Consider the following 115343-nt stretch of genomic DNA (forward strand, 5'->3'; position numbering starts at 1 on the left):
GCCCAGGGTATCGAACTGCACCAGTACCTGCTGGCCGCCCGCGATGGCGGCGCGGATCGCCCTGGCGTCGATGCGTTCGGGATTTTGGATGCGTAGCGGCTGTGTTGCTTGCGTCATGGTCATAGTCCTATCGGGTAGTCCACTTTCCTGGGAGGAGGGCAGCCTTCCGGCCCCGGAAACGTTTGCTTGCCCGTGTCGTCGTAGCGCTTGCCGCACTCCACGAGCACGCGCTTGCGGAAGGTGTAGATGCTGGCCACCTTGCCATTCGGGTGGTAGCAGATATTGTCGCCGTCGCGGTCGGACGAAGCATAGCTGATCATGGTCTCGCCGTTGACCGTGCGCGTGCTGTGGCCGCTGCGCGGCTCCGTGCATTTGAGCTGGCCGCTTTCGTAATAGACGTTCAAGACCGAGGTGTCGGCGGCGCGGTCGACCAGCAGTTCATCCTTGCGCTTGCCGTTCGGGTAGTTCGAATAGCCTTCCTGGCGCTGGCCGTACTGGAAGGCGTAGTAATACTGCGGCTTGCCGTCCGGGTAGTACATATGGTGGTACTCGCACACGTCGTCGCGCGTGCTGCCGTATTCCTTGAAGGTGCAGCGGTGGATGTCGTTGAGCAGCTGGCCGTCTTCATAGTATTCGCGCAGGTGCGTGAGCAGGCGGCCCTGGTCGATGACGGCCAGGCGCTCCGGCTTGCCGTTCGGGTAGTAGCGCGCGTCCAGGCCCTGCTTCTTGCCCATCTCCCACAAGGTATCGAGGCGCAGGATCTTGCCGCTGTCGTCGAATGCCTGTTCACGCCCATCGAGCTGGCCGTTGCGGTAGGTGGCCGTGTAGACCATGTATTCCTTGCCGGCCGGGCCCAGATAGCGCGTGTGGCTGCCTTCGAGCACGCCGGCCTGGTAATGGTCGCGCAGGCGCAGCGCGCCTTGGGCATCCGTGTCGATCGCTTCGCCCTGTTTTTTGCCTTGCACGAAAGTGACGCTTTGCGTGGCCTTGTCCTTGAGCTTGAGTTTCCACGGACCGTCGCGCAAGTCTTCGATGAAGCTGCCGTCGCCGTCTTCCGTGATCCATGCGCCATGGCGCGAGCCGTTCACGTAGTTGCCGCGCGTTTGCAGCTTGCCGCCCATGCTGCGTTCGTGCGGGCCGTTCAGCTGGCCGCCCGCGTAGGTGTCGAAGCCCGTCACTTCCTCCGCATCGGCATAGTTGACGACCGTCCAGCGGCCTTCGCGCTTGCCGGCCCGGTACATGCCGCTCTCGCTCTGTTTTGGGTAATTGAAGTACCACATGCCTTCCTGCAGGCCATCGACGAAATGGCCTTTTTCGCTGCCTTCATGCATGCCTTCGCGCACCCACAGGCCCTGGCGCTTGCCTTTCGCGTACTGGCCCCGCTCGACCACCGAGCCGTCGTCCCAGGCCAGGCTGTAGATGACGGAAGGGCCTTCCTGGCTGCCCGTGAACTGCTTCGGCGCCGTTTCCCACGCCACTTGCCACAGGCGGTAATTGCGCAGGATGCCGGCGCCCGCATCGCTGTACAGGGTGTAGCTGGCGGTGAGAAAACGGTCGCCTTTCTTCTCGAAGGTTTTCTTGTAGATGATGGCGTCCTGGCTGCCAGCCTCCACGGGCTTGCCCTCGTCGCTGTAGTAGCCGACGACGGTGCCCTGCGTATGGTCGATGGCGTCGAAGTCCGCATTGCCGCTCTTGCCGCGCGCGACGCTGTAGTCCATCGGCGCCAGCTTGGCCAGCGCCGCCTTGACCTGGCCCGCGTTGGGCGCGGCGCTTTGCGACACGATGCGGTTCAGGGCCGGCTGCAAGCCGTCGAGGCGCCGGTATTTGCCGGAGCTGCGGTGGTAGCGGTAGGCGCGCAAGCCGTTCTTGCCGTCCTGCCGGAACAGCACCAGCATGGTTTGCACGCTGTCGTCAGATTCCTTGTCCAGCGAGGCGTAGAAGACGGAACGGATGACGGCGTTGCCGAACTGGTCGAGCAAAATGGGTTTCGATGTGTCGCTCTTGCATTCGCAGTAATAGCCGTTGACGCCCTCTTTTTCCTTGAGAAACGCGATGTCGAAGCCGCTGTCCTGCGACGCGGTGATGGCGGGATGGGCGAGGGTCTTGCCTTCGTAGAAGGGCGCGCCGTGGGCGAAGGCGGAGCAGAGCAGCAAGGGCAGAAGCAGACGTTTCATCGTGAGGCTGGCGCCGGGGCGCCGCAATGGAAAGGCCACGATTCTGCCTGCGTTCTTACTTGTGGGCAAATGGGCGCGCGTCTATCGTGTGCGCGCCCTTGTTCAGGGCTGGTGCGCGGCGCAGAAGTCCAGCAGCAGCTGTTCGCCGTCCGGCCACGGGCCGTAGCCGGCGTCGCCGTTGATATGGCCGGCGTCGCCGATCATGGTGAAATCGCTGCCCCAGGCGGCGGCAAACGCGCGTGCCCGCGCGAAGCTGACGTAGGGATCATCGCCGCTGGCGACCACCAGGCTGGGAAACGGCAAGGCTTGCAGCGGCATCGGCGCAAAGCCCGTCGTGCCGGTGGGGTAGGAGGGCGCTTCCACATCGCTGGGGGCGACGAGGAAGGCGCCGGCGATCTTGTGCGGCGAGCCGCTGGCAGCCCAATGGGCCACCAGCGTGCAGGCCAGGCTGTGCGCCGCCAGCACGGGCGGGCGCTCGCAGGCGGCGATGGCGCGGTCGAGCTCCGCCACCCATTCGTCCTTGTCCGGCGTCTGCCATTCCCCGTGCGGCACGCGCGACCATTGCGGGTGGCGCGCTTCCCAATGGGTTTGCCAGTGCTGCGGCCCGGAATTCCACAGGCCGGCCAGGGTCAGGACCAGAGGCGACATCATTTCTCCTTTTGAAATTGAAATCAGAGCTCCGTGCGTAAGGCGAAGAGCTCGGGGAACAATACCACGTCGAGCATCTTGCGCAAATAGCTGACGCCCGCCGTGCCGCCCGTGCCCGTCTTGAAGCCGATGATGCGCTCGACCGTCGTCACATGGCGGAAGCGCCAGAAGCGGAAGGCCGTTTCCAGGTCGACCAGCTTTTCGGCCAGCTCGTACAGGGCCCAGTGTTTCGACGGGTCGCGGTAGACTTCCAGCCACGCCGCCTTGACGGAAGCGTCGGTGCTGGTCGGCAAGGTCCAGTCGGCATCCAGGCGCTCGGGGGCGATATACAGGCCGCTGCGCGCCAGCAGCTTGATCGACTCGTCGTAGACGGAGGGCGTGCGCAGGGCGGCGTCGAGCACCTTGTAGGTGTCCGGCGCCGTCGTGTGCACGTTGAGCAGGGCGGCGTTCTTGTTCCCCAGGATGAATTCGATCTCGCGGTACTGGAAGGACTGGAAGCCGGACGAGGCACCCAGGTAGGGGCGGATGGCCGTGTATTCGGGCGGCGTCATGGTGGCCAGCACGTCCCAGGCGTGCACCAGCTGGTCCATGATGCGCGCCACGCGGGCCAGCATTTTAAAGGCGGGCGCCAGGTCGCCGCTTTGCAGGTTGGCGCGCACGGCGTGCATTTCGTGCAGCATCAGCTTCATCCACAATTCGCTCGTCTGGTGCTGCACGATGAACAGCATTTCGTTGTGGTTCGGTGACAGCGGATGCTGGGCCGTGAGGATGCGGTCCAGCGCCAGGTAGTTGCCGTAGCTCATCGATTCGCTGAAATCCATCTGTGCGCCATGCCACTGCGCATCCTGGCCGCCCGCATGCATGGGGCAGCCGCTGGTGTTTTCCTTGTTCATATTCTTGTCGTCGCTCATGGGGGGATTCAGGTGACGGCATCGCGCTTGGCGGCGATGTCGTAGGCTAGTGTGTCGAGGATGTCGCGCAGGATTTCCACGGCATCCCACACGTCGGCAAAGCTCGTGTACAGGGGCGTGAAGCCGAAGCGCATGATGGCCGGTTCGCGGTAGTCGCCGATCACGCCGCGCGCGATCAGCGCCTGCATCACGGCATAGCCATGCGGGTGCGTGAAGCTGACCTGGCTGCCGCGGCGCGCATGCTCGCGCGGCGTGACGAGACCCAGCGGATGGCTGGCGCAGCGCTGCTCCACCAGCGCGATGAACAGGTCTGTCAGGGCCAGCGACTTGCGCCGGATGGCTTCCATGCTCGTTTGCGCAAAGATATCGAGGCCGCATTCGACGAGGGCCAGCGAGAGTATCGGCTGCGTGCCGCACAGGGCGCGGGCGATGCCGTCGGCGGGCGCGAAGCCCGGGTCCATGGCGAACGGCGTGGCGTGGCCCCACCAGCCGGACAAAGGCTGGCGGAAGCGCGCCTGGTGTTTTTGCGGCACCCAGATGAAGGCGGGCGAGCCGGGGCCGCCATTCAGGTATTTGTAGGTGCAGCCGACGGCCAGGTCGGCGCCGGCGCCGTTCAGGTCCAGCGGCACGGCGCCGGCCGAATGGGCCAGGTCCCACAGCGCCAGCGTGCCCTGCGCGTGGCAATGGCTGCTGATGGCGGCCATGTCGTGCTGGTAGCCGGTGCGGTAGTTGACGTGCGTGAGCATGGCGACGGCGCAATCGGTATCGATCGCTTGCGCCAGTTCCTCGGGACTGTCGACCAGGCGCAGCTGGTAACCGCGATCGAGCCAGGCGGCCAGGCCTTGCGCCATGTACAGGTCGGTGGGGAAGTTGCTGCGTTCGCTGACGATGATGCGCCGCGCGGCATGCGCGGGATCGCTGGCCTGCATCTGCAGGGCGGCGGCCAGGGCCTTGAACAGGTTGACGGAAGTGGTGTCGGTGATCACCACTTCGCCCGTGCCGGCGCCCAGTAGCGGGGCCAGGCGGTCGCCCAGGCGCTTGGGCAGGTCGAACCAGCCGGCCGTATTCCAGCTGCGGATCAGGTCCGTGCCCCATTCTGCCGTGATGACGTGCTGGGCGCGGGCCAGGGCCGCTTTCGGCCGCGCGCCCAGGGAGTTGCCGTCGAGGTAAATCACGCCTTGCGGCAAGTCGAATTGCTGGCGCAAGGGCGCCAGGGGATCGTCGAGGTCGCGTGCGCTGCAGTCATGTCGAGAAATCATGGTGGCTTTCATATTGATACTTGTCTCAGTGGCACGATATTGCTTGAAGCTTAAAGTATTGTGCGGAAGCAGGCAGTGTAGCAAATCCACGCCGGAAAGCGGCATTTCCGCGTTCGAGGAGGCGCGCGAAGTGCCAGCCTGCGGGGCGTCAACGAAAAAAATCACGATTTTTAAAAATATTTTCAAATAACCCTAAAGTTTCGCCAGGCGCCGCCGTCAACGATTACATGAACGGTGTCAAACCGGCCAAAAAAGAATGCAGGTTTTTGAAATATTTTTCAAAAAAGCCCTAAAGTTCCTGCCAAGGCAGCCGTTATCTAAGTAGACAGGCTTGATTCCGATCAAGTTGTTGTAAAAAAGTGATATTTTTTACAGGCCAAAAATTGGCTAAATCCGGCATGCAGCCAACCACCGACATCCGCGCCGTTACTGGCGTGCGACCATGATCGAGCAGTGTTTGTCAGACAAACACCTACGATCCCATCCGCTATTCCCCGACCAAAAATACAGCGCTGCGCCTCTGTTGCGTTTAATGTTGCTCCTGCAGAATGTATCTCACTGGCAACAAACAATGCCAGCTGAATTCAACGGATTGAGGAGATGGAAATGACTGCTAACGACATGATGGCTGAGATTCGCGACGCTAACCTGAGCTACCTGATGCTGGCCCAGCAAATGATTCGTGCGGACAAGGTAACGGCCATCTTCCGTTTGGGCATCGCCGCCGAAATCGCCGAACTGATCGAAGGCATGAGCAATGCGCAGATCCTCAAGCTTGCTGGCGGCAACATGATGCTGGCCCGCTTCCGCTTCGACGACAGCGCCATCCTGGGCATGTTGACGAACTACAATAAAGACCGTTCGCTGGCCCAGTCGCATGCAGCCATCTTGATGGCCGGTCAGGGCGTCGAAGAAATCGCTTGATGCAACAACCTTCAGTCAGTATCAGTCAGTAGCGGAGTACACAGCATGGCCAAGAAAAGTGTCGTATCGGAAGCGCAGGAAATCCAGCTGGCCATCGAATTGATACAGCTGGGCGCCCGTTTGCAACTGCTGGAGACGGAAGTCTCGCTGTCGCGCGAACGCCTGCTGAATCTGTACAAGGAATTGAAGGGCGTCTCGCCGCCCAAGGGCATGCTGCCGTTTTCCACCGACTGGTTCATCACCTGGCAACCGAATATCCATTCCTCGCTGTTCATCAATATCCACAAATTCCTCGTCGACCACGCCGGCGCCACGGGCATCGAAGCCGTGATGAAGGCGTATAAACTGTATCTGGAACAGATGCCGCCCGAAGCGGGCGAAGAGCCGCTGCTGTCGCTGACCCGGGCCTGGACCCTGGTGCGCTTTTTCAGCAGCAAGATGCTGGACATGGCGCCCTGCGGCAAGTGCGGCGGCAAGTTCGTCGTCAACTGCCTCGACCTGAACGCCGATTATGTGTGCGGCCTGTGCCACATGCCTTCGCGTGCCGGCAAGACCAAGAAAGCGCGCGATGAAGCGGCCGCTGGTGCATCGCCGGGTGTGGTTGTCTGAGCCATACATATATAAGACAGAGATACAAGACAAAGAGTTAGCCGGAGCCGGTCGCCTGACCGCACTCCGGCTTTTTCATGCCGGCATCGCTTACACTGGCGTTTTCCTCTTTCGACTACCCCATGCTGCAACAAATCCTGCGCGCGCCCGCGCTCAAGGCCATCCTGATCCAGGTGCTGGCCTTTCCCTTGATGTTGCTATTGGTATATGGCCTGGCGCGCGTCGGCGTCGCTATGTCGCTGCCGGTCGTGGCGCTGGTGCAGGGCGTGCTGGCGGCGCTCATCACGTGGCGCGCGGGACTGGCGCGCTGGTGGTGCGCCATCGGCCTGCTGTTTGCGCCCGCCTTGCTGGCCGCCAGCCTGCTCGATTTGCCCCCGGCCGTGTTCTTGGCGGCCTTTGTTTTCCTGCTGAGCCTGTATTGGTCCACATTTCGCACGCAAGTGCCGTTTTATCCGTCGGGGCCGAAGGTGTGGCAGGCCGTGGCCGGGCTGATCGCGGACCGTCCCGGCGTGCGCCTGATCGATATCGGCAGCGGCCTGGGCGGCCTGGTGCTGGACCTGGCGCGGCGCCGGTCCGACGGGCAGTTTTCCGGCATCGAACTGGCGCCGCTGCCGTGGCTGGCAAGCCGCTTGCGCGCGAAGCTGGCGGGCAGCCGCGCGCGCTTCCTGCGCGGCGACTACGAAGCGCTCGATTTCGGCCGCTACGACGTGGTGTTTGCCTACCTGTCGCCGGCGGCGATGGCAGCCCTGTGGAGCAAGGCGGAAAGGGAAATGTTGCCCGGCAGCATGCTTCTTAGTTACGAATTCCAGATTGCGGCACGCAAGCCCGATAAGACCATCGCCGCCACAGAGGGTGGTCCTTTGCTTTACATATGGTGCTTTTAAGCAATTGTCTGCGTTATTTGCTTGCCCGTGGGGCAATCTCACGTTATTGTAGTTCCACACGGCATTTTCTCGGAATTGCGTTGAAAAGCGGGGCATTTCAATTAACTTTCGGTTACTTTTTTGCCACTGTCCTTGCCGGCGGCGCAGCCGCCAGAAGACAGGAACAGGTTTGAACATGCCGGGCACACAGCCCCGGCCATTATTGGGAGTCAGGGCACTTGTTAGTCATAATCGGATACATCATCGTTTGCGCCTCGGTCTTTGGCGGCTTCGCAATGGCCGGCGGCCATCTGGCGGCGCTGTTCCAGCCGCTGGAGTTGCTGATGATCGGCGGCGCCGCCCTGGGCGCCTTCCTTGTTGGTAACAATAACAAGGCCATCAAGGCAACAATCGCCGCCTTGCCGAGCCTGTTCAAGGGCTCGCGCTATACCAAAGAGCTGTACATGGAACTGATGTCCTTGCTGTTCGAAGTGCTCAGCAAGGTGCGCAAGGAAGGCTTGATGTCGATCGAAGGCGATATCGACAAGCCCGAAGAAAGCCCGCTGTTTTCCAAGTACCCGGCCGTGCTGGCCGATCACCACATCGTCGAATTCATGACCGATTACCTGCGCCTGATGGTGTCGGGCAATATGGACGCGTTCCAGATCGAAAACCTGATGGACAACGAAATCGAGACGCACCATCACGAAGGCGCCGTGCCGGCCCACGTGATCGCCAAGGTGGGCGATGGCTTGCCCGCGTTCGGTATCGTCGCCGCCGTGATGGGCGTGGTGCACACGATGGAGTCGGTGGGCATCCCGCCGGCCGAGCTGGGCATGCTGATCGCGCACGCGCTGGTCGGCACCTTCCTCGGCATCTTGCTGGCGTATGGTTTCGTCGGTCCTCTGGCCAGCCTGCTCGAGCAGAAGCTGGAAGAGTCGAGCAAGATGTTCCAGTGCGTGAAAGTGACCCTGCTGGCCAGCCTGAACGGCTATGCGCCGGCGCTGGCCGTGGAGTTCGGCCGCAAGGTGCTGTTCTCGACCGAGCGCCCGACGTTCAACGAGCTCGAAGACCATATCAAGAAATCGAAAACGAAGTAAGCAGTGAATATACGCCTGGATACCATGAGTCATTTGCAGCACACGGAAGGGGGACGCCATGGCCGATGAAGGCATGCGCCCGATTATCGTCAAGCGTATCAAGAAGACGGCTGGCGGGCACCATGGCGGGGCGTGGAAAATCGCTTACGCCGACTTTGTCACGGCCATGATGGCCTTTTTCCTGCTGATGTGGCTGCTGGGCTCCACCTCGAAGGGCGACTTGAACGGCATTTCCGAATTCTTCAAGACGCCCTTGAAAGTGGCGATGGCGGGCGGCTCAGGCAGCGGCGAGAGCAATTCCGTGATCCAGGGCGGCGGCCAGGACTTGTCGCGCCAGGATGGGCAGGTGCGCAAGGCGCAGGAAGAGCAGCAGCGCAAATCGTTCGACCTCAATTCCGCCAAGGCCGCGCTCGAGCGCGAAGAGGGCAAGCGCCTGCAGGCGCTCAAGGCGCGCATCGAAGCGACCATCGACGCCAATCCCCTGCTGAAAAAATACAAGAACCAGTTGCTGCTCGATATCACCAGCGAAGGCTTGCGCATCCAGATCGTCGACGAGCAGAACCGTCCGATGTTTGCGCTCGCCAATGCGAATCTGCAACCGTACACCAAGGAAATCCTGCACGCGATCGGCTTCGTGCTCAATGAAGTGCCAAACCGCATCGGCCTGTCCGGCCATACGGATTCGACGCCCTACATGAGCGATGCCGGCTACAGCAACTGGGAATTGTCGGCTGACCGCGCGAATGCATCGCGGCGCGAACTGGTGATCGGCGGCATGAAGGAAGAAAAAGTCTTGCGCGTGGTGGGCCTCGGTTCGGCCGCCCACCTGGACAAGCTCGATCCCTTCAATCCGATCAACCGGCGCATCAGCATCATCGTCATGAACAAACGCACGGAAGAAAATGTCCTGCGCGATGGTTCGGCGATCGAGCTGCCGGTGACCGATGCCGCTTCCGCCGCTGTCGCGTCAGGGCTGGCGGCCGGTGCGCCGCCCGCGGCGACAGTCCCCGCCCCGGCAGCGGCGAAAAAATAACACGCAAGGCTGTCGACGCGTGGTGTATTGAAACAATGAGACCTTTATGACAAGAAAGAAAATACTTGGCTCGCATGTAAAGCGCCTGCTGTCTGGCGTGTCGGACCATGGCCGCAAGCACTTGACGGAGGTGGAAACCGACCTGGTGCAGACCGGCATCTTGCTGGAAGAGGCGATCGAGAAGCTGTCCTTCAATTTCATGGCGATACACGCAGCCGTCGCTGCGCAGCAAGACACCATCGCCTTGCTGCTCGACGGCGGTATTCCGGCCGAGCAGCAGCGCGAAAAACTGCTGGCGTTGCAGGATGAGGTGGGGGGCTATGTGAATGCGGCCATCACCAGCTTGCAATTCCAGGACATGACCAGCCAGCTGATCGAGCGCACCTTGAAGCGCGTGACGGGCTTGCGCGAGTTCCTCGGGACCCTGGGCGAGCATGGCGCTGAGATGTTGCCGGAGAGCGACAATGAAGAAATTGTCGCCTTGCTGGGGCGGGTCAGCATGGCGCTGGCGATTCAAAGCTTGGAGTTGCGCAGCGTGCTGCGCAAGGCTGTCAGTCAACAGCATTTGGAAAGTGGCGACATCGAGCTGTTCTAGCATGCCAGTGCGGAGCGCTTGTGGTTGCATGGATTGATTAATCAAATACTCGGGCAGGATGCCCGGAATAAGTGGGAGCAAAGATGGCCAAAACGATACTTGCAGTGGACGATTCCAGCTCATTGCGCCAGATGGTGGCGTTCAGCCTGAAAGCCGCCGGTTACCAGGTGGTGGAGGCCGTCGACGGCCAGGACGGACTGGAAAAAGCCAAGCTGCAAACCGTGGACCTGGTATTGACGGACCAGAACATGCCGCGCATGGATGGCCTGGAACTGATCAAGCTGTTGCGCGAACTGCCGACCTACCAGAAGGTACCCATCCTGATGCTGACGACGGAGTCGTCGGACGAGATGAAATCGAAAGGACGTGCCGCCGGCGCCAATGGCTGGCTGGTCAAGCCGTTCGATCCGCAACGCCTGATCGAAGTGGTCAAGAAGGTGATCGGCTGATGCCAGCCGCGCAGTGCAACGATGCAATTGACGGAGTCACCCTATGACCATCGATATTAGCCAGTTTTTTCAGGTCTTTTTCGATGAGGCCGAAGAACTGCTGGCTGAAAAAGAACGGCTGCTGCTGGCCGTTGATATTGCGGCGCCCGACGCCGAAGACCTGAATGCCATTTTCCGTACCGCCCATTCGATCAAGGGCGGCGCATCGACGTTCGGCCTCTCCGACATGAGCGAGGTGACGCACATCCTCGAGTCGCTGCTCGACCGTATCCGTCAGGGCCAGATGGCCCTGACGGCGGAACACGTCGATGCCTTCCTGGCGGCCAAGGATATCCTCAAGATGCAGCTCGACGGCCACCGTCTGGGCAGTGCCGTCGACCAGGATGCCGTGGCCAATGTGCGCATGATGCTGCAGTCGTTTTCGCAGGACGTGCCCGTGGCTGCGCTTACGCCCGTCGCACCGGCCTTCCATACGGCGGAAAAAGCCGCCGTCAGCCATGCCGGCGGCCATCGCATCCGCCTGGAACTGCCGGCCATGGAGTCGCGCGAAGTCGATGCGCTGGCGGCCGAACTGGGTTTGCTGGGCGATGTCGCCGTGTCCGCCTTGCCCGACGCGCGCAAGGTGCTGGAAGTGACGACGCATGAAAGCCTCGATGACATCCTGGCCATCTGCTCGTTCGTGCTCAATCCCGACGACATGGTGATCACGCAGGCGCCGCCACTGGCGCCAGGCGAAGCCGAAGCGGCCCGCGCGGCGCAGGAAAAAGCCCAGGGCTACGGTTTCTTCGACCCGCTGCCAGGCACGCCTGGCGCGCAGGGCGCGACGGACCCCGGTTATGGCTTCTTCCAGCCGCTCGAGGATATCCGCGCCGCCGCCGGCGTGCAGAGCGACGCCGAACAGGGCTACGGTTTCTTCCAGCCCCTCGAACAGATACGCGCCGACGCGGCCAAGGCGGGCAACGCCAGCGCGGCCGCCGCGCCAGCCGTGGCCAGCGCCGTGGCCGAAGCGGAGCAGGAAAAGAAACCGGCCAAGAAAGAAGGCGACAAGGCCGGCGCCGAATCGTCGTCGATCCGCGTCTCGATCGAGAAAGTCGACCAGCTGATCAACCTGGTGGGCGAACTGGTGATCACGCAGGCGATGATCGAACAGCGCGCCAGTGCGCTCGATCCGATGCTGCATGAAAAACTGCTCGACAGCGTCAGCCACCTGACGCGCAACACGCGCGACTTGCAGGAAGCGGTGATGTCGATCCGCATGATGCCGATGGATTTCGTCTTTTCGCGCTTCCCGCGCATGGTGCGCGATCTGGCGACGAAACTGGGCAAGAAGGTCGACTTCATCACGAATGGCGCCGCCACGGAACTGGACAAGGGCCTCATCGAGCGCATCGTCGATCCGCTCACGCACCTGGTGCGCAACAGTATCGACCACGGCGTGGAAATGCCGGCCGCCCGCGTGGCCGCCGGCAAGACCGAGGCCGGCCGGCTGTTCCTCTCGGCCAGCCATCAGGGCGGCAACATCATCATCGAGGTATCCGATGACGGCGCGGGACTGAACCGCGAACGCATCCTGGCCAAGGCCGCGCAGCAGGGACTGGACGTGTCCGAGACGATGAGCGACGCCGACGTGTGGCAGCTGATTTTCGCGCCCGGCTTTTCCACCGCCGAAGCCGTCACCGACGTGTCGGGCCGCGGCGTGGGCATGGATGTCGTCAAGCGCAATATCAGCGCCATGGGCGGCGTCGTCGACATCCGTTCCGCGAAAGGCTTCGGCACGACGATTTCCATCTCGCTGCCGCTGACCCTGGCCATCCTCGACGGCATGTCGATCAGAGTCGGCGACGAAGTGTATATTTTACCGCTGGGCTTTGTCATCGAATCGCTGCAGCCAGCCGTTGAAGACATTAAGGACATCAGCGGCAAGGGGCAGGTGGTGAAAGTGCGCGGCGAATACCTGCCATTGATCCCGCTGTACCAGATGTTCGACATCGCGCCGCGCTTTACCAGCCCTTCGGAAGGCATCTGCGTGATCCTCGAGACGGAAGGGCGCAAGGCGGCCCTGTTTGTCGACGACCTGGTGGGACAGCAGCAAGTCGTGGTGAAAAACCTCGAATCGAATTACCGCAAGGTGGTGGGCATTTCCGGCGCCACCATCCTGGGCGATGGCGGCGTGTCGCTGATTCTCGATGTCGCCGCCCTGATCCGTTCCTCGCGCCAGCTGGCTGACGAGTCCATTTTTTCGTAATACCGATAGATAAAGATAGGAAAACGCACCATGTCAGATACTCAACAAACATCCGGAAGCAATGCGGGCGACGGCAAGGACATCGCCGGCCGTGAATTCCTGGCCTTCACCCTGGGCTCCGAAGAGTACGGCATCGATATCCTGAAGGTCCAGGAAATCCGCGGTTACGAAGCGGTCACCCGCATCGCCAACGCGCCTGAATTCATCAAGGGCGTGATCAACCTGCGCGGCATCATCATCCCCGTGGTCGACATGCGCATCAAGTTCAACCTGGGTACGCCTGTGTACGACCAGTTCACGGTGGTGATCATCCTGAACATCGGCGGCCGTATCGTCGGCATGGTGGTCGACAGCGTTTCCGACGTCACCACCCTGACGCCGGAGCAGGTGAAACCGGCGCCGGAAATGGGCACCGCCTTCTCGACCGACTACATGATCGGCCTGGGCACCATCGACGAGCGCATGCTGATCCTGGTCGACATCGACAAGCTGATGTCGAGCAGCGAGATGGGCCTGATCGACAAGCTGGCGGCGTAAGCCACCGCATGGCAGCAAGGCGGCGCCCGGTGCGCCGCCGTTTTACCACGCAAAGAATCACTACAGATATGCATGTACCGGCGCGAATAGTATTTAGAGGCGCGCCGGCAGGCTGCAAGGTCCGACAGAGACCAGGCCACAACACGGCGCCGTCCGGTTGAACGGGCGCCGTTCACATAAATATTGGAGACTGTAATGAGTTTGCGCGATTTCAAGATAGGCACCCGGCTGGGGATAGGTTTTGGCAGCATCCTCGCCATCCTGGTGGTGGTGATCGTTTCGGCGAATGCACTGAATTACCGTAACAAGGCCCAGCTGCTCACGGGCCTGGAGCTGGCAAGCGAAAAGAATACGCAGGCGTCGCTGATGAAAAGCGCGATGCTGGAAACCGGTATCGCCATGCGCAATATCGGCTTGCAGGGCGATGTGGCCCTGATGCAGGCGGAAGAGGGCAAGGTGCGCGCGCAGCGCAAGCTGTACGACGGCGCGCGCGGCAAGCTGGCCACCCTGGGCCTGTCCGATGGCGAAAAGGCGCTGCTGGCCAATATCGCCAAGGTCGACGGCGAAGTCGATGCCGCCTTCAAGGAAGCGATGGGGCAGGTGCTGGCGTTTAACAGCGAGGGCGCGGCGAAGGTGATCGCCACCCGCATCGATCCCTTGAACAAGACGACCCTGGCCGATATCAACAAGCTGCTCGACTTGCAGCACGTGGCGCAGCAAAGCTTCATGGACGACTCGCTGGCGGCCGATGCGCGCCTGATGACGGTACTGTTCATCCTGGGCGGCGCGGCGGTGGCGATCGGCGCCTGGTGCGCCATCTTCATCACGCGCTCGATCACGGTGCCGCTGTCCGGCGCAGTGGCCGTGGCGCAGAAGGTGGCGGCCGGCGAACTGACGTCGCGCGTGGTGGTCGAAGGCAAGGATGAAACGAGCGCGCTGCAGCAGGCATTGAAGGACATGAACGAGAGCCTGGTGCAGACCGTCAGCGACGTACGCAAGGGAACGGAAACCATCACCGTAGCCTCGCGCGAGATCGCCAGCGGCAATGCGGACCTGTCGGCGCGCACGGAAACGCAGGCCAGTTCGCTCGAAGAGACGGCGTCGTCGATGGAAGAGCTGACGTCGACCGTGAAGCAGAACGCGGACAACGCGCGCCAGGCCAACCAGCTGGCCGTGTCGGCATCGTCGGTGGCGGAGCAGGGCGGCAAGGTGGTGGCGCAAGTGGTCGATACCATGGGTTCCATCAAGGACAGCTCGCGCAAGATCGTCGACATCATCGGCGTCATCGACGGCATTGCGTTCCAGACGAATATCCTGGCGTTGAATGCGGCCGTCGAAGCGGCGCGCGCAGGCGAGCAGGGACGCGGTTTTGCGGTGGTGGCGTCGGAAGTGCGCAATCTGGCGCAACGATCGGCCGGCGCAGCCAAGGAAATCAAGGGCCTGATCGGCGACTCGGTCGACAAGGTCGATGCCGGCAGCCGCCTGGTGGACGAGGCGGGGCAGACCATGGGCCTGATCGTCACGTCGATCCGGCAGGTGGCCGATATCATGGGCGAGATCACGGCGGCGACGCAGGAACAGAGCCACGGTATCGAAGAGGTCAACCAGGCCATCGCGCAGATGGACCAGATGACGCAGCAAAATGCGGCGCTGGTCGAGGAAGCGGCGGCGGCCGCCGAAAGCATGCAGGAGCAGGCGCAGAATCTGGGCGACGCCGTCAGCATCTTCAAGCTCGATGGCGAGAGCGCGGCGCAGGCGGCCATGCCCGCACCCGCGCTGGTGCCTGTGCATGTGGCGGCACGGCCGGCACCGAGTGTGGCGGCAAATACACGGCGGTTGGCAAAGTCGGCGCAAGCCGGCTCGCCACCGCCCGCGAAAAAGCTGGCGGCGGCCGGCGGCGACGATTGGGAAGAGTTCTAACGCCAACCCGGTCCCGCTAGTTATACTTGCAAAGGCATTGGTCAGAGTAGTCATAGAGAGGTAAAAACAAATGCCGCAAACTAAAACGGATTCGGTCAAGGAATTTGATTTCACTGGCAAGGACTTTGAACGGGTCCGCGCCATGATTTACAAGCGGGCCGGCATCGCGCTGGCCGACAGCAAGCAGGAAATGGTCTACAGCCGCCTGGCCAGGCGATTGCGCGCGACCGGCATCTCCTCGTTCGTCCGCTACCTGGATGACCTGGAAGCGGGCCGCATGGGCGACGAGTGGGAAGCGTTCACGAATGCGCTGACGACCAACCTGACGTCGTTCTTCCGCGAGGCGCATCACTTCCCGCTGCTGGCCGAGCATGTGAAAAAATTGAGCGGGCCGATCACCATCTGGTGTTCGGCCAGTTCCACTGGCGAGGAGCCGTATTCGATCGCCATGACGGTATGCGAGGCGTTCAATACGCTCACGCCGCCCGTCACCATCATCGCCACGGACATCGACACGAACGTGCTGGCCACGGCCGCCAATGGCGTCTACAACCTGGACCGCCTCGACAAGATGCCGGCCGACCGTGCGCGGCGCTTTTTCTTGCGCGGCAAGGGCGACCGCGAAGGACAGGTGCGGGTGCGTCCGGAACTGCGCCAGATGATCACCTTCAAGCCGCTCAATCTGCTGGCCGACGGCTGGCCATTGACGGGGCAGTTCGACGTCATCTTTTGCCGCAACGTGATGATTTATTTTGACAAGGCGACGCAGCGCAAGATCCTGTCGCGCTTTGTGCCACTGATGAAGCCTGATGCCCTGCTGTTTGCGGGCCATTCGGAGAATTTTCTGTACGTGTCGGATTCATTGAAGCTGCGCGGTAAAACAGTCTATGAGCTCGACCAGCCCCGGGGCGCCGCGCCCAAGGCAACGTCGCATCGTACATGAGAGTGAAATATGAGCCTGGAATCCAAAGAGCAATTCGCCACTAACGTCTATTACGACAGGACGTTCAACTGTGACGCCGCTAAGATCTTGCCTGGTGAGTACTACTTTACCAACAAGGACATGCTGATCGTCACCGTGCTCGGCTCCTGCGTCTCGGCCTGCATCCGCGACCGCGTCACGGGCCTGGGCGGCATGAACCATTTCATGCTGCCCGATGGCGGCAGCGACCCGAACAGCCCGATTTCCGCGTCGATGCGCTATGGCACCTACGCCATGGAAATCCTGATCAACGATTTGCTGAAGGCGGGCGCGCGGCGCGAGAACATGGAAGCGAAAGTGTTCGGCGGCGGCGCCGTGCTGCGCGGCTTCACGGCGATCAACGTCGGCGAACGCAATGCGGCCTTCGTCATCAACTACCTGAAAGCGGAAAAGATGCGCGTGGTGGCCGAAGACCTCAACGACATCCACCCGCGCAAGGTCTACTTCTTCCCCCGCAGCGGCAAGGTGCTGGTGAAAAAGCTGATGCAGACGCATAACGATACGCTGGTGCGCCGCGAACTCGATTACGCCAGCCGCCTCAAGGTCGCGCCGGTGGGCGGCGAAGTCGAACTGTTCTGACAAACACCCGACCAAACCTGCTGCGCGTCGCGCTGTGCGGCTTGCGGCGGTTTGTCCGGTGTACTAATTTAATAAAGAATACGGGCCGCAAGGCCTGGAAGGATAACTATGAAGATCAAGGTATTGATCGTGGATGACTCGGCGCTGATCCGCAGCGTCATGACGGAAATCGTAAACAGCCAGCCCGACATGGAAGTGGTGGGCGCGGCGCCCGATCCGCTGGTGGCGCGCGAGATGATCAAGCAGACCAATCCCGACGTGCTGACCCTCGACGTCGAGATGCCGAAGATGGATGGCCTGGACTTCCTGGAAAAACTGATGCGCTTGCGCCCGATGCCGGTACTGATGGTGTCGTCCTTGACCGAGCGCGGCTCGGAAATCACCATGCGCGCGCTGGAACTGGGCGCCGTCGATTTCGTCACCAAGCCGAAGATTTCGATCCAGAGTGGCATGCGCGAGTACACGGACATGATCGCCGACAAGATCCGCGCCGCCTCGAAGGCGCGCATCCGCGCGCGCACCCTGCCGTCGGCCGGCGACAAGGTGGCCGCGCCGCTGCCTGCCCTGCGCAGTCCATTGACGTCGAGCGAAAAGCTGATCATCGTGGGCGCCTCGACGGGCGGCACGGAAGCGATCCGCGAATTCCTCATGCAGATGCCGTCCGATTGCCCCGGCATCCTGATCACGCAGCACATGCCGGAAGGCTTTACGCGCTCGTTCGCGCGCCGCCTCGATTCGCTGTGCAAGATTTCGGTGCAGGAAGCGGCAGGCGGCGAACGCGTGCTGCCCGGCCACGCCTACATCGCGCCCGGCCATTCGCACCTGACCCTGACGCGCAGCGGCGCCAACTACATGACCAAGATCGACCAGGGCGAACCGGTGAACCGCCACCGCCCGTCCGTCGATGTGCTGTTCCGTTCGGCCGCGCAATCGGCCGGTAAAAATGCCGTCGGCGTGATCCTCACCGGCATGGGCAAGGATGGCGCACAAGGCATGTTGGAGATGAAGGCCGCAGGAGCGTATAATTTTGCGCAGGATGAAGCCAGTTGCGTGGTGTTCGGCATGCCGCGCGAGGCGATCGCTGTCGGTGCTACGCATGAGGTCGGCGCTTTGACGGCGCTGCCTGGCATGGTGCTGGGACACCTGGCGGCGCATGGTATGCGTGCTTTGCGCGTGTAAGCCACGTTTTATATGATCTGAGGCAAGTTTGTTCGCCTAAAAGCAACGAAAATGCTATCCTACAACTTGCTGCCGTAGTGTCGACCATAATGTCGGCATTCATGTCGATATTATTAACAAACCGCTACAGAAACAACGGAGTTATTCATGGCTGATCCAAAGATGAAATTTTTAGTCGTTGACGATTTTTCGACGATGCGCCGCATTGTCCGGAATCTGTTGAAGGAACTGGGTTATGCCAACGTCGATGAGGCGGAAGACGGCGTGATGGGCCTGGCCAAGCTGCGCGCGGAATCGTTCGATTTCGTCGTGTCGGACTGGAACATGCCAAACATGGATGGCCTGACGATGCTGCAGCATATCCGCGCCGATCCCGCACTGGCCAAGCTGCCCGTGCTGATGGTCACCGCCGAAGCGAAAAAAGAAAACATCATCGCCGCCGCGCAAGCTGGCGCCAGCGGTTATGTCGTCAAGCCGTTCACGGCCGCGACCCTCGATGAAAAGCTGAACAAGATTTTCGAGAAGCTGGAAAAAGCCGGCGCCTGATCCAGGCTTGACCGTTATCAAGAAAACGCTGCCCGTGCAAACCGGCAGCGTTTTTTTCGTCAGTTCGCGCCTTGCTTACACCAGGCCGCCATTCGCACGTAACGTTTGTCCATTCACCCAGCGGCCATCCGGCCCGGCCAAAAAAGCCACGGCCGCGGCGATATCGTCCGGCGTACCCAGGCGTTCCAGAGGCGCCATCTTGCCCATGCGCGCTATCGTTTCTTCCGTCTTGCCGTTCAAGAACAGGGCCGTGGCCGTGGGGCCGGGGGCGATGGCATTGACGGTGATGTTCTTGCCGCGCAGTTCCTTGGCAAAGATATTCGTCATCGTCTCGATGGCCGCCTTGGTGGCGGCGTAGACGGCATAGCCGGGCAGGGCCAGGCCGATCACGCTGGTCGAGAAATTGACGACGCTGCCGCCGTGGCGCAAGCGCGTCGCCGCCTGGCGCATGGTGTTGAAGCTGCCCTTGACGTTGATGGCGAACAGGCTGTCGAAGGTGGCGTCGTCGGTCTCGGCCAGGGTGGGCAGCGCGGGCGGCATGATGCCGGCGTTGTTGACCAGCACATCGACGCCGCCGTAAGCCGCTTCGGCCGCATCGAACAGCGCTTGCACGTCGCCCGCATCGGCCACGTTGGCCTCGACGGCGATGGCGGCGCCGCCTTCCGCGACGATGGCTGCCACCAGCTCGTCCGCCGCATCCTTGCCGCTGGCGTAGTTGACGACGACCTGGATGCCGTCGCGCGCCAGGCGGCGGGCGATGGCCGCGCCGATGCCGCGCGAGGCGCCCGTGACGATGGCTACCTTGGCAGAGTTGGATGTTGTGTTCATGGGTGTTCTCCTGTCATGGTGGGAGGTCCGCATGCTGTTGCCGCGAACCAGTGCCATCATTTTGATCTTTATTCATGGATGGATAAAGATGGCAGTTTTGATTTCAATGTGCAAATTACATTAACAATGATGCCTGGCCTGCCTGGCGGGACAGGCAAGATCCCGCAGGTTTCAGGAGATTGCGCAAAGGAATGAAATATTTCCTAAAGTTAACTTTACACGTCAAATAATTTGGCCCATGATCGCTGCAGTATTCCACCTCTGTCCCCGACCCCGACACGAAGGAGCGCACGATGCGTCGAGCACCCGTATTATTTTTCGCCCTGAGCACGGCCCTGTTGGCGGCCTGTGGCGTGAGCCTTGAGCAAACCACCGCTGCACCTGTCGCGTCTGTCGAGATGCAGGAGCCGGCCGCGCAGCCGCCTGCCGAAGCCGATGGCCGGCATGCCTATCTGCACCGCGTGGGCGGCCAGGATTATGTCAGCCTGAGCCAGAGTGGCCCCGAGGGCGGCTTGCCCATCCTCACGGGTACGCAGCGCCATGCGCGCGCCATTCGCCTGCTGGCGGCCGATCCTGCCCAGGTACGTGCCATCCTGCGCAGCCTGAGGCTGCCTGCGAACCAGCGCAAGCTGTGGGCGGGAGAGGAAATCGTGCTCGATGCGGCCAGCTACGACATGTTGCAAGCGGCGCGCGGCAGCAACAAGCCGCTGTTTGCCGAACTGAAATTGGTAGGGATGGAGAAGTAGAGAAAGAAACGGGGCCGAATGGCCCCGTTGTGACAATGCTTAAATTTCGAGGTTGTCGATCAATCTGGTTTGACCCAGCTTGGCTGCGGCCAGCACCACCAGCGGCTCGCCGGCGGCCAGTTCGGCGGCGCTCGGTGCTTGCAGGTTGGCGCGCTTGCGCACGGCGATGTAGTCCGATTTCCAGCCGCGGCTGTTCAACAGCTGCATGCTGGCCTGTTCCAGTTCGCCCACGGCCAGATTGCCCTTGCGCACTTCTTCGGCCACGAAATTGAGTCCCTTGTACAGTTCCGGCGCTTCCGCGCGTTCGCTTTCCGATAGATACATATTGCGCGACGATAAGGCCAGGCCATCGTCCGCGCGGTAGGTTTCCGCAGCGATGATTTCCGTCGGCAGCGCGAACTGGCGCGCCATGTTGCGGATGATCATCAGCTGCTGGTAATCCTTCTTGCCGAACACGGCCACGCGCGGGCCCACGCACGAGAACAGCTTGGTGACGACCGTGCACACGCCTTCAAAGAAGCCAGGGCGGAACTCGCCTTCCAGGGTATTGCCCAGGTCATCGGGCGGGCGCACGCGGTATTCCTGCGGTTCCGGGTACAGTTCCTTTTCCGTCGGCGCGAACAGCACGTACACGCCTTCCTTTTCCAGCTTGGCGATGTCGGCCGCCATGGTGCGCGGATATTTCTCGAAGTCTTCGTTCGGGCCGAATTGCAGGCGGTTCACGAAGATCGAGGCGACGACGGGGTCGCCATGCTTGCGCGCCAGGCGCATCAGCGACAGATGGCCTTCGTGCAGGTTGCCCATGGTGGGGACGAACGCCGTGCGCAGCTGTCCGCTGAGCTGGTCGCGCAATTCTTCGATGTCGGAAATAATTTTCATGGATTGCTTTCGCTAAAACCCCGTTGTACGGTGGTCAGTGACAAAGGGAAGGGGTCAGGCGGGCGAATAGGCCAGCCGGACGTAGATGGGGGCAAACGGTTCTGCCTGCGTGATTTCGATCAGGGTTTCCTTGGCCAGTTCCAGCAGGGCCACGAAGTTGACCACCACCACGGGCACGCCGCCGGCAATGTCGAACAGCTCGCTGAACTCGACGAAACGCGACGATTGCAAGTGGCGCAGGATGCTCGACATGTGCTCGCGCACGGACAGTTCCTGGCGGCTGATGCGGTGATGCTGGGTCAGCTTGGCGCGTTTCAGCACGTCGAGCCACGCCTGCTGCAAGTCCACCGGTTCCACGTCGGGCCAGGTGGGCGTCAGGCTTTGCTCGATGAAAATCTGCGTGCGCACGAAATCGCGCTCGAACTGGGGGATGGCGTTCAGGTCGTAGGCGGCCAGCTTGATCTGCTCGTACTCGAGCAGGCGGCGCACCAGTTCGGCACGGGGGTCGCCGCCATCTTCCTCGACGTCACTCTTGCGCGAAGGCAAGAGCATGCGCGACTTGATCTCGATCAGCATGGCGGCCATCAACAGATACTCGGCGGCCAGTTCCAGGTTGCGCACGCGGATCTGGTCGACATATTTCAGATATTGCAGGGTCACCTGCGCCATCGGAATATCGAGAATGTTGAAGTTTTGCTTGCGGATCAGGTAGAGCAGCAAGTCGAGCGGGCCTTCGAAGGCTTCGAGGAAGATTTCCAGCGCGTCCGGCGGAATGTACAAATCCGTCGGCATGCGCATCATCGGCTCGCCATACAGGCGGGCGATGCCCAGCGGGTCGGCGGCGGGCGCCGCGTCCGTTACCGTTGTTGCAGATGCTGCAGGGTCGCCGCTGCCGTCGCCGTCTGCGACAGGTGGGGGCGACTCGATGACTACGCTGGCGCCGGAGGCGTCGGCTTCCGGCGTGACTGCAGAATCTTCAGGCAACATCGTGCCGGTTCCAGATCTTAGTTCTTGTTCTGGTAAACGTAAGCCTGTTGCTTGACGGCCGACGCCAGCTGGCGTTCCTGCTCATCGATGCTGACGGCCGGCTTGTCCCACAGCAGGGCGCGGCCCGCTTGCTGGCCCGCTTCCATGCCAGGGTTCTTGGCCTTCAGTTCGGCGATGAACAAGGTGTGGTCGGATACGTAGTTGGTGTGTTTTGCAGGCAGTTTCATATTCTCTTCTGAGTGTCTTATGGGTAAGGTCAGCCGGCCGTATTTTACCGCGCCGTGCGGCTTGGCGGGTTGTTGTATCGGCAAGTCCGGGGCGAAATTGCTAAAAATCAATAACGCAGCAAACGCCGCATCACCATCGGTGCCGGTTCTGCGGGGTTGGCGTGCGAATATTCCAGTTCTTCGGCCAGGTCGAATTCGAAGGCCGCATAAAAATCGATCAGCTTGCGCTGGTCGCGCCGCACTGCCAGGCGCAATTCCTCGGCCTGGCAGGACAGGCCGTGATGAATGATGGCTTCGAGCAAGTGCTGCGAGACGTGGCTGCCCCGGTAGGCGGGCAGCACGCCCATGCGTGAAATCTTCCAGATGGCGGGGTCGCTGTCGAGCGGCATCCAGCGCAGCGAACCGGCTGGAATGTCGTCGATCAGCAACAGAAAACCGCCGCCGTGGCGCAATTGCTCCGCCACTTGCTCGGCCGTCTCGTGGTGTCCACTGGACGAGGCTGCCACCTTGCCGGCCCATGCGGCGCGGGTCAGCTCGGCCATCAGCTGTGCATCGGCATTTGTTGCTTCGCGCACCACGATATTCATCATCGGTCCTTGTGGGCGCTTAGCGGATGCGCATGCCAGGTTCGGCGCCCGGCCACGGGTTCAGGATGTAGATGCCCGGATTCGCTTTCTCGTCGGCGGCGGACGCGGCCATGACCATGCCTTCGGAAATGCCGAACTTCATCTTGCGCGGCGCCAGGTTGGCCACCAGCACCGTCAGCTTGCCGACCAGTTCTTCCGGCTGGTACGCCGAGCGGATGCCGGAGAACACATTGCGCAAGCGGCCTTCGCCCGCATCCAGGGTCAGGCGCAGCAGCTTGTCCGAGCCGTCGACCAGTTCGCAGTTGACGATTTTCGCGATGCGCAGGTCGACCTTGAGGAAGTCGTCGATCTTGATTTCGGGCGCCAGTTCCTCGATGGCGGCAGCGGTTGCCACTGGAGCTGCGGCGTCATTCGCGGCGTCGCCGGCCGGTGCGGCAATGGCGGCGGCCGCTTGCGGCGCGTCGAACAGCGCTTCGATCATCTTCGCATCCATGCGCGTCATCAAATGGCTGTAGGCGCCGATGGTGCGGCCCAGCATGCTGTTCGAGACGGCGTCGCCGAACACCTGCGTGTCGGCCCAAGTGAATTCTGCGTCGTTGAGAAACGATGCCACGTTCTTCGCCACGCCCGGCAGGACCGGCGACAGCAGGATCGTCAACTGGCGGAACAGGATCAGGGCCGTGGTGCATACGTCGTGCAGTTCCGCGGTCTTGTCCGCGTCCTTGGCCAAAATCCACGGCTTGTTTTCATCGACATACTGGTTGGTGATGTCGGCGATTTCCATGATTTCGCGCAAGGCCTTGCCGAATTCGCGGTTCTCGAAGTGCGCAGCGATGCTGGACTGGCGCTCGACGATCACGCCGTTGGCGTCCACCGTCAGCGCGCGGTTGATCCAGCTTTGCGCGCCTTCCGACAGTGTCGACGCCAGCTTGCCGTCGAAACGCTTGGCGATGAAGCCGGCGCAGCGGCTGGCGATGTTCACGTATTTGCCGATCAGGTCGCTGTTCACGCGGGCGACAAAATCTTCGCCGTTGAAGTCCAGGTCTTCCACTTTCGAGTTCAGCTTGAAGGCGATGTAGTAGCGCAGCCATTCCGGGTTCATGCCCAGGTCCAGGTAGCGCAGCGGCGAGATGCCCGTGCCGCGCGACTTCGACATTTTCTCGTTGTTGACCGTCAGGAAGCCGTGTACGTTGACTTTCAGTTTGTCGATCACCGGGTGATTGGCGAATTTCAACATGGCGGGCCAGAACAGCAAATGGAAGGAAACGATGTCCTTGCCGATGAAGTGGATCTGTTCCGTCGACGGGTCATTCAGGAAGGCGTCAAAATCGATGCCTTTCTTGTCGCAATAGTTTTTCAGGCTGGCCAGGTAACCGACGGGCGCATCCATCCACACATAGAAGAATTTACCTGGTGCATCGGGAATCGGGATGCCGAAGTAGGGCGCGTCGCGCGAGATATCCCAGTCGGCCAGCTTTTCACCGGCTTCGCCCAGCCATTCGCTGACCTTGTTGACCATTTCCGGCTGCAAGCGGCCTGGCGTGTTGAGCCAATCCTTGAGGAATTCGAAGCAGCGCGGATCGGACAGCTTGAAGAAATACTGTTCCGACGGCTTCATCACGGGCGTCGCATTGGTAAACACGGAGAACGGGTTGACCAGGTCGGTCGGCTGATAGGCGGCGCCGCACACTTCGCAATTGTCGCCGTACTGGTTCTTGGCGCCGCATTTCGGGCATTCGCCCTTGATGTTGCGGTCGGCCAGGAACATGCCCTTGACCGGGTCGAAGAAGCGGTCGACGGTTTTCGTGACGATCAGGCCCGTATCGCGCAGCTTGCGGTAGATCGATTGCGACAGGTCGACGTTTTCCGGCGAATCGGTCGAATACCAGTTATCGAAGGCGATATGGAAGCCATCGAGATACTGGGCGCGGCCGGCCGCGATGTTGGCGACGAATTGCTGCGGCGTGATGCCTTCCTTTTCGGCGGCGATCATGATGGGCGTGCCATGCGTATCGTCGGCGCCCACAAAGTGCACTTCACGGCCGGCTGCGCCATCGCGTTGCATTCGCTGGAACCGGACCCAGATATCGGCCTGGATGTATTCCATGATGTGGCCAATGTGAAAAGCGGCGTTTGCGTAAGGCAGGGCAGTGGTGACGAACAGCTTGCGAGTCATGATTGATGCACTTTTGGGATGGATAATAGGACATTTTAACAGCGGAAAGGCAATATGAGCAGATGCAGGGCCGGCAAGTGATGCTTTTGCCGCCATCGCACCATGCAAATTTGCGCTAGACTGCGCGTATTGCACATATGTAGTACACACGGAGATTTACATGAGCATCACAGTAGAAGACGTCAAGGCCGCGCTGGCCCAGGTTATTGATCCAAATACACATAAAGATTTCGTTTCCAGCAAAACCGTCAAGAATCTGAAGGTCGACGGCGATGATATTTCCCTCGACATCGAGCTCGGCTACCCCGCCAAAAGCCAGATCGACCTGATCCGCAAATCCGTGCTGGCCGCCCTGCGCGTGCTGCCGGGCGTGGGCAACGTCAGCGTGGGCGTGTCGTCGAAAATCATTTCGCACACGGTGCAGCGCGGCTTGAAGCCGATGAGCAACGTGAAAAACATCATTGCCGTCGCTTCCGGCAAGGGCGGTGTTGGCAAATCGACCACGGCCGTCAACCTGGCCCTGGCTCTGGCGGCTGAAGGCGCCACCGTCGGCATGCTCGACGCCGATATCTACGGCCCGTCGCAACCGATGATGCTGGGCATCAGCGGCCAGCCGAAGACCCTCGACGGCAAGAGCATGGAACCGATGGAAAACCACGGCCTGCAAGTGTCCTCGATCGGCTTCATGATCGATCCGGACGAGCCGATGGTGTGGCGCGGCCCGATGGTCACGCAAGCCTTGCAGCAATTGCTGGACCAGACCAACTGGCGCGACCTCGATTACCTGATCGTCGACATGCCGCCAGGCACGGGCGACATCCAGTTGACCCTGTCGCAGAAAGTGCCCGTCACGGGCGCCGTGATCGTCACGACGCCGCAGGATATCGCGCTGCTCGACGCGCGCAAGGGCTTGAAAATGTTCGAGAAAGTCGGCATTCCTATCCTCGGCGTGGTGGAAAACATGAGCACGCACATCTGCTCGAACTGCGGCCATGCGGAGGAAATCTTCGGTGCCGGCGGCGGCGCGAAGATGTGCGCGGACTTCGGCGTGGAATTTCTCGGCGCCTTGCCGTTGACCATGGCGATTCGCCAGCAAACGGATTCGGGCACGCCCACCGTCGTGGCCGAGCCGGAAGGCCCCGTCGCCGTGATCTACAAGCAGATCGCCCGCACCATCGCGATCAAGGTGGCGGAAAAGGCGAAGGATATGACGAGCAAGTTCCCAAGCATCGTCATCAAGAACGACTAATTGTTGTGCTTGGCGCTCCCATGCGCCAAGGTCAGCAGGAATATGGTTTCATGCAGTCCGTGTTGTTATTTAACAAGAGGAGACATCATGCAATTGAACACCGTATTCCTGCGTCAAGCAGCCGCCGTGATCGCCGGCAGCCTGCTGGCCGCCAGCGCGTTTGCGCAATCCGTTTCCTTCGTCGAGCCAGCCGATGGCGCGACAGTGGCGAGCCCGTTCAAGGTCAAGTTTGCCGTCAGTGGCATGGACGTCAAGCCGGCCGGCGACATGACGGCCAAGACGGGCCACCATCATCTGCTCATCAATACGGGGCCGATGAAGGCGGGCGAAATGATACCCATGGATGACAAGCATTTGCATTTCGGCAAAGGACAGACGGAAACAGACGTCACCTTGCCGCCGGGCCAGTACACCCTGACGATGCAGTTCGCCAATGGCGCGCACCAGTCGTATGGGCCGGAGCTGAGCAAAAGCATCAAAGTGACGGTCAAGTAAGCCAGGCATCGTCATCTGTTTCGGCATCTGGCCGGGTTCCAGCAATGGGCCCCGGCCTTTTTCTTGTTATTGCTTCTGTCATCATTGCGTCATATAGTCGGCGTATGCTGCCCGGTGGCCTAACTTTTGATGAGTGGATATGACGAAACCTTTCTCCCTTTCCCGACAACTGGCGCAGGCGCTGCTGCTGGCCGCTGGCGTGGCGGCGTGCCACGCGCATGCGGCCAAGGCGGTGCCCAATACTGCGGCGCAGCCGAAGCTGGTCGTGGTGCTGGTGGTGGACGGCTTGCCGCAAGAGCAGGTGACGCGCTACCGCGACCAGTTCGGCCAGGGCGGTTTCCGCCGCCTGCTGGAGCAGGGCGCGTGGTTCAGCGATGCGCACCAGGCGCATGGCATCACGGTTACCGCCATCGGCCACTCGGCCGTGCTGTCGGGCGCCTACCCGTATCAGCATGGCGTGATCGGCAATAACTGGATCGATCCCGTCACGAAGAAATCCGTGTACTGCACCGAGGATGGCAATTTCCATTACATCGGCGAAGAGACGCAGCCCGATGACGGCACGGCGCCGACCAAGCTGCGCGTGAGCACCCTGGGCGACGAACTGCGTTATTCGACGGGTGACAATGCCAAGGTCGTCACTGTGTCGGGCAAGGACCGGGGCGCCATCCTGCTGGCCGGGAAAACGGGCACGGCCTATATGTACATGGAAAAGACGGGCAACTTCGCCAGCAGCACCTACTATATGCAGCAGCACCCTCAATGGGTGCAGCGCTACCAGGCCTCCAAACCGCAGGACCGCTATTACGGCAAGAGCTGGACGCCGCTGCTGGCCGATTCGGCCTATGCGCGCGACGCCCGTGATGATCTTGTGGCGGCCAAGCCGGGCGCGCGCAACACCTTCCCGTTTGCCTACTACAGCGACAGCGGCAAGCTCGATGGCGAGTACTACAGCCGCCTGAAGTCCGGTCCCTTCCTCGACGAGCTGACCCTGGAATTCGCCCGCGCCGCCATCGATGGCGAAAACCTGGGCCGCAATCCGGCCGGCGTGCCCGATATCCTCGGCGTGAGCCTGTCCGCGCACGACTACGTGAACCATGCCTACGGCCCGGAAAGCAAGATGTCGCACGACCATCTGCAGCGCCTGGACCGCATGCTGGCCGGCTTCTTTGCCGACCTGGATAAAAAAGTCGGCATGGATAACGTGCTCGTGGTGCTGACGGCCGACCATGGCTTCGCCAACGTGCCGGAATTTTCCGAGACGCGCGGCTTCTCCGCCAAACGCATCGATGGCGCCAAACTGGTCGATGCGCTGAACCAGCACCTGGCGACAAACCTGGGCATCGACAAGCTGGTGACGGCGTCGTCGCTGCCGAATATCTACCTCGATTACGCGCTGGCGGAAAAGAGCGGCGTCCATCGCGCCGCCCTGGAAGATGCGGCGGCCCGCTTTCTGATGCAGCAGGACGGCCTGGCGCAAGTCTACACGCGCACGCAGATGGAAACGGGAGCCGTCGCCACGCGCATGGACACCTTGATGCGTCGCGCCTGGAACCGCCAGCTGTCGGGCGACCTGATGGTCGTCACAAAGCCGGCCTGGTACTTCGGCAAGGGCAGTGGCGGCACCTCGCACGGCACGCCATACACCTATGACACCAACGTGCCGCTGATGGTCTTCGGCCCCCGCTGGATCAAGCCGGGCGCCTATGGCCAGTACGCGGAAGTGGTCGACATCGCACCGACCTTGGCCCATCTGCTGCGCATACGCCAGCCGTCGGCGTCGGAAGGGCGGATTTTGACGGAAGCGGTGCGCTAAGGCTCTTGGGCAGTGGTGTTGTCGGCTTACGCGCTGCGCGCTAAGCCGACCTACGGGGTTTGCATGTCGGCGCCGCCGCCAATTTGACCGGCGTTGTTTGCGTTTCGGTGCCGCCACCAACACGACCGGCCTTGGCCTTGTGAAGAGCGTAGGTCGGATTAGCGGGGCAAAGCCCCGCGTAATCCGACAACAACGTTGGCAAAACCGCTTACAACAACCAATCGATCGGCAGCAACGACAGAATCGCCACGCCCATGCGCTTCCACACGCTGGTGCCCGGTTCCGTGTCGTAGCGCGTGGTGGCGCCGCTGGCGTCGCGGGCGAGCCAGTACAGCGCGCCGTCGTCGCCCAGCATGACCTGATAGGCGCGCTGCGGGATCGTGGTGCGCATGGCTAGCCCCAGCTGGCTGGCCAGCGCGGGGCTGTCGATGACGAGGCCCATTTCCGTATTCAGCTCGATCGAGCGCGGGTCGAAGTTGAACGAGCCGACAAAGATGCGCTGGTCGTCGACGGCAAAGGTTTTCGCATGCAGGCTCGATGCGGAGCTGCCGAAGCGGCCCGGCTGTTCGCGCGCATCGCCCGCTTCCCACGAGCGGCGCGATTCGTACAGCAGCACGCCCGCTTCCAGTAGCGGCTTTCTCCACTTCGCATAACCGGCATGCACGGCCGCCACGTCGGTCGCTTCCAGCGCATTCGTCAGGATGCGCACGCCCACGCCTTTTTTCGCCAGGTCGGCAAAGGCTTGCGTGCCCGATTTGCCGGGCACGAAATACGGCGATACCAGGTCCACTTCCTTTTCAGGCACGCCCAGCAGGTTTTGCAGGTTTTCCGCTACGCCCGTGCCGGGCCTGGCCTTGTCCAGCACCTTGGCCGGGTCGTCGCTGACCATGCGCGTCCTGGCCCATTCGAAGGGCAGGGTGCGTTCCATCATCTGCTTGACGAAGGGCGAGGTGCGCAGCGCCTGCACGTATTCCTCGGCCGCCTTGGTGTCGTCGATGCGGTCCGCCTCGGCGGCGATAGTGGCCGCGTCGCCTTCGACAGGGCTCGTCAGCAGCAGCCTGGCCGGGTAGGCCGAGGCGCTGTTCCAGTAGCGGTCGAAATCGTGCGAGACCTCGTCGACGACGGGGCCGATGGCCAGCACGTCCAGGTCGGCGAACAGCACGTCGCCGGCCGCGCCAAAATATTCATCGCCCACATTGCGCCCGCCAATGATGGTGGCCTGGTTATCGGCCGTGAACGATTTGTTGTGCATGCGCCGGTTGAGGCGCGAAAAATCCGTGGCAAAGGCGAGTGCGCGCGGCGCACGGGGAATAAAGGGGTTGAACAGGCGGATTTCCAGATTCTGCTGCTTGCCCAGCATGGTCAGGGTCTGGTCCAGGCCCGCCGTGTTGTTATCGTCGAGCAGCAGGCGCACGCGCACGCCCCGTTCGGCCGCCTGGCGCAAGGCATCGAACAGCAAGGTGCCCGTGATGTCCTTGTGCCAGATGTAGTACTGCACGTCCAGGCTGCGCTGGGCCGCGGCGGCCAGCAGGGCGCGCGCGGCAAACGCATCGCGCCCGTCGACCAGCGGATAGATGCCGGACACGCCCGGATGCTGCGCCACCATGGGCGCAATGGCCGTGGCCAGTTGGGTGTGCGCGGTATCGGTGACGACTTGGGAAGGGACGCGGCCTTCCAGCGAGGGCAGTGAAGCGCAGCCGGCGAGGACGGCGGACAGCAGCAGGGGCAGCAGAGGCAGCAGCCGCAGGCTGGCGCTGCGTGAGGGTAGTGCGGGAACGGGCATGGCGGGCTTTCATCGAGTTGCACGATGTTAGCAGATGCGCATGCCCGCACGCGGGCGCGGTTTTACAGTTGTTCCAGCGCGATCAGTTCGGCCACCGTTTGGCGGCGGCGAATCAAGCGGGATTGCTCCCCATCGACCAGGTATTCGGCCGCATGGGGGCGGCTGTTGTAGTTCGACGACATCGACGCGCCATACGCGCCCGCGCCTTCGAAGACGACGTAGTCGCCCACCTGCGCTGCTGGCAGCAGACGTGTTTCGACCACGCCGCCATCGCGCTGGGTAAACACGTCGCCCGATTCGCACAGGGGGCCGCCGACGACGGTGGCGCATGCGGGGCTGGCGTCCAGCGCGCGGCCGTCATGCGCGATCACCGACATTTCATGGTAGCTGCCGTACATGGCGGGGCGCATCAGTTCATTGAAGCCCGTGTCGAGCAGGGTGAAGTGGTTGCCGCCCATTTGCTTGGTGGCGCGCACTTCGGCCACCAGCAAGCCCGCGTCGGCCACGAGGAAGCGGCCCGGTTCGATTTCCAGGTGCACGGGATGGCCCAAGTGCGCCTCGATCTGCTTGCGTGCCGCATCCCACAGCTGGAAGTAGTGGTCCGTATCGACGGGCTGCTCGCCGTCGCGGTAAGGCACGGACAGGCCGCCGCCCGTGGAAATGGCTTCGATGTCGTGGCCCATGTTCTTGACCAGGTCGACCATGGTGCCGCAGACGGTTTCCAGGTGGCTGTAGTCGACGCCCGAGCCGATGTGCATGTGCAGGCCCACCAGGTGCAGGCCATGCGCGCGGATGACGGCCAGCGCCTTCGGCAGTTCTTCGTGCCAGATACCGTGCTTGCTGTTTTCGCCGCCCGTGTTGGTCTTGTTGCTGTGGCCATGGCCATAGCCGGGATTGATGCGCAGCCAGACGCGGTGGCCGGGCGACACGGGGCCCAGCTGGCGCAGCATGTCGACGGAACCGCAATTGACTTCAATTTTTGCCGCCGCCACGCGCGCCAGGGTGGCGCGGTCGAACAGGTCGCATGTGAACACCACGCCGGCGGCGCCGTTGGTTTGCGCCGGCGTAAAGCCCGCCTGCAGCGCGCGTTCGATTTCGCCCAGCGAGACGGCATCCACGTGCACGCCCGCTTCGCGCATCAATGTCAGCAGGTGAATGTTCGAATTGGCCTTTTGCGCGAAGCGCACGGTGTCGAACTGCGCCAGTTGGGCGATGCGCGCGCGGATGGTGGCCGCGTCATACACCCACAATGGCGTGCCGTGTTCCTGGGCGAGTTGGGCGAGGGTGGCGTCTGACACTGGTTTCATGGTGGCCTGTCTTTGTCATGTTGTGGGGTGGTGTCGGATTACGCGGGCTTTGCCCGCTAATCCGACCTACGATGCTGGCCATGATGCGGGTTTTTTGGCTAAACATAAAATATCCATTTAAGCTGACCTTATTCATTTATGATATGGACATGACTATCTCCCTGCGCCATATCGAAGTCTTCCGCGCCATCATGACGACGGGCAGCGTGACGGCCGCCGCCGCCATGCTGCATACGTCGCAGCCCACCGTCAGCCGCGAGCTGGCGCGCCTCGAGCATTTGACGGGCTTGACCCTGTTCGAGCGCGAGCGGGGGCGGCTGCGTCCGACGGCCCAGGCGCTGCAACTGTTCGAGGAAGTGCAGCGCGCTTATTTCGGCCTTGAGCGCATCGTCAGCACGGCGGCGGCCCTGCGCCAGTTCGACCAGGGACAGTTGTCGATCGCCTGCCTGCCCGTGTTTTCCCAGTCCTTGCTGCCGCAGGCGTGCAAGCGCTTCGTCGCCGATTTTCCCAAGGTGAGCATCAGCATCACGCCGCAGGAGTCGCCGCTGCTGGAAGAGTGGCTGTCGGCGCAGCGCCATGATATCGGCCTGACGGAAGTGGGCAATGCGCCGCCGGGCACGGCGCTCGCCACCCTGATGTCCGTCGATGAGGTGTGCGTGCTGCCCGATGGCCATGCGCTCGCCGGCAAGGCCGTGCTGCAGCCGGCGGACTTCGCGGGCCAGCCTTTCATCAGCCTGGCCGCCGTCGACCCGTATCGCCAGCAGATCGACGCCATCTTCGCGCAGGCCGGCGTGGAGCGGCGCCTGGCGCTCGACACGCACAGCGCCGCTTCCGTCTGCGCGATGGTGCGCGAAGGCGTGGGGCTGGCCATCGTCAATCCGCTCACGGCCCTCGACTATGCGGGGCAGGGCTTGCAGATCCGCCGCTTTGCCGTGTCCTTGCCGTTCACCGTGAATCTGGTCAAGCCTTTGCACCGGCCCTTGTCGCAACTGGTGGCCCTGTTCGAGCAGGCGCTGCATGCGCAGGCGGACGAAGTAAAAAGGCGCTTGCTGCAGCTGTGACGGCGCTTGTGGAGCGGCGGCGGTCAACAGAGTAAAATGGCGTTTTACTTATTCAAGCCTGATTACTTCGATGACCACAACCGCTACTCCCGTCCGTACCCGTTTCGCTCCCAGCCCGACCGGCTATCTGCACCTGGGCGGCGCCCGCACCGCTTTATACAGCTGGGCGTATGCCCGCCACTTCGGCGGCACCTTCGTGCTGCGCATCGAAGACACGGACGTGGAGCGTTCCACGCCGGAAGCCGTGCAAGCCATCATCGAAGGCATGAAGTGGCTGGGCCTGGACCACGACGAAGGCCCGTTCTACCAGATGCAGCGCATGGACCGCTACCGTGAAGTGGTGGCGCAGATGCTGGCCGAAGGCACTGCATACCACTGCTACTCGTCGCCGGAAGAAGTCGAAGCGATGCGCGAACGCATGCGCGCCGCTGGCGAAAAGCCGCGCTACGACGGCACCTGGCGCCCGGAACCAGGCAAGACGCTGCCTGCCATTCCTGCCGACCGCAAGCCCGTCGTGCGCTTCAAGAATCCGCTCGATGGCGATGTGAGCTGGGACGACGTGGTCAAGGGCACGATCACGATCTCGAACCGCGAGCTGGACGACCTGGTGATCGCCCGTCCGGACGGCACGCCGACGTACAACTTCTGCGTGGCCGTCGATGACTGGGACATGCAGATCACCCACGTGATCCGCGGCGACGACCATGTCAATAACACCCCGCGCCAGATCAATATCCTGCGCGCCATCGGCGCACCGCTGCCGCTGTACGGCCACCTGCCGATGATCTTGGGTGCGGATGGCGAAAAGCTGTCGAAGCGCCACGGCGCCGTCAGCGTGATGGATTACCCGGCGCAGGGCTTTCTGCCGGAAGCGATGCTGAACTACCTGGCGCGCCTGGGCTGGAGCCATGGCGACGATGAAGTTTTCTCGACCGAGCAGTTCTGCGAGTGGTTCAACCTGAACCACCTGTCGAAATCGGCGGCCCAGTTCAACAATGAAAAACTGGCCTGGCTGAACAACCACTATATCAAGCAGGCCGACAACAGCCGCCTGGCTGACCTGGCCCGTCCGCAAATGGTCGCTGCCGGCGCCGTCTTCGAAGGCGCGCCGGACCTGGCGCAAGTGCTGGGCATGATGAAAGAGCGCGCCAACACGGTCAATGAACTGGCCGCCGCCTCGATGCTGTTCTTCCGCGAGCCGCAGCCGGAAGCGGAGCTGGTGGCGCAGCACATCACGGATGCCATCAAGCCCGTGCTGGCGCAGTTTGCCGAGCGCATCGCCACGGTGGAGTGGAGCAAGGAAGCCGTCGCCGCCATGATCAAGGAAGTGCTGGCCACCAATACCATCAAGATGCCGCTGCTGGCCATGCCTTTGCGCTTGATCTTGACGGGCCAGTTGCAGACCCCGGCCATCGACCAGGTAGTGGTGATCTTCGGCCGCGACACCGTGCTGGCGCGTCTGGCAAAGTGGCTGTAATCGCCGCTCTTAAATACGCGTAAAAATACGGCGCGGAAACCGCCCCTATGAAAAGTTGCTCATAGACGAAAAAGGGTATTTGCAGAGTGAAACTTCTTTGCTATACTCTTGTTTCTGCACCAACGGGGGTATAGCTCAGCTGGGAGAGCGCTTGCATGGCATGCAAGAGGTCAGCGGTTCGATCCCGCTTACCTCCACCAGCAGCAATGATGTTGCTTGTTGAAGTGGTGCAGATGTTGTTTGGAAGTTCCGCGGTCCCCATCGTCTAGAGGCCTAGGACATCACCCTTTCACGGTGAGTACAGGGGTTCGAATCCCCTTGGGGACGCCAGGTTGTTGTGGTATAGTAGTGGCAGTTGTTTGTACTGATTGTTGTAAGTTCAGGCCCGTAAAAACGGAATCTGGATGGAAAGCAAGTAGTGGAACAAAGTCGCCAAGTGCGGCTTTTATTATTTCTGCGCCCGGGGGGGTATAGCTCAGCTGGGAGAGCGCTTGCATGGCATGCAAGAGGTCAGCGGTTCGATCCCGCTTACCTCCACCAACAGCGCAGAGGTAAAGAAGTAAATGTAGTGCCGAGGTCCCCATCGTCTAGAGGCCTAGGACATCACCCTTTCACGGTGAGTACAGGGGTTCGAATCCCCTTGGGGACGCCAGTTCAGTCTGGTGTTGTAGTAAATAAGTAGCAGTGTTTCTGCGCCCGGGGGGTATAGCTCAGCTGGGAGAGCGCTTGCATGGCATGCAAGAGGTCAGCGGTTCGATCCCGCTTACCTCCACCAACAGCGCAGAAACAGGTAGTGAATAAATCAAAGTCGCCTTGAGCGGCTTTTTTTACGTCCGTGCCCCGTCCTGGAGTAGGGCGTAGGTCGGATTAGCGCAGCGTAATCCGACAGCACCATCGGCCTAACTCGGCATCCATAAGTCGCTTATGCGGCTTTTTTTGCGCCTGCTGAAATCGCAATAACGCAGTATTGCCATATCGCACGAGCATCTTCTGCCTCATAGCGGGATCCCTGCAAATAAGATGGAAAATAAAACCCCCGGCAGTTGATTTCGTGAATCACCCCATGCTATACTTCGCGCACGCTTTTTTGAGGGGCTAAGCAAAGCCTTCAACGAAGAGTCCGCTGAGAGTAAAGCCAGCACAGGTCCCCATCGTCTAGAGGCCTAGGACATCACCCTTTCACGGTGAGTACAGGGGTTCGAATCCCCTTGGGGACGCCAGGATTTCGTTGTAAAGTAAGAGCGCAGTGCTGAACGGGCCTGACAAGTCAGGCTTTTTTTGTTTCTGCGATTGCTGCAGTACAGGGTCAGGATGCAAAGTAGCGCATTCAGGACAGATTTCTGTCCCCATCGTCTAGAGGCCTAGGACATCACCCTTTCACGGTGAGTACAGGGGTTCGAATCCCCTTGGGGACGCCAGATTCTCAAGCAGTAAGACAAGTAACAGGTCGGGATGCAAAGCAGCGCATTCAGGACAGATTTTCTGTCCCCATCGTCTAGAGGCCTAGGACATCACCCTTTCACGGTGAGTACAGGGGTTCGAATCCCCTTGGGGACGCCAGACCGGCTGAATCAGCCAACAAAAAAGCCGCCTGGTAACAGTGCGGCTTTTTTGTTGTGGGCTGCCATGTCACGTTTTTCTCTTCTCCTTTGAATATGCCATTAGCTACCGATCGCGCGCCATCCCTGGCCATCTTCTGCAAAGTCGTCGACAACTACGGCGATATCGGCATTTGCTGGCGCCTCGCGCGGCAGTTGCAAAGCGAACATGGGGTGGTCGTGGCCTTGTGGGTCGATGATTTAGCCAGTTTCCAGCGCATCTGTCCTGACATCGACGTGGCAGCCGAAGCGCAGCAAGTCTCCGGCGTCACGATACGCCATTGGTGCGGCCAGGATGGCGTGTTTGCGCCGGCCGATATCGCCGACATCGTCATCGAATTCTTTGCCTGCGACATTCCGCCCGGCTATATCGCCGTCATGGCGCAGTGCGCGCCGCAGCCCGTGTGGCTGAACCTGGAAGGCTTGACGGCCGAAGAGTGGGTCGAGGGCTGCCATGCGCTGACGTCGCCGCGCCACGGCATGATCAAGCATTTCTTCTTTCCCGGCTTCACGGATAAAACGGGCGGCTTGCTGCGCGAAGCGGCGCTCGACGAGCAGCGTCTGGCGTTCCAGTCCGATGCGCCCGCCATGGCGGCATTCCTCGGGCGGTTCGGCGTGACGGCGGCGGACATGCGCGCCTTGAAAGTGTCGCTGTTCTGCTATCCATCCGCACCCGTCGCCGAGCTGTTTGCGGCGTGGCAGGCGGGCAGCGAACCCGTGACGTGTCTGGTGCCGGAAGGCGTTGCGTTCGATGCCGTTCAAGCGTTTATCGGCGACGATGCGGCGGTGCCCGGTGCGGCGCGCACGCACGGCGCGCTTACCGTGCGCGTGCTGCCTTTCGTGCCGCAAGACGATTACGACCGCCTGTTGTGGGCTTGCGACGTGAACCTGGTGCGCGGCGAGGACTCGTTCGTGCGCGCGCAATGGGCCGGTCAGCCGTTTCTCTGGCATATCTATCTGCAGGATGAAAACTTGCATCACGTGAAATTGCGCGCCTTCCTGCAGCGCTATGCGGCGGATGCGGACGGTCCCATCGACAGCCTGGTGCAGGCGGCGCTGGCCTGGAATGGCGCCAGCGCGGAAGCCTTGCCGTGGGCCCGGCTGTGGCCCGCATTGCAGGCCGATTTGCCGCGCATCCGGGCGCGCGCGCAGGCCTGGCGGCGGCAGATGCAGGCTAATGGCGATCTGGCAAGTAACCTGCTGGCGTTCGCTGGCGCGACGAGATAGGCGCTTGCCCAAAATTAAGGTAAAATGCCCGGTTATTTCTAACGTATTTTTAACCGATCAAACGCAAGCTTGCGGCGCTGATGGCGCACAGGCGGCAGATGGTCTTCATGCAACCCACTTTTTACGTACATTCCTATGAAACCCGCAAAAGAAATTCGTGTTGGCAATATCATCATGGTCGACAGCAAGCCAATGATCGTGTTGCGTTCTGATGTCAACGGTTCGAGCCGCACGGGCTTCACCTACAAATGGAAGATGAAAAATCTTCTGACGAACACCCCGATGGAAAACGTGTTCCGCGGCGACGACAAGTTCGACGTTGTTGTTCTGGATAAAAAGCCAGTGACGTATTCGTACTTCGCCGACCCGCTGTTCGTGTTCATGGACACCGAGTACAACCAGTACGAAATCGAAGAAGAAAACCTGGGCGAAGCGCTGAACTACCTGAAAGATGGCATGGAATGCGAAGCCATTTTCTACGACGGCAAAGCTATCTCCGTTGAACTGCCTACGACCATCGCCCGTCAAGTGGTGTACTCGGAGCCAGCGGTCAAGGGCAACACCTCGGGCAACGTCCTGAAAGAAGCCAAGATCGAAAACGCCATCGACGCGCACCGCCACACCGTGCAAGTGCCGCTGTTCGTGGCACAGGACGACGTCATCGAAATCGACACCCGCACCAACGAATACAAGCGTGTCGTACGCAACTGATTTGCTCCAGTACTGGACCATCAAGAAACGCTGCCTTCGGGCGGCGTTTTTTTTTGCTTGGAAAATAATTCCTTATCACAACTATTAGCTTGCAAGGACTGCTATGCTATGGCTAGCACATTATTGCGTTAGAAACATTGAGGTTTCCTGGAGATACGATGCAGCGCAGTCAGATGTTACGCAGTGGCGCGTCCCGGAGCGTGCCGCGCCCCGTACTGGCCCGTGCCACGGCGCCGGCCAGTCCCATGGCTCATCTGCTCGACGCCGGCGTCTTGCCGCAACAGCAGATGATGCAGGCAGGCAAACTCAGTTCCCATGCGCTGACGTCGCAGTACCTGGCCCGCATCCGCTCCCTGTGCAGCATCGGCGCGCGCGCCTATCCCGGCATTGAAATCAATCCCGACGCCTTGAAAATCGCCCTGGAAATGGACCGCGAGCGGCAAGTGCACAAGGTGCGCGGCCCCTTGCACGGCATCCCCGTCGTCTTGCGCGACAACATCGCCACGGGCGACCGCATGAAGACGCGCACGCAGGCGCCCCTGGCCACGCATGCCAGCTGCGATTCCTTCGTGGCGGCGCGCTTGCGCGCGGCCGGCGCCGTCATCATCGGCAAAAGCAATTTGCGCCAGTGGGCCGCCGTCAGCGTGCCGCACGCCAGTGCCAGCTGGGCCGGGCTCACCATCCTGGCCGTCGACAGCGCGGTGGACGGCTCCATCGTCGCGCCTGCTTCAAACTGCGGCCTGGTTGCCATCAAGCCCACAGGCATGGCCGCAGGCGGGCAGGGCGGCGAGCCGGCCACTGCCGGACCGATGGCGTCCAGCGTGCGCGAGGCGGCCTGGCTGCTTGCCGCCTTGAGCGGCGAGCGCCTGGCCGATGGCGTGGTGTTCGATGCCGCCGGCTTGCGCGGGCGTCGCATCGGCGTGGCGCGCAGCCTGTTCGGCCTGTGCGCCGGCACCGATGCCGTGATCGAGCAGGCGCTGAACGTGCTGCGCGAGCAGGGCGCGGAACTGATCGAATTGCCGCCCGCGCCCGGGCCGGGCGGCATCGAAACGCTGCTGCGCTCGGATGGCCTCGATGCGCTGGTGGGGCCGACCTGCCACGGCGTAGCGCAGCCGCAGTCCGACTTGCCGCACATCACGGTGCCTGCCGGCGTGCTCGGGGGCTTGCCGGTCGGCTTGTCCTTCATCGGTCCTGCCCACGGCGAGAAGCCGCTCATTGCGATGGCGTATGCCTACGAGCAGGCGACCTTGCACCGGCGTACGCCCGCACTGCCATCGAGCATCACCCTGGCGCTGCGCCGACCATGATGATTCCTTTCGTTTTCTTTCGATAAACTATGCTTGCAACCTTGCTGCTGAGTGCGGCCGTGGCCGCCACCCCGACTCCTTTCGATGCCGAGCAACTGTCCGGCAGCTGGTCCGACAGCGTGAATACAAATAGTGTGTGCGAAGAAGCGCGCCACTTCACGCGCATGCAGCTGTCAGACGACCATCAGCGGCTGGCGATCTTCAACGACCGTACGTGGAAAAGCAAGCTGGGCGAAACCAACCGCTTTGCCGCGACGGTGGTGGCGGAAACGGAGCGTAGCCTGACGTTACGCTATGACAATGAAACCCGCCTCAATGCCGCCGGCAAGCTGGTGGAATGGCAATTGATCATCGTCGCGCCCGGCGTGTACCGCTGGCGCGAGACGGGCTGGCCCGAAGGCAAGGTCAACGGGGTGGTCGGCATCCGCTGTTCTCCCTGAGGCGCGCGCACAAGCATGCCATTCTGCTATGCTTTCGGCATTATTCGATATTGTTAGGAACTTGCATGTCCGTACGTTTGCTCCTGTCCCTGTTCCTGGGCGCTGCCGTGGCGCTGGCCGCCATGCCGGCGCAGGCCCGTACGCCGAGGCTGTCGCTGATCGAGCAGGCGCAAAGTTGCGACGGCGGCGCTACCTGTCCGTATTTCCCGGATGTCTACAAGGCGGATTACGCCTTTCGCAAGGCTTTTAATGTCGGCTTGAAAAAGGCGGGCCTGAAGCGGCAGCGCTGGGTGCCCGATGGCGTGGCCAGCCCGCTCAAGCCGGTCGAGATCGACGGCAAGGCGCGCCTGCTGAGCAGCGTCTGCGAACCGCACAATTGCGGCCACCGCTATTCGATTTTGTACGACCCGGCCGCGCGCAGCATGACGGGCGTGTACATGGGTAGCGATGGCAAGGGCGGCGTGCGCACCGTCTACTTCGGCGAGCCCAGCATCGCAGAAGCCGAACTGCTGTACAAGAACTGATGCACGCGTCACTGCACATTTCCAGCGAGCGCGACGAACTGGACGTGCCCATGATTCACCGCTACCTGAGCGAGCAGTCGTACTGGAAGCGCGGCGTGGCAATCGACACGGTGCGCAAGGGGATCGCCAATGCGCTGTGTTTCGGCGGCTATGTTGATGGACAGCAAGTGGCGTTCGCCAGGGTCGTCACCGACTACACGGATTTTGCGTACCTGCGCGACGTGTTTGTGCTGCCGCAATACCAGGGGCGCGGCTATGGCAAGCAGATGGTGGTCGCCGTGCTCGGCGATGAGCGCTTGTGCGATGTCGCCTGGATGCTGGGCACCGACGATGCGCACGGCCTGTATGCTGGCTTTGGTTTTACGCCGCTGGAGGCGCCGCAAAAGTACATGCGCCGCCCGGCGCCAGTAAAATTATCAAAAGAATAGTTGATTCCATAAAAACTATTGATATTGTCGTATTAGATTAATATTGCCTTGATAATGACAATATGTCATTATGCGCGCTCTGCTGCGATTGCGCAGCCGTACTTTGCTGGTGTTTTGCCTTGCCATCGCCATACGGTGAGGGCGAGCTGAATGAGCGGTCTGACTGGTCGTCCCCTGGGTACGTTTTTTCGACAATGTAAAGGAATACATCATGAAACAATATGGCGCCGAATTTCTCGGCACGTTCTGGCTGGTACTGGGCGGTTGCGGCAGCGCCGTGCTGGCCGCGGCCTTCCCTGGTCTTGGCATCGGCTTTGTCGGCGTGGCGCTGGCGTTTGGCCTGACGGTGCTGACCATGGCTTACGCCATCGGCCACATCTCGGGCTGCCACCTGAATCCTGCCGTCTCGATCGGCCTGTGGGCCGGCGGCCGCTTTCCCGCCAGCCAACTGTTGCCATACATCATCGCGCAAGTGCTGGGCGCCATCGTGGCCGGCGGCGTGCTGTACGTGATCGCCAGCGGCCAGGCCGGTTTCGATGTGAGCAAGGGCTTTGCCTCGAACGGTTTCGGCGCCCACTCGCCGGGCGGCTATTCGATGCTGTCGGCGCTGGTCATTGAAATCGTGCTGACGATGTTCTTCCTGATCGTCATCCTGGGCGCCACCGACAAGCGCGCACCGGCCGGCTTCGCCCCGCTGCCGATCGGCCTGGCGCTGACCCTGATCCACCTGATCAGCATCCCCGTCACCAATACCTCCGTCAACCCGGCCCGCAGCACGGGCGTGGCCCTGTACGTGGGCGACTGGGCGACGAGCCAGCTGTGGCTGTTCTGGCTGGCACCGATCATCGGCGCCTTGCTGGGTGCGCTGGCCTACCGCCTGATTGCCGGCGAAAAAGAGTAGGCCGGCTTGGCCCGCAGGGCGTAAGCCGACACTGCCGGCAACGCAGCTTGTCGGCTTACGCGCGGCCTTGCCACGCTAAGCCGACCTACGCGGCTGGCCTACCGCCTGATTGCCGGCAAACGATTTGACGAAAGCAGCCCACGGGCTGCTTTTCTTGTTTACTCCGCGGCGCGCCACTCGCTCAGGTAGTGCTGCGGCGTGCGACCCAGGATGCGGCGGAACATGGCGCTGAAGGCGCTGGGGCTGGCGTAGCCCAGCGCATAGGCGATGGCGGCCACGCCTTCGCCCCGGTCCAGGCGGCAGAAGGCCTCGGCCAGGTGGACTTGCTGCAGCCATTGGCGGTAGTGCAGACCCGTTTCCTTGGGGAATAAACGGATCAGGGTGCGCGCGCTGGCGCCCGCATCCTGCGCCCAGTCCTCGATGCTGCGCCGGCTGCCGGGCGCGTCCATGATGGCCGAGCACACGGCCACCAGGCGGCGGTCGCGCGGCCACGGTATGGCGAGGGGCACGGTATCGGCCGCCGCCAGTTCCGACAGGATCAGGTGCGCCAGCCAGTCGCCGCGGCCCTCTAGCGCATATTCGACCGGTTCGGCCAGCAAGGCCAGGATCAGTTCGCGCAGCAGCCGGCTCACTTCCAGCACCTTGCAATCGGCGCCATATCGGGCCGCCACCTGTGCGTCGATGTACACGGTACGCATGCTCAGTTCGCTCAAGATGTGGACTTCATGCACGATGCCCACGGGGATCAGCAGGGCGCGCCGCGGCGGCAACATCCACACGCCGTGCTCGGTGGACACGCGCATCACGCCTTCCGTCGCATACAGCAGTTGCGCCCGCACATGGCTGTGCGGCGCCGTATAGTCGCCCGCCGCATATTGCCGCGACATGGCCGTCACGGGGCGCGGCACGTGCTGGTAATCGTGCGAGCTGGTGCTGCGGCTGAACGGCACGCCATCGGGGTGGGTCTGGACGAGGGGTTGGGTGTACATGCTGGTCGTTGGATGCGCTCTTAATTGTCACCTAGTTGTCACTTGGGCGACGATTATTGGAAGTTATCAGTTCAGTGACCATACTATACTGGCTTCTTTGCCGGGCCGCCCGCCGAGCCCGATTATTGCGGATGACACATGCACACAACCACAACTGCTCCAGCATTGGCCAAGTCCGTGCCGGCGGCCCCTTCGCTTCATAGCTCCCAACAACAATCCGGTCTGGCCATGCACATCCTGGGCGCCGTCGCCTTCGTGCATTTGCTCAATGACTTGATCCAGGCATTATTGCCGTCGATTTATCCGATGCTGAAAGCCGAGTTTTCACTCAGTTTTACCCAGGTCGGCCTCATAACCCTGACGTTCCAGTGCACGGCTTCCTTGCTGCAGCCCTGGATCGGCTTGTACACGGACCGCCGTCCGCTGCCATTCCTGCTGCCCGTCGGCATGTGCTTTACCCTGGCCGGCGTGCTGATGCTGTCCGTCGTGTCGACCTTTCCCACCTTGCTGATCGCCTCGGGCCTGATCGGCGTCGGTTCCTCGACCTTCCACCCGGAAGCGTCGCGTGTGGCGCGCATGGCCTCGGGCGGGCGCTACGGCTTTGCCCAGTCGCTGTTCCAGGTGGGCGGCAATGTCGGTTCCGCGCTGGGGCCGCTGCTGGCGGCCGCCGTCATCGTCAACCGTGGCCACGGCAATATCGCCTGGTTCAGCCTGCTGGCCGTGCTGGCCATCGGCGTGCTGTACAAGGTCAGCCACTGGTACAGCGGCCACCTGGCCAGCTTCAAGCCGAAGGCGGGCGGCCATGGGCCGAACTTGTCGCGCAACAAGGTGATGGGGGCGCTGGGCGTGCTGGCCCTGCTGGTGTTTTCGAAGTACATCTACATGGCCAGCCTGTCGAGCTACTACACGTTCTACCTGATCGACAAATTCCACCTGTCGCTTGGCGATGCCCAGCTGTATTTGTTCCTGTTCCTCGCCGCCGTGGCGGCCGGCACCTTCATGGGCGGCCCCATCGGCGACCGCATCGGCCGCAAGCGCGTGATCTGGATTTCCATCCTGGGCGCCGCGCCATTTACCCTGCTGCTGCCCTACGTCGACCTGTTCTGGACGGCCGTGCTGACGGTGATCATCGGTTTCGTGATTTCATCCGCGTTTTCCGCCATCGTCGTTTTCGCGCAGGAACTGGTGCCGGGCAAGGTGGGCATGATCGCGGGGATTTTCTTTGGCCTGATGTTCGGCGTGTCCGGCATCGCCGCCGCCGCGATGGGCCACCTGGCCGACGTGGAGGGCATCGCCTATGTGTACAAAATCTGCTCCTACCTGCCGCTGCTGGGCATCCTGACGGTGCTGCTGCCGCATATCGAACAGGCGAAAAAATAAGCTGGCGCCGCAGGAGGGCTTGACGGCCCGCCCGCGCGCATGCGATATTGTCTCCATGATCTCTTCCATCCTCCCTCCAGTCCTTGCATACCGCGGCGCCGCTGCGCTGTGTCCGTGTACCTGGCTTCGCGAGGATGCGGCCCGGCGCCGTTAAACTTTTTACTCCTCATTCCGATGGCCGCAGTGTTGAAAAACCTGTGGCCATTTTCTTTTTCCGCAACGCGCATGAAAGTCCCGCATGACACTTCATTTGTACGACACGTATAGCCGCAGCTTGCGGCCCTTCGAGACCATCGCCCCGGGCGAGGCGGGCCTGTACGCCTGCGGGCCCACGGTCTACGACTACGCGCATATCGGCAACCTGCGCACCTATCTGTTCGTCGACGGCTTGCGCCGCGCGCTCGAATTCAACGGCTTGCAGGTGCGCCACGTGATGAACATCACGGACGTCGGTCATCTGACGTCGGATGCGGACAGCGGCGACGACAAGATCGAGGCGCGCAGCGCCCGCAGCGGCAAGTCGGCCTGGGACATCGCCGCTGAATTTACCCGCGCGTTCGAGGGCGATCTGCACCAGCTCAATATCCTGCCGCCCACCGTCTGGTGCCGCGCCACCGACCACATCGCCGAGCAGATCGCCTTCATCCTCGACCTGGAAGCGAAAGGCTATACCTACAGCACGGACGACGGGATCTATTTCGACACGACGCGCCAGGACAGCTATGGCAAACTGGCGCGCCTGAACCGCGACGGCCTGCAGGCGGGCAAGCGCGTGGACCTGGGAGAGAAACGCGACATCTGCGACTTCGCGCTGTGGAAGTTCAGCGGCGTGCCGGGACAGCGGCAGATGGAGTGGGACAGCCCGTGGGGCCTGGGTTTCCCGGGCTGGCATATCGAATGCTCGGCCATGGCGGAAAAGCACCTGGGCGCGTACTTCGACATCCATTGCGGCGGCGAAGACCACGTGGCCGTCCACCACAGTAACGAGATCGCGCAAACGGAAGCGCGCCACGGCACGCGCCTGGCCAACTTCTGGCTGCACGGCGCTTTCCTGAAAACACAGGATGCGAAGATGTCGAAATCGTCGGGCGACTTTTTACGCCTGCAAAGCCTGGTGGAGCAGGGCATCGATCCGCTGGCCTACCGCTACCTGTGCCTGGGCGCCCACTACCGCAGCAGCCTCAATTTCACGGATGAAGCGCTGCGTGCCGCCGCCAGCGGTTTGGCGCGCCTGCGCGTCAGCGTGCATGGCCTTGGCCAGGTGGATAGTGAGGCCGCCCCTGATCCTGCATGGCTGGCGCGCTTTGCGGCGCAGGTCAACGATGACCTGAACTATCCACGCGCCCTGGCCGTGGCCTGGGAACTGCTGAAAAGCAGCCTGCCGGACGCGGTGAAAAAGGCCACCATGGCCCGCTTCGATGCGGCCCTGGGGCTCGATCTGCTGGCCTGGCAGCCGGCGCAGGTAGATGTGCCGCAGCCCGTGCAGGCGTGGATGGCGGAACGGGCCATCGCCCGCGCGCAGCGTCAGTGGGCCGAGGCGGACCGCTTGCGCGCACTGGCGCGCGCGGCCGGCTATGACATCGACGATACGCCGCAGGGGCAACAGGCGCGGCCTTTGTGAAGATGTCCGGCATAATGGCCGCTTGATGACACTGGAGATGCCGTGAAGCGCCGTTTGCTGCTATTGAGTTGTTGCCTTGCTTTTTCTGCCGCCCGGGCGGCCAGCGAATGCCCGGGCTTTCCCGCGCTGGCCACTTCCAGCGAGACGCTGCTGGCGCAAGTGCGCGCGCTGCCGCCCGTCGGCATCGACCGCGAACGGCAGGCGTGCGCGCCGGCGACCGTCATCGATTTTGCCTACAGCGGCGGGGTGCTGTGCAGTTTTGGCAGTGAAGTGGAGGCGGCGACATCCGCCGTCACGCGCCTGGCCGATGGCGGTGAACTGGTTGAATACCTGTATCTGTTCCCGTATGCGCCGGCCACCCATGCGCGCTTGCTGGCGCTGCTGTCGGCGCGTTTTACACCTGTCGACAGGGCGGCCTGGCCCGCCTTCCTGCAGGGGGCCAGGCCGGGCAAGGAAACCACGGCTCTGTTCACGCATGGCGGCTTTTATATCTCGCTGGGCAAGCCCACCGAAGGCGATCCTGCTGAATGGTATTCGAATGTGATCTTTGAAAAGGTGGACCAGCCTGCGCTGGGCGTGCGCAAGGTCTGCAAGGAAGCTCGCGATGGCTGAAGCGGACGCTTTTCCGGCCGCACTGGCAGGCACTGTGGCGCAGCTGTTGCCTGCGCTGGCATATGGCCAGTTGCATGCGCCGGTTCGGTCGTTTTCGGTATGCCAGGATGGCGAGACTTTGCTGATCCCGACGCGCACGTATTACGATAGCGAGCGGCTGCTGGCTTGTACGCGGCTGCCCGGCGACGCGGGCGTGATCGCCCTGTGCCTGGGCGCGCGCCACCATGACGGCCATGTGCGCGAAGCGTGTGCAAGGCAGCTGTTGCTGCAGGAGCGGGCATGGACGGTGCCGTTCGTCGTGCACCTGTGCGGCGAATACGTGCTGGAGATTATTGAGATAATTGGCGCGGCGCTGCCGGCCTGGAATACGCAGGCGCTGGCGCGCTACCTGCGGGAGAACCCCGCCTATGTGGACACGCTGGAGCGGCGCACGATCAGCTACTGGAGCTGCTACTACCGCGGGCGCCATCCCGCATGGGATAGCTACCCGGGACGCAGGACCATGGCGGCCCTGCGTGCATTGCAGCAGCTTACGCCTCGATAAAGCGCATCTTGAAGCTGCGGCCCTTGATATTGCCGAAGTCGCGGCCCAGGGAGTTACCGGCGTTGAGGCGCTTGAAGGCCGCTTCGGCCACCTTGCGGTCCAGCGCCACGTAGGTCATGAACTCGAATACGTTGATCTTGCCCACCTGCTCCTTGGTGAGGCCAGCGTCGCCCGTCAGCGCGCCCAGCAAGTCGCCCGGGCGCAGCTTGTCCTTCTTGCCGCCCATGATGCACAGGGTGACCATCGGCGCCGGCAGCGCCTCCATGCCGTCATCTTCCGCCAGTTCCTTCAGGTCGTGCCATTCGGCGGCGCTGTTCTGGTACTGCTCGATCAGCTTGACCCATTTTTTCTCGTTCGGCGCGCACAGCGACAGGGCCAGGCCCTTCTTGCTGCCGCGGCCCGTGCGGCCGATGCGGTGGATGTGCACTTCCGTGTCCTTCGACACGTCGACGTTGATCACGGCGCCCAGGTCGGAAATATCGAGGCCGCGCGCGGCCACGTCGGTGGCCACCAGCACGGAGCAGCTGCGGTTGGCGAACAGCACGAGGATTTCATCGCGCTCGCGCTGTTCCAGCTCGCCGTACAGGGCCAGCGCGGAAAAGCCTTGCTGGCGCAGCTCGTCGGCCAGTTCGCGGCAATGCACCTTGGTGTTGCAGAAGGCCAGCGTGGATTCCGGCTTGAAGTGTTTGAGCAGTTTGCCGACGGCGCTATTGCGCTCGTCGAAGCCGATTTCATAGAAGCGCTGCTCGATCTTGTCGTTGTCGTGCTGCGCCTCGACCGTCACTTCCAGCGGATTGACGAGGAACGACGCCGTGGCGCGGCGGATATCTTCCGGGTACGTGGCCGAGAACAGCAGGGTCTGGCGACGCGCCGGGCAGGCGCTGACGATGCCGGCGATTTCTTCGTAAAAACCCATGTCCGTCATGCGGTCCGCTTCATCGAGCACCAGCGTTTGCACGTGGTTCAGGTTGATGGTGCCGCGGCCCAAGTGGTCGCGCAGGCGGCCCGGCGTGCCGACGACGATGTGCGCGCCGTGTTCCAGCGAGGCGATTTGCGGGCGCATCGGCGCGCCGCCCGTCAGGGTCAGGATCTTGATGTTGCCGGCCGCGCGGGCCAGGCGGCGCAGCTCATTGGCCACTTGGTCGGCCAGTTCGCGCGTGGGGCACAGCACCAGGCCCTGCACGGCAAACCAGGCCGGATTGAGCTTGTGCAGGATGCCGATGCCGAAGGCGGCCGTCTTGCCGCTGCCCGTTTTCGCCTGGGCGATCAGGTCGCGGCCATCGAGTACGGCCGGCAGGCTTTGCGCCTGGATGGTGGTCATCTCGTGGTAGCCGAGCGAATCCAGGTTGGCCAGGAAGGCGGGCGTCAGCGGCAGGCTGGAAAAAGAAGTGGTGGCGGATGTGGTGTTCATAAGGGCGGAGCCGGTAAAAAGCGGGTGGATGGGCACAGTCTACAGGCGTTATACGCCCTTGTGCGGATGGTTGTGGAAGCTGGCGGCAAACGGCCGCCGGCGTTGGGGTACTAGTTGTCGGGCGCCCAGATGGGCAAGCCGGTCAGATCGAGGCCAGCGTCGCGCGTCCATACGGGCAAGCCCGTGGCGTCGGTCGGCTCCAGCAATTCAAGCTGCACCTGCTTCAGCGCCACCTTGCGCGCGCGCGTGCGGCGTTGCGGTTCCGGCGCCGGCTCTGGCGCCTCGTGCGCTGGCGGCGGGCCGAAACCGGGCAAGTCGATGGTGGCGTTGTCTTTTTTATCTCTCATTTGCTAACCTCTTTCCCTGGCTTGCGAAAGCCAGGGGGCGGGCAAGGTGCTGCCCGCCTATGTCTATACGCTTTAACTTCATCCACAAAACAAAAGCCCGGCTACTGGAGTCGGGCTCATTGTTGGAACAACCGTCAGGAATACCTGTCCTGCGGATTTAAGTGCGGCACGCAGTGTATCACAGGCGTGCCGCATTGTGGGTGGCTTAGCGGAAGCTCAGAGCGCCCGTCAGGTCGCCCGGCGGCAGCGCGCCGCGCGACGCAAACGCGTCGTTGCGCACTTTCAGGCCTTCGAGCAGCGGCAGGTCGTGCAGGCGCGTGATCAGGCGCAGGATCGACGTCGTGTCATAAAAACTGTGGTCGACGGCGCCTTTCTTCGCGTACGGCGAGACGACGATGGCGGGAATGCGCGTGCCCGGACCCCAGCGGTCGCCTTTCGGCGGCGCCACGTGATCCCACCAGCCGCCGTTTTCATCGAAGGTGATCACGACGATCATGTCCTTCCACTGCGGCGATTCCTTCAAATGCTGGATGACGTTGGCCACGTGCTGGTCGCCCGATTCGATATCGGAATAGCCGGCGTGCAGGTTCAGATTGCCCTGCGGCTTGTAGAAGGTCACGGCCGGCAGCTTGCCCGCCACGGCGGCGGCGAGGAATTTGTTCGAGATCGGGCTGTCGCCTGTGCCGCCGTCGCGCAGGTGCTCGGCGCGCGCAGCCGTGCCTGGCGCGAACTGCTTGAAGTAGTTCAGCGGCTGGTGGTGGAACTGGAAGTTCGGCTTGCTGCCGCCGCCTTTTTGGTCGAGCGCCGCTTGCCAGCCGCCGCCATACCACGCCCAGCTGACGCCCTTGCGCGACAGCAGGTCGCCGATGGTGTCATAGGTTTGCGGCGGCAGGGTGTTCGCGTCGGCCGGGTCGGCATGCAGCGGGTCGCCGTCGAAGGCGGGGCGGATGTAGCTCGGTTGATATGGCGGGGCCATGGTGTTGACGGCATAGCCGTCCGGCGTGATGGCGCCGTCGTTCACATATTTCGGCTTGCCGTCCAGCGCGGAGGCGGGGCAGTCGGGCGAGATCGCCAGGCGCACGCCTTGCGGGCCGTCGGACAGTACGGCGATCTTTTTCTTCGCCGCCGTTTCGGCCGCGTTGAAGTATTCGTTGGCGCGGCCGGTCACCAGGAACTGGTGGTTCATGTAGGAGCCGCCGAAGGCTGCCATGAAGAAGTTGTCGCACAGCGTGTATTGCTCGGCGATCTGCCACAGGTTCAGGTTTTTCGACGTTTCGCCGTAATGGCCCATCACCAGGCCGCCGCTGTCGGCCCACGCGGCAAAGCCGTCGTTCTTGCCGCCGTTGATCTGCATCTGGTTGTTATAGAAGCGGTGCACGAGGTCGCGCGTGATGATGCTCTCGGGCAGGGGCTTGCCGGCCGCGTCGCTCAATTTGTAGGGCGCGTTGGGCAGGCCGGAAATCTGGTCTTCCTTGATCAGGTAATCGGTGCCGCCGATATTTTGCTGGTTCGGCACGAGGCCGCCCCAGATCTTCGGCAGCGTGGCCAGCGGCTTGCCGTCGCGGTCCAGCTGCTGCGCCTGTTCCGCCGTGACGGCGGACAGGGGCGCGCTGGTGCCGGGGAAGTTGGCGAACAGGTTGTTGAAGCTGCGGTTTTCCAGGTAGATCACGACCACGTTCTTGACGTGCGCCTTGAGTTTCGCGTCGAGCGAACCCTTGGCGATGGTCTTTTTGGCGGGCGCGGCGTCGGCCAGCGCCGGCAGGCTGGCGGCCAGGCCGACTGCGGAAGCAGCCTGGAAAATGCGCCGGCGCGAGGGATTGGCGGGTTGGTCGGCCGGATCGGCTGGCAGGGCGGTGGCGAGGTCCTTCACACATTCTCCTTGGGTGTCTCTATGGGCACGGGCGTTGGCGGCAATCGCCGGCAACGCCCGTGAAGCGGGAAAATTGTATCACCGGCCCTGCGCCGGTGTGAAATACTAGAACTGGTAGCGCACGCTCAGCGCCACCTTGCGCGCCGGACCATACATGCCCGAGTACCACCAGTCCGACACGGAAGCCGTGTATTTTTTGTCGAACAGATTGGCCACGTTGACGGTGGCCGACAGCTTGTCGTTGACATCGTAGCGCGCCATCAGGCTGGCCACCGAGTACGCCTTCTGTTCCCAGTGCATGGTGCTGTTGATCTGCCACGCGTCGATGTCCGAATACACGCGGCTTTGCCAGTTCACGCCGCCGCCGATTGTCAGGCGATTGAGGTCGCCGGGCAGGCGGTAGGTCGTCCACAGTTTCACCAGGTGGCGCGGGAAGGTGGTCAGGATGGCCTTGCCGGCATTGTTTTCCGTCTGGCTGTACGACCACGAAGCCGAAATATTCCAGTCCGGCGTGATGGCGCCCGTCGCTTCCACGTCCACGCCCTGGGTCTTGGCGCCCTTGATGGCGCGGTTGGCAGGATTGTTCGTGCCAGGCACGGTGTAGCCGGGGTCCGATTCGGACAGATTGCTCTGGCGGATCTGGTACAGCGCGGCAGAGGTGTTCAGGCGGCCATCGAGCCAGCCGCTCTTGACGCCTGCCTCAAAAGTCTTGCCCTCGCGCGGCGCCAGTAGCTTGCCGTAGCGGTCTTGCGATGCTTGCGGCTGGTAGATGGTGGAGTAGCTGGCGTAGGCGCTGTGCGTGCCGTCGATATCGAATACGAGGCCGCCATACGGCGTGAAGACACGGCTCTCCGAGGCGGGGGACGCGCTGTAAAAATTCACGGACGGCGCGTCCGAGATGTAGTTCTCGCTGTAGCGCAGCACCTTGGCGCCAGCGATCAGTTTCAGGCGTTCGGAGAGGTTGAAGCGGCTGGCCGCGTAGGCGCTGGCCTGGCGGCGCGTGCTGTCGTAGATGACGGTGGTACCGCCAAACACGGGCGTTGCCGTGCGATTCCAGCGGTACAGGTTGACTGGCGTGTTTTCGACGCCCCGGTCGAAACGGCCATCGGTCGTGCTTTGAAATTCGCTGTAGTCCATGCCCAGCACCAGCTCGTGCTGGCGGCCGAATGCGCTGAACGGCCCGCGCACATTGACGTCCACGCTGTTGACCTGAAGCTGGTAGTCGCGGTAGTCGGCGTTCAAGCTCAGGCCATCGCCCGTGGCCTGGTCGGGAAAGCCGCCACTCACGCTCAGGTAGACGGCGCGTTCTTCCTGCGACGATTGCACGCGGTTGGCCGAGATTTTCAGCTTCCAGTCGTTGGCCAGCGCGTGCTCCACGGTGGCGAAGAGGTCGGTCGAATTGGTGTCGAAGCGGTTCGACTTGGCGGCCGGGCTGAAAGAGCGTGGCAGGTCCGTCATGACGCCATTGCTGTAGAACAGGGGGAAGCCCAGGTAGGACAAGGATCCGTTCGAGCGCTTGCGCTGGTGCGTGACGCCGGCCGTCAGCTTCGTGTCGCGTGACAGATCCGCTTCGACCACGCCGTAGACCACTTTCTTGTTGCGGCTGTAGCCGTCGATGATGCTGTCGCCTTCTTCGTACACCGTCACCAGGCGGCCGCGCACGGTGCCAGTCTCGTTCAGCGGACCCGAGACGTCGGCCATGGCGCGCCGCTCATCGTAGGAAGCCAGCTCGCCCTCGACGGAGGCCTGGAACTGCGCCGTCGGCTTCTTGCGCACCATGTTGATGGCGCCCGAGGCGTCGCCAGCGCCCGTCATCAGGCCCGAGGCGCCGCGCAGCACTTCGATGCGGTCGTACAGCGCCATGTCGGCCAGGCTTTGCGACGGTATCGCATTGAGGCCCAGGTTTTCCGAATGCGTGCTGACGCCATCGAGCTGGTAATTGGTAATCGAATAGCCGCGCGACGTAAAGCCCGTGCGTTCGCTACCCAGCGAGAACAGCGTGATGCCCGGCGTCTGTGCCATCACTTGCGCGATCGTGTTCAAACCCTGGTCCTGCATGCGCTGCTGCGTGATGACGCTGACCGACTGCGGCGTTTCCCTGATCGACAGGCCCAGCGGCGTGGCCGTGGCGATCGGCAAGGTGGAGACATACGCGCCCGAGCCTTCCGTCGCATCCTGCTGCGCCTTGACCGACACTTCCGGCATCATCGCCATCGCTTCGCCACTCGCCGCCGGATCGGCCGGGCGCAGCACATAGCTGCCGTTGGCGCTGCGTTCGGCCTTCAGGCCCGTGCCGCGCAACACGCCGTTCAAGGCGGCCAGCACGTCGTGGCGGCCGCTCAAGCCGGCCGAGGTCTTGCCGCGCGTCTGCTCGGGCGTGAAACTGAGGATGACACGCGACTGGCTGGCGACCTGGCGCAGCGCCGTGGCCAGGTCGCCAGCGGGCACCTGGAAGTCGAGCGTGGCAGGGGCCGCCGCCGCGCTTTCCTGCGCCAGGGCTGGCGCCTGGACGTTCAGCAGCAGGGCCGAACCGATGAAAACGAGCTCGATGGCATACGCCATGGGTTTGATACGCGGCTTGGAATGAATGGCAGGAGACATGGTTACCTTGTGGTGTAGTCGTCAAAAAGAACGTTGCCTACACAGGTCACGCGAGAATCGGAAGCGGGTACTTTTTTTTGCGCCGGCGTCAAAATATATTTTCAGCGCGGCTGGCGCGCCTCGACCTGCACCCAGTAGCGCGTGCGCAGGCGCACGTCCACGGGCAGGGAGTCGGGCAGCGACAGCAGCACGGCATCCAGGTCGGCCAGCGGGAAGACGCCGGAGATGCGCAGGCCGGCGACGGCGTCGTCGCAGCCCAGCAAGCCGTGGCGGTAACGGCTCAGTTCATGCAGGAAGTCGCGCAGCGGCATGGCGTCGGCCAGCAGCAAACCCTGGCGCCAGGCCCAGACATCGGGTGAGACGGCGTGCGCGGGCAAGGCATTCTGCGCCGTCATGCCGCCGCCCTGGCCCGCGCGGAGCACCGGGCTGGCCTCACCATGGCGCGGCATCAGCCGCACGGCGCCTTCCTCGACGGCGACCAGGGTGCTGCCGTCCGCCTGGCGCACCGAGTAGCGCGTGCCCAGCGCCTGCGCGTGGCCTTGCGCCGTTTCGACGAGGAAGGGGCGGTAGGGCATGCCCGTTTCGCGGGCCGTGGCGATGAACACTTCGCCCTGCACCAGTTGCAGCAGGCGCTGCGTGCCCGTGTAGCGGATGTTGACGGCGCTGCCGCTGTTCAGGTGCAAACGGCTGCCGTCGGGCAGGGTCAGTTCGCGGCGTTCGCCCACGCCGGTGGACAGGTCTGCCAGCGCGGCGCGGGCCATGTCGGGCGCATATTGCGAGCGCGCGCCGAACCAGCCCGTGAGGCCGATGGCCGAGACCCACGCCAGCAACTGCAGGCTGCGGCGGCGCGAGATGGTCGAGGCAGGGCGGGAGCGCTGTGTCAACGCCGTGCGGCTGGCCTGTGCATCGAGTTCGCGCAAGCCGCCGCTGACGCTTTCGATATGTTTCCACGCCCGTTCATGGTCGGGGTGCGCCTGGCGCCACTGCTGCCAGGCCGTTTTTTCCGCCGGCGTCGTTTCGCCGCTCATCAGGGTGGCCAGCCATTCGGCTGCCTGCATGGCGATGGCCAGGTCGATGGGCTGGCCCTGTGCGTAGACGGTGGCGCCGCGCATGTCAGGAGGCGGCAAAATCGGGCACGGCAAAAAAGCATAGCAGGTTGGCCTTGCTCAGGTATTTTTTGACGGAATGCGTGGTGGTGCCCAGTTCGGCGGCGATCTCGGCGTAGGTCATGCCGTCCAGGTGTGCCAGCAGGAAAGCGGCCCTGGCCTTGGCGGACAGCTGGTCCAGCGCGCGGTCGACCAGCTGCAGCGATTCGAGCAGGATGGACATCGCTTCCGGCGACGGCGTGCTCGCTTGCGGCTGGTGCAGCAGGGCGTCGAGGTAAGCCCGTTCGAGCTCTTCGCGCCGGCAGTGGTTGGCCAGCAGGCGCTTGGCGATGGTGGCCAGGAAAGGGCGCGGCTGCGCGATCCCGGCACTGCTGCGCGCAACGAAGATCTTGATGAAGGTATCCTGCGCCAAGTCGCCGGCCAGCCCCGCATCGTGCAGGCGGCGCTTCAGCCAGTGCAGCAGCCAGGAATGGTGCTCGGCATACAGGGCCTGGAAGTCGGACGGAGGGGAAGGGGCGGACAGCATGCGAAGAGGGTGGGATAGCTTAATCTAAATGAGAATTGTTCTCATAATAACGCAGCGGCGCGCGCCAGGCAATCAGGAAAACGCGGCGTTGCTGAAATGCGACTGCGCGCCCGGGCCACGCGCGGTGCCGGATTTGCGCCTGCACACGGTAGATGTAAAAGTTTCCTTGACGCAAGCTTTCATGTGAGAAAATGCGGCTTGTCGATGTGGTGCGGAGCGGAGCGAAAAATGATGTGGATGGTTGGCGGTGCCCTGATTCTATTGGTCGCCAGATTTTTATGGCTGGCCTATTTTCATCGGGTCAACGCGATGTCGCGCCAGGCGGAATTGATGAACTGGCTCGATATCGGCCGGGTGTCGAACCCCGATGGCGGCAAGGATATTCTGTTGGCGAGAAACGAGCGCGGCGCCCGGATCGACTGGCGCACGGGCGAAGTCTGGCTGATGAATCCCAAGGTTGCCGAGCCGTTTGCCGATTTCCTCGCGGTCGAGCGCTGGCTGACGATGCGCGACATGCCGGCGGCAGGCAAGCCGGCCGCAGCCACGCCTGCGCCAGTGGAACCGGAACCGGAAGCGGCGCCTGAGCCCGGCCCCGTGCGCGATACCTTGCCGTCCTTCCAGCAAAAAGTCGATGCCTGCCTGGCCAAGGCCGAAGGCGGCCAGGAATTGTTGGAAACCAAGCAGGCGTTCGAGGCGGGCAGCGAGCCCTATCTCGAGGCGTCGACGGAACTGAGCAAGACGGCGCTCGAGCTCGAAGTGTCGCCAGCCATGGTAGCGACGTTTCATATCAGCGCCTTTGCCGCCCTGTCCGAAACGGCGGGCGCCGACAAGCTGGAAAGAGTGGCGGCCAGCCTGCACGCGGCGGCCAGGCAGATCAGGGCCAGCGTCGCCGTGTAAAAAGCGGGCCTGACCCGGAATGAAAAAAACCGCTGACTCCCTTGCAGGAATCAGCGGTTTTTATGTATTGGTTGCGGGGACAGGATTTGAACCTGTGACCTTCGGGTTATGAGCCCGACGAGCTGCCAGACTGCTCCACCCCGCAGGCGAATTATAACCGAGTTTGTTGCATTGCGAAAGAGCGGATTGACACGAAGGGCATTTGCTTTGCATGAGGGCGGTAGGCATGCTGCGCCGCAATGGAAAAAGCCGCCGATCCCTTTGCAAGAATCAGCGGCTTTTTATATATCTGGTTGCGGGGACAGGATTTGAACCTGTGACCTTCGGGTTATGAGCCCGACGAGCTGCCAGACTGCTCCACCCCGCAGGCGAATTATAGCGGGGTTTGCTGCAATGCGCAATGGCCGGGTTTCAGACCCTCGATTACGCCCCCGCCAGGCGCCACAGCGACGTGACTTCCTTCGAACGGGCCGCATGCAGGCTGTCGGTGGCGTCCTGCGCGCGCGGGTGCGTAGGTTTGACGTCCAGGCGGTCGACGACTTTCAAGCCCGCCTGTTGTATCCATTCGAGCAATTGTGCGCGCGGGCGCAAGCCCAGGTGCTCGGCCAGGTCCGACAGGATCAGCCAGCCTTCGCCGTTTGGCTCCAGGTGGTCGGCCAGGCCGGCGAGGAAGCCGCGCAGCATGCGGCTGTCCGGATCGTAGACGGCGTATTCGATCGGCGAGCTGGGGCGGGCCGGCAGCCAGGGCGGATTGCACACGACGAGCGGCGCGCGGCCGGCAGGGAACAGGTCGGCCTGCACCACCTCGACCTTGTCGATCACATCGAGGCGGGCCAGGTTTTCGCGCGCGCAGGACAGGGCGCGCGGGTCCTGGTCGGTGGCGACGATGCGGGCGACGCCGCGCTGCGCCAGCACGGCGGCCAGCACGCCCGTGCCGGTGCCGATGTCGAAGGCCAGGCTGGCGCGCGCGGGCAGCGGCGCTTCCGCCACCAGGCCCACGTATTCGCCGCGGATCGGCGCGAACACGCCGTAGTGCGGATGGATGCGCTGGCCCAGGGCCTGCAGTTCCACGCCCGTGCGGCGCCATTCGTGCGCGCCGATCAGGCCCAGCAGTTCGCGCAAGGAGGCGATAAACGGCTCTTCGCCGCGGCCATATGCTTCATTGCACGCCAGTTTCACGTCCGGCGCGCGGCGCAGCGGGATCGTATAGTCGGCATCGAAGGGCAGCAGCAGCATGGCCAGGGTGCGGGCGCGCTGCGACTGGGCCTGGCGGTGCAGATGGAACGCTTCCGTGGCGGTCGGTTCCGGCTTGGCCAATTTGGCGGCCTTGGCCTTCTTGCTTGGCTTGTCGTTCTTGTGGTCGGCGCGGCGCGCCAGTGCCTGCAGCAGCTGGCGCGCGTTCTGGAAGTCGCCGCGCCACAGCATGGCCGTGCCTTCGCAGGCCAGGCGGTAAGCCTGGTCGGCCGTCGTGCGGTCATCGGCGATGACGACGCGCTTGGGCGGCGGCATGCCGCTTTCCGAGCGCCAGCGGGCCGCGTGTTCGGCGCCGTTTTCGCTCCAGTGGATCTGCGGATGAACGGTAGGTGAAGAGGTGTCGGACATGGGATTCAATCGATAGAAGGGGGCGCGCGGCATGGTCGCCTGCGCAGGCCGTCTTCCATTATACGTTGCTGGCCGTGCCGTCTGTGCTGCCGGCGCTGTCCGTCCCATAGGCAAGCGCCAGCGCGCGGGCGCGCGCCTGCTCTTCCGGCGTGGCTTCCACGATTTTCTTGCCGGCGTCGGCCACCGCGTCCGGCTGCACCAGCTTGAGCAAACGTAAGCTCAGGCTGCCCGCCAGGTCGCCATCGTTGCCCCTGGCGCTGGCGCTGGCGCCGTCGGACAGGCCCTGATAGAGATTGCTTTGCAATTGCTGGCCCAGCAGCTTGAACAGGTCGTGCAGATTGCCGGCGAAATGCGTGTCGGGCAATTCCTTGGCGGGCAGGGCGCCGTCATCGGATGCCGGGGCTTCCGGCGTTTCGCTTTGGGTGTGCTCAAGCACGCCCGCGCTGATGTTCGATTGATATTGCACTTCCACTTCGAAGTCGAAGGTCTGGCCGTCGGCCGTCGTGATCTTGCCCTTGCCGATGAAATGCGCGTTTTCATCGAGGCTGAAGGCGGCCGCGCGGCTGCTGCCATTGGGGCCCGAGACGCTGGCGCCGCCGCTGCTGAAACTGGCTCCCGCCTGCAGATCGACGGAATCGAAGGCAACGGTGGCGCCGTCGCCGAACAGCTGGCGCGTCATGTTGCTCAGAAAATCCTGCGCCACGTCGACGGTGGCGTTGCCCAGCGCATCGGTCCGTTGCGAGAGCCCCTTGGCCGACAGGTCCAGGCCATTCTTCGACAGGGCCACGACGTCTTGCGCCGTGCGCTGCATCAGGGGTGAGCCGGCCAGGCCCGTGGCGCCGTTGCCCGTGCGGGACGGCTGCTGGCCAGCCAGCGTATTCGAGGCGGGTTGACGGCTGGCGAGGGCGGGAAGCTGGGACATGGCGGTTTCTCAATGAGCGAAGTACCGTTATTAACGGCGTTCTACGCCCATTCTTTAACCATTAGTGGTGGTGTGACCAGCTACCGTCCGCCGATTCCAGGTAGGACTTGACGGCATCGGCCTGGCCTGTGGCGTGGCGCTTGAGTTCGCCGCATGCGCAAATGCCCTGGTACGGCTGGATATGCGAGCAGGCGGAGACTTTTTGCAGGTAGACCTGCATGGATTTGTGACATTTGACGCACTTGAAGGTGAGGCTGCGGGCGGCTTTCATGGGGTTCCTTGAACTGTTGCGGGGCGCAGGCGGTAGCTGCGCGAAGGGGGCGATTTTAACTCACTCCGCCTGCCGTTACATACTGTTGCAACTGCGCCACGCTGAAGTCAACTGAATCCGGTCTATCACGTTGAGACACTACGGAGGCCATCTGGCATCCATTGACGAGGTAGCACCATGGACAAGCATGACAAGGAAAAGCCTGCACAGCCCGCCAAGGAGCTGGTCAGGAAGTGGCTGAAAGCGGAGCTGGAACAGCGCCGGCCGCCGCCCGACCCCGAGCAGATCCGCCGCGAACTGGGCTGGGATATGCTCAGGCTGTGCCGGGAGCCGGCCAGCCGTTAGCGACCTAACGTACGGTCACCACGCTCTTACCGCCGGACCCCGGCTGCACGAGGATGCGGGTGGCGATGCGCTCCGTCATTTCCTGTACGTGCGAGATCACGCCCACCTTGCGGCCCATCGCTTGCAAGCCGTCGAGCGCATCCATGGCCACGCGCAGGGTTTCCGTGTCCAGGCTACCGAAGCCCTCGTCGATGAACAGCGATTCCACGCGCACGCGGTTCGATGACAGCGAGGCCAGGCCCAGCGCCAGGGCCAGCGAGACGAGGAACGATTCGCCGCCCGACAGCGAGTGCACGGAGCGCAGCTCGCCGCCCATGTCCTGGTCGCGCACCATCAGGCCCAGCGATGGATTGTTCGGGTTGTCGATGCGTTCCAGCTGGTAGCGGCGCGCCAGGTGGTTCAGGTGCGCGTTGGCATAGCCGAGCAGCACTTCCAGGGTGAATTGCTGCGCGTAGTTGCGGAATTTCTTGCCGTCGGCCGAGCCGATCAATTCATTCAGGCTGGCCCAGCGCCGCTCGATGACGGCTTGCGCCTCGATTTGCGCCAGCATCGCTTGCGCGCTGTGGCGCCGGGCGTCGTCCTGCGCGATGGCCAGGCGCAAGCGCGTCGCTTCCTCGTTGGCCGCCTGGCGTTCCTGCAGCAGGGCGCCGAGCGCCGCCTGCAGCGCGGCCACGTCCATTTCCAGCGCTTCGGGCGGCTGCTGCACATGCGCGGCCAGCTGCTGCCGGCGTTCGGCCAGCACGGAAACGGCTGCCGTGTGGCGGTCGGCGATCACTTGCAGGGCGTCGCGTTCGGCGCGCATGGCGTCCGGCGCGATGGCCAGTCGCGCGCGCAAGCCGGCCATGTCGGCGGGAGCTTGGGCCGGATGGGCTTCCTGGAACTGGCGCAGCCAGTCGTGCAGGGCGGCGGCGGCGCCGTGTTCCTGTTCGCGCAAGGCGGCCAGGCGCCGCGACAACTGCGCGCATGCTTCGTCGAGGCGCGTGCGTTGCTGGCTGGCCGACTGCGCCGCCGTTTGCTGCCGCGCCAGCTGTTCTTTGGACTGCGCGATGGCCGCTGCCAGGCTGCGCTCGACCTCGGCCACGCTCTGGCCCTGCCATAGCGCGTGGCGCTGCGCTTGCAGTGCCGTTCGCTGTTTGTCGGCGGCGGCAAAGACGGCATGGGCTTCCTGCGCCGTGTGCCGCGCCTTGCCGGCGGCCAGCAGCGCCGCTTCCAGTTGCGCGGCCAGGGTCGCCAGTGCGTGGCCGCGCTTGTCCTGGTCCGCCTGCTGTTTCAGCCATTGCCGGCTTTCCGATTCACGCGCCGCGCGGAAGTCGGCCGGGCCGGCGCGCCAGCTGTCTTTCCAGTCCTCGGCGCCGTCGGCGTCGGCAAAGGCGCCATCGAGCTGCGCCAGCAAGGCATCGAGCGTGGCGCGCGCCGTCTCGCCCTTGTCGGCGTTGCCCGCTTGCTGCGCCTGCAGCTGCACCAGCTGCGCTTGCGCCTCGGCGACGGTGCTGGTGCAGCGCGCGTGCTCGCTGGATGCCAGTTCGTGCGCCGCCTGCGCCTGCTCGCGCCGCGCGCTGGCCTGGCGCAGCACCGTTTCCTGCTGCGCCAGCGCCTGCAAGCCTGCCGCATTGGCCGCCAATTGCTGCGTGAACCAGTCCGCGCGCTCGTCTACCGGCGGCAGCTGCAGGGTGTCCGCGTGCGGCTGCCATTGCGCATTCAGGCCGTCGATGATGGACGGCAGTGCCGATAGTTCTTCCGCCGTTTGCGCCTGTTCGCGCATATGGGCGGCCAGTGCCGCCTTGTGCGTGGCCAGCCGTTCCAGATTGCCGCGCGCCTGCGTGCGGCAGGCCAGCACGTCATCCTGCAAGCTGGCCAGCATCGCCTGCAAGGCGTCGTCGGCGTGGCTGTACGGGTGTTCCAGCGCGCCGCAGACGGGGCAGGGTAGGTCATCCTGCAAATTGGCCCGCAGCTGCTCGACGCTGGCCGCGCATGCCGCTTCGGCGCCCTTCAAGGATTTTTCCGCCTGCGCCAGGCGTGCTTCCAGCAGCGCCGTTTGCGCCGCTTCCGCCGCCAATGCCGTGCTTTCCGTTTGCGCGGCCTGCGCCAGCTGGGCCGCCTTCGCTTGCCAGTGCGCCAGCGCCTGCCGCTGGCGTGCCAGTTCGCTCCAGGTTTTTTCCGCGCTGGTCAAGATGCGCGCGTGTGCCTCCAGCTGGCCGCGCTGTTCCTGCAGCCCCAGGCCATCGATGGCTTGCACGGCCGCCAGCGCCTCGCGCCGTTCGGCATCGCGCAGCGCCAGTTCGGCAGCGGCGCTGGCCAGCGCATCTTGCGCCGCCTGCGTGGTGTCAAGGGCCTGGCGCACCTGCCGCGCCGATGCGGCCATGCTGGCGTCGGCCGCATCGGCTTGCGCGGCCGCTTGCCCGGCCTGGGTAAACAATTGATCCCATAATTGCCACGATTGCGCCAGCGCCTGCCACTGCTGGTGCGATGCCAGCCACTGACTGCCCGCTTCCTGTTCCGCCTGCGCGGTCTGCTGGCGCTGCTGCAGCGTGTGCAGCGCGGCGCGCGCAGCCTCGTTGGCCTGGTCGGCACCTTGCGCCGCTTGCTTTGCCTGCTCATGCGCGGGCAGCTGGGCCAGGATACCGGCATCGAGCGCCTTGGCCTGGTCGAGCAGGGGCGCCGCATCGTGTTGCGCCGCTTCCCTGGCCTGCAAGGCCGCTGCCGCCAGTTGTACTGCCTGCGCCAGTTGCGTTTCGCTGGCCTCGGCCTGCGCCGCCTGCGCGCGCGACGCTTCCAAGGCCGCGCCCGTGCTGGCGATGTCGTTCGCCAGACGCGCCACGTCGTCGATCAGGGGCCGCGCCGGCTGCAGCAATTCCCACTGCGCCAGCGCCGCACGGCGTTCTTCGGCGGCGGCCCGTTCGGCATCCGCGCCATCGAGCGCCTCTTGCGCCGCCGCCACCTGGGCTTGCAGCTTGTGCGTCTCCTGGTGCCAGCGCTGCTGCAGTTCCAGCACGGCCTTGCGCAAGTCGATGGTGTGCAGGGTGGTGTCGGCCGCGCTGCACAGCGTTTCGGTATCGGCCCGTTCTTCCGGCGACAGGGGACGCTGGTCGGCCAGTTTTTCGCCCAGGCGTTCGAGGACCTGTTTTTCCTTTTTCGCCCGCTCGAAGGCGCGCATGGAGATATCCGTATAGATGCTGCTGCCCGTCAGGGTTTCGAGCAACTCGCCCCGTTCATTGTCTTCCGTCTTGAGGAAGGTGGAAAACTCGTTCTGCGCGAGCAGCACGGCGCGCGTAAACTGGTCGAACGACAGGCCGATGCGCTTTTCGATCTCTTCCTTGACTTCCGTCTTGGTACCGCCGATGGGTTGCAGCGCGGGCAGCTGGTGCAAGCTCATGGCGGTGGCCTGCAGCGCGCCTTCCGCCTTGGTGCGCGAGCGGCGCACGCTCCAGCGCGCGCGGTAGCTTGCGCCATCGTTGCCGACGAAGTCCACTTGCGCGTAACCGTCGGGCGTGCCGCGCCGCAGCAGGGTGCGCGTATCCTGGGCATTGACGGTTTCCTTGCCCACGTCGGGCAGGGCGCTGCCCCGTCCCAGCACTTTCAGCAAACGCGGCGTGGCGTCGTACAGGGCCAGGCACAGGGCATCGAGCAAGGTGCTCTTGCCCGCGCCCGTGGGGCCGCTGATGGCGAACAGGCCGGAAGACGCCAGCGGCTCCTGCTGGAAGTCGACTTCAAATTCGCCGGCCAGCGAGGCCAGGTTCTTGCCGCTGATGTTCAGTATTTTCATGGTTCTTCAGTTGCGCTCACGCGCCGGGCAGCAGCAGTTCGGCCAGGGCCGACAGTTGTTCGGGGGGCGCTTCCTTGCCGTATTTTTGCAGGTACAGGCGGCGGAAGATGTCGTCGGGCTGCAGCTGTGCCAACTGGTCGAGCGTCAGGTTCTCGGGCGCGCTGCTGCGTGCCGCGCTCGACGTTTCGATCTTCGCCAGGCGCACGTGCTTGCCGTCGAGCGCCGTTTCGATGCGCGTGCGCAGGCCCGGTTCCGGCGCATCGAGGCGCACGCGTACTTCCAGGAAGGGCTGCGCTTCCGCTGGCGCCGCAGGCACGTCGAGGGCGGCCAGCTGCACCAGCACTTCGTTGATGGGCGCCGGCGTGGCGGGCACGCGCAGCAAGGGCACGGCGCGCGGCACTTCGATGACGCGCACCTCAGTCAACTGCTCGCCATCGATATCGAGGCACAGCACCTGATGCCGATAATTCACCTCCGCGAACGACAGGGGAATCGGGCTGCCGCAGTAGCGGATGTGCTCCTGACCGCCCACGGCCTGCGCCTTGTGCAGATGGCCCAGCGCCGCATAGGCGATGGCGGTATCGAAGATCCCCGACGGCAGCATTTCCGTGCCGCCGATGACGATGCGGCGCTCGGAGTCGTTCGACATTTCGCCACCCACCATGTGGCAGTGGCCCATGGCGACGATGGCTTGCCCGGGCTGGCGGCGCGCCAGCGCCAGGTCCGCCAGTTGGCGGTACAGCAGGGCGATGCCACCCAGGTAGGCGTCCTGCGTGTCGCCGGCCGGCAGTTTCGGCACGTCGCCGGGACGCAAAAAGGGCACGGCCAGGCACCAGGCCTGCACTTGCCCGTCGCCGCCGGCGAGCGGCAGCAGCAGGCGTTCCAGGTCGATATTGCCTGCCTCGTCGCGCAGCAGATGGCCGATTACGTGGGTGCCATGCGCGGCCAGCAGGGGGCCGGGCGCTTCGAGCCGTCCCGCCGAATCGTGGTTGCCGGCCACGACGACCAGTTGCAGCGCGGGCAGGCGCGCGCGCGCCTGTTGCAGGAAGACATATAACTGCTTTTGCGAGGCGGCCGACGGGTTGGCGTTGTCGAATACGTCGCCCGCCACCAGCAGCACGTCGACTTGCTCCGTCACGAGCGTGTCGAGCAGCCAGTCGAGGAAGCGCTGGTGTTCGTAGCCCCTTTCAAAATTGTGCAGGGTCTGGCCCAGATGCCAGTCGGAAGTGTGCAGCAGGCGCATGGTGTGGCAACGGTAGGGAGGACAGGCGCCAATATAGCAGGAATGATAGGGGTCAGACCCGTTGGGGGCATGTTTCCTGGTAGGGAACTTGCCGATCGCGAAGCGACTGACCCCAGCCTTCAGTTGGGCTTGCCCTCAGCCATCAAGCCGTCAATGCGCCAGCTCTGTATGTATTGCGTCCATCCTGCTTGGCCTTGTACAGCAGCACGTCGGCGCGCTGCAGCAGCACGGCGGGGGAAATGTCTTCGTCGCGGTAGAAGGCCAGGCCGATGCTGGCGGAAATGCGCACGGTGATGCCGTCGAGTTCGAACGGCTGCTGCATGGCGGCGACGATTTTTTCCGCCAGCACGGCCGCGTCGTCGGGGCGGGTGATCTGTTCCATGATGATGGTGAATTCATCGCCGCCCAGGCGGGCGATGATGTCGGTGGCGCGCATGGTGTGCGTCAGGCGCTGGGCGAAGGCGCGCAGCAGGGCGTCGCCGGTGCCGTGGCCGTGCGTGTCGTTGACGGGCTTGAAGCGGTCGATATCCATGTACATGACGGCCATCAGGTGCTGCTGCTGGCGGCTCGCGTGCATGGCGTCGCTGAGTTTTTGCTGGAAGCCGGCGCGGTTCGACAGGCCTGTGAGCGCATCGACCTGGGCCAGCTTCAGCAGGCGCTGTTTTTCGCGCTTTTGCACGGTGATATCTTGGCGCATCACGTGAAAGCCCACCACCTGCAGCTTGTCTTCGCCGATCTGCGGGATGTAGATCACTTCCAGGCAGCGCTCGATGCCTTCCTTCTCGTCTTCTTCCTCGAAGCTCAGGGTTTCGCCGGCCAGCACTCTTTCGATATACGGCGCCACCGTGCGGTAGCGCGCTTCGCCCACCGTGTCGCGCACGCGCTTGCCCAGCGCCTGGCGGCCCGTCAGGCCGAATTCGCGTTCATAGGCGATGTTCAGGAAGCGGTAGACCTGGTCGGCGTCGATGTAGGCGATCATGGCTGGCAAGGTGTCGGCGATGGTGCGCAGGCGCGCTTCGCTTTCCAGCAGCGCCACTTCCGATTCGCGCAAGGTGGTGATGTCGTCCAGGGTTCCCACGTAGCCTTCGATCTTGCCGTCGATGAGGATGGGGGCAATTTTGACGGAGACCCAGACCAGCCGGCCGTCGCGCTGCAGGCAGCGCAAGGTGGACTGGAATGGCGCATGGCTGCGCGTCAGCTGTTCCAGCGCCACGTGCATCAGCGGATAGTCGTCCGGGTGCAGGGCGCTGGTCCAGCCGGCGCCCAGGGCGGCCGCGCGCGGCAAGCCCGTGATCGATTCGAAGGTGCGGTTGACATAGGTGCAGCGGCGCTGGCGGTCCAGGCGCACGAGGCCCAGCGGCGAGGCGTCGTTGACGGCGGCCAGTTCGGCCTGTTTCTGGCGCAGTTCCAGCTCTTGCTGGCGGCGCTGCGAGATATCCTCGGCGATGCACAGGATATGTTCGATCTGCTGGCGCTCGTCGAACACGGGCACGGAGACGGCGCGCAGGTAGCGCAGGCTGCCGTCCGCCAGGCGCAGCGGCTTTTCCGTATGGTCGATGACGCCGTGCTCGGCGAGGATGGCGCGGTCGTCCTCGGCGTCGTGCAGGCCGAAGTCGGGCGGGAAGGCCTGGCAATCGGTCTTGCCGATGACGTCGGCGGCCAGGTGGCCGGTGATGTCCTCGGCCGCCTTGTTCCACACTTCCATCTGGCCGAAGTTTTCCGGCCGTGCGCTTTTCACGTAGACCAGCACGGGCAGATGGTCGATCAGCGACTGCAGGAAGCTGCGGTTGTCCTGCAGCGCCAGTTCGTCGTGCTTGCGCGCGCTGATGTCGCGCGAGGTGACGGCCACGCCGTCGGTGATCGGCACCACCTGGTGGCGCAGCCAGCGCGTGGCGCCCGAGGCCAGGGTCAGCTCGAATTCATCTTCCAGCGGCTGGCGCGTTTCCATCACCAGCACGAAGCGCTGGAAGAAACGCTCGCCGCGCAGCAGCGGCATGTGCTGCAGCACGCGCTGGCCCAGCAGTTCGGAGCGCGGCTTGCCCAGCATGTCGGCGGCCCGCTCGTTGATGTCGGCGAAAATGAAGTCTTCCACCGGTTTGCCCGGGGCGGGGCGCCAGGCTTTCAGCAGCAGCACCGAGTCGAGGCTGCCGTGGTGCGCCGCGCGCAGCAGCGCCTGCGTTTCCGTGGCCTGGCGGATGCTGCGGCGCAGGCGCGCGCTCTGGCGCATCAGCAGGGCCGTAAAGCCGGCAATGAGCACGCTGGCGGCGAGCAGCGCGCCCACATACAACAGGCGGCGGTGTTCAAAGCGGGCCAGGGCAACGGCGCGGCTCACGCCCACCACGGCCAGCAGCGGGTAGCGCGGCAGCTCGCGGTAGCTGTAGATGCGCGGCGTCGCGTCGACGGGCGGCTCGATCAGCAGTTCCTCGGGGGCGTGCCGCGGCGGACCCGGCATGCGGAAGTCGATGCGGTCGCTGAGGATCAATTGCTCGCCGATGCGGCCCACCGTCAGGCCGCTGTCGCGCGCCACCAGCATCAGCGCGCCATGCTCGTCGAGGTTCAGGCGGTCGTAGTCGTCGACAAAATACGTTGGGTCGACGTGGATGACGATGGCGCCGGCAAAGCGGCCCCGCGCATCGTTCAGGCGGCGCGCCAGGCGGATGGTCCAGCGCTTGCCGTCCGCGTCGAGCATCGGTGTGTCGACCAAAACCGTGTCGGATGCATTGGCGGCCAGCGCCCTGAAAAATGGCTGCGCGGCCAGGTTTTCCGGCAGATAGGCGTGGGCGCTGTCGATGACGTTGCCCTGCGCGTCGATGAGGGCGATCGGCAGTTCCAGCTTCGATGGCAGCACGCTGTCGAGCAGGCCCTGGCGGCGCGTGAATTCATTGAGGCGCAGGCCGCCGTCCGTTTCCTCGTATTTGAGCTTGAACAATTGCGTGGCATGGTCGGTCTGGCGCAGCGTGAAACTGGTATGGTCGGCCAGGGTACGCGCCAGCGACTGGCTCGCGGCCACGGCGTCGCGCACGGCGCTGGCCCGCTCTTGGCCCACCTGATAGTAGACGGCCGCCCACAGCGCCAGCAGCAGGATGAGCGCGAACAGGGGCACCAGACTGATGCGGTACAGGCGGCGGGCAAGGCGTTGCAGGGGTCTCGTTATCGCTATCACGGGCGCTTGCAGGCTAGATTCATGGAAAAAGGGAGGGGCGGCGTGGCGCGCATGATAGCCGAAATCGGCTGCCTTGCGCATAAGCCCGTCGCCGCCACGCCCATCGTCTGTTCGCGGTCTGTCGCTGGGCTTATTTTGCGTTAAATCAAGTATCTGTGGTGCCGCGCACGCTAAAAAAGGTGCGCCGGTGGCGACACGGGCTGGCGGCGTGGCAGAAAAAGTACAATTGCGCCCCCATCCTCATTAAAATGGATGCTTCTACCTCCCATATCGAAAGTTGTCATGCAGAGTAAAAAGCCCGATGCGGCACGGCTGGACAAGATCGTGGCCGAAGCGCGCCGCGCCGCCGACCAGCGCGAGAGCGGCTACCGCGAGCGCTCGCTGAAGATGTACCCGTGGGTCTGCGGCCGCTGCATGCGCGAATTTACGCGTGCCAACGTGCAGCAGCTGACCGTGCACCACCGCGACCACAACCACGACAACAATCCGCCCGATGGCAGCAACTGGGAACTGCTGTGCCTGTATTGCCACGACAATGAGCACTCGCGCTACCTGGAAGCGGACCGTGGCGCCGGCCTGCTGTCGGCCGAGGTGGCGCCGGCCACGCACAATCCGTTTGCCGCGCTGGCGGGCCTGATCAAGAAAAAGGACTGAGCGGGCCGCGCCGCTTCGCCATGCGCATCTTGCTGACCGAAGACGACCCGCAGCTGGGCCGCGCCACGCAGATCGGCCTGGAGCAGGGCGGCTATGCCGTCGACTGGGTCACGAGCGCCGAACACGCGCACACGGCCGTGCGCCTGCACGACTATGGCTGCATCCTGCTCGACCTGGGCTTGCCCGGGCAGGACGGCATGCAGGCGCTGGGCGTGTTGCGCGATAACGGCTACAGCGGCGCCGTGCTGGTCGTCACGGCGCGCGACACGGTGGGCGAGCGCATCGCCGGCCTCGACGCGGGCGCCGACGACTTCATCGTCAAACCGTTCGACCTCGACGAGCTGGCCGCGCGCATCCGCAGCGCCTGCCGCCGCGCCGCCGGCCGCCTGCGCGAGCACCTCGTGCACGGCGACCTCGTGGTCGATATCGCGGACCGGCAAGTGACGCAGGGAGGCTTGCCCGTGACCCTGACGGTGAAGGAATTTCGCATCCTGCAACTGCTGCTGGAACATGGCGGGCGCGTGCTGAGCCGGGAACAGCTGGAGAAAAACCTGTACAGCTGGGGCGGCGAAGTGGAAAGCAATGCCGTGCAAGTGCACATCCACCACCTGCGCAAGAAGCTGGGGCGGGACTTGATACGCACCGTGCATGCGATCGGTTATTGCATCGACAAGCCGAAAGCGGCCTGACAAAGAAAACGGGCCGCCCTGAGGCAGCCCGTTGTGCTCTATGGCTGGTCAGCCATCAACTCATCAGAAATCGACGGTGGCCGACAGCCACAGGCGGCGTCCGTCCAGGCTGTTGACATAGCGGTTGGCGTAGGTCAAGGTCGGCGCCGACGAACCACGGTACGGCTGGTAATCGATGAAGTCCTTGTTGAGCAGGTTGTACACGGCCGCGTTCAATGTCACGCGCTTGTTCAGCTGGTAGCTGGTGCCCAGGTGCAGCATGGTGTAGCCCTTGTAGTCGCCCAGCGCGGCCTTGGCGGCGCGCGTGGAAGCCGAGGTGCCCGGATCGCGGAAGCGCTCGCTGCGGTACTCGGCGCGCAGCCAGCCATTCCATTCGCGCGAGATATCCCACGAGAGGCGCGCATTGACGGCGTGCTTTGGCGTGTCGCTCAGCGGCTTGCCCGCGTTGCTGCCACTCTTCTGTTCGCTTTCCGTGTACGTGTAGTTGGCGCTGGCCGACAAGGTCTTGCCCAGCGGGAAGCGCGTGTTCAGCTCGACGCCGCGTGTGACGGCCTCATCCACGTTGACGGACTGGCCAAACGCATCGACGTTGGGCCAGTTGCCGAAGCTGACGCAGCCTGGACGGTTCGGCGACGGACGGTAGTCGCAGTTGACGAGACCGGTGCCCGTCGTGATCTTGTCCTTGAATTCGTTGTTGAACAGGGAGCCGCTGGCCGTCCAGCCGGCCAGGTTGTCGAAGTAGGCGCCGATTTCCGTCGTCGTGCTCGTTTCCGGCTTCAAGTCCGGGCTGCCGACGAGGGGGATCGTGCCCTGGCCGCCGAAACCGTTGATGCCTGGCGACAGTTGCTCCACGCGCGGCGTCTTGTAGCCCTTGCTGATGCCGCCTTTGACGGTCCAGCTCGGCGTCGCGTTCCACACGGCATACGCGCGGGGGCTGGTCTGGCCGCCGAAGATGCTGTGATCGTCATAACGGGCGCCGAAGGTCAGCGCGACGTTCTCCAGCACTTGCCATTCGTCTTCCACGAACAGGGCTTTTTGCGTGAATTCGAATTTCTTCGGCGCCACGCCGTCCGTCATTTCCGCCTTCCACCATTGCGCGCCGACGGTCGCCATGTGCTTGCCTAATGGCATGACCAGCTTGGTGTCGAACACCTGGCTTTCCACTTCCAGCGTGCGTGCGCTGCCGGCCACGGCGCCGGGCGTGCCTGGCGGAATCGTGCGGCCCAGGGTCTCCGTCTTGTTCACCATGTAGCTGCTGTCCAGGGTGCCGAAGCCGAAGCGGCCCGTGTGCGACAGGGTCCACTGGTCGCGGTTGTATTTCTGCTCGGGACCGTAGCCGCCCTGCAAGCCCAGGGTGCCCAGCTGTTTCTTCGAATTGTCGTAGGTCTGGCGGCCTGCGTCCGCGTCGAGGATGACGGTGTGGTAGCGGTTCGGCGTGAAGGCCAGGCGCGCGCCAAAGTTTTCAATGTCCGCGCGCACGGGGTTGGCGCCCATGTTCGGCACGACTTCCGTACCGGTACCGTCGTTGTAGCGGATGTCGGCCGCATCGCGGCGCTGCTTGCTGCCGCGCAGGGACAGGCCCAGCAGGTCGGTGGCGATGGGGCCGCTCAGGTAGAAGCGGCCGGCCTTGACGTCGCCGAAGTCCGATTCCTGCTGCACGGTGTAGTCGGCCGAGACGGAGCCCATCCACTGCTTGCCCACCTTGCGCGTGATGATGTTGATCACGCCGCCCATGGCGTCCGAGCCGTACAGGGTCGACATGGGGCCGCGGATGATCTCGATGCGCTCGATGGCGGCCAGCGGCGGCATGAAGCTCGTCTGCGTGCCGCCGAAGCCGTTCGGCGTGACGTTGCCGGCCGCGTTCTGGCGGCGCCCGTCAATCAGCACCAAGGTGTAGTCGCTGGGCATGCCGCGGATGCTGATGTTCATGCCACCCGTCTTGTCGCCCGCCGCGCCCACGTCGATGCCTTCCACGCTTTCCAGCGCCTGCGTCAGGTTGCCGAAGCGTTCCTTCGACAGTTCCTGGCGCGTCAGCACCGTGATCGAGGCGGGCGCCTGCTTGATGTCCTGCTCGAAACCGGAAGCGGAGACCACCACTTCCGGCATGCTGGCAGGCGCGCCCGTCTGGGCGTGCGCCGGCAGGCAGGACAGGGCGGCCACGGCCAGGGCCAGGGTGGTGGGACGCGGCAGGGGCGCGCGGCGGGTGCTGTTGGACATGCAAACTCCTGATGGTGGATGAGTTATTGGTGTGTGTTGCTGTGCAAGCTAATGGGAATCATTGAGGCAATAAGAATCATTTACAATTGCGGACATGGCATCCCAAAAAATATTTCGCTCCGGATCTTGCGCAGAAGTTCTTAAGAGATTCTTAACGGCTGGCGGCGGCGTGAAAACCTGGTCCTTGCGGCGCACCCTGCTGGCCGTGCTGCTGGGCCTGACTCTGGCCCTGTGGGTGGGCAGCGCCGCCATCGTGTACGTGGAAGCGCGCCGTGAAAGCCAGGAATTGTTCGACCAGTCGCTGATCGAGACGGGTCATCTGCTGCTGTCGCTGGTGGAAAAGGATGCGCGCAAACACGGCTTGACGGGGCCGATCGACGTGCCGCTGCGCGGCCATCCGAATCCCCATCAGTATTTGCTGTTCAAGGTGCGCGACGCGCAGCAGCGCGTGCTGTACCGCAATGACGCGGCGTCCGATATCGCCCTGTCGCGCAGCGCGCCGGACGGCCTGTCCTGGACCAGCATCGGCGGCCAGCGCTGGCGGTTGTTTTCGCTGTGGGACCCGCAGCGCACTTTGCAACTGCTGGTGGCCGAGCCGACCAGCCACCGCGACGACATCAGCCGCGGCTTCTTTTACCGCATCGCGCTGTTCGGCCTGCTGCTGGTGGCGCTGGCCACGATCGCCATCTGGTGGAGCATCCACCGCGTGTTTCGCGTGCTGCAGGCGTCGGCCGATGAAGTGTCGGCGCGCACGCCCGATGAACTGGCCGACGTCAGGCTGGCGGGCGCGCCCGCCGAACTGCATCCGCTGCTGCTGGAAATAAACCGCCTGTTCGGCAGGGTGCGGCAAAGCCGCGACAACGAGCAGCGCTTCACGGCCGATGCGGCGCACGAGCTGCGCACGCCGCTGGCCGCCATCAAGACCAATCTGCAAGTGCTGCAGCGGGCCCGCAGCGCGGACGAACGCGAGGAATTCATCGCCGCCCTAGGCGCCAGCGTGGAGCGCGCCACGCGCCTCGTCAACCAGTTGCTGGCGCTGGCGCAGCTCGATCCGCAGTCGCAGGCGCAGGATACTGTACTGGCGCTGGCGCCGGGCGACCTGGCGCACCTGCTGGCGCAGCAGGGCGCCCAATGGAAGGCGCTGGCCGCGCCGTACGGACTGTCGCTGAGCGTGAACATGGCGCCGGCGCCGTGCGCGCTGCATGCGGACAGCCTGCAGCTGCTGCTGCGTAACCTGGTCGAGAATGCGCTGCGCTATACGCCTGCGCCGGGCTTTGTGGCCGTCAGCTGCGGCGTGGAAGCGGGGCGCAGCTATGTGCGCGTGGCTGACACGGGGCCCGGCATCGCCGAAGATCTGCATGAGCGCGTGTTCGAACGCTTCGTGCGCCTTGGGAGCACAGCGCTGCCCGGCAGCGGCCTGGGACTGTCCATCGTGCGCCGCATCGCCGAACGGCATGGCGCGTACATCATCCTTGGCGAAGGGCTGCAGGGCAGGGGGCTGGCGGTGACGGTCGTGTTTCCATGACGGCCCCGCCAGCGGTGCTTCACATGCTTACAGCGACTTCAGGAAAGCCAGCAGCGTCTCGCGGTCCGTCTTCGACAGATTCTCGAAACGCTGGCGCGCCTTGGTCCCTTCGCCGCCGTGCCACAGGATCGCTTCCGTTAGGCTGCGCGCGCGGCCGTCATGCAGGTAGCCAGCCTTGCCGCCATTGCCCATGACTTTTTCCGTGTAGCCGATGCCCCACAGGGGCGCCGTGCGCCACATGCTGCCTTGCGCCTGTCCTTCCGTGAAGGTGTCGGCCAGTTCGGGGCCCATGTCGTGCAGCAGCAGGTCGGTGTACGGGCGAATGGTCTGGTTGCGCAGTTCCGCAAACAGATGTCCCGCGCCCGTCTTCATTTCCACCGTGTGGCAGGCGGCGCAGCGCATGCCCTGGAACAGCTTCGAACCGGCGGCCACCTGCTGCGGGTCGACCTTGAGTTCCTCGATCGGCGCCACGCCTTTCGGGAAGCCGCTGGCGATGCTGCGCTGTGCCGGCACGGCCACCAGGGCCAGGTATTGCGTGATCGACTGCAGGTCCGCTTCCGAGATGCCCGGCTGGGCGCCTCCCGCCGCGCAGGCTGCCGGCCCCGCCATGCAGGCGCGGTTGCGGTACACGGGCGAGGTGACGGCCATGTCCAGCAGCAGTGCGTCGGCGGCCTGGTGGCGCAAGGTGGCTTTCGCGGCCTTCCAGCCGAAGCGGCCCAGGCGCACGGCGCCCGTCTCCGGTTCATACACATAGTTGGGCAGGCCCATGACGCCGTCGGCATCCGGCGTGCTGCGTGCGCGCGCCAGGATGTCGGCTTCCGGCACGGCTTCCAGCAAGCCCGTGCCGATCATCGGCGGCGCCGCGCGCAGAGAGACGATTTGCGGCACGGGGCCTTCGAAGGCCAAGGTCGGCTTGCGCAGTTCGACCTGCGTGCCATCGGCCAGGGTAGTCTTGCGTGTCGTAAAACCACCCACGCTGACGCTGTTGCCCCAGTTTTGCGGCGCGCCGGACGGCGACACGGCATTCATCTGGATCGCCGTGCCGTATTGCGGGTGCGGCACCTGCTGGCCCGCCGCATTGATGCTGGCGACGCGCACGGCCATCGTGTCGAGGCGCTGGTTCACAGCCATCGGCGCGGGGCTGCGGCCATTGTTGACGTGGCAGGCGATGCAGGCCGACTGGCCGTAGCGCTGTCCCTGCAGGCCGACGGCGGGCGCGTAGCGGTCGTTGCCGCCTTCGTTGTGGTCACCGGTGGTGAAGTTGGTGTGCACAAGGCGGCGGCCCTCGACAAAGCGCTGCATGTTCTGCATGCCGATGTTGTTGTGCGGCTGCTGGAACATGAACAGGGCGTTGTCCGAGTAGTTATACGACACGGAACCGAGGCCGCCGGACAGCGTTTCTTCCGGCAGGGGCACGCCATTGAGGCGCGGCTGCACGCCATACCACGGCCGCAGTCCCGCGCCTACCACATACGTCCATTCGTACGAGTAGTAGCGGATGCCGCCATCATCGCCTTTCGATGCCATCGACGCGGTGGTGGAAAACATCGATGGCGACACTTCGATGATGTCGCCGGCCGTCAGCGCGCGCGCCTTGACCTCGGTGCCATTCGGCATGCCGCCGGCATCGAGGCCGCCATGGCCCGGGTACTCCTTGATCAGCAAGGTGCAGGCGCCGTTGATGCCGTTGGCGTTCGTCAGCCTGTCGTTGGCCGGATAGGCCATCGGCTTGCAGACGGGGACGTTGCGGTCCACCAGTTCGCCGGGCGACATCCAGCCATAGCCCGTCACGCCGGGACGGTCGAAGCCGCGGAAGAAGGCCACGCCGCCGGACAGGAAATCGACGGTGGTGTACTGGTTGACGATCAGCGTAGGCTTGGTGACGCCGCGGACCTTGCTGTTGTCGATGATTTCCACGCCCCAGGTGCGGTTCTTGAAGTACTGCGGCACGAAAGTGAGGTAGTTGCCCGGGCCCTTGTCCTGCGGCAGGTCCGTGACGGGATCGACCGTTTCATTCGGACCGTAGCCGATCTCATTCCATTCCTCGCCCCGCTCGCGGCCATGGCGCGCCAGGCCGCGCGCGCCGAAGCGCGTCACCAGCGTGCCGTCGGCAAGCGTGAATTGCAGGCTTTCCAGCGGCTGCGCGGCGGCGGGCAGCGGTGTCCAGCCGGCGCCGTTGGCGGGGAATTTCAGCGCCGACGTCGCGGTCGACGGCAGGCTGTTGTCGCTGCCCGGCGTCTTGAAGCTCACTTCCAGCAGCGAATAGCCATACTGCGTGGCGCGCGCCACGCCCTGCAGGCGGATGTAGCGGGCATGGATGCCCAGGTTGAAGAATTCCTCGGTGCCGCCGTGGCCATTGCTCACGTAGCGCACTTGCGACCAGTTCTGCCCGTCGTCGGACACTTGCAGCGCGTACTGCTTGCCGTACGCGTTTTCCCACAGCAGTTTCATGTAGCCGACGGGCGTCTTCGCGCCGAAGTCGAACTGTATCCAGGCGCCGTCCTCGAACTTGCTGGCCCAGCGCGTGTCCGTCTTGCCGTCGATCGCCATGGCGGCCGACATGCCGTTGTTTTCCACGGGAGAGGAAGTGGCGGCCACGGGCGAGATGGCCACGCCGGGCTGGCCAGGATCGATGGTGACCGGGGGCGGTTCGGTGACGGGCGGCGTCACGGGCGGCAGTACGGGTGTGCCCGAAAATGCCTGGATTTCAAAGATGGAGTAGCCATACTGGCCCACGCGCTTGACGCCCTGCATGCGCAGGTAGCGTCCTTGCGCGTCGAACCCCGTGATGTCCTCGATGCCGCCCTTGCTGTCGCTGACGTTCTGGATGGTGGTCCAGTGCGTATTGTCGTCCGATACCTGCAGCAGGTAGGCGCTGGCGTGCGCGTTTTCCCAGGCGATATGCACGCGCGTGATGCGCTGCGAGATGCCGAAATCGAGGGTCAGGTATTCATTGTCGGAGAACGCGCTGCCCCAGCGCGTGCCGTCGTTGCGGTCGATCGCGGCGCTGGCCGACAGGTCGCCCCGTTCCGCCGAGCTGGCCGTGGCGGCGACTGGCGTCAGTGCCGTTTCGGCCGATGGCTGCGCCAGCAGGTGCTGGGCCATGGCGGGCGTGGCCGGCTTGTCGCTGCCACCGCCGCCGCATGCCGCCAGCAGCAGGGCCACGGCCAGCGGCAGGTGCCGCCTGGAAAAGTGGATGAAGCCGGCCTGGTGCTGCCGGGGCCGAAGCAGGGATGTGTGCATGCGATCTTCCTTGTTTTTATTGGTTATGCGAGATTGGTCAGACGGGCTACCTCCGCATCCCGCCTATGGTGTTGCGCGTGCTTCACCGCCACGGCAGCGCCTTGCGGGCAAAGATAGGGGAGTGGTTTAATTGCTGTGTGGCAATATTGTTCTTAAGTTATAGAAGCACATACGGCATGTCAAGAAGTCTCGTGCGCTTGTCATCAACTGTTCATATAGCCTGGGTTTTTTGCACTATGCTGGTGCGCAAGGTGACTAAAAATGTGCGAAGGTATGAATAAAATTGGCTATGTCACCGTTAGATGTGGAAATGCACCCAGCGTTGCTTTCAACAGCGTTTCCGGTGAACGGATACGCCTGGCGTCGAGTATCCAACGCCATCCCAGATAGTTCGGCAAGTAGCGCGTCGCCACGCCGTGAAACGGCCCCATCCATTGTCGCAAACGGCTGTGATAGGCGTTGACGTTCTGCACGTGGGCGGCGCCCTGCACGCGGATGCCGGCGCGCAGGTTGACGGCCTGGTGGCTGATCCCCGCTTCCTTGGCGAAGCCCGATAGGCTGCATGACCATCGGTGACCAGCAGCACATCCTTGTCGATGACGGGCAACAAACAGTGATGCAACTGCGCCTTGGTTAGCGCTCCTTTTCCCGTGACGAAATCGAGGGTCTGTCCCGTACGGTCGCGCGCCACCAGGATGCAGACCTGTTCGTTCGATATGCCGCGTTTATGGGCATGGCCGCCCCGGCGGCGGGGCGGACGCGTCATGTTTCTGGATCCCTTTTCCGATTCCAGCAGATATAACTCGTCTGCCTCGGCGATGCCGTGCCGGCCATGCGGCCGGTCCGTCTTTGTCAACGACAAAAAACGGTGGCGCCAGCGAAACGTGGTATTGCGGTGTACGCCCAGCTGTAACGCCGCCTTGCGCACGGAATCCGATGCCAGCAGACAATCGGCGTAATCGAGCCACAAGGTCTTGTGGCGCAGGTGCGCCAGCGGCGTGCCCGTCAAGGCGTTGAAGGTGCGGCCGCAGGGCACGCAACGGTAGCGCTGCAGTCCGTGCACATGACCATGCCGGTGCAGGTGCGCCGAGCCGCAGGCGGGACAGGCCAATCGCGGCTGCGCCACATTTTCCAGCAGCGCGACGGTCGCGTCGTGTGGCGCGTTGCCATGCAGCAGGGCAATGCCTGCCTGCCGCTGGCGTCTGCTCAAACGAGCAAACTGCGCAATCAAGGTGATCCATTCGGCTGACCGCATGATCTGCTCCTGCAGGGTAAGTATGCAGAGTCAGACAAGACATCCAAGGGAAGATTCCGGCATTTCCCCTACTTGCCGATGACAGAGCCATAAAATTCAAGAAAAAATGCGTGGCGCGCGACGGGAATGCGGTATCTTCCTGAAATGCCTGCCGCCGACGCGTCCCTTTTTTTTGAGGAAGAACTGACCTTGCCGATTCCGCCAGCCGCACCGATACTCGCGCCCCTCTCCCTGGCCGCCGCGCGCGCCTTGCACCTGGCCGCACAGGGCTTGCTGCAGGCGCGGCGTAAAAAGGCCGTGAAGGCCGACGTGCTGGCCGCCATCCGCCAGATGGGCGTGCTGCAGATCGACACCATCCATGTGGTCGCGCGTAGCCCGTACCTGGTGCTGTGGAGCCGGCTGGGCGACTATCCGCAGCCGTGGCTCGAGCAATTGCTGGCCGAGGGCGCGCTGTTCGAATACTGGGCGCATGAAGCGTGCTTTGTGCCCATCGAAGACTATGGCTTGTACCGCCACCGCATGCTGGACCCGGCCGCCATGGGCTGGAAATACTCCGTCAAATGGATGGCCGAACAGGGCGAAGCCGTCGCTTCCGTGCTCGAACATATCCGCGCCAACGGCGCCGCACGCTCGGCCGATTTTGAGCGCACGGATGGCCAGGCTGGCGGCTGGTGGAGCTGGAAGCCGGAAAAGCGCTCGCTCGAAGTCTTGTTTACCTCGGGCGTGCTGATGATCGCCAAGCGTCATCAGTTCCAGCGTTATTACGACCTGGCCGAACGGGTGCTGCCGGGCTGGCACGACGGCTTGCTGCCGCCGGAAGAACAGGTGCGCCGGCGCCTGCTGCTGGCCAGCGTGAAGGCGCTGGGCCTGGCGCGCGCCAGCTGGATCAGCGACTACTTCCGCACCAAACAGCCGCGCGCCAGCCTGGCGCACGATTTGCAGGCGCTGGTGGACGAGGGTACGCTGCTGCGCTGCACGGTCGATGGCTGGATGGACGCCGTGTACGTGCATGCCGATCACGCGGAACTGGCGTGTGCGGCGGCCGCCGGCAAGCTGGCGCCCACCCTGACGACGATATTGTCGCCGTTCGACCCTGTCGTCTGGGACCGCCGCCGCGCCCTGGAATTGTTCGGCTTCGACTACCGGCTCGAATGCTACACGCCCGCTGAAAAACGCCGCTACGGCTACTTCACCTTGCCGATCTTGCGCCGTGGCGCGCTCGTGGGACGCCTGGACGCCAAGGCGCACCGCGCGCAGGGGCGCTTCGAGATCAAGTCGCTGGCGCTGGAAGACGGCGTGCGCGTCAGCCCCCGCCTGGTGCAGGACGTGGCTGGCGCCGTGCGGCGCCTGGCGCTGTGGCATGCGTGTCCGCAGGTCGAGATAGCCCAGGCGCAGCCGGCCGCTTTTGGCGCGCTGCTGGCCGAGGCACTGCACGACGGCGGCACCGCCGCAAGGCAGGCCGCATGATGCTGCCGCCGGCTCCGCCCGCGCTGCTCGACGCCGACGGCCAGCCATGTTTCGGCCGCTACACGGGCCAGCTGGATGCTTTCGACTGGGCCGCGCTGGCGCCGCCGTACGCGCGCGGCGGCCTCTGGCGCCTGTTCCACCACAAGCGCTGGCATTACGTGGCCCTGTCGACACCGGCCGTATTTTGCGGCGTGGCCATCGTCGACCTGGGCTGGACCAGCACGGCCTTCGCGTATGCCTTCGACCGCCACAAGGGCAAGATCGTGGCCAGCTTTTCGCAGGATGGCATCCCCGGCCTGTGCGCATCGGTGGCGCCGCATGCGGGCGCCAGCAGCCGTTTCCGTTTTTTGTCGCAAAAAATCAGCATCGAGGCCCAGCCCCAGCAGCGCTACCGTTTGCGGCTCGATTGCGGCCATTTCGGCATCGATGCGGAATGCGGCCCGCCCGTGGCGCCCACCCTGCTGGCCATCGGCCCTGTGGGCGAGGGTGGCAGCGTGCATGCGACGCAAAAGTCGGGCGGCCTGCCCTTGTGGGGCACCGTGCGCTGCGGCGCCGTCGGCTACAGTTTGGACGACGGCGTGGCCAGCTTCGATTATTCGAACGGGCTGCTGGCGCGCGAGACGGAATGGCGCTGGGCTTCGGCGCACAGCCTGGACCTCGGTTTCAATCTGCAGGCCGGCTATTTCGGCGCGCATGAAAATGCGCTGTGGCTCGATGGCCAGCTGTATCCGCTGGGCCGCGCGCATTTCGATTTCAATCCCGACAATCCGCTGGCGCCGTGGCATGTGTGGACGGACGACGATTTGCTCGACCTGCACTTCAAGCCGGAAGGCGCGCGGCGCGAAGACAAGAACCTGTGGATCGCCGCCAGCCGCTACATCCAGCCCATCGGCACGTTCAGCGGCTGGGTGCGCACCAGCGCGGAGTCTCCCAAGCGCATCGTGGCGCAGCTGGCGGGCGTCACGGAAAGCCACCGTTCGCGCTGGTAGGCGCGTGATTTTTTGCGAAACGCGTGACAAGGTCAAGTTTTTTTGGCAACGCATCCTATACACTGGGACGTGACCAAGCCGCTCCGGCAAACCATGAGGCCAGAACATGAGTATCCGTAATCTCGACAAGCTGTTCAAGCCGGCCTCGGTGGCCCTGATCGGCGCCACGGCGCGCGAGCGCAAGCTGGGCGCCATCGCCCTGTACAACCTGCTGGGCGGCGGCTACCAAGGAGAGATTTGGCCCGTCAATCCCAAGTACGACGAACTGATGGGCCTGAAATGCTACCGCAAGCTGGCGCACTTGCCGAAGGCGCCGGACCTGGCCATCATCTGCACGCCGCCCGCCACCATCACGGCCCTGATCCGCGAACTGGGCGCGCTGGGCACGCGCGCGGCCATCGTCATGACGTCGGGCCTCGATCCCGTGCGCGAACAGTCGCTGCGCCTAGCCATGCTGAAAGCGGCCAAGCCGCACCTGCTGCGCATCCTGGGCCCCAACAGCATGGGGCTGCTCGTGCCGAAACTGGGCTTGAACGCCAGCTTCGCCCATGTCGGCGCGACGAGCGGCAAGATCGCCTTCGTCTCGCAATCGGGCGCGCTGGTGTCGGGCGTGCTTGACTGGGCCAATGCGCACGGCGTGGGCTTTTCCAAGTTCATTTCGCTCGGCGCCAGCTACGACATCGATTTTGGCGACCTGCTCGACTACCTGGCCGGCGACATCGACACGGCCGCCATCCTGCTGTACATGGAAGATATCCAGGCGGCGCGCAAGTTCATGTCGGCCGCGCGGGCGGCCGCGCGCAGCAAACCCGTGATCGTCCTGAAAGCGGGGCGCGAGGCGGAAGGCGCGGCCATGGCTGCCTGGCACACGGGCGCGCTGGCCGGCTCCGACGCCGTGTACGACGCGGCCATCCGCCGCGCCGGCATGCTGCGCGTGTATTCGGCCGAAGAGCTGTTCGACGCCGTGGAAACCCTCACGCACATCCGCTCGCAGCGCGGCGAGCGCCTGGCGATCCTGTGCAACGGCGGCGGCCTGGGCGTGATGGCGACCGACGCGCTGGTGAGCAGCGGGGGCAAGCTGGCCGAGCTGTCGCCCGATACCGTGATCGCGCTGGAAAAGGCGCTGCCACGGGGCTGGTCGCACGACAACCCCGTGGGCTTGCCCGGCGACGCGGCCGTGCAGCGCTATGCCGACGCCATCAAGCCGCTGCTCGACGAGCCGCAGGCGGACGCCTTGCTGCTGCTGCACGCGCCCACGGCCATGGTCTCGTCGATCGACATCGCCGAAGCCGTCACGCCGCTGATCAAGGCCACTTCGCGCACGGTGCTGTCATGCCTGCTGGGCGGCACCACCGTGGCGCCCGCGCGCCAGGTCTTCAACCGGGCCGGCATTCCCACCTACGACACGCCGGAAAAGGCCGTGCATGGCTTCATGCAGATCGTGCAGTACCGGCGCAACCAGGAAACCCTGATGCAGGTGCCGGCGCAGCTGCCCATGTCGGCCACGCCGCGCCGCGCCAGGGTGCGCGAAATCGTCGCCGCCGCGCTGGCAGCCGGCCAGACGGTGCTCGGCGAATGCCGCTCGAAAGAGATTTTGGCCGCCTACGGCATTCCCGTCGCCACCACGCGCATGGCAGCCGACGTGGAAGAGGCGCTGGCCGTGGCGGCCGACATCGGCTATCCCGTCGCGCTGAAGATCCATTCGCCCGACATCGCGCACAAATCCGACGTGGGCGGCGTGGCGCTCGACCTCGACACGCCCGACATCCTGCGCACGGCCGCCGCCGCCATGCTCAAGCGCGTGCGCCGCATGCGCCCCGACGCGCTGATCGACGGCTTCACGGTGCAGCAGATGGCGCGCCGGCCGCAATCGCATGAATTGATCGTCGGCGTGACGACCGACGCCGCCTTCGGCCCCGTGATCCTCGTGGGGCAGGGCGGCATCGCCGTGGAAGTGACGGCCGATCACGCCATCGGCCTGCCGCCGCTGAACATGGTGCTGGCGCGCGACATGCTGGCGCGCACGCGCGTGTCGAAACTGCTGGCCGGCTACCGCAACCAGCCGCCGGCCGACATCGACGCCATCTGCTACACCTTGATCCAGGTGGCCGAACTGGTGGCCGACATCGGCGAACTGGCCGAACTCGACATCAACCCGCTCGTGGCCGATGCCGATGGCGTGATCGCCCTCGACGCGCGCATCCGCTTGCAGCCGGGCCAGCAGCGCGACCGCCTGGCCATCCGCCCGTATCCGCAGGAACTGGAAGAGCAGGTGACGTGGATGGACCAGCCGATTCTGCTGCGCCCCATCCGCCCCGAGGATGCGCCGCAGCACATGGACCTGTTCCACGCGCTGGACCCGGACGACGTGCGCCTGCGCTTCTTTACATCCATGCGCGAGCTGCCCGTGTCGCAGCTGGCGCGCCTGACGCAGATCGATTACGACCGCGCCATGGCCTTCATTGCCACGCACACGGGGCCGGACGGCAAGCCGGAAACCCTAGGCGTGGTGCGCGCCGTGGCCGACCCGGACAATATCCACGCCGACTTCGCCATCGCCGTGCGCTCGGCCCTGAAAGGCAAGGGACTGGGCCACATCCTGTTTGAAAAGCTCGTCGATTATTTCCGCAGCCGCGGCACGGAGGCGCTGGTGGGCGAGGCCATGGCGCGCAACAAGGGCATGCAGCGGCTGGTGAAAAGCTTTGGCGGCGACGTCACGCCGTCGGAAGAGCCTGGTGTTGTCAACCTGCATATCGGCTTGCGCGCGCCGTAAAAGAAAGCGCGGCTGGCCCGCCGCGGGTTTGTGCAGGATCAAACCGGCCGCTGTCGGTAGTCTTTACACTTTCACTTCCAGGATCAGATATCCAGCGCATTTTCGGGAGTGAGTGCATGCTTACGGCAACATATATATTGGTTTCCCTGTCGGTGGAACAGGCCAGCATCCGCATGAGCCTGCTGGCTTTTCAGAAATACATGCATGTGCAGCTGCGCCACCAAAGCCGGCTCAATCTGGCCCAGCTGCAGTATGCGGGCGACTGGCTGAGCCGGCTGTACCAGGGCGGCTACTGGCGCAAGGTGGAGATGTATCTGATCCCCGCCATCCGCCAGGCCGCGCCGCATGCGGACGGTTTGCTCAATGAGCTCAACGGTTTGAACCATGCGGCGCTGGAAAGCATCAACGTCGTGCAGCAGCGCGTGGGCGCCGCCATCGACCATTCCGAATCGCAGGCCGAGCAGCTGTGCGCGGCCATCGACGCCTTTTGCGCGGCCTTGCTGCAGCGCCTGGAAAAAGAAGAGCGCGAACTGTTCGCGCTGGCGCGCAAGGTCATCGTCGGCGAAACGTGGTTTGCCATCGCCTACCAGTTCCTCGCCCATGACGCGCGCGCGCAGGAAGCGCGCCGTGGCAAGGCGCAGGTGCTGCCCTTTGTTTTGCCGGCAGCCGGCGGCAGCGCCGAAACGATAGAGGATGGCACAGAGTCCACGTCGCCCGTGCCGCCGCAGCCGCTGCGCGCGCAGGCTTGAACGGGGAGCGAGCACACACCCCGTTCTCGCGCTTGCGCCGGGGGCGCCGCCCTGATTTTGCGCTGGCGCTCCCATGGGGGAAATGCTGTGTTACTCACTGTGCTAATCACTGTGTTGCTCAATTGGTAACTTGTACATACCTGTCCGATGCAATACTCCGGGCTTTGTTATGATGGTGGTTTTGATCCACGCGAAACCCGTCATGTTCGAATTTCTCTTCAAGCGTTCTGCCAGCAAGACTGCCGCACCCGATCCTGTCGTGGCAGAACAGGCCGCCGCCTCGGCGCAGAGCGCATCGCGCCGCGCCGAACAGGTTGCGCGTGCCCATGCCGTGGCCGGCGACGAAGCCGCCGCTGCCGATTTCATCATGTCCAGCGAATTTGCCGATGCCCGTCTGATCGCGGCCGAACACGTCCACGCCTTGCCCTTGCTGGAAAAAGTCCACCACGCCATGCGCAACACGGACCGCCGCGTGGCCAAACTGATGCAGGGCCGCATCGACCTGATCCGCCACCAGGCAGCCGAGACGCAACGCGCCCAGGCCAGCATCGACACGGTACAGCGCCTGTTGAACGATGAAAAGCTGAGCCCGAACCAGGTTGCCGAGCTGGACCGCCAATGGCAAGTCATCAAGGCCACGCCCGAGCTGGCGACGGCGTTTGCCGCCGCGCGCGCCGCACTGGCCGCCCGCCTGGAAGCGCAAGTGGCGCTGCAGCGCGCCGTGATTGACGCCGTCGCCGCCGCGCGCGCCTTGGCTGCCAGCGGCCAGTCCGCCGGCGAGCTGGCGCAGGCGCTGGCCCGCCTCGATGCGGAACATGCGCAGCATGCGCAATCGCCCGAGCGCGCCTCTGTGCCGAAACACCTGGAAACCGATTTCACGCAGGCGCGCGAGCAGGCGCAGTCCGTCTTGCAAGCGCTGCAGCAGCACCAGGCCGTGTTCGACGCGCGTCAGGCCGCGCTGGCCGAATGGCAGGCGCAGGACGCCGCCACTCTGGACGTGGATGTCTTGAAACGCGCTTGGCAAGCTTTGCCGCGCCTGCCCGAGTCGCCATTGTCCGACAGCTTGCAGCAGCAATTTGCGGCCGTGCTGGCCAGCGCGCCGGCGCCCGTGCACGCGGTGCCAGAGGCCGCAGCGGCCCATGCCGAGCCTGTACCTGTACCGCGCAAGCCGCGTCAGGAACACGCACCCGTGTCGAAAGAAGCGACAGAGCAATTCTTCAAGGTGCTCGACGCCATGGAAGCGGCCCTGCAGGATGGCTTGCTGCACGTGGCTTCCGAACACGACAAGACTTTGCGCGACACCAAGCACGGCCGTTTGACGCCGGCGCAAGCTGACCGCCTGGCCCATGTGCGCGCAGAGTTCAAGCGCCTGGCCGACTGGGCGCGCTGGGGCGGCAACGTGTCGCGCGAGGAACTGGTCAAGGCGGGCGAGGAATTGCCGGCGCAGCAACTCCCAATGGCCGAGCTGGCCAAGAAAGTGGGCAGCCTGCGCGAGCGCTGGAAGTCGCTCGACACCTTGTCCGGTCCCGCACCGAAGTCTTTGTGGGAGCGTTTCGACGCGGCCTGCAGCGTGGCCTATGCGCCGGCGGCCCAGCATTTCAAGCAGCTGGCCGAAGAGCGCCACGGCAATGCGGCGAAGGCCCAGGAACTGATCGCGGAAACGGCGGCCCTGGCGGCCGAAGAGAGTACCGACTGGAAACACGTCGCGTCCGCCTCGCAGCGCTTGCGCCAGGCGTGGACGCGCCTGGGCACCATCGACCGCAAGGAAAAGAAACGCCTGGACGCGGAATTTGGCGCCGCGCTGGACGCCCTGTCGAAGCCGCTCGATACGCAGCGCCAGATCGAGACGGCGCGCCGCGAACAATTGATCGTCGAAGTGGGCTTGCTCAAGCCTTCGGAGCGCAACACGGTCGACATGCTGAAAGCCTTGCAGGATAAATGGCAGGAACTGGCGAAAGCCTTGCCGCTCGAGCGCCGCGCGGAACAGGCGCTGTGGCAGCGTTTCCGCGCCGCCTGCGACGACATCTTCGCCAAGCGCAAGGAAACGGCCCACGCGGCCGACCACGAGCGCCGCGAACACCTGCATGCGCGCGAAGCGCTGTGCGCCGCGCTGGAAACGGCCGTCGTGCCCGAGGGCGATGACAAGAGCCGCACCGCCTTCATCAACCACTTGCTGCGCGACACCCGCGCCGCCTGGAACGCCACGGGCCCCGTGCCGCGCGCCAGCGAAGCGAAGATCGAGCAGCGCTACCAGGCGGCCGTCGCCGGCGTGCAAGCGCAAGCGGACGCCATCGCTGAACGGGCTGGCGCGGCCCAGGCCAATGCCTTGCGCGACAAGCTGCGCCTGGTGCAGTCGCTGGAAGCGGCACTGGCTGATGGCGCTGGCACCGATGCGCAAGCATGGAGCGAGCGCTGGAGCGCCTTGCCGCCGCTCGACGCACAATACGAACGCAGCCTGCAGCAGCGCTTTGCCGCCGCCCAGGCCGCGCTGGGCGAGGGCAGCGCCGCCTACGTGCGGCAATTGCAGGCCAACGAGGAGCGCTTGCTCGCTGAAGTCTTGCGCCTGGAAATCGTCGCCGGCGTCGACAGCGGCGCCGAATTTGCCCGCGACCGCCTGAAAATGCAGGTGGAAGTGCTGCAATCGTCGCTGAAATCGGGCCAGAAGCCGCTCACGCAAGCGTCGCAGCTGATGCAGCTGTGCGCGATTGCCGCCGCCACCGATGCGCGCACGGCCAGCCGCATCGAAACCTTGCTGCGCCGTATCGGAGGCAACGTCAAATGAGTACCACCGTCCGCGTCCAGCAAGCTGATTTTGACTTGGGTCAAGAAATCGCACAATTGCGTGCAGGCAACCCCAAGGTGGGCGCCGTCGTCGGCTTCGTCGGCACGGTGCGCGACATGAACGAAGGACTGGACGTGGCCGCCATGGAGCTCGAGCATTATCCGGGCATGACGGAAAAGTCCATTGTAGCCATCGTCGAGCAGGCGCGCGAGCGCTGGCCCCTGTCCGGCGCGCTGGTGATCCACCGTGTAGGTCCCCTGCTGCCGCAGGAGCAGATCGTGCTGGTGGCGGTCTCGTCCGCCCACCGGGGCGAGGCCTTCGCCGCCTGCGAATTCATCATCGACTACCTGAAGACGGAAGCGCCATTCTGGAAGAAGGAAGACACGCCCGAAGGGGCGCGCTGGGTCGATGCGCGCGACAGCGACGAGACGGCGTTAAACAAGTGGGCTGCAAAAGCAAGCGCCATTTGAATCGTACGGGTCCCGCACCGTAGCTTTTGCCCAAATGCATCGGTTTTCTGCTTTGTGTATGCTTGAAAAGTACTCTCTCACCCCAATTTGGTTAACAACTAATTAACCGGGAGCGCTTTTCATGCGACAAGACAAACTCACTACCAAATTACAGGAAGCCCTGGCCGATGCGCAAAGCTTGGCCGTGGGCAATGACAACCCCTATATCGAACCAGTCCATTTGCTGACGGCCCTGTTGAACCAGGACGACGGCGGCGCCCGCTCGCTGTTGCAGCGTGCCGGCGTCAACGTGGGCGGCCTGTCCAAGGCCCTGGGCGCCTCGATCGAACGCTTGCCCAAGGTATCGGGCACGGGCGGCGACGTGCAGGTCAGCCGCGAATTCGTCGCCTTGCTGAACCTCGCTGACAAGGAATCGCAGAAGGCGGGCGACCAGTTCGTCTCCAGCGAAATGGTCTTGCTGGCGATGACGGACGACAAGTCCGACTGCGGCAAGCTGGCGCGCGAAAACGGCCTGACCCGCAAGGCACTGGAAGCGGCCATCGACGCCGTGCGCGGTGGCAACAAGGTCGACTCGCAAGAGGCCGAAGGCCAGCGCGAAGCCTTGAAAAAATACACCTTGGACCTGACGGAGCGGGCGCGCAAGGGCAAGCTCGACCCTGTGATCGGCCGCGACGATGAAATCCGCCGCACCATCCAGATCCTGCAGCGCCGCAGCAAGAACAATCCCGTGCTGATCGGCGAACCGGGCGTGGGCAAGACGGCCATCGTCGAAGGCCTGGCGCAGCGCATCGTCAATGGCGAAGTGCCCGAGTCCCTGAAAGGCAAGCGCGTACTGTCGCTGGACATGGCCGCTTTGCTGGCCGGCGCGAAATTCCGCGGCGAATTCGAGGAGCGCCTGAAATCCGTGCTGAAGGAACTGGCCATGGATGAAGGGCAAACCATCGTCTTCATCGACGAGATGCACACCATGGTGGGCGCGGGCAAGGCCGAAGGCGCGATGGACGCGGGCAATATGCTCAAGCCGGCGCTGGCGCGCGGCGAGCTCCATTGCGTGGGCGCGACGACCCTCGACGAGTACCGCAAGTACATCGAGAAGGATGCCGCGCTGGAACGGCGCTTCCAGAAAGTGCTCGTCGACGAGCCGACCGTGGAAGCGACGATTGCCATCCTGCGCGGCTTGCAGGATAAATACGCGCTGCACCACAAGGTGGAGATCACGGACGCGGCCATCATTGCCGCCGCCGAGCTGTCGCACCGCTACATCACGGACCGCTTCCTGCCCGACAAGGCGATCGACCTGATCGACGAGGCGGCGGCGAAGATCAAGATCGAGATCGATTCGAAGCCGGAAGTGATGGACAAGCTGGAGCGCCGCTTGATCCAGCTGAAGATCGAGCGCGAAGCCGTCAAGAAGGAAAAGGACGAGGCCTCGTTGCGCCGCCTGGGCCTGATCGAGGAAGAGATCGTCAAGCTGCAGCGCGAATACAATGACTTCGAGGAAATCCTGAAGGCGGAAAAAGCCGTGGTGCAAGGCAGCACGCACATCAAGGAAGAGATCGAAAACGTCAGGCTGCAGATGGAGCAGGCCACGCGCGAGAGCAACTGGCAGAAAGTGTCGGAGCTGCAGTACGGCAAGCTGCCGCAGCTGGAAGCCCAGCTTAAGCAGGCTGACAGCGGCATGCCGAAACTCGACCCCGACCAGCCGAAGCTGCTGCGCACGGAAGTGGGCGCCGAGGAAATCGCCGAAGTGGTGTCGCGCGCGACGGGCATACCCGTGTCGCGCATGATGCAGGGCGAGCGCGACAAGCTGCTGCATATCGAAGAGAAGCTGCATGAGCGCGTCGTGGGCCAGGATGAGGCGATCACGGCCGTGGCGGACGCCATCCGCCGCTCGCGCGCCGGCTTGAGCGATCCGAACCGTCCGTACGGTTCCTTCATGTTCCTGGGGCCGACGGGCGTCGGCAAGACGGAATTGAGCAAGGCGCTGGCCACTTTCCTGTTCGATACGGAAGAATCGATGATCCGCATCGACATGAGCGAGTTCATGGAGAAGCATTCCGTGGCCCGTTTGATCGGCGCGCCACCGGGCTACGTGGGCTACGACGAGGGCGGCTACCTGACGGAAGCCGTGCGCCGCAAGCCGTACAGCGTGATCCTGCTCGACGAAGTGGAAAAGGCCCATGCCGACGTCTTCAACGTGCTGCTGCAAGTGCTCGACGACGGACGCATGACGGATGGCCAGGGCCGCACGGTGGACTTCAAGAATACCGTCATCATCATGACCTCGAACCTGGGTTCGCATAAAATCCAGGCCATGGAAAGCGATGATCCCGGTGTCGTGAAGCTGGCCGTGATGGCCGAGGTACGCTCGCACTTCCGTCCCGAGTTCGTCAACCGTATCGACGAAATCGTCGTGTTCCACGGCCTCGACGAGAAAAACATCGGCGCGATCGCGAAGATCCAGCTGAAGATTCTCGAAGAACGCCTGGCGCGCATGGACATGCAGCTGAGCCTGACCGACGCGGCCTTGCAGCAAATCGCCGAAGCGGGCTACGACCCGGTGTATGGCGCCCGTCCTTTGAAGCGGGCGATCCAGCAGCAGATCGAAAATCCGCTGTCGAAGCTGATCCTGGAAGGCAAATTCGGCCCGAAAGACGAGATCCGCATCGACGCCCAGAACGGCAACCTGGTGTTTGCGGGTGCGCAGGTGGGGCTGGATAAGGTGTAATGTCGCAAAGGCCGGGGTCAGACCCTCGTCATTGTTAGCGCTGAATTTTGCGTTGGCGGTGTTGGGGGTCTGACCCCAGCGGTGAAAGCAGGGCGGTATCAGGCTAGACCTGATGCCGCCCTTCTTGCTATCATCGTCACTATTTTCTGACTAATTCCGGAGGCGGTACGATGGCAAACACATGGCAAGCAGGGCGGCGCATTGGAGTGGGATTGGCCTTGGCAGCGGCCGTACTGGCCTTGCCTGCGCACGCTCAGGCTCAGGAAGAGAAGGTCCTGAACATCTATAACTGGTCGGACTATATCGGCGACGATACGATCAAGAATTTTGAGAAGGAAACGGGCATCAAGGTGCGCTACGACGTTTTCGACAATAACGAAATCCTCAATGCGAAACTGGTGGCGGGCAAGTCCGGCTACGACATCGTCGTGCCGACGGCCCAGTGGGCGCGCCTGCAGATCGATGCGGGCCTGCTGCGTAAACTCGACAAGAGCAAGCTGACGAACCTGGGCAATCTGGACCCGAACCTGCAGGCCAAGCTGTCGAAGATCGACCCGAACAACGATTACCTGGTCGACTGGCTGTGGGGCTACACGACGGTGGGCATCAACGTCAACAAGGTCAAGGCCGCGCTGGGCGGCATGCCCATGCCCGACAACGCCTGGGAACTGATTTTCGACCCGAAATATGCAGCCAAGCTGAAATCGTGCGGCGTGTCCTTCCTCGACTCGCCGTCGGAAGTGCTGCCGGCCGCCCTGCAATACCTGGGCAAGCCCGCCTACTCGAAAACGGCCGCCGACTACCAGGAAGCGGGCAAAGTGCTGCAATCGATCCGTCCCTACGTGACTCTGTTCAGCTCGTCAGGCTACATCAATGACATGGCCAACGGTTCCGTCTGCGTGGCACTGGGCTGGTCGGGCGACATCAATATCGCGCGCCAGCGCGCCATCGATGCGAAGAACGGCAATGTGATCCAGGTGCTGGTGCCGAAGACGGCCGCCTTGATGTTCGACACCATGGCCATCCCGGCCGACGCGCCGCACCCGAACAATGCGCACCTGTTCATCAACTATATTTTGCGCCCGCAAGTGCATGCCAGCCTGAGCAACAAGGTGTTCTATGCGAACCCGAATCCGGCCAGCATCAAATATGTGCGCAAGGACATCGGCGAGAACAAGGCCATCTTCCTGTCGGACGCCGACAAGCAGCGCATGGCCGCGCCTGAAGCGACCACGGCCGATATCCGCCGCTTGATGACGCGCATCTATACGAAGTTCAAAACGGGAGTGTAAGACGGGAGTATAAAAACGATGATGGCGCGAGGGACGGGCCTGTTGGGCCGTCGCTGGCGCCATGCGATAGTGCCGAGGTGAGCGCTACTCGTGATAGCGGTCCATCAGCTTATGGTGGCTGCCGCGCATTTCTTCGACCAGTTCAAAGGCGACAAAGCCGATGATGGCGGCGAAGATGGCGATGAAGAGAAAAACGAGGAAGGTGATTAACATGGTCTTTCAGCCGCCGTTGGACGGCTGTCCGCTGGGTTGCTCAATGTGCGGGAGCAGGGCTCTTGCACGTAGTTGATGCAATTAAACTCTAGCAGATCGGCAGCGCTTTACAAGGCTGCTGAGTTGCGAACGCCACTAGTATTTGTCCCAGCGCACTTTTTGCGCATTTCCCCGCATCGCCCCCTTTTTCACGACCCTTACTTCACCACCAGGTCATGCGCCATCACCGCCTTCAAATAGATACTGACGGGGTCGCCTGGCTCGCGCTGTGAAAACCACCAGGCGCTGGCCTTGCGCATTTCCCATTCCTGTTCCTCGCCCGTCAGCAGCAGGGCGGCCGCCTGGCCCAGGGTGGGCTGGTGCCCGACGATGAGCACGGTTTCCTTGCCGCCGGGCCAGTTGGCCGCCTTCAGGATGTCTTCCGCCTCGGCGCCGGGCGCCAGTTCCGGCATCAGCTTGAACTTGCGCCCCAGCGCCTCCGCCGTTTGCAGGGTGCGCAGGGCGGGGCTGACGAGGATACGGCAATTTTCCGGTAGTTGCGAGGCCAGCCATTCCCCCATGCGGCGCGCCTGTTTCTGGCCTTTGACGGTCAGGGCGCGTTCGAGGTCGGGGACGCCCGGCTCGGCTTCTGCGTGTCGCCACAAGATGAGATCCATGCTGTACTCCTCTGTGTTGAATTGCCTATTCGCCGACCTCCGCGCCCGGCGTGCCCAGTGTGTGCATCAGGTATTGCTGGGCGCTGAACGGCGTTTGCTTGCCGCGCGGCTTGCGGCGTGCGTAATGACCGGTCGGCTCCAGTTCCCATGCATTTGTATTATCCTTCAAATACGGATTCAGGCCCTCGGCGATCACGCGCCGTTTCAGCGCCCGGTCAAGCACAGGGAACGCCACTTCCACCCTGCGGAACAGGTTGCGGCTCATCCAGTCGGCGCTGGCCAGGTAGACATCGTGCGCCAGGTCGTTGCGGAAGTAATAGATGCGGCTGTGTTCGAGGAAACGGCCGATCACGGAGCGCACCTTGATGTTTTCCGACAGGCCAGGCACGCCCGGCTTCAGGGTGCAGGCGCCGCGCACGATCAGGTCGATCTTCACGCCATCGGTCGAGGCCGCATACAGGGCGCGGATCACGGATTCGTCGACGAGCGCGTTGACTTTCACGATGATGCGCCCGCGCCGGCCGGATCTGGCGATCTTCGCCTCGTTGCGGATGGCCTTGATGATCTCGCTTTGCAGGCCGAACGGCGCCAGCCACAAGTGGTTCAGGTTGTGCGGCTTGGTCAGGCTGGTCAGGTGGATGAAGACTTCATTGACTTCGACGGCCAGGTCCTGGTTGGCCGTCAGCAAACCGAAGTCCGTGTACAGCTTGGTCGTTGTCGGGTGATAGTTGCCGGTGCCCAAGTGGGCGTAGAAGCGCAGCGCGCCTTCTTCGCGGCGGATGACGAGCGCTACCTTGGCATGGGTTTTCAGTCCCACGACGCCGTACACGACCTGTGCGCCCGCCTGTTCCAGTTTGTCGGCCCAGTTGATATTGGCCTCTTCGTCGAAACGCGCCATCAATTCCACGATGACGGTCACTTCCTTGCCCATCTTCGCCGCCGTGATCAGCGACTCCATCAGGTCCGAGTTCATGCCCGTGCGGTAGATCGTCTGCTTGATGGCGACGACGGACGGATCGTAGGCGGCGCTGCGGATGAAGTCGATCACCGTCTGGAACGACTGGTAGGGGTGGTGCAGCAGGATGTCGTGCTTGCTCAGCGCGGCAAAGATGTCGTTGCCGATGGCTTTATGCGCGAGGCCGGGGAAGAACGGCGGGAAGCGCAGCTCGGGCTGCTTGACGTGGTCGATCATTTCCGACAGGCGCACCAGATTGACGGGGCCGTTGACGCGGTACAGCCGGCTTTGATCCAGGCTGAACTGGTCGAGCAGGAATTGCGACAATTCTGGCGGGCAATTGCGCGCCACTTCCAGGCGCACCGAGGTGCCGAACTGGCGGCCGACCAGCTCGCCTTTCAGGGCCTGGCGCAGATTCTTGACTTCATCCTCGTCCACCCACAGGTCGCTGTCGCGCGTGACGCGGAACTGCGAATAGGCGATTACTTCGCGCCCGGCGAACAGGTCGGAAATGTGCGCATGGATGACAGACGACAATAAACAGAAGGACACGCCATCGCCGGAAATCTCGTCCGGCAGCTTGATGACGCGCGGCAAGACGCGTGGCGCCTTGACGATGGCGATCGCCGTGCCGCGCCCGAACGCATCCTTGCCGCTCAGCGAAACGATGAAATTGAGACTTTTATTGACTACTTGCGGGAACGGGTGGGCCGGGTCGAGGCCGATTGGCGTCAGCAGGGGGCGCACTTCGCGGTCGAAATACTGCTTGACCCACGCGCGCTGCGCCTCGTTGCGGTCGCTGTCGCGCAGCAAATGCACGCCCGCTTCGCGCAGGGCCGGCAAGACTTCGCTATTTAATATCTCGTACTGGCGCTCCACCAGCGCATGGCATTCCTTGCCGATGCGCTCCAGGTTGGCCGCCAGGGCAGGGTGGCCGGCCAGCGAACCGCCGATGCTGCCAGCCGCCAAGAGGCTGGCCACGCGCACTTCGAAGAACTCATCCATATTGCTGCTGACGATGCACAGGTAGCGCAGGCGCTCGAGCAGCGGAATGTTCGGGTCTTCCGCCTGGGCCATCACGCGCCGGTTGAAAGTCAGTTGCGACAACTCGCGGTCAAGCAGGATGCCCGATTTGGTCACTTCCGTGTGCAGTTCAGGTTTCATATTCTTTTGTCTTTGCAGATAGTTAATTCTAGCCGTATTTCATCATGTATGACGCGTTGTGAGTGTAATCATGAAATATGACGTAAGCGTGACATAAGCTGTCATAAAGCGTCGCCGGTCCTGTCATTTTTCGCGCCGAAAATGGCAATTCCCCGGGCGTAGGCAATTATTTCAGGATTTTTTGGCCATGTCATAAAGCTGTCATATTCGCTTGCTAGACTGCGCAGCATTCAACCGGGACTTTGAGCCCCAACAACCCTGAGGACTTGATATGCAAATGAAGCAAATGTTCAAATTTATCGTCGTGGGTGCTTCGGCAGCGATGGCATTTTCTTCCGCTTCCGTCATGGCGGCAGATATGACAGGTGCTGGCGCAACCTTCCCGTACCCGATCTACGCCAAATGGGCTGAGACGTACAAAGCCAACACGGGCAATGGCCTGAACTACCAGTCCGTCGGTTCCGGCGCTGGCATCAAGCAAATCAAGGCCAAGACTGTTGAATTCGGCGCTTCGGACATGCCTTTGAAGGCGGAAGAGCTGGAAGAAGCGGGCCTGATGCAGTTCCCGGCCATCATGGGCGGCGTGGTCACGATCGTCAACCTGGACGGCGTAACCCCAGGCCAGCTGAAAATGACGGGTAAAGTCGTTGCCGACATCTACCTGGGCAAGATCACCAAGTGGAGCGCGCCTGAAATCGCCGCACTGAACAGTGGCGTCAAGCTGCCGGACACGGAAATCACCGTGGTGCACCGCGCCGACGGTTCGGGCACGTCGTTCCTGTTCACCGACTTCCTGTCGAAAACCAACCCGGAATTCAAATCGAAAATCGGCGCTGGCTCGGCTGTGAAATGGGCCGTGGGCGTGGGCGGCAAGGGTAACGAAGGCGTCGCCGCCAACGTGCAGCGTATCAAGGGTTCGATCGGCTACGTCGAGTGGGCTTACGCCAAGAAAAACAAGATGTCGCACACCCAGCTGCAAAACAAGGACGGCAACTTCCTGCAGCCTGACGACGAAAACTTCAAGGCAGCAGCCGCTTCGGCACCTTGGACGCAAACCCCAGGCTTCGGCGTGGTCCTGACCGACCAGGCTGGCAAGAACAGCTGGCCTATCACGGGCGTGTCGTTCATCCTGATGCACAAAGTCCAGGCTGACGCAGCCAAGGCCAAAGAAGTCCTGAAATTCTTCGACTGGGCCTACAAAAACGGCGGCGCCGCTGCCGTTGAACTGGACTACGTGCCTATGCCGGCATCGGTCGTGAAACTGGTGCAGGAATCGTGGAAAGCCAACCTGAAAGATGCATCGGGCAAAGCCATCTATTAATTCGATAGCTTGACCATGTAAGTACCTGACATCCTTGCCCCGCCAGCAGCACGGCGGGGCAGGGAGTTAGCCAGGACCGCCCGCAAGCCCTTGCAGGCGTTCCCGGCTAAAAGAGCACGATAAAAATAGCAGTACCTGCAGTACCACCCATATGGCACACTATGAGCGCACAATCTACCTCCTCCACGATCCCCATGCCAGGCGGCACCATGACCGATTCCATCAGTCACGCGCAAATGCTTTCCACCATGCGCAAGCAGCGCTTCCAGGATTTCATGTTCCACAAGGTGACGATGCTGTTCGCCCTGTCGGTGCTGATCGTCCTGGTCGGCATCATCATTTCGCTGATCATGGAATCGATACCGGCCTTCAAGACCTTCGGCCTGCATTTCATCGTGTCCGCGGAATGGGACCCCGTCAATGACCAGTACGGCGCCCTGATCCCCATCATCGGCACCCTGGTGACGTCGGTCATCGCCTTGCTGATCGCCTTTCCCGTCAGCTTCGGCATTGCCCTGTTCCTCACGGAAATCTGCCCGGCCTGGCTGCGCCGCCCGCTGGGCACGGCTGTCGAGCTGCTGGCCGGCGTGCCGTCGATCATCTACGGCATCTGGGGCCTGTTCGTGTTCGCGCCCCTGTTTGCCGACCACGTCCAGCCCATCCTGAAAGCCACCTTGGGCAACGTGCCCGTCATCGGCCAGCTGTTCAGCGGCCCCATGATGGGCATCGGCCTGCTGACGGCCGGCTTGGTGCTGGCCATCATGATCATCCCCTTCATCGCTTCCGTGATGCGCGACGTGTTCGAGATCGTTCCAGCCGTGCTGAAGGAATCCGCATACGGCCTGGGCTGCACGCGCTGGGAAGTGGTGCGCAAGATCGTCTTGCCATACACCAAGACCGGCGTCGTTGGCGGCGTCATGCTGGGCCTGGGCCGCGCGCTGGGCGAGACCATGGCCGTGACCTTCGTCATCGGCAATGCGAATAAACTGTCGTGGTCGCTGTTTGCCGCCGGTAACAGCATCACCTCCCTGCTGGCGAACGAGTTCGGCGAAGCGCAATCTGCGCTGCACGTGTCCTCGCTGTTCTCGCTGGCCCTGATCCTGTTCGTCATCACCTTTATCGTCTTATCCGCCGCCAAGCTGATGCTGGCTGGCATGTCCCGCAAGGAAGGCACTAAATGAGCCAAGTAAGCACTCTCGACGCTCCGGCCAAGCCGGCCATGAACCCCGTCTACCGCAAGCGCCTGCTGATGCACCGTGTCGGCATCGCCCTGTCGGTGGCCGCCATGGCCTTGGGCCTGGCCGTGCTCGTGTGGATTTTGTTCACCCTGGTGATCAAGGGTTTCGGCGCACTGTCCATCGACCTGTTCACACAAACGACGCCGGCTCCCGGCAGCGAAGGCGGCGGCTTGATCAATGCCATCGTCGGCAGCGCGCTGATGGTGGGCCTGGCCACCGTCGTCAGCACCCCGATCGGCATCCTGGCCGGCATCTACCTGGCCGAATACGGCGAAGAAAACAAGCTGGCGCAAGTGACGCGTTTCGTCACCGACATCATGCTGTCGGCGCCATCGATCGTCATCGGCCTGTTCGTGTATGCGCTGTACGTGGCCCATGTGAAACACTTCTCCGGTTATGCGGGCGCCATCGCGCTGTCGCTGATCGCCGTGCCCGTGGTCGTGCGCACGACGGACAATATGCTGCGTCTGGTACCGAACAGCCTGCTGGAAGCCGCGTTTGCCCTCGGCGCGCCGCGCTGGAAAGTGGCCACCCTCGTGCGCTTGCGCGCCGTGAAAGCTGGCGTGATCACCGGCGTACTGCTGGCATTGGCCCGCATCGCCGGCGAAACGGCGCCGCTGCTGTTCACGGCCCTGAATAACCAGTTCCAAAGCTTCAACATGAATGCGCCGATGGCCAACTTGCCGTCCGTCATCGCATCGTTTGCGATGAGCCCGTACGACAACTGGCGCTCGCTGGCCTGGGGCGGCGCACTGCTGATCACCTTCAGCGTGCTGGCCTTGAATATCCTGTCGCGCACCGTGTTCAGCCAAAAAGTCCCTAATTAAACAGATACCGAGCGAAGCGAACCCATATGAATACGCAAATGAATCCAGCACAAGACCTGGCACCAAAGAAAAAAACCATCGAGATTTCGGGCCTGAACTTTTTTTACGGCAAAACGCAAAGCTTGCATAACGTCAACCTGGACATCCACGAGAAGAAGGTCACGGCCTTCATCGGCCCGTCCGGTTGCGGCAAGTCGACCCTGTTGCGTACGCTGAACCGCATGTACGACCTGTATCCGGGCCAGCGCGCGGAAGGCTCGATCCTGTATCGCGGCCGCAACGTGCTCGACGCGGACCAGGACGTCAACATGCTGCGCGCCAAGGTCGGCATGGTGTTCCAGAAGCCGACGCCGTTCCCCATGTCCGTCTACGACAACATCGCCTTCGGCGTGCGCCTGTATGAAGACCTGTCGAAGGGCGAGATGGACGAGCGCGTCGAGTGGGCCCTGAAAAAGGCCGCGCTGTGGGGCGAAGTCAAGGACAAGCTGACCAAGAGCGGCCTGTCGCTGTCGGGCGGCCAGCAGCAGCGCTTGTGCATCGCGCGCGGCGTGGCCGTCAAGCCTGACGTCTTGCTGCTCGATGAGCCGACCTCGGCGCTGGACCCGATCTCGACCTCGAAGGTGGAAGAACTGATCAGCGAACTGAAACAGGATTACACGATCGCCATCGTGACGCACAATATGCAGCAGGCGGCGCGCTGCTCCGACTACACGGCCTATATGTATCTGGGCGAGCTGGTGGAATTCGGCGAAACGGACCAGATCTTCATGAATCCGGCCCGCAAGGAAACGCAGGATTACATCACGGGCCGCTTCGGCTGATCCGCCCCGCGCATACACAACAACTGAATACGGAGAGACAGCATGATAGGCGAACATTCATCCAAGCAATACGACAACGAACTCGAAGCGATCCGCTCGAAAGTGCTGCTGATGGGCGGCATCGTTGAAACCCAGTTCCTCGACGCGATGACGTGTTTCCGCATCGGCAATGCCGAGCGCGCGGATCGCGTGATGCGCGAAGACGACGTCGTCAACCAGCTCGAAGTGTCGCTCGACGACGCGTGCAGCCACTTGATCGTGCGCCGCCAGCCGGCCGCCAACGACTTGCGCACCATCATGGCCACCATCAAGGTGATTACCGACCTCGAGCGCGTAGGCGACGAGGCGACCAAAATCGCCCGCGTGGCGAAGAATCTGCACAAGCGCGGCAACGGCGTCGTCAATCACTACGAGATGGTGCGCGGCATTGCCAATACGGCCACCGACATGCTACACGACGCGCTCGACGCATTCGCGCGCAACGATGGCAAACAGGCATTACAATTAATTGCGCAAGACGCCATCATCGACCATGAGTTTCGGTCTATCATGCGCAACCTGATTACCTTTATGATGGAAGACCCGCGCACGATTTCGGCGGCGCTCGATACCCTGTGGGTGGCCAAGGCCATCGAACGGATCGGCGACCATGCGAAAAACATCGCCGAATACGTGATTTACGTGGTTGAAGGCAAGGACATCCGCCACACCAAGGTGGCTGCTCCCGCCATTTCCGAGGAGCTCCCTGAGTAAGCTTTATGGCATCTGATAAAACCACGGTATTGATTGTTGAAGATGAGCCAGCCATCGTTGAACTGGTGACCTATTCGCTGCGCGAATCCGGCTGGAATTGCTGTTCCGTACAAAACGTCGCCGATGCCTGGGAATTCATCCAGCACCGCACGCCGCACCTGATCCTGCTTGACTGGATGTTGCCGGACCAGACGGGCTTGCGCCTGCTGTCGCGCATCCGCGCCGACCGCAATTTCGCCGCCATCCCCGTCATCATGCTCACCGCCAAGAGCATGGAAGAAGACAAGCTGGCCGGCCTGAACAGCGGGGCCGACGATTACGTCACCAAGCCGTTCTCGCCGCGCGAACTGCTGGCCCGTGCCAAGGCTCTTTTGCGACGCAAGAGTCCGGAACACGCGCAGGCGCCCATGCGCGCCGGCAACGTAGCGCTGGACCCCGTCAGCTGCACCGTGATGATGGATGAACAGAAGATCGATATCGGCCACGCCGAATACAAGCTGCTGAAATTCCTGCTGGCCCATCCGGAACGCGTGTTTTCGCGCAGCCAGCTGCTCGACAAGGTGTGGGGCGACCATGTGGTGATCGAGGAACGCACGGTCGATGTCCACGTATTGCGCTTGCGCAAAGCCTTGAAAGAGGCGGAAAGCCTGATCAAGACCGTGCGCAGCGTCGGCTACATGTTGTCTGAAAAGTAAAGCTTGACTCTATGAATCCGAAATTGCTGTTCTGGGTACCAGCCGCCTTGCGCATGGTGTTGGCGCTGCTGGGCGTGGCCGTCGTCTGGTATCTGTTTGGCGCCACGTATGCGCTGGGCATCGCCTTCGTGCTGATGGCCATGATGGTGTTCGTACAGCTGTCGTATCTGTTCCAGCTGAGTAACTGGCTGGACAATCCGCAAAGCGCCAAGCTGCCCGACGGCTGGGGCGCCTGGACCAGCATTTTCGCGCGCCTGTACCGCATGCGCCGCGACGACGAGAAAAACCAGGCCGAGCTGACGGAATGGCTGGCGCGTTTCCGCCAGGCCATGCACCTGCTGCCCGACGGCGTCGTCATCATGGACGACGTGCTGTTCCTCGAATGGTGCAATCCGGCCGCCGAGAAACACCTGGGTCTCACGCACGAGCGCGACAAGGGCATGCGCGTGACCAACCTGATCCGCAGCCCCGAGTTCATGGATTACATCATCCTGGGCCGCTACGACCAGCCGCTGACGATCACCTTCCGCAACCGCAAGCTGATCGTGCAAATCATTCCATTCGAGAACCGCCGCCAGATCCTCGTCACGCACGATGTGACGGAGACGGAACGCATCGAAATGATGCGCCGCGACTTCATCGCCAACGCCTCGCACGAACTGCGCACGCCGCTCACCGTCATCGTCGGCTTCCTGGAAATCGCTTCCGCCGAGCTGGATCTGGACGCCACCACGCGCGCCTCCCACCTCAAGCTGATGACGGAGCAGGGCCACCGCATGCAGCATCTGATCGAGGACATGCTGACCCTGTCGCGCCTGGAGTCGGTCGACTACCCGCTGCGCCCCGAGCCCGTGGATATCAAGAAACTGATGCAGCAAGTCTTGCGCGACGCCAAGGGCTTGTCAGCCGGCAAGCATGAGGTGACCATGGAATGCGACGGCCCCGACGTGCTGGGCAGCTACGACGAGCTGTACAGCGCATTCGGCAACCTGGCGTCGAACGCCGTGCGCTACACGCCGGCGGGCGGCACCATCACCCTGCGCTGGCAGGATGGCCCGGCCGGACCGCAATTCATCGCGCAAGATACGGGCATCGGCATCAGCCAGGAGCATATCTCGCGCCTGACGGAACGTTTCTACCGCGTCGATAAGAGCCGTTCGCGCGAAACCCAGGGCACGGGACTGGGCCTGGCCATCGTCAAGCACGTGCTGCTGCGCCATGGCGGTACCCTGGCCATCCAGTCCGTGGCCGACAAGGGCAGCAGCTTCATCGTCAGCATGCCCAAGTCCGTCGTCACGCCGCTGCAGGGCGAGTTGCTGGTCAAATAGGCGAGGGAAGGGGAGGACTTCTTCCCTGTTTCCTCTGCGACTAGTGCAAGGTTGGCATAAGTCGTTACAATCAGGCCATGACTTTAATCAACACCTCTTTTCGCCACGCCGGCGCGCAACAACTGGCCCAGTCGCTGCAGGCTGCGCGCCACACTACTTTATCGCTGTTCGACTGTTACGTTACTGCCGGCCTGGACGTGGTGGCCGGCATGCCCCGTCATCCGCGCCTCAATCCGCCCTTGTGGCAACTCGCACAGATCGCCTGGTTTGCCGAGTGGTACGTCCTGCGCGAAGCCGCTTCCAGCCATCCGGCCGACGCCATTTATAACTCGCTGCTGACGCGCGGCGACGACTTGTTCGACGCCAACATGGTGGAGCACCGTACGCGCTGGAAGCTGGAATTGCCCAGTCCGGGCGCCGTCAAGACGTATTGCCGCGAAGTGCTCGACCGGGTGCTCGATAAACTGTCGCGCGAAGCCAATGTCGACAGCGCCCTGGCGCCGTACCGTCTGGCCTTGGCGCATGAAGACTTGTGTGGCGAGGAAATGCTGGCCGGCCTGCAATGGCTGGGCCTGGAAGCGCCGGAATCGCTGGCTGCCAGCCCGGCTTTGCCACCAGGCGCGGGCGAGATCGCTTTTCCAGGTGGCACCATCGAACTGGGCTCGCCGCGCGGGGCCGGGTTTGCCTTCGACAATGAATCGCCGCCTTATGCCTGCTACGTGCCGCCGTTTTCCATCGATGCCTGCGCCGTATCGAACGCCCAGTTTGCCGATTTTGTCGCCGACGGCGGCTACCAGAACCGCCAGTTCTGGAGCGCGGCCGGCAGCGCCTGGCTGATGCAGCAGGAGCGCTCGTCGCCCCTGTACTGGCTGCGCGAAGCGACACAATGGCGCACCATGCGTTTCGGCCAGCGCACGACCTTGCCGCCGAATGAAGCCGTGCGCCACATCAACCTGTATGAAGCGCAGGCGTACTGTGCCTGGGCGGGGCGCCGCCTGGCGACCGAGGCGGAATGGGAGTATGCTGCGCTGTCCGGCCACCCGCGCTTTCACTGGGGCCAGGTGTGGGAGTGGACGGCGACGCCGTTCGAACCGTATCCGGGCTTTGCGGTCGATGCCTGGCGCGAATATTCGGCGCCGTATTTCATGCAGCACCAGGTGTTGCGCGGCGCCGCCTTCGCCACGCCGCCGCGCCTGCATTCGCCCCGCATGCGCGCCTTCCACGCGCCCGAACGGGGCGACATCTTTGCCGGCCTGCGCACTTGCGCCTGGTAACGGCGCAGAGAGTAGCAACCATTTCAGGAATTCTTTTGAGTACAGATAACGCCCCGCAGTTCATTCCCAAACGCATCACGCCCACGCCGGAGCAGGTCGCCATCCAGACGGCGCAAAAGAAGGTGGTCTTGATCGACGCCAATGCCGGCGCGGCCAAGACGACGACCCTGGCCCTGCGCCTGGCCGAAGCGCTGCACCGGGGACGTGCGCCCGAACGCATGCTGGCCCTCGTCTTTACGGAAGCGGCGCGCGTGGCCCTGCGCCAGCGCCTGCTGGAAGTGGGTGTGCCGCTCGGTGTCGTCAAGCGCTTGACGGTCGACACCTTCGACGCCTTTGCCGCCAAGGTGCTGTTGCAGCTGGAAAACATGCAAGTGGCAGCCATGCGCAGTGATGAAGAGCTGCGCCCGATTGCCTGGGAAGCGCTGGAAGTCGTGTCGGAAAAATATGCTCACCGCTATCCGCTGGAAATCAACACGACGAACGGGGCCATCGCCGAATTCTTGAAATTGCAGCTGCGCACCAAGGCGCGCCTCGATTTCCAGAATCCCGACTTCGAAAGCAATTCCCTGGACGACAACCTGGAGCTGCTGGGCATGTCGCGCACGCATTACCTGTGGCTGCGCGAATACGAGGGCTTGCGCGGCGCCGACACGGGCGACATCCAGTTCCGCGCGCCGTTCGACGCCACCTACGACCTCGTGCGCATGCTCGACGGCGACGAGCCGCTGCGCCAGCAATTGCCGGCCTTCCAGATCATCGTGGCCGATGAATTGCACGATTTGAATGAAGCGTCGTTCCGCCTGTTGACCATGCTGATACGCCGCGGCAACGCGTTTTTCTGCGGCGCCGGCGACAAGGATCAAGTGATCTACACGTGGTCGGGCGCCGACCACCGCTTCCTGCGCCAGCGCTTCGAGCAGGAATTCCCCACCTTGCAGCGCTTGCCGCTGACCGCATCCTACCGCTACGGCCCGCAATTGGCGCAGGCCGTGGGCGTGCTGAAAAACAAGGCCAGCGTGTCGGCCCTCACGCGCGCCACCCACATCGAGCTGCTCGAATATGACCACGCGCAGCCGCAGGCGTGCAGCGCCCAGCTGATCGCCGCGCTCGAACACGCGCATGCGGGCACGACGGCCATTTTGCTGCGCGACCGCGACCAGGCCATCCGCGTGGAAACGGCGCTGTTCCAGAGCGGCATCGCGTATGGGCTGGTGGACATGAACAGCTATCTGCTGAGCCTGGAAGTGCTGATGCTGCGCGGCATGGTCGCCATCGCCCGCAAGGATTTGCACGCGATCAAGAGCGGCCCGCGCCGCGGCGAGATCCTCGAAGCCCTGGTGGCGTTCGCGGAAATTCCTTTTACGCGCGCGGAGCTGCAGCAAGCCAAGGTCGACGTGGCCAACTATCCCGACTTGCTGGAAGGCTTCTTGACGAACCAGCTGGCCAAGTCGCAGAACCAGGACAAGGCGGCGCTGACCCTGGCCGCCGTCGATTACCTGCGTGCGCTGCCCCCCGACGCGCTGGCGGGCGATGCGCTGCAGCACATCTTTGGCCTGATGCAGCTGGAACAGACGGCGCGCCGCATCTACGTCGATCCGGCCCAGGCGCGGGTTGTCGCCCGCTCCCTGCACGGTTTTATCGCCGTGTGCAGCGAAGCGGGCGTGGCGCTGGGCGGCTTTGCCGGCTGGCTGGGCGAGATGGAAGAGGCCGTGACGGTCTCGACCGGCAAGGCCAAACTGGTCATCGCCTGCATCGACCAGATCAAGGGCCTCGAATACAACCATGTGATCTTGCCCTACCTGGCCGTCGACGAATTCCCGCGCAGCAAGACCGACCCGCTGGAAGAGGAAAACCGTTTCTACGTGGCCGCCACGCGCGCGCGCGACAGGCTCACCTTGCTCACGCCGGAAGACCCCGCTTACCGGAGCCGCTACATCGCCGCCCTGCAGCTCAAGCAGAAGATTGTTGCGTCGAAGTCATAGATATTTTGCTGTGTGGCCGCTTTTTGCGAAAGACGAAAGTGGGCATACTGGACTGGTGTGATTGACAGCAATCTAACCAGACAGGAGTAAAGCATGAAGATTTTCTTGACAGGCGCGGCAGGTTTCATCGGCAGTTCCATCGCGGCGGGCCTCGTGCGCGCCGGCCACCAGGTGACGGGCCTCGTACGCAAGCCAGAGCAGGTGGCCGAGCTGGCCACCATCGGTGTGTTGGGCGTGCACGGCGATTTGAACGACCGCGCATTGCTCATCGAGCAGGCGAAGGCGGCGGACGCCGTCATCAATGCGGCCAGCAGCGACCACCGGGGCGCCGTCGAGGCGATCCTTGAAGCGCTGGCCGGCACCAACAAAGTGTTTTTGCACACGAGCGGCTCGTCCATCGTGGGCGACGCGTCGGGCGGCGAGGGCACGGAACAGATTTATTTTGAAGACAAGCTGCCGGCACCGACGGCCGACAAGGCGGCCCGGGTCGCCATCGATGACCTGGTGCTGGCCAGCGCAGGCCAGGGCGTGCGCGCGAGCGTGCTGTGCAACACTTTGATCTACGGCCATGGCGCCTTGCCGCGCGACAGTGTGCAATTGCCCCGCTTATTGAAACAGGCGCGCAAGAGCGGCATCGTGCGCCACGTGGGGCCGGGCCGCAATAGTTGGTCCAACGTGCATATCGACGATGTCGTCAGCCTGTATCTGCTGGCGCTGGAAAAGTCGCCCGCCGGCACGTTTTATTTCGTCGAATCGGGCGAAGCGGCTTTCCGTGACATGACGGCCGCCATCGCCACCGCACTGGACCTGGGTTCCGCACAGGACTGGCCGTTGCCCGAGGCCATTGCCGAATGGGGCTACGAGATGGCTTCCTACGGCCTCGGTTCCAACAGCCGCGTGCGCGGCGAGCGGGCGCGCAAGCTGCTGGGCTGGCAGCCGCAGGGTCCGTCCGTGCTGGAGTGGATCGAGAACGATATGCTCAAGCCGCCGCACGCCGTCGCCGGTTGATGCAGCTCAGCAAAACCGCACCAGTGTGCGCTAGCGAACGGTGCTGTTTTGCGATCGGGAGTATGATGGCTTTGCTTGGTTGAGACGCACTGCCGTGAAGTTGTCGGCATGTTCGATCTTCCAGCAGGTCAGCCGGTCGCCTCAAGGATCGGCACCAGATTTCCGCCGCCGGCGCCGTTTGCGCCATGCGGCTGTGCACTGCAACTCAAGGTCGCGGTGTGTGCTGCGAACCCCTTCAAGGCCGGCCTAGCCGGTCTTTTTTTTGCCTGTTTTTTCTGCCGTTGCGCCATTCACCGCCACCTGTCCGCCATTCGCCGAAGCGCTGTTTTCGCGCGCCCGAAATCCGCGTATCTTTACGATCAACCAACTTCAAGGGGTGACCGTGAAACCTGAACCAGCGTATTACCGCCGTACCCAGCTGCTGTGGGGCGTGCTGCTGATCGCCATCGGCGCCATCATCCTGCTGGACCGGCTCGATGTGATCTATCTCCATGACTACTATGCACTATGGCATTATTGGCCAGTGATACTGGCCGTCTTCGGCCTCAACAAGCTGCTTACGCCCGTGTCCGCCAAGCAGGTACTGAGCGGCCTGTGGCTGATCTTCTTCGCCGCCTGGTGGTATGTGTCGTATGAAGAACTGTGGAACTTGAATTTCTACAATAGCTGGCCAGCCTTGCTGATCGCCTGGGGCGTGGGCCTCGTGCTCGAACCGCTGCTGAACAAACATTTTATTGCCTACCGGGAGTCCGAGCATGAAAAATAGACCGCCGCTGCATTCGCCATCGCAGATCGTGCTGGGCGTCATCGTCATCGGCCTGGGGCTGCTGTTCCTGCTCGATAACCTCGGCTTCATCAATGTGCGCTATACCTTCCGCTTCTGGCCCACCATCCTCATCATTTTCGGCTTGCTGAAAATATCGCAAAGCCATTCCCGCTCCGGCTACATCGTCGGCGGCGTGATGGTCTTGCTGGGCCTGAGCTGGACCTTGAAAGCCATGGGATTGTTCTACATCAACTGGAGCATGCTGTGGCCGCTGCTCATCATTGCCGCCGGTGTGGCCGTCGTGTCGAAATCCCTGCCCGGCGGGCGGCAGCGGCAGCGCCGCCGGCACTTTGCCGCATCGCCCGATGGCAGCGCCGCGCCTGACGCCTTCGGCCAGCCCAGGAATGGCGCCGTATCGCTCGACAAGGAAGCCGCCGATGCCACTGCAGCGCCCGGCACCGGCGGCCAGGCGGACGACGACAGCATCATCGAAGTGACGGCCATCCTGGGCGGCTACGTGCGGCGCGTATCGTCGCAGCGCTTCAGGGGCGGCGATATCAACGTCATCATGGCAGGCTGCGAAATTGACTTGCGCCAGGCATCGATCGAAGGCGAAGCCGTGCTCAACGTATTCGCCCTGTGCGGCGGCGTCACCATCAAGATTCCGCCCGACTGGAGCGTGGTGCTGCAGGGCACGCCCATCCTTGGCGGCTTCGAAGAAAAGACCATCGTGCCGCCGAACCAGAACAAGCGTTTGTACGTGACGGGCTACGCCATCATGGGCGGCCTGGAAATCCGCAACTAGGCGCGCATGTCCGGACCCTTGTCGAAGCGGCGCGGCGCCGTGGTGGTGTTGCTGGTCTGCATCGCGCTGGGCCTGGCCCTGGCCGCCATCTTGGCCAGGGTGGCGCACGCGCCTTGGCTCAATGCGATGCTGCTGGTGGTACCCGCCACGCTCGTGTATGCGATCGGCTCGGGGTTTTCCGCGTTTTATTTGTGCCGCGCCTATCCCTTGCACGCCCGCCATCCGTTCGCCATTGCCAGCGTGATGGGCGTGGCGGCCCTGTTCGCGGGCTTGCTGTGGGCGACCCTGCTGCAATTTTTGAACAGCGTCAGCCTGTTGACGGAACAGCACTGGCTGGGCGTGAACTTGACGCAGTCGCTGCTGGCCCTGTTCTTCGGCCTGGGCGCGCTGCTGTATTGCCTGGCCGCCGCCGTGCATTACCTGCTGCTCGAATTCGTGCGCGCCAGGATGGCCGAGCAGCGGGGCCTGGAAGCGCAGCTGATGGCGCAGGAAGCGCAACTGCGCATGCTGCGCACGCAGATCGATCCGCATTTCCTGTTCAACAGCCTGAACTCCATCAGCGCCCTGACGTCTATCGATGCGGCGGGCGCGCGCCAAATGACGGTGCAGCTGGCCAGTTTCTTTCGCCAGAGCCTGAGCCTGGAAGCGCACAAGCACATCACCGTGCAAGAGGAACTGGTGCTGATCCGCCACTTTCTCGCCATCGAGCAAGTGCGTTTCGGCGCACGCCTGCAAGTGGCGGAAAGCATCGACACTGCGGCGCTGGCGTGTCTGTTGCCGCCCATGCTGATACAGCCGCTCGTGGAAAATGCCGTCAAGCATGGTATCTGCGGTTTGACGGAGGGTGGCCTGATCGCCATCGATGTCCGGCGCGCGGGCAGCTTGCTGCAGATCGCCGTGCGCAATCCCGTCGATGCGGATCAGGGGCCGGCGCGCGGCAACGGCGTGGGCCTGGAGAATGTGCGCCAGCGCCTGGCCGGTGCGTATGGCCACGAAGCGGGCGTGCATTGGGCGCGGCGCGGCGCGGCGTTTGAAGTAACGCTATCGATGCCGGCACAGACCGGCGACACGGAGGAAGCATGATGCAGGCAAGAATGCGGGTGGCCATCGTCGATGACGAATTGCTGGCGCGCAGCGTGTTGCGCGAATACCTGGCGCGCCATGACGATATCGAAATCGTCGCCGAGTGCGCCAACGGCTTTGACGCCGTCAAGGCCATCGCGGAACTGGAACCGGAGCTGGTGTTCCTCGACATCCAGATGCCGCGCCTGGACGGTTTTGAAGTGGCCGAATTGATCGGCGCGAAGACAAAGTTGATCTTTGTCACGGCCTACGACCAGTACGCCTTGAAAGCGTTCGAATGCCATGCCCTCGACTATCTGTTGAAACCGTTCAGTGAACAGCGCTTCGACCAGGCGCTGGCCCATGCGCGCGCCAACCGCAACGCTGCCGCCGCGTCCGAGTCCGCTGCCGTGCAAACGCTGGCGCGCGAGGCGGCCACGCGCACCGCGCCTTTGGACCGCGTGCTGATCCGCGACGGCGCCAAGGTGCACGTCATCGCCAGCGCGCGCATCGACTACATCGAGGCGCAGGACGATTACATCAGCATCCGTTCCGAAGGCAAGTCCTACCTGAAAAGCCAGACCTTAGCAGAACTGGAAACCCAGCTCGATCCCGCCAAGTTCCTGCGCGTGCATAGATCATATCTGCTCAATATCGATGGCATCCGCCGCATCGAGGCGGCAACGAAAGACAGTCACGTGGCCATCCTGCGCGATGACACGCGCATTCCCGTGAGCAAGGCGGGCTACCAGAAGCTGAAGTTACTGGTTGGCTAGCTGCACATCCCACCAGGTGGGCAAGAGTTGCCGGATTTCCGGGCGCGAAAAACGGTCGTCGATCAGGTAGACGACGCCCTTGTCCGACTGCGTGCGGATGACCCTGCCGGCGGCCTGCACCACTTTTTGCATGCCCGGGTACAAGTACGTGTAATCGTAGCCGGCGCCGAAGATGTCGCCCATGCGCTGGCGGATCTGCTCGTTGACGGGATTGATCTGCGGCAAACCCAGGGTGGCGATGAAGGCGCCGATCAGGCGTGCGCCGGGCAAGTCGATGCCTTCGCCGAACGCGCCGCCGAGCACGGCAAAGCCGATGCCGCGCGTGTCCAGGCCGAAACGTCCGAGGAATTGTGCGCGGGCACTGTCATCCATGCGGCGCGGCTGTTGCCACAGGGGCACGTCCGGATAATGCTGGGAGAACAAGTGGGCCGTCTTTTCCATGTAGTCGAAGCTGCTGAAGAAGGCCAGGTAGTTGCCCGGCGTTTCCGCGTATTGCTTCGCCATCAGCTGGGCGATGGGCAGCAAGGAGGCGGCGCGGTGCTGGTAGCGCGTGGAAATCGTGTCGGCCACGCGCACGGACAATTGTTCCGCCTGGAATGGCGACTCCACGTCGACCCAGGCCGTGTCGGCCGGCATGCCCAGGGTGTCGCTGTAGTAATTCCACGGACTCAGGGTGGCGGAAAACAGGGCCGTGCTGTGACTGGCCGCGAAGCGTTCCTTGAGAAACGGTGCCGGCACGATGTTGCGGATGCAGACGGTGGAGCCAGTGTCTGTTTTGCTGACGTCGAACAGCGAATGCTCGCCGAAACTTTCCGCCAGGCGGTTGATCAGCAGCACGTCAAAGTAAAAGCGCTGCAAGTCCTCGTCCAGGGCCGTAGCGTGTTCGGCCATGTAGTCGCCGATGGCCGTGGCCACGCCTTGCAGGGCGCCAAAGAATTTGTCGGGCAAGGCCGCATGCACGTGGTAGTCGCCATCCTGCTCTTTCAACAAAGCCGTCCACTGGCGCGAGAGGCGGTCGAGCGGTTTTTTCAACGCTTCGGGAGCGAACTTGCGCAGCATCTTCAGGTCGATCTGCGCCAGTTCGGCGGTATACATGCTGCGCGCGCGCGACACCATATTGTGCGCTTCGTCGACCAGCACGTTGACTTTCCAGTCGTGGGCCAACGTCATGCCGTACAGCATGGCGCTGAGGTCGAAATAGTAATTGTAGTCGCCGATGACGACGTCGCTCCAGCGCGCCAATTCCATGCCCAGGTAGTAGGGGCAGATACCTTGCTGCAAGGCGACGGCGCGCACGGCTTCCTTGTCGAGGATCAAGCCGCTGGCCAGCGCCACCTCGCGCGCCAGTGGCAGGCGGTCGTAGAAACCCTTGGCCAGCGGGCACGATTCGCCATGGCAGGCTTTGTCCCGATGTTCGCAGGCGCTGGTCTTGGCGCTCAGTTCCAGCACGCGCAAGGGCAGCAGCGGGGCGCTGTCCTTGAGGATGGCGCAGGCGTCGAGCGCCATCTGGCGGCCGGGCACCTTGGCGGCCAGGAAAAACAGTTTATCGAGGCCATGCGCGGCCGTCGCTTTCAACATGGGGAACAGGCTGCCCACCGTCTTGCCGATGCCGGTCGGCGCCTGCGCCAGCAAGCCGCAGCCGCGGCTGCTGGCCTTGTACATGGCTTCGGCCAGCTGGCGCTGGCCCGGGCGAAAGTCCGCATGGGGAAAGGCCATGGCCGTGAGCTGTGCGTCGCGGCTGGCGCGGTGCGCCATTTCCTGCTCGGCCCAGTCGAGGAACAGCGCGCAATGCTGTTCGAAGAAGGTGCGCAGCGCCTCGGCCGTGCACTCCTCGTGCATGACGGTTTCCTTCTGGCTCACGATATCGAAATACACGAGCGCCACGCGCAGCATGGGCAAGTTCAGTTGCTGGCACAGCAAGTGGCCGTAGATGCGCGCCTGCGCCCAGTGCAACTGGCGATGGTTGGCGGGCATGGCGTCCAGTTCACCCCGGTAGGTCTTGATCTCTTCCAGCTGGCGCCGCGCCGGGTCGTAGCCATCGGCGCGGCCCCGCACGTGCAGGGGGCCGAAGTCGCCGCACAGGCTGATTTCACGCTGGTAATCATCGTCGCGCCGGCCCGTCACGGTGGCGTGGCCGGCCATGCCTTCCTGCGCCGTGGGGGACGGTGTAAAACGCAAGTCCAGGTCGCCTACCTTGGCCGTGAATTCACACAGGGAGCGTACGGCGATCGTATACTTCATGCCGCTCATGTGGCCACCTGCCATTGCAGGTAGCACACGCTGACGGGCATCGTGTGTTCGGCGCAATACGCGATCCAGCGCAGCTGGTTGTCTTGCAGGCGGTCGCCCGGACCCTTGACCTCGATCATGCGGTAGCGCTGTTCGGCCGGCCAGAACTGGATCAGGTCGGGAAAGCCGCTGCGGTTGCTTTTAATGTCGAGCAAGATGCGCTCGAACGCCTTTTTCAAGTGCGCGGCCGGGATGCAGGCCAGCGCCAGGTCCAGCAAGCCGTCGTCCAGCACGTCCCAGCTGACGAAGGGCGAAACGGTGCCGTGCTTGGCGGCAAGCGTGGCGCGGATGGCCGCGTGGTAGCTGCCGTCGCCCAGTTGCGCCAGGCAGGCGGCAAAGTCCTTGCTGCGGCGCTGGTAAAAATCGGCGCTGTGCAAGTCGGCCGGGCCACGGTGGAACGGGTGGAAGAAGGCGCCCGGCATGGGCTTGAAGATGGCGGGCCAGCACAGCAGGCCGAACAGCGAGTTGATCAGGGTGTTTTCCACGTAATACACGGGCGCATCCTCCCGCATCAAATGCTGCTGCACCACGCCTTCCACGTAGCACGCCTGTTCCGGATAGGGCAGCAGCAGGTCGATGCGCTCCACGGCGGCGGCCGCATTGGCCGCCTGTTTGGCATGCCCCAGCTTGCGCCGCAAACGGGGCGCCATGCGCAGCAGCAATTGCTGTTCCGCCTCGCTTTCCGGCGCGGCCAGGGCGATCGTCAAGCGTTCGTAGGCCGCTTGCGGCTGCTCGTCTTTTTCCAGCACGCGGATGGCGCGGCCACGCGCGCCCGGATAGCGGCAATCGGCGTAGGCACGGTAGGCGGCCGGCCAGTCCTGGCATTTTTCCAGGTGCTGGGCGATCTGGAAGCGCAGCTTGTCGCGCCGGCTGGCCAGCCAGGTATTGTCCTCGGACAAGGGCAGCGCAGCCAGTTCCTGCAGCACCTCGTCGGCCGGCGCGCTGTCGTTGTAGCGTTCGCGGCACTGGTGCAGCACTTCATAGTGCTCGATATCCTGGCGCGTGCGAAACCCGCGCGACTGCGGCGAGAATTCCACTTTTTCGTATTGATACACGCCGAGGTCGGACAGCACGAATTCCGACCAGTCCTGGTGGTAGTTGCCAAAGTAAATCAGGCGCAGGCGGTCGCACAGCGCTTGCAAGCCGATGCGGTACAGCACGTCGGTGCAGGCTGGATGCCAAGCGGAAAACGGTTTACTTTCCCCATGCTGCTCGCGCAAGGCGTCCAGCTGCTCGGCCTTGCGCGCCGCTTTCAGCGGGGCGGCGAGGGCGAAGGCCTGGACGATTTCTGCTTTCAGCAGCAGTTCGAACAGTTCATCGAGCGAGATCGCTGGATCAGCCTCGACCCAGCCCGTGGCCAGCAAAGGCAGGGCGGCCGCGCGCGCGTCGCCGATTTCCGGGTAATTGAGCTTGCTGGCGCGAAACAGGCAGCCCTTGCGCATGACGAGGCGCACGAACAGGGCGCGCGACGGCTGCGGCAGTGCGCTGAAGGCGGCGATAAACTGCGTTTCTTCAGGGCTCAGCAGATCGGCGTAACGCGCAGCTATCCAGTTCAGCACATCCTGGAAATTATCCAGATAGTACAGGGGATTTTCCAGGACTCTCAACATGGGGGCAATAGGGCAAGGTTAACGATTTTACTGTGTTTATATACAGTTTAAACCTTCAGCCGCCGCTTGCCCAGCGATTTTATGTTCAGTCAGCCGTGCTGTAGGCAAAATAGCTGTTGAACTTTTCACAGGGAATCAGTTCTGCGCGCAGGCTGGCCAGTTCGATATCGGTCAGCAATCCCCTGTGCGTTTCCGTGCGTCCCTTCGGCAGCGCCACCTCGTAATCGATGATGTCCCTGGCCAGCAAGGCGTGCAACACTTCGGCTTGCCGCGCCGTCAGGTAGCGCGCGTGCGTGCCCAGGGTTTTTGCCAGTTGCTCCTTGAATGCCTCGTCGCTGACGTCGTTGTACGTATCCTGGTCCGCCATGCTGTTCAACAACATGTGAACCATGAAATCTTGCAGGTTTTTTGCCAGGTACTGGGCTTCATTCTCGTCATGCCACAGCAGCACGATGGGCATCTCGCCGTCTTGCTCGCTTGACGCGAAAAAGCAGTAGTGGTCGCCCGCGCCCGTTTGCGCGAAGGGAATGAACTGGAAGGTGGGATCGATCTGCCGGTAATCGTCCGTATCCAGCAAGGTTTCCGCTTCCGCGGCAACGGCCTCGATGTTGAGCAATTCGAAATCATCCGCATGCAACAGCAGGGTGGGCCGCTCCGTCAATGTGGGATAGACCAGCTTGTACCAGTCGGGGCCGTATTCGCCCACGGCCAGCATGCCGTCGCGCTCCAGCTGCCGATACAATGCGGGATAGGTGAAGCCGTGCTGCTGTTCAATTTCTGACAGTGTCATGTTTGCCCCGTTAAACGTGATTCGTGTGGGCATGATAGCCGAGGCCGTGCCTCGCACGCTTCACGGCAGCAACGATGGACATCATTAATAAACATTTAAGTTTGCTTATGTGGCATGGTCACGTATGCTTGCCAGACTAACATCCGCCGAACCCGCATGAAAAACATCATCCTGATTTCCGCCGCCTGCCTGCTGGCGCTGCTGTCGACCATCGGCGCCTCGCTGCCATACCCGATTCTGCCACCCCTGTTCGCAGCCGAGGCGCCGAATGCCTTCAACAATTTCCTGGGCTTGCCGTCCAAATTGCTGTTCGGCCTGGCGCTGACCATCAACCCGTTGGGCTTGCTGATCGGCTCGGCTTTGCTGGGGCCCTTGTCCGACCGCTATGGCCGCCGTCCCTTGCTGATGCGCACGGCCGTGGGCGCCGCCATCGGCCACGCCATCACGGCCTGGGCGTTGGTGATCCAGTCCTACCCGCTGTTCATCGTGGCCCGTTTCATCACGGGTTTGCTGGAAGGGAACGGTGCCGTGGCGCGCGCCATGCTGGCCGACCAGTTGACGGGACCGCTGCGCCTGCGCGCCATGTCGTGGCTGAACGGGGCGTTTTATCTGGGCTGGCTGGTAGGCCCGATCCTGGCGGGCGCGACCCTGCATTGGGGCGTGACGGTGCCGTTCTGGATCGCCGCCGCCGCCCTGATGCTCGTCGCCGTGCTGGTGGCCGTGGGTTTACAGCGTGAAACGCCCTCGCTATTGACGACGTCGTGGTGGCAAGTGGCGCGTGACCGCCATTCGCTCAATTTGCTGCGCCATGAGGAGCTGCGCACCCTGTTCATCGTGCAATTGGCGTTTACGTGCGGCGTGGCCAGTTTTTACGAGTTCTATCCGCTGTGGCTGGTCGAGACGGCCAATTACCATGCACAGGAGATTGCCTGGGTGAATGTGGGCCTGTGCGGCACGATGACCATCACGTCCTTGCTGGCGGGCGGTCCCAGCCGCCATGCGCCGCTGCTGCGGGCCTGCTGGTATGCGTGCGGCGTGGCGCTGGCCGTAGGGATCTTGGCGTTAGGTAATATCTGGGTGGGCATCGCCGCCATCGTGCTGTTCGGCATTCCGAATGCCCTGTACAACACGGTCATACAGGGCTGGTGCGCCGAGCGCTTCAGCGCACACGGACAGGGCGCCGTGATGGGTTTGCTGGCCACGACGTTTTGCATCGCCAACATCGTCGTCGCCCTCAGTGGTTCCGTGCTGACTCTGATCGATACGCGGCTGATCCTCGTCGCGGGTGCCTTGTCCGCCGCCTGGGCCGCGTGGCGCATGGCGGCCTGGCGCCGCCAGCTGGACGGCGCCGTCGAGGCGAAGGCATGCCAGGATTTCTGCAGCTAGGCTCAGGCTATTTCGGGGGGATGGGAGGGGGCGAATACCGGACCCTGCCGGTGGATTCTTGTAGGTGGTAGGTCGGATTAGCGCGCAAGCGCGTAATCCGACATCACCATTAACGCCAACAATGCGTCGGATTACTTTTTGGCAGCCTTCGGCTTGGCGGCCGGCGCAGCTTTTTCAGGCGCAGCAGTGGCACCGGTCGTGGCTTTTTCCGTGGCCTGCGCCACTTGCGCGCTGGCCTTGGCGATCTGCTCTTCGACGGTCTTCACGGCCTGTTTCGTGGCCTTGGTCACTTGCTCGTAGCCGAGGAAGGCATTGTCGATGGCGGCCTTGACGATGGCGACGGCGTTTTCCGAGCCTGGCGGCACGTTTTTCGTGACGTCGTAGATCAGGGCGCTCAGATTGCTTTTCGCTTCGGCCACATGGGCTTCTGCGGCCGTGGTGAATTCCGTGTGGATTTCCTTGATGATGTCGTCGAGTTGCTGTTTATACGCTTTGGCGCCGGCCACGCCCGGTTGCAGCTGGGCAGCGGCGGCGGCCATGGCGGCCTTCGGATCCTTGGCCTGGCTGATTTCCTTGCCGGCGGCGATGCCATCCTCGATGCCGGACTTGGCGGTGGCCATGTTCAACGCCAGCACCTGTTCCACGCCTTGAACGGCCTTCGAGGTGAGGGTGTTGAAGGTCATCAGCTGGAATTCAAACAGGGCCTTGGTGGCCGATGCGAATTGTTCGGGATTCGTAAACATGTGGTCTCCTCGGTTTGAATAGATACGTTCTTATCGTTCCATACTCTTTCGACGCCGCAATGCCATCGCTTGCAATCAAGCCGGTGCCCCCGTGTGGTCATGGCCCCATTATTTAACAAGCGCCGGTTTTTCGCAACGGCTATCTTTGTACGGTCCCGAGGCCAGTTCCCAGCCAAATCCCAGGGTCGATTGGGCGCACGACAGGGTGCCGTCGATCTTGCTGCGCCATTTGTACCAGGGGGCAGGTCCGGCCATTGCGCAGGCGCACACTGCCAGCAAGGCCGTGGCGATCAGGTATTTCATGGGTGCTCCGAAAGAATGCTTGCGGGCATTGTAGCGCGCTTGCCGCTCAGGGCGCGGGCGATTGCGGCGCCACGGCGGGCAGCTGCAGGGTGAAGGTGGTGCCGCTGGCGTCGCCCGTGCTGCTGGTGGCGTCGATATGGCCGCCCAGCACGCCCGTGATGATGTTGTGCGCCACATGCAGGCCCAGGCCCGAGCCGCCGGAACCGAGCTTGGTCGTGAAGAAAGGGTCGTAGACGTGCACGAGGTCGTCGGCGGCGATGCCCACGCCCGTGTCGGCGATGGACATGGTGATCGTCTTGCCGTCGTCGCTGCTGCGTGCCCTGATGTGAATGGTGCCGCCGCTGCGGCCCTCGAAGGCGTGGCGCAGGCAGTTTTCCAGCAGGTTGCTCAGCACCTGGCCCAGCGGACCCGGATAGCTGTCCATGGCCAGGCCCTCGGGCACGTCCTGCGTCAGCGTCAAGCCGGCCGCCTTGAGCTGCGTGGACAGGGGCAGCATCAGCTCGGCCACGAACTGGCGCAGCAGGAAGTGGCGGCGCTGCGAGCTGGCGCGGTCGACGGCGATCTGCTTGAAGCTTGAGACGAGGTCGGCGGCGCGCTGCAGGTTGCGCAGCATGATGGCGTCGGCCTCGCTGGCCTGCGTCAGGTAGGCGCCCAGTTCGGAGCGGCGCAAGCCATCGAGGAAGCTGGCCTGGATTTCGCGCGTGCGTTCGGCCATCGTGGTGGCGACCACCAGGCCGTTGCCGATCGGCGTATTGAGTTCATGCGCGATGCCGGCCACCAGCGCACCGAGCGCGGCCAGCTTGTCGCGGCGCACCAGTTCTTCCTGCGTGATGGACAGGTTTTCCAGTGCGGCGGCCAATTCGCGGTTCGTCTGTTCCGAGTGTTCCTTGGCCTGCGTCAGGGCCGCCGTGCGTTCGGCCACCAGCTCTTCCAGGTGGGCGCGGTGGCGCTCCAGTTCGCGCTCGTGGCGCATGCGGCCAATCGCAATGCCGGCCAGGTCGGTCGCCGTGTCGATCAGTTCGAGGTCGCGCGCATCGGGCTTGCGCACATCGCGGTAGTACATGGCGAAGGAACCGAGTACGGCGCCATCCTGGCCGAAGATGGGGCGCGACCAGCAGGCGCGCAAGCCGAACGGCGCGGCCAGCTCGCGGTAGGGCGCCCACAGCGGATCGCACATGATGTCGCTGACCACCACCGGTTCGCGCAGGAACATGGCCGTGCCGCA

At 63.3% G+C, this 115343-nt stretch carries 97 protein-coding genes, 10 tRNA genes and 1 pseudogene (2 of these 108 cut by a window edge); 68 read left to right on the top strand and 40 right to left on the bottom strand.

Annotation, left to right across the window (positions count from 1 at the left end; all coding sequences use genetic code 11):
- From V3C40_RS13015 to kynU, 5 genes are all read right to left on the bottom strand, one after another.
- Positions 1-117: the beginning of a hypothetical protein gene (locus V3C40_RS13015; RefSeq protein ID WP_331777643.1), read on the bottom strand. The gene continues 909 nt to the left of window position 1, outside the view; the window shows 117 of its 1026 coding nt (coding positions 1-117); it begins with the start codon at positions 115-117; its stop codon lies off the left edge, out of view.
- Positions 118-119: 2 nt separating this feature from the next.
- Positions 120-2174, bottom strand: coding sequence for a toxin-antitoxin system YwqK family antitoxin (locus V3C40_RS13020; RefSeq protein ID WP_331777644.1), 2055 nt, complete (start codon positions 2172-2174; stop codon positions 120-122).
- 102 nt (positions 2175-2276) lie between these two features.
- Positions 2277-2822 (bottom strand): RBBP9/YdeN family alpha/beta hydrolase, encoded by a 546-nt coding sequence (locus V3C40_RS13025; protein ID WP_331777645.1) that lies wholly within the window; start codon positions 2820-2822, stop codon positions 2277-2279.
- Between the two features lie 23 nt (positions 2823-2845).
- Complete coding sequence (gene kynA, locus V3C40_RS13030) at positions 2846-3733, bottom strand: tryptophan 2,3-dioxygenase (RefSeq protein ID WP_070306140.1); 888 nt, start codon at positions 3731-3733, stop codon at positions 2846-2848.
- Between the two features lie 8 nt (positions 3734-3741).
- Positions 3742-4992: a kynureninase gene (kynU, locus tag V3C40_RS13035; protein WP_034758495.1), complete on the bottom strand. Its 1251-nt coding sequence runs from the start codon at positions 4990-4992 to the stop codon at positions 3742-3744.
- Between the two features lie 606 nt (positions 4993-5598).
- Here kynU and flhD point away from each other — a divergent pair.
- From flhD to cheY, 14 genes are all read left to right on the top strand, one after another.
- Positions 5599-5916: a flagellar transcriptional regulator FlhD gene (gene flhD, locus V3C40_RS13040; RefSeq protein ID WP_034758381.1), complete on the top strand. Its 318-nt coding sequence runs from the start codon at positions 5599-5601 to the stop codon at positions 5914-5916.
- A gap of 45 nt (positions 5917-5961) precedes the next feature.
- Positions 5962-6525, top strand: a complete 564-nt coding sequence (gene flhC / locus V3C40_RS13045) for a flagellar transcriptional regulator FlhC (protein ID WP_331777646.1) — start codon at positions 5962-5964, stop codon at positions 6523-6525.
- Between the two features lie 77 nt (positions 6526-6602).
- Positions 6603-7409, top strand: a complete 807-nt coding sequence (locus V3C40_RS13050; protein WP_331777647.1) for a class I SAM-dependent methyltransferase — start codon at positions 6603-6605, stop codon at positions 7407-7409.
- A gap of 218 nt (positions 7410-7627) precedes the next feature.
- A complete protein-coding gene (gene motA, locus V3C40_RS13055; protein ID WP_034758373.1) occupies positions 7628-8488 on the top strand; it encodes a flagellar motor stator protein MotA in 861 nt (286 codons plus the stop codon).
- A 58-nt stretch (positions 8489-8546) separates the two neighbouring features.
- Positions 8547-9521: a flagellar motor protein MotB gene (gene motB, locus V3C40_RS13060; RefSeq protein ID WP_331777648.1), complete on the top strand. Its 975-nt coding sequence runs from the start codon at positions 8547-8549 to the stop codon at positions 9519-9521.
- A 46-nt stretch (positions 9522-9567) separates the two neighbouring features.
- Positions 9568-10116 carry a hypothetical protein gene (locus V3C40_RS13065; RefSeq protein ID WP_034758366.1) on the top strand — a complete coding sequence of 183 codons (549 nt, stop codon included), beginning with the start codon at positions 9568-9570 and terminating at the stop codon, positions 10114-10116.
- 83 nt (positions 10117-10199) lie between these two features.
- Positions 10200-10565 (top strand): response regulator, encoded by a 366-nt coding sequence (locus V3C40_RS13070; RefSeq protein ID WP_034758362.1) that lies wholly within the window; start codon positions 10200-10202, stop codon positions 10563-10565.
- A gap of 43 nt (positions 10566-10608) precedes the next feature.
- Positions 10609-12810 (top strand): chemotaxis protein CheA, encoded by a 2202-nt coding sequence (gene cheA / locus V3C40_RS13075; protein ID WP_331777649.1) that lies wholly within the window; start codon positions 10609-10611, stop codon positions 12808-12810.
- Between the two features lie 30 nt (positions 12811-12840).
- A complete protein-coding gene (locus V3C40_RS13080; protein WP_034758356.1) occupies positions 12841-13347 on the top strand; it encodes a chemotaxis protein CheW in 507 nt (168 codons plus the stop codon).
- Between the two features lie 195 nt (positions 13348-13542).
- Positions 13543-15267 (top strand): methyl-accepting chemotaxis protein, encoded by a 1725-nt coding sequence (locus V3C40_RS13085; RefSeq protein ID WP_331777650.1) that lies wholly within the window; start codon positions 13543-13545, stop codon positions 15265-15267.
- 70 nt (positions 15268-15337) lie between these two features.
- Positions 15338-16210, top strand: a complete 873-nt coding sequence (locus V3C40_RS13090) for a CheR family methyltransferase (protein ID WP_319992604.1) — start codon at positions 15338-15340, stop codon at positions 16208-16210.
- 9 nt (positions 16211-16219) lie between these two features.
- Positions 16220-16828 (top strand): chemoreceptor glutamine deamidase CheD, encoded by a 609-nt coding sequence (gene cheD, locus V3C40_RS13095; RefSeq protein ID WP_034758343.1) that lies wholly within the window; start codon positions 16220-16222, stop codon positions 16826-16828.
- Between the two features lie 108 nt (positions 16829-16936).
- Positions 16937-18007: a protein-glutamate methylesterase/protein-glutamine glutaminase gene (locus tag V3C40_RS13100; protein WP_035826603.1), complete on the top strand. Its 1071-nt coding sequence runs from the start codon at positions 16937-16939 to the stop codon at positions 18005-18007.
- A 147-nt stretch (positions 18008-18154) separates the two neighbouring features.
- On the top strand, positions 18155-18553 hold the full coding sequence (cheY, locus tag V3C40_RS13105; protein ID WP_026132837.1) for a chemotaxis response regulator CheY: 399 nt from the start codon (positions 18155-18157) through the stop codon (positions 18551-18553).
- 75 nt (positions 18554-18628) lie between these two features.
- On the opposite strand, the gene V3C40_RS13110 is transcribed toward cheY, so the two are convergent.
- A complete protein-coding gene (locus V3C40_RS13110) occupies positions 18629-19381 on the bottom strand; it encodes an SDR family oxidoreductase (protein WP_331777651.1) in 753 nt (250 codons plus the stop codon).
- 293 nt (positions 19382-19674) lie between these two features.
- Between V3C40_RS13110 and V3C40_RS13115 the strand changes: the two genes are divergently transcribed.
- Entirely contained in the window at positions 19675-20127 is a 453-nt protein-coding gene (locus tag V3C40_RS13115) for a hypothetical protein (protein WP_331777652.1), read from the top strand.
- 39 nt (positions 20128-20166) lie between these two features.
- On the opposite strand, the gene panC is transcribed toward V3C40_RS13115, so the two are convergent.
- From panC to metG, 5 genes are all read right to left on the bottom strand, one after another.
- Positions 20167-21006 carry a pantoate--beta-alanine ligase gene (gene panC / locus V3C40_RS13120; protein WP_058048494.1) on the bottom strand — a complete coding sequence of 280 codons (840 nt, stop codon included), beginning with the start codon at positions 21004-21006 and terminating at the stop codon, positions 20167-20169.
- 54 nt (positions 21007-21060) lie between these two features.
- The gene (locus V3C40_RS13125; protein ID WP_331777653.1) at positions 21061-21993 is read right to left on the bottom strand and encodes a segregation and condensation protein A; all 933 of its coding nucleotides are present in this window, start codon (positions 21991-21993) and stop codon (positions 21061-21063) included.
- 17 nt (positions 21994-22010) lie between these two features.
- Complete coding sequence (locus V3C40_RS13130) at positions 22011-22220, bottom strand: DUF3460 family protein (protein ID WP_035826611.1); 210 nt, start codon at positions 22218-22220, stop codon at positions 22011-22013.
- Positions 22221-22327: 107 nt separating this feature from the next.
- Positions 22328-22807 carry a GNAT family N-acetyltransferase gene (locus V3C40_RS13135; protein WP_034758490.1) on the bottom strand — a complete coding sequence of 160 codons (480 nt, stop codon included), beginning with the start codon at positions 22805-22807 and terminating at the stop codon, positions 22328-22330.
- 19 nt (positions 22808-22826) lie between these two features.
- The gene (metG, locus tag V3C40_RS13140; RefSeq protein ID WP_331777654.1) at positions 22827-24983 is read right to left on the bottom strand and encodes a methionine--tRNA ligase; all 2157 of its coding nucleotides are present in this window, start codon (positions 24981-24983) and stop codon (positions 22827-22829) included.
- A gap of 160 nt (positions 24984-25143) precedes the next feature.
- On the opposite strand from metG, the gene apbC reads away from it, so the two are divergent.
- The 3 genes from apbC (at position 25144) to V3C40_RS13155 (ending at position 28543) form a co-directional block, all read left to right on the top strand.
- Positions 25144-26232, top strand: a complete 1089-nt coding sequence (gene apbC, locus V3C40_RS13145; RefSeq protein ID WP_034758315.1) for an iron-sulfur cluster carrier protein ApbC — start codon at positions 25144-25146, stop codon at positions 26230-26232.
- Between the two features lie 87 nt (positions 26233-26319).
- A complete protein-coding gene (locus V3C40_RS13150) occupies positions 26320-26727 on the top strand; it encodes a DUF4399 domain-containing protein (RefSeq protein ID WP_331777655.1) in 408 nt (135 codons plus the stop codon).
- Positions 26728-26866: 139 nt separating this feature from the next.
- Positions 26867-28543: an alkaline phosphatase family protein gene (locus tag V3C40_RS13155; protein WP_331777656.1), complete on the top strand. Its 1677-nt coding sequence runs from the start codon at positions 26867-26869 to the stop codon at positions 28541-28543.
- A gap of 208 nt (positions 28544-28751) precedes the next feature.
- Here the strand turns inward: V3C40_RS13155 and V3C40_RS13160 are convergent, their stop codons facing one another.
- Together V3C40_RS13160 and lysA are read right to left on the bottom strand one after the other, a co-directional pair.
- On the bottom strand, positions 28752-30326 hold the full coding sequence (locus V3C40_RS13160) for a phospholipase D family protein (RefSeq protein ID WP_331777657.1): 1575 nt from the start codon (positions 30324-30326) through the stop codon (positions 28752-28754).
- Positions 30327-30388: 62 nt separating this feature from the next.
- Complete coding sequence (gene lysA / locus V3C40_RS13165; RefSeq protein WP_331777658.1) at positions 30389-31633, bottom strand: diaminopimelate decarboxylase; 1245 nt, start codon at positions 31631-31633, stop codon at positions 30389-30391.
- 149 nt (positions 31634-31782) lie between these two features.
- On the opposite strand from lysA, the gene V3C40_RS13170 reads away from it, so the two are divergent.
- The 17 genes from V3C40_RS13170 to aqpZ all read left to right on the top strand — a co-directional run bounded on the left by V3C40_RS13170 (position 31783) and on the right by aqpZ (position 41307).
- Positions 31783-32694: a LysR family transcriptional regulator gene (locus V3C40_RS13170; protein ID WP_331777659.1), complete on the top strand. Its 912-nt coding sequence runs from the start codon at positions 31783-31785 to the stop codon at positions 32692-32694.
- A gap of 70 nt (positions 32695-32764) precedes the next feature.
- Positions 32765-34171 carry a glutamate--tRNA ligase gene (gene gltX / locus V3C40_RS13175; protein WP_331777660.1) on the top strand — a complete coding sequence of 469 codons (1407 nt, stop codon included), beginning with the start codon at positions 32765-32767 and terminating at the stop codon, positions 34169-34171.
- Between the two features lie 124 nt (positions 34172-34295).
- Positions 34296-34371, top strand: a tRNA-Ala gene (locus V3C40_RS13180).
- 54 nt (positions 34372-34425) lie between these two features.
- Positions 34426-34501 (top strand) — tRNA-Glu (locus tag V3C40_RS13185).
- Positions 34502-34635: 134 nt separating this feature from the next.
- Positions 34636-34711, top strand: a tRNA-Ala gene (locus V3C40_RS13190).
- A gap of 36 nt (positions 34712-34747) precedes the next feature.
- Positions 34748-34823, top strand: a tRNA-Glu gene (locus V3C40_RS13195).
- 47 nt (positions 34824-34870) lie between these two features.
- Positions 34871-34946: transfer RNA gene (locus V3C40_RS13200), tRNA-Ala, on the top strand.
- A gap of 369 nt (positions 34947-35315) precedes the next feature.
- Positions 35316-35391 (top strand) — tRNA-Glu (locus V3C40_RS13205).
- 122 nt (positions 35392-35513) lie between these two features.
- Positions 35514-35589, top strand: a tRNA-Glu gene (locus tag V3C40_RS13210).
- A gap of 66 nt (positions 35590-35655) precedes the next feature.
- Positions 35656-35731 (top strand) — tRNA-Glu (locus tag V3C40_RS13215).
- Positions 35732-35826: 95 nt separating this feature from the next.
- A complete protein-coding gene (gene earP, locus V3C40_RS13220; RefSeq protein WP_331777661.1) occupies positions 35827-36996 on the top strand; it encodes an elongation factor P maturation arginine rhamnosyltransferase EarP in 1170 nt (389 codons plus the stop codon).
- 135 nt (positions 36997-37131) lie between these two features.
- Positions 37132-37707 carry an elongation factor P gene (locus V3C40_RS13225; RefSeq protein WP_034758247.1) on the top strand — a complete coding sequence of 192 codons (576 nt, stop codon included), beginning with the start codon at positions 37132-37134 and terminating at the stop codon, positions 37705-37707.
- A gap of 200 nt (positions 37708-37907) precedes the next feature.
- A complete protein-coding gene (locus V3C40_RS13230) occupies positions 37908-39014 on the top strand; it encodes an amidase family protein (protein WP_331777662.1) in 1107 nt (368 codons plus the stop codon).
- 29 nt (positions 39015-39043) lie between these two features.
- Positions 39044-39454 (top strand): hypothetical protein, encoded by a 411-nt coding sequence (locus V3C40_RS13235; protein WP_139143284.1) that lies wholly within the window; start codon positions 39044-39046, stop codon positions 39452-39454.
- Between the two features lie 65 nt (positions 39455-39519).
- Positions 39520-39978, top strand: a complete 459-nt coding sequence (locus V3C40_RS13240) for an Ivy family c-type lysozyme inhibitor (RefSeq protein ID WP_331777663.1) — start codon at positions 39520-39522, stop codon at positions 39976-39978.
- Positions 39978-40406, top strand: a complete 429-nt coding sequence (locus tag V3C40_RS13245) for a GNAT family N-acetyltransferase (RefSeq protein WP_331777664.1) — start codon at positions 39978-39980, stop codon at positions 40404-40406. The genes V3C40_RS13240 and V3C40_RS13245 overlap by 1 nt, the downstream gene beginning before the upstream one ends.
- 211 nt (positions 40407-40617) lie before the next feature.
- Entirely contained in the window at positions 40618-41307 is a 690-nt protein-coding gene (gene aqpZ / locus V3C40_RS13250; RefSeq protein ID WP_034758233.1) for an aquaporin Z, read from the top strand.
- Between the two features lie 158 nt (positions 41308-41465).
- On the opposite strand, the gene V3C40_RS13255 is transcribed toward aqpZ, so the two are convergent.
- On the bottom strand, positions 41466-42296 hold the full coding sequence (locus V3C40_RS13255; RefSeq protein ID WP_070301578.1) for an AraC family transcriptional regulator: 831 nt from the start codon (positions 42294-42296) through the stop codon (positions 41466-41468).
- 138 nt (positions 42297-42434) lie between these two features.
- Here V3C40_RS13255 and V3C40_RS13260 point away from each other — a divergent pair, with 138 nt between their 5' ends.
- The 4 genes from V3C40_RS13260 (at position 42435) to V3C40_RS13275 (ending at position 46453) form a co-directional block, all read left to right on the top strand.
- The gene (locus V3C40_RS13260; protein ID WP_442907259.1) at positions 42435-43676 is read left to right on the top strand and encodes an MFS transporter; all 1242 of its coding nucleotides are present in this window, start codon (positions 42435-42437) and stop codon (positions 43674-43676) included.
- Positions 43677-43914: 238 nt separating this feature from the next.
- Entirely contained in the window at positions 43915-45297 is a 1383-nt protein-coding gene (gene cysS / locus V3C40_RS13265) for a cysteine--tRNA ligase (RefSeq protein ID WP_331777666.1), read from the top strand.
- A gap of 42 nt (positions 45298-45339) precedes the next feature.
- Positions 45340-45909 carry a hypothetical protein gene (locus V3C40_RS13270; RefSeq protein ID WP_331777667.1) on the top strand — a complete coding sequence of 190 codons (570 nt, stop codon included), beginning with the start codon at positions 45340-45342 and terminating at the stop codon, positions 45907-45909.
- Positions 45902-46453, top strand: a complete 552-nt coding sequence (locus V3C40_RS13275; protein WP_331777668.1) for a hypothetical protein — start codon at positions 45902-45904, stop codon at positions 46451-46453. The genes V3C40_RS13270 and V3C40_RS13275 overlap by 8 nt, the downstream gene beginning before the upstream one ends.
- Here V3C40_RS13275 and dbpA read toward each other — a convergent pair.
- The 6 genes from dbpA to V3C40_RS13305 all read right to left on the bottom strand — a co-directional run bounded on the left by dbpA (position 46440) and on the right by V3C40_RS13305 (position 54314).
- The gene (gene dbpA / locus V3C40_RS13280; RefSeq protein ID WP_034758226.1) at positions 46440-47864 is read right to left on the bottom strand and encodes an ATP-dependent RNA helicase DbpA; all 1425 of its coding nucleotides are present in this window, start codon (positions 47862-47864) and stop codon (positions 46440-46442) included. The genes V3C40_RS13275 and dbpA overlap by 14 nt on opposite strands.
- Positions 47865-47974: 110 nt before the next feature.
- Entirely contained in the window at positions 47975-48211 is a 237-nt protein-coding gene (locus tag V3C40_RS13285; protein ID WP_034758223.1) for a hypothetical protein, read from the bottom strand.
- A gap of 205 nt (positions 48212-48416) precedes the next feature.
- The gene (locus V3C40_RS13290) at positions 48417-50081 is read right to left on the bottom strand and encodes an acid phosphatase (protein WP_331777669.1); all 1665 of its coding nucleotides are present in this window, start codon (positions 50079-50081) and stop codon (positions 48417-48419) included.
- 105 nt (positions 50082-50186) lie between these two features.
- Positions 50187-52682 (bottom strand): TonB-dependent siderophore receptor, encoded by a 2496-nt coding sequence (locus V3C40_RS13295; RefSeq protein WP_331777670.1) that lies wholly within the window; start codon positions 52680-52682, stop codon positions 50187-50189.
- 101 nt (positions 52683-52783) lie between these two features.
- A complete protein-coding gene (locus V3C40_RS13300) occupies positions 52784-53794 on the bottom strand; it encodes a FecR family protein (RefSeq protein ID WP_331777671.1) in 1011 nt (336 codons plus the stop codon).
- Between the two features lies 1 nt (position 53795).
- Complete coding sequence (locus V3C40_RS13305) at positions 53796-54314, bottom strand: sigma-70 family RNA polymerase sigma factor (RefSeq protein WP_331777672.1); 519 nt, start codon at positions 54312-54314, stop codon at positions 53796-53798.
- A gap of 228 nt (positions 54315-54542) precedes the next feature.
- Here V3C40_RS13305 and V3C40_RS13310 point away from each other — a divergent pair, with 228 nt between their 5' ends.
- Positions 54543-55211 carry a hypothetical protein gene (locus tag V3C40_RS13310; RefSeq protein ID WP_331777673.1) on the top strand — a complete coding sequence of 223 codons (669 nt, stop codon included), beginning with the start codon at positions 54543-54545 and terminating at the stop codon, positions 55209-55211.
- A 68-nt stretch (positions 55212-55279) separates the two neighbouring features.
- On the opposite strand, the gene V3C40_RS13315 is transcribed toward V3C40_RS13310, so the two are convergent.
- The 5 genes from V3C40_RS13315 to V3C40_RS13335 all read right to left on the bottom strand — a co-directional run bounded on the left by V3C40_RS13315 (position 55280) and on the right by V3C40_RS13335 (position 58006).
- A tRNA-Met gene (locus V3C40_RS13315) sits at positions 55280-55356 on the bottom strand.
- A 145-nt stretch (positions 55357-55501) separates the two neighbouring features.
- Positions 55502-55578, bottom strand: a tRNA-Met gene (locus V3C40_RS13320).
- Between the two features lie 56 nt (positions 55579-55634).
- Entirely contained in the window at positions 55635-56813 is a 1179-nt protein-coding gene (locus tag V3C40_RS13325; protein ID WP_331777674.1) for a class I SAM-dependent methyltransferase, read from the bottom strand.
- A 58-nt stretch (positions 56814-56871) separates the two neighbouring features.
- Positions 56872-57735, bottom strand: coding sequence for a hypothetical protein (locus V3C40_RS13330; protein WP_331777675.1), 864 nt, complete (start codon positions 57733-57735; stop codon positions 56872-56874).
- Positions 57736-57796: 61 nt separating this feature from the next.
- Complete coding sequence (locus tag V3C40_RS13335) at positions 57797-58006, bottom strand: hypothetical protein (protein WP_034755039.1); 210 nt, start codon at positions 58004-58006, stop codon at positions 57797-57799.
- A gap of 177 nt (positions 58007-58183) precedes the next feature.
- On the opposite strand from V3C40_RS13335, the gene V3C40_RS13340 reads away from it, so the two are divergent.
- Positions 58184-58351 carry a hypothetical protein gene (locus V3C40_RS13340; RefSeq protein WP_166449232.1) on the top strand — a complete coding sequence of 56 codons (168 nt, stop codon included), beginning with the start codon at positions 58184-58186 and terminating at the stop codon, positions 58349-58351.
- A gap of 4 nt (positions 58352-58355) precedes the next feature.
- Here the strand turns inward: V3C40_RS13340 and V3C40_RS13345 are convergent, their stop codons facing one another.
- The 3 genes from V3C40_RS13345 to V3C40_RS13355 form a co-directional block, all read right to left on the bottom strand.
- The gene (locus tag V3C40_RS13345) at positions 58356-62114 is read right to left on the bottom strand and encodes an AAA family ATPase (protein ID WP_331777676.1); all 3759 of its coding nucleotides are present in this window, start codon (positions 62112-62114) and stop codon (positions 58356-58358) included.
- A 16-nt stretch (positions 62115-62130) separates the two neighbouring features.
- The gene (locus tag V3C40_RS13350) at positions 62131-63357 is read right to left on the bottom strand and encodes an exonuclease SbcCD subunit D C-terminal domain-containing protein (RefSeq protein ID WP_331777677.1); all 1227 of its coding nucleotides are present in this window, start codon (positions 63355-63357) and stop codon (positions 62131-62133) included.
- Positions 63358-63499: 142 nt separating this feature from the next.
- Positions 63500-66520, bottom strand: coding sequence for a PAS domain-containing protein (locus V3C40_RS13355; RefSeq protein ID WP_331777678.1), 3021 nt, complete (start codon positions 66518-66520; stop codon positions 63500-63502).
- 282 nt (positions 66521-66802) lie between these two features.
- On the opposite strand from V3C40_RS13355, the gene V3C40_RS13360 reads away from it, so the two are divergent.
- Both V3C40_RS13360 and V3C40_RS13365 read left to right on the top strand, forming a co-directional pair.
- On the top strand, positions 66803-67174 hold the full coding sequence (locus V3C40_RS13360; RefSeq protein WP_034755042.1) for a YajD family HNH nuclease: 372 nt from the start codon (positions 66803-66805) through the stop codon (positions 67172-67174).
- Between the two features lie 20 nt (positions 67175-67194).
- Entirely contained in the window at positions 67195-67863 is a 669-nt protein-coding gene (locus V3C40_RS13365) for a response regulator (RefSeq protein ID WP_331777679.1), read from the top strand.
- Positions 67864-67926: 63 nt separating this feature from the next.
- Here the strand turns inward: V3C40_RS13365 and V3C40_RS13370 are convergent, their stop codons facing one another.
- The gene (locus V3C40_RS13370) at positions 67927-70080 is read right to left on the bottom strand and encodes a TonB-dependent receptor domain-containing protein (protein WP_331777680.1); all 2154 of its coding nucleotides are present in this window, start codon (positions 70078-70080) and stop codon (positions 67927-67929) included.
- Positions 70081-70249: 169 nt separating this feature from the next.
- Between V3C40_RS13370 and V3C40_RS13375 the strand changes: the two genes are divergently transcribed.
- Positions 70250-71605 (top strand): sensor histidine kinase, encoded by a 1356-nt coding sequence (locus tag V3C40_RS13375; protein WP_331777681.1) that lies wholly within the window; start codon positions 70250-70252, stop codon positions 71603-71605.
- Between the two features lie 27 nt (positions 71606-71632).
- Here V3C40_RS13375 and V3C40_RS13380 read toward each other — a convergent pair whose 3' ends face one another.
- Positions 71633-74848, bottom strand: a complete 3216-nt coding sequence (locus V3C40_RS13380; RefSeq protein ID WP_331777682.1) for a di-heme oxidoredictase family protein — start codon at positions 74846-74848, stop codon at positions 71633-71635.
- Positions 74849-75135: 287 nt separating this feature from the next.
- Positions 75136-76103, bottom strand: a pseudogene (locus V3C40_RS13385) (IS1595 family transposase).
- 189 nt (positions 76104-76292) lie between these two features.
- Between V3C40_RS13385 and V3C40_RS13390 the strand changes: the two are divergent.
- The 8 genes from V3C40_RS13390 to V3C40_RS13425 all read left to right on the top strand — a co-directional run bounded on the left by V3C40_RS13390 (position 76293) and on the right by V3C40_RS13425 (position 89353).
- Positions 76293-77570 carry a winged helix-turn-helix domain-containing protein gene (locus V3C40_RS13390; protein WP_331777683.1) on the top strand — a complete coding sequence of 426 codons (1278 nt, stop codon included), beginning with the start codon at positions 76293-76295 and terminating at the stop codon, positions 77568-77570.
- Positions 77567-78559: a DUF2804 domain-containing protein gene (locus V3C40_RS13395; RefSeq protein ID WP_331777684.1), complete on the top strand. Its 993-nt coding sequence runs from the start codon at positions 77567-77569 to the stop codon at positions 78557-78559. The genes V3C40_RS13390 and V3C40_RS13395 overlap by 4 nt, the downstream gene beginning before the upstream one ends.
- 106 nt (positions 78560-78665) lie before the next feature.
- Entirely contained in the window at positions 78666-81332 is a 2667-nt protein-coding gene (locus V3C40_RS13400) for a bifunctional acetate--CoA ligase family protein/GNAT family N-acetyltransferase (RefSeq protein WP_072454757.1), read from the top strand.
- 116 nt (positions 81333-81448) lie between these two features.
- Positions 81449-82081, top strand: a complete 633-nt coding sequence (locus V3C40_RS13405) for a hypothetical protein (RefSeq protein WP_331777685.1) — start codon at positions 81449-81451, stop codon at positions 82079-82081.
- 202 nt (positions 82082-82283) lie between these two features.
- Positions 82284-84863: a DUF349 domain-containing protein gene (locus tag V3C40_RS13410; RefSeq protein ID WP_331777686.1), complete on the top strand. Its 2580-nt coding sequence runs from the start codon at positions 82284-82286 to the stop codon at positions 84861-84863.
- The gene (gene moaE / locus V3C40_RS13415; RefSeq protein ID WP_331777687.1) at positions 84860-85333 is read left to right on the top strand and encodes a molybdopterin synthase catalytic subunit MoaE; all 474 of its coding nucleotides are present in this window, start codon (positions 84860-84862) and stop codon (positions 85331-85333) included. Before V3C40_RS13410 ends, moaE begins: the two co-directional genes overlap by 4 nt.
- 121 nt (positions 85334-85454) lie before the next feature.
- The gene (clpB, locus tag V3C40_RS13420; RefSeq protein WP_331777688.1) at positions 85455-88061 is read left to right on the top strand and encodes an ATP-dependent chaperone ClpB; all 2607 of its coding nucleotides are present in this window, start codon (positions 85455-85457) and stop codon (positions 88059-88061) included.
- A 170-nt stretch (positions 88062-88231) separates the two neighbouring features.
- The gene (locus V3C40_RS13425; RefSeq protein WP_331777689.1) at positions 88232-89353 is read left to right on the top strand and encodes a polyamine ABC transporter substrate-binding protein; all 1122 of its coding nucleotides are present in this window, start codon (positions 88232-88234) and stop codon (positions 89351-89353) included.
- A gap of 84 nt (positions 89354-89437) precedes the next feature.
- On the opposite strand, the gene V3C40_RS13430 is transcribed toward V3C40_RS13425, so the two are convergent.
- The 3 genes from V3C40_RS13430 to ppk1 all read right to left on the bottom strand — a co-directional run bounded on the left by V3C40_RS13430 (position 89438) and on the right by ppk1 (position 92341).
- Positions 89438-89566, bottom strand: a complete 129-nt coding sequence (locus V3C40_RS13430) for a hypothetical protein (protein ID WP_256267160.1) — start codon at positions 89564-89566, stop codon at positions 89438-89440.
- 197 nt (positions 89567-89763) lie between these two features.
- Complete coding sequence (sixA, locus tag V3C40_RS13435; RefSeq protein WP_034755059.1) at positions 89764-90222, bottom strand: phosphohistidine phosphatase SixA; 459 nt, start codon at positions 90220-90222, stop codon at positions 89764-89766.
- Positions 90223-90247: 25 nt separating this feature from the next.
- A complete protein-coding gene (gene ppk1, locus V3C40_RS13440; RefSeq protein ID WP_034755061.1) occupies positions 90248-92341 on the bottom strand; it encodes a polyphosphate kinase 1 in 2094 nt (697 codons plus the stop codon).
- 271 nt (positions 92342-92612) lie between these two features.
- Between ppk1 and pstS the strand changes: the two genes are divergently transcribed.
- The 15 genes from pstS to V3C40_RS13515 all read left to right on the top strand — a co-directional run bounded on the left by pstS (position 92613) and on the right by V3C40_RS13515 (position 106997).
- Positions 92613-93662 (top strand): phosphate ABC transporter substrate-binding protein PstS, encoded by a 1050-nt coding sequence (gene pstS, locus V3C40_RS13445; RefSeq protein WP_034755063.1) that lies wholly within the window; start codon positions 92613-92615, stop codon positions 93660-93662.
- 209 nt (positions 93663-93871) lie between these two features.
- Positions 93872-94843, top strand: a complete 972-nt coding sequence (gene pstC, locus V3C40_RS13450) for a phosphate ABC transporter permease subunit PstC (protein WP_235194289.1) — start codon at positions 93872-93874, stop codon at positions 94841-94843.
- Positions 94840-95727: a phosphate ABC transporter permease PstA gene (gene pstA / locus V3C40_RS13455; RefSeq protein WP_034755067.1), complete on the top strand. Its 888-nt coding sequence runs from the start codon at positions 94840-94842 to the stop codon at positions 95725-95727. The genes pstC and pstA overlap by 4 nt, the downstream gene beginning before the upstream one ends.
- 38 nt (positions 95728-95765) lie before the next feature.
- Positions 95766-96548: a phosphate ABC transporter ATP-binding protein PstB gene (pstB, locus tag V3C40_RS13460; RefSeq protein ID WP_373631409.1), complete on the top strand. Its 783-nt coding sequence runs from the start codon at positions 95766-95768 to the stop codon at positions 96546-96548.
- A 42-nt stretch (positions 96549-96590) separates the two neighbouring features.
- The gene (phoU, locus tag V3C40_RS13465) at positions 96591-97301 is read left to right on the top strand and encodes a phosphate signaling complex protein PhoU (RefSeq protein ID WP_034755071.1); all 711 of its coding nucleotides are present in this window, start codon (positions 96591-96593) and stop codon (positions 97299-97301) included.
- Between the two features lie 5 nt (positions 97302-97306).
- Positions 97307-97996 carry a response regulator gene (locus tag V3C40_RS13470; protein WP_034755074.1) on the top strand — a complete coding sequence of 230 codons (690 nt, stop codon included), beginning with the start codon at positions 97307-97309 and terminating at the stop codon, positions 97994-97996.
- A gap of 11 nt (positions 97997-98007) precedes the next feature.
- Positions 98008-99324, top strand: coding sequence for a phosphate regulon sensor histidine kinase PhoR (gene phoR, locus V3C40_RS13475; RefSeq protein ID WP_034755076.1), 1317 nt, complete (start codon positions 98008-98010; stop codon positions 99322-99324).
- Positions 99325-99401: 77 nt separating this feature from the next.
- Positions 99402-100598: a selenoneine synthase SenA gene (senA, locus tag V3C40_RS13480; RefSeq protein ID WP_331777690.1), complete on the top strand. Its 1197-nt coding sequence runs from the start codon at positions 99402-99404 to the stop codon at positions 100596-100598.
- A gap of 35 nt (positions 100599-100633) precedes the next feature.
- Positions 100634-102580: an ATP-dependent helicase gene (locus V3C40_RS13485; protein WP_331777691.1), complete on the top strand. Its 1947-nt coding sequence runs from the start codon at positions 100634-100636 to the stop codon at positions 102578-102580.
- 93 nt (positions 102581-102673) lie between these two features.
- Complete coding sequence (locus tag V3C40_RS13490) at positions 102674-103588, top strand: NAD-dependent epimerase/dehydratase family protein (RefSeq protein ID WP_331777692.1); 915 nt, start codon at positions 102674-102676, stop codon at positions 103586-103588.
- Between the two features lie 108 nt (positions 103589-103696).
- The gene (locus V3C40_RS13495; protein ID WP_331777693.1) at positions 103697-103981 is read left to right on the top strand and encodes a hypothetical protein; all 285 of its coding nucleotides are present in this window, start codon (positions 103697-103699) and stop codon (positions 103979-103981) included.
- Entirely contained in the window at positions 103971-104354 is a 384-nt protein-coding gene (locus tag V3C40_RS13500; RefSeq protein ID WP_034755139.1) for a LiaF transmembrane domain-containing protein, read from the top strand. Before V3C40_RS13495 ends, V3C40_RS13500 begins: the two co-directional genes overlap by 11 nt.
- The gene (locus V3C40_RS13505) at positions 104344-105159 is read left to right on the top strand and encodes a LiaI-LiaF-like domain-containing protein (RefSeq protein ID WP_072454750.1); all 816 of its coding nucleotides are present in this window, start codon (positions 104344-104346) and stop codon (positions 105157-105159) included. The genes V3C40_RS13500 and V3C40_RS13505 overlap by 11 nt, the downstream gene beginning before the upstream one ends.
- 6 nt (positions 105160-105165) lie before the next feature.
- Positions 105166-106242 carry a sensor histidine kinase gene (locus tag V3C40_RS13510; RefSeq protein WP_331777694.1) on the top strand — a complete coding sequence of 359 codons (1077 nt, stop codon included), beginning with the start codon at positions 105166-105168 and terminating at the stop codon, positions 106240-106242.
- A gap of 11 nt (positions 106243-106253) precedes the next feature.
- Positions 106254-106997 (top strand): LytR/AlgR family response regulator transcription factor, encoded by a 744-nt coding sequence (locus V3C40_RS13515; RefSeq protein WP_331777879.1) that lies wholly within the window; start codon positions 106254-106256, stop codon positions 106995-106997.
- On the opposite strand, the gene V3C40_RS13520 is transcribed toward V3C40_RS13515, so the two are convergent.
- The 3 genes from V3C40_RS13520 to V3C40_RS13530 all read right to left on the bottom strand — a co-directional run bounded on the left by V3C40_RS13520 (position 106983) and on the right by V3C40_RS13530 (position 111686).
- Entirely contained in the window at positions 106983-109238 is a 2256-nt protein-coding gene (locus V3C40_RS13520) for an ATP-dependent DNA helicase (protein ID WP_331777880.1), read from the bottom strand. The genes V3C40_RS13515 and V3C40_RS13520 overlap by 15 nt on opposite strands.
- 5 nt (positions 109239-109243) lie before the next feature.
- Positions 109244-110896, bottom strand: a complete 1653-nt coding sequence (locus V3C40_RS13525; RefSeq protein ID WP_331777695.1) for a VRR-NUC domain-containing protein — start codon at positions 110894-110896, stop codon at positions 109244-109246.
- Positions 110897-110981: 85 nt separating this feature from the next.
- Positions 110982-111686 carry an SMI1/KNR4 family protein gene (locus V3C40_RS13530; RefSeq protein ID WP_331777696.1) on the bottom strand — a complete coding sequence of 235 codons (705 nt, stop codon included), beginning with the start codon at positions 111684-111686 and terminating at the stop codon, positions 110982-110984.
- Between the two features lie 156 nt (positions 111687-111842).
- On the opposite strand from V3C40_RS13530, the gene V3C40_RS13535 reads away from it, so the two are divergent.
- Positions 111843-113072 (top strand): MFS transporter, encoded by a 1230-nt coding sequence (locus V3C40_RS13535; RefSeq protein ID WP_219329798.1) that lies wholly within the window; start codon positions 111843-111845, stop codon positions 113070-113072.
- Positions 113073-113203: 131 nt separating this feature from the next.
- On the opposite strand, the gene phaP is transcribed toward V3C40_RS13535, so the two are convergent.
- The 3 genes from phaP to V3C40_RS13550 all read right to left on the bottom strand — a co-directional run.
- Positions 113204-113815 (bottom strand): TIGR01841 family phasin, encoded by a 612-nt coding sequence (gene phaP, locus V3C40_RS13540; protein ID WP_331777697.1) that lies wholly within the window; start codon positions 113813-113815, stop codon positions 113204-113206.
- A gap of 108 nt (positions 113816-113923) precedes the next feature.
- Positions 113924-114118 (bottom strand): hypothetical protein, encoded by a 195-nt coding sequence (locus V3C40_RS13545; RefSeq protein ID WP_034755105.1) that lies wholly within the window; start codon positions 114116-114118, stop codon positions 113924-113926.
- A gap of 46 nt (positions 114119-114164) precedes the next feature.
- Positions 114165-115343, bottom strand: partial view of an ATP-binding protein gene (locus tag V3C40_RS13550; protein WP_331777698.1) — the 3' portion only. It continues 1062 nt past the right edge of the window; the window shows 1179 of its 2241 coding nt (coding positions 1063-2241); its start codon lies off the right edge, out of view; it ends in the stop codon at positions 114165-114167.

It is taken from the genome of Janthinobacterium sp. LS2A (genome assembly GCF_036543145.1).
Lineage (GTDB): Bacteria > Pseudomonadota > Gammaproteobacteria > Burkholderiales > Burkholderiaceae_D > Janthinobacterium > Janthinobacterium aestuarii.

Excerpts from the sequence above, each read along its gene's own strand:
- V3C40_RS13410 (WP_331777686.1), top strand. The coding sequence starts at position 82,284 with ATGTTCGAATTTCTCTTCAAGCGTTCTGCCAGCAAGACTGCCGCACCC.
- V3C40_RS13380 (WP_331777682.1), bottom strand. The coding sequence starts at position 74,848 with ATGCACACATCCCTGCTTCGGCCCCGGCAGCACCAGGCCGGCTTCATC.
- V3C40_RS13350 (WP_331777677.1), bottom strand. The coding sequence starts at position 63,357 with ATGCGCCTGCTGCACACTTCCGACTGGCATCTGGGCCAGACCCTGCAC.
- phoU (WP_034755071.1), top strand. The coding sequence starts at position 96,591 with ATGATAGGCGAACATTCATCCAAGCAATACGACAACGAACTCGAAGCG.
- V3C40_RS13370 (WP_331777680.1), bottom strand. The coding sequence starts at position 70,080 with ATGTCCAACAGCACCCGCCGCGCGCCCCTGCCGCGTCCCACCACCCTG.
- V3C40_RS13525 (WP_331777695.1), bottom strand. The coding sequence starts at position 110,896 with ATGTTGAGAGTCCTGGAAAATCCCCTGTACTATCTGGATAATTTCCAG.
- V3C40_RS13110 (WP_331777651.1), bottom strand. The coding sequence starts at position 19,381 with ATGAACACAACATCCAACTCTGCCAAGGTAGCCATCGTCACGGGCGCC.
- V3C40_RS13330 (WP_331777675.1), bottom strand. The coding sequence starts at position 57,735 with ATGTCCCAGCTTCCCGCCCTCGCCAGCCGTCAACCCGCCTCGAATACG.
- V3C40_RS13100 (WP_035826603.1), top strand. The coding sequence starts at position 16,937 with ATGAAGATCAAGGTATTGATCGTGGATGACTCGGCGCTGATCCGCAGC.
- V3C40_RS13515 (WP_331777879.1), top strand. The coding sequence starts at position 106,254 with ATGCGGGTGGCCATCGTCGATGACGAATTGCTGGCGCGCAGCGTGTTG.
- apbC (WP_034758315.1), top strand. The coding sequence starts at position 25,144 with ATGAGCATCACAGTAGAAGACGTCAAGGCCGCGCTGGCCCAGGTTATT.
- V3C40_RS13430 (WP_256267160.1), bottom strand. The coding sequence starts at position 89,566 with ATGTTAATCACCTTCCTCGTTTTTCTCTTCATCGCCATCTTCGCCGCC.
- cheY (WP_026132837.1), top strand. The coding sequence starts at position 18,155 with ATGGCTGATCCAAAGATGAAATTTTTAGTCGTTGACGATTTTTCGACG.
- V3C40_RS13150 (WP_331777655.1), top strand. The coding sequence starts at position 26,320 with ATGCAATTGAACACCGTATTCCTGCGTCAAGCAGCCGCCGTGATCGCC.
- V3C40_RS13335 (WP_034755039.1), bottom strand. The coding sequence starts at position 58,006 with ATGAAAGCCGCCCGCAGCCTCACCTTCAAGTGCGTCAAATGTCACAAA.
- V3C40_RS13085 (WP_331777650.1), top strand. The coding sequence starts at position 13,543 with ATGAGTTTGCGCGATTTCAAGATAGGCACCCGGCTGGGGATAGGTTTT.
- V3C40_RS13260 (WP_442907259.1), top strand. The coding sequence starts at position 42,435 with ATGCACACAACCACAACTGCTCCAGCATTGGCCAAGTCCGTGCCGGCG.
- pstA (WP_034755067.1), top strand. The coding sequence starts at position 94,840 with ATGAGCCAAGTAAGCACTCTCGACGCTCCGGCCAAGCCGGCCATGAAC.
- V3C40_RS13505 (WP_072454750.1), top strand. The coding sequence starts at position 104,344 with ATGAAAAATAGACCGCCGCTGCATTCGCCATCGCAGATCGTGCTGGGC.
- V3C40_RS13130 (WP_035826611.1), bottom strand. The coding sequence starts at position 22,220 with ATGAAACTGCCTGCAAAACACACCAACTACGTATCCGACCACACCTTG.
- sixA (WP_034755059.1), bottom strand. The coding sequence starts at position 90,222 with ATGGATCTCATCTTGTGGCGACACGCAGAAGCCGAGCCGGGCGTCCCC.
- V3C40_RS13520 (WP_331777880.1), bottom strand. The coding sequence starts at position 109,238 with ATGAAGTATACGATCGCCGTACGCTCCCTGTGTGAATTCACGGCCAAG.
- V3C40_RS13300 (WP_331777671.1), bottom strand. The coding sequence starts at position 53,794 with ATGCGCGGCGCCACCGTCTACGCACAGGGCCAGCCCATCGACCTGGCC.
- moaE (WP_331777687.1), top strand. The coding sequence starts at position 84,860 with ATGAGTACCACCGTCCGCGTCCAGCAAGCTGATTTTGACTTGGGTCAA.
- V3C40_RS13275 (WP_331777668.1), top strand. The coding sequence starts at position 45,902 with ATGGCTGAAGCGGACGCTTTTCCGGCCGCACTGGCAGGCACTGTGGCG.
- V3C40_RS13285 (WP_034758223.1), bottom strand. The coding sequence starts at position 48,211 with ATGAGAGATAAAAAAGACAACGCCACCATCGACTTGCCCGGTTTCGGC.
- V3C40_RS13425 (WP_331777689.1), top strand. The coding sequence starts at position 88,232 with ATGGCAAACACATGGCAAGCAGGGCGGCGCATTGGAGTGGGATTGGCC.
- earP (WP_331777661.1), top strand. The coding sequence starts at position 35,827 with ATGCCATTAGCTACCGATCGCGCGCCATCCCTGGCCATCTTCTGCAAA.
- V3C40_RS13470 (WP_034755074.1), top strand. The coding sequence starts at position 97,307 with ATGGCATCTGATAAAACCACGGTATTGATTGTTGAAGATGAGCCAGCC.
- V3C40_RS13405 (WP_331777685.1), top strand. The coding sequence starts at position 81,449 with ATGCTTACGGCAACATATATATTGGTTTCCCTGTCGGTGGAACAGGCC.
- V3C40_RS13340 (WP_166449232.1), top strand. The coding sequence starts at position 58,184 with ATGGACAAGCATGACAAGGAAAAGCCTGCACAGCCCGCCAAGGAGCTG.
- pstC (WP_235194289.1), top strand. The coding sequence starts at position 93,872 with ATGACCGATTCCATCAGTCACGCGCAAATGCTTTCCACCATGCGCAAG.
- cysS (WP_331777666.1), top strand. The coding sequence starts at position 43,915 with ATGACACTTCATTTGTACGACACGTATAGCCGCAGCTTGCGGCCCTTC.
- V3C40_RS13125 (WP_331777653.1), bottom strand. The coding sequence starts at position 21,993 with ATGTTGCCTGAAGATTCTGCAGTCACGCCGGAAGCCGACGCCTCCGGC.
- ppk1 (WP_034755061.1), bottom strand. The coding sequence starts at position 92,341 with ATGAAACCTGAACTGCACACGGAAGTGACCAAATCGGGCATCCTGCTT.
- V3C40_RS13365 (WP_331777679.1), top strand. The coding sequence starts at position 67,195 with ATGCGCATCTTGCTGACCGAAGACGACCCGCAGCTGGGCCGCGCCACG.
- dbpA (WP_034758226.1), bottom strand. The coding sequence starts at position 47,864 with ATGAACACCACATCCGCCACCACTTCTTTTTCCAGCCTGCCGCTGACG.
- panC (WP_058048494.1), bottom strand. The coding sequence starts at position 21,006 with ATGAAAATTATTTCCGACATCGAAGAATTGCGCGACCAGCTCAGCGGA.
- V3C40_RS13135 (WP_034758490.1), bottom strand. The coding sequence starts at position 22,807 with ATGAATATCGTGGTGCGCGAAGCAACAAATGCCGATGCACAGCTGATG.
- metG (WP_331777654.1), bottom strand. The coding sequence starts at position 24,983 with ATGACTCGCAAGCTGTTCGTCACCACTGCCCTGCCTTACGCAAACGCC.
- V3C40_RS13510 (WP_331777694.1), top strand. The coding sequence starts at position 105,166 with ATGTCCGGACCCTTGTCGAAGCGGCGCGGCGCCGTGGTGGTGTTGCTG.
- aqpZ (WP_034758233.1), top strand. The coding sequence starts at position 40,618 with ATGAAACAATATGGCGCCGAATTTCTCGGCACGTTCTGGCTGGTACTG.
- V3C40_RS13025 (WP_331777645.1), bottom strand. The coding sequence starts at position 2,822 with ATGTCGCCTCTGGTCCTGACCCTGGCCGGCCTGTGGAATTCCGGGCCG.
- V3C40_RS13225 (WP_034758247.1), top strand. The coding sequence starts at position 37,132 with ATGAAACCCGCAAAAGAAATTCGTGTTGGCAATATCATCATGGTCGAC.
- phoR (WP_034755076.1), top strand. The coding sequence starts at position 98,008 with ATGAATCCGAAATTGCTGTTCTGGGTACCAGCCGCCTTGCGCATGGTG.
- V3C40_RS13490 (WP_331777692.1), top strand. The coding sequence starts at position 102,674 with ATGAAGATTTTCTTGACAGGCGCGGCAGGTTTCATCGGCAGTTCCATC.
- flhD (WP_034758381.1), top strand. The coding sequence starts at position 5,599 with ATGACTGCTAACGACATGATGGCTGAGATTCGCGACGCTAACCTGAGC.
- V3C40_RS13345 (WP_331777676.1), bottom strand. The coding sequence starts at position 62,114 with ATGAAAATACTGAACATCAGCGGCAAGAACCTGGCCTCGCTGGCCGGC.
- V3C40_RS13235 (WP_139143284.1), top strand. The coding sequence starts at position 39,044 with ATGCTTGCAACCTTGCTGCTGAGTGCGGCCGTGGCCGCCACCCCGACT.
- phaP (WP_331777697.1), bottom strand. The coding sequence starts at position 113,815 with ATGTTTACGAATCCCGAACAATTCGCATCGGCCACCAAGGCCCTGTTT.
- V3C40_RS13325 (WP_331777674.1), bottom strand. The coding sequence starts at position 56,813 with ATGTCCGACACCTCTTCACCTACCGTTCATCCGCAGATCCACTGGAGC.
- motB (WP_331777648.1), top strand. The coding sequence starts at position 8,547 with ATGGCCGATGAAGGCATGCGCCCGATTATCGTCAAGCGTATCAAGAAG.
- senA (WP_331777690.1), top strand. The coding sequence starts at position 99,402 with ATGACTTTAATCAACACCTCTTTTCGCCACGCCGGCGCGCAACAACTG.
- V3C40_RS13160 (WP_331777657.1), bottom strand. The coding sequence starts at position 30,326 with ATGCCCGTTCCCGCACTACCCTCACGCAGCGCCAGCCTGCGGCTGCTG.
- V3C40_RS13495 (WP_331777693.1), top strand. The coding sequence starts at position 103,697 with ATGTTCGATCTTCCAGCAGGTCAGCCGGTCGCCTCAAGGATCGGCACC.
- V3C40_RS13080 (WP_034758356.1), top strand. The coding sequence starts at position 12,841 with ATGTCAGATACTCAACAAACATCCGGAAGCAATGCGGGCGACGGCAAG.
- V3C40_RS13545 (WP_034755105.1), bottom strand. The coding sequence starts at position 114,118 with ATGAAATACCTGATCGCCACGGCCTTGCTGGCAGTGTGCGCCTGCGCA.
- V3C40_RS13240 (WP_331777663.1), top strand. The coding sequence starts at position 39,520 with ATGTCCGTACGTTTGCTCCTGTCCCTGTTCCTGGGCGCTGCCGTGGCG.
- V3C40_RS13065 (WP_034758366.1), top strand. The coding sequence starts at position 9,568 with ATGACAAGAAAGAAAATACTTGGCTCGCATGTAAAGCGCCTGCTGTCT.
- V3C40_RS13295 (WP_331777670.1), bottom strand. The coding sequence starts at position 52,682 with ATGTCTCCTGCCATTCATTCCAAGCCGCGTATCAAACCCATGGCGTAT.
- V3C40_RS13530 (WP_331777696.1), bottom strand. The coding sequence starts at position 111,686 with ATGACACTGTCAGAAATTGAACAGCAGCACGGCTTCACCTATCCCGCA.
- gltX (WP_331777660.1), top strand. The coding sequence starts at position 32,765 with ATGACCACAACCGCTACTCCCGTCCGTACCCGTTTCGCTCCCAGCCCG.
- V3C40_RS13245 (WP_331777664.1), top strand. The coding sequence starts at position 39,978 with ATGCACGCGTCACTGCACATTTCCAGCGAGCGCGACGAACTGGACGTG.
- cheA (WP_331777649.1), top strand. The coding sequence starts at position 10,609 with ATGACCATCGATATTAGCCAGTTTTTTCAGGTCTTTTTCGATGAGGCC.
- V3C40_RS13050 (WP_331777647.1), top strand. The coding sequence starts at position 6,603 with ATGCCGGCATCGCTTACACTGGCGTTTTCCTCTTTCGACTACCCCATG.
- cheD (WP_034758343.1), top strand. The coding sequence starts at position 16,220 with ATGAGCCTGGAATCCAAAGAGCAATTCGCCACTAACGTCTATTACGAC.
- pstS (WP_034755063.1), top strand. The coding sequence starts at position 92,613 with ATGCAAATGAAGCAAATGTTCAAATTTATCGTCGTGGGTGCTTCGGCA.
- V3C40_RS13170 (WP_331777659.1), top strand. The coding sequence starts at position 31,783 with ATGACTATCTCCCTGCGCCATATCGAAGTCTTCCGCGCCATCATGACG.
- kynA (WP_070306140.1), bottom strand. The coding sequence starts at position 3,733 with ATGAGCGACGACAAGAATATGAACAAGGAAAACACCAGCGGCTGCCCC.
- flhC (WP_331777646.1), top strand. The coding sequence starts at position 5,962 with ATGGCCAAGAAAAGTGTCGTATCGGAAGCGCAGGAAATCCAGCTGGCC.
- V3C40_RS13360 (WP_034755042.1), top strand. The coding sequence starts at position 66,803 with ATGCAGAGTAAAAAGCCCGATGCGGCACGGCTGGACAAGATCGTGGCC.
- V3C40_RS13395 (WP_331777684.1), top strand. The coding sequence starts at position 77,567 with ATGATGCTGCCGCCGGCTCCGCCCGCGCTGCTCGACGCCGACGGCCAG.
- kynU (WP_034758495.1), bottom strand. The coding sequence starts at position 4,992 with ATGATTTCTCGACATGACTGCAGCGCACGCGACCTCGACGATCCCCTG.
- lysA (WP_331777658.1), bottom strand. The coding sequence starts at position 31,633 with ATGAAACCAGTGTCAGACGCCACCCTCGCCCAACTCGCCCAGGAACAC.
- V3C40_RS13305 (WP_331777672.1), bottom strand. The coding sequence starts at position 54,314 with ATGCTGTCCGCCCCTTCCCCTCCGTCCGACTTCCAGGCCCTGTATGCC.
- clpB (WP_331777688.1), top strand. The coding sequence starts at position 85,455 with ATGCGACAAGACAAACTCACTACCAAATTACAGGAAGCCCTGGCCGAT.
- V3C40_RS13155 (WP_331777656.1), top strand. The coding sequence starts at position 26,867 with ATGACGAAACCTTTCTCCCTTTCCCGACAACTGGCGCAGGCGCTGCTG.
- V3C40_RS13255 (WP_070301578.1), bottom strand. The coding sequence starts at position 42,296 with ATGTACACCCAACCCCTCGTCCAGACCCACCCCGATGGCGTGCCGTTC.
- V3C40_RS13090 (WP_319992604.1), top strand. The coding sequence starts at position 15,338 with ATGCCGCAAACTAAAACGGATTCGGTCAAGGAATTTGATTTCACTGGC.
- V3C40_RS13070 (WP_034758362.1), top strand. The coding sequence starts at position 10,200 with ATGGCCAAAACGATACTTGCAGTGGACGATTCCAGCTCATTGCGCCAG.
- V3C40_RS13400 (WP_072454757.1), top strand. The coding sequence starts at position 78,666 with ATGAGTATCCGTAATCTCGACAAGCTGTTCAAGCCGGCCTCGGTGGCC.
- V3C40_RS13535 (WP_219329798.1), top strand. The coding sequence starts at position 111,843 with ATGAAAAACATCATCCTGATTTCCGCCGCCTGCCTGCTGGCGCTGCTG.
- pstB (WP_373631409.1), top strand. The coding sequence starts at position 95,766 with ATGAATCCAGCACAAGACCTGGCACCAAAGAAAAAAACCATCGAGATT.
- V3C40_RS13020 (WP_331777644.1), bottom strand. The coding sequence starts at position 2,174 with ATGAAACGTCTGCTTCTGCCCTTGCTGCTCTGCTCCGCCTTCGCCCAC.
- V3C40_RS13115 (WP_331777652.1), top strand. The coding sequence starts at position 19,675 with ATGCGTCGAGCACCCGTATTATTTTTCGCCCTGAGCACGGCCCTGTTG.
- V3C40_RS13310 (WP_331777673.1), top strand. The coding sequence starts at position 54,543 with ATGATGTGGATGGTTGGCGGTGCCCTGATTCTATTGGTCGCCAGATTT.